The sequence below is a fragment of the Streptomyces manipurensis genome (genome assembly GCF_049570255.1).
GTDB lineage: Bacteria > Actinomycetota > Actinomycetes > Streptomycetales > Streptomycetaceae > Streptomyces > Streptomyces manipurensis.
In genome coordinates, this window is the sequence record NZ_CP186950.1 from 387,103 (window position 1) to 500,207 (window position 113,105).

94 protein-coding genes (2 of these 94 only partly in view) are annotated in these 113,105 nt (G+C 74.7%); 40 read left to right on the forward strand and 54 right to left on the reverse strand.

Features of this window, described 5'->3' with window-relative positions; genetic code table 11:
• Both ACPU2J_RS01940 and ACPU2J_RS01945 read right to left on the reverse strand, forming a co-directional pair.
• Positions 1 to 445, reverse strand: partial view of a condensation domain-containing protein gene (locus ACPU2J_RS01940; protein ID WP_420082020.1) — the 5' portion only. Its footprint begins 845 nt before the window's first position; the window shows 445 of its 1,290 coding nt (coding positions 1-445); its start codon is at positions 443 to 445; its stop codon lies beyond the left edge, outside the window.
• A gap of 99 nt (positions 446 to 544) precedes the next feature.
• Entirely contained in the window at positions 545 to 1,903 is a 1,359-nt protein-coding gene (locus tag ACPU2J_RS01945; protein ID WP_423832588.1) for an MFS transporter, read from the reverse strand.
• A 461-nt stretch (positions 1,904 to 2,364) separates the two neighbouring features.
• Between ACPU2J_RS01945 and ACPU2J_RS01950 the strand changes: the two genes are divergently transcribed.
• On the forward strand, positions 2,365 to 2,676 hold the full coding sequence (locus tag ACPU2J_RS01950; protein WP_365071845.1) for a hypothetical protein: 312 nt from the start codon (positions 2,365 to 2,367) through the stop codon (positions 2,674 to 2,676).
• A gap of 21 nt (positions 2,677 to 2,697) precedes the next feature.
• Here the strand turns inward: ACPU2J_RS01950 and ACPU2J_RS01955 are convergent, their stop codons facing one another.
• From ACPU2J_RS01955 to ACPU2J_RS01990, 8 genes are all read right to left on the reverse strand, one after another.
• Positions 2,698 to 3,810, reverse strand: a complete 1,113-nt coding sequence (locus ACPU2J_RS01955; RefSeq protein WP_423832589.1) for an ABC transporter substrate-binding protein — start codon at positions 3,808 to 3,810, stop codon at positions 2,698 to 2,700.
• 92 nt (positions 3,811 to 3,902) lie between these two features.
• On the reverse strand, positions 3,903 to 4,604 hold the full coding sequence (locus ACPU2J_RS01960) for a class F sortase (RefSeq protein WP_420082017.1): 702 nt from the start codon (positions 4,602 to 4,604) through the stop codon (positions 3,903 to 3,905).
• 38 nt (positions 4,605 to 4,642) lie between these two features.
• Positions 4,643 to 5,467 carry a hypothetical protein gene (locus ACPU2J_RS01965; RefSeq protein WP_420082016.1) on the reverse strand — a complete coding sequence of 275 codons (825 nt, stop codon included), beginning with the start codon at positions 5,465 to 5,467 and terminating at the stop codon, positions 4,643 to 4,645.
• 586 nt (positions 5,468 to 6,053) lie between these two features.
• Positions 6,054 to 7,061 (reverse strand): FAD binding domain-containing protein, encoded by a 1,008-nt coding sequence (locus ACPU2J_RS01970; protein ID WP_420082015.1) that lies wholly within the window; start codon positions 7,059 to 7,061, stop codon positions 6,054 to 6,056.
• Positions 7,058 to 9,622 carry a molybdopterin-dependent oxidoreductase gene (locus ACPU2J_RS01975; protein WP_423832590.1) on the reverse strand — a complete coding sequence of 855 codons (2,565 nt, stop codon included), beginning with the start codon at positions 9,620 to 9,622 and terminating at the stop codon, positions 7,058 to 7,060. Before ACPU2J_RS01975 ends, ACPU2J_RS01970 begins: the two co-directional genes overlap by 4 nt.
• Positions 9,623 to 9,836: 214 nt before the next feature.
• Complete coding sequence (locus ACPU2J_RS01980) at positions 9,837 to 10,253, reverse strand: hypothetical protein (RefSeq protein WP_423832591.1); 417 nt, start codon at positions 10,251 to 10,253, stop codon at positions 9,837 to 9,839.
• Between the two features lie 74 nt (positions 10,254 to 10,327).
• Complete coding sequence (locus ACPU2J_RS01985) at positions 10,328 to 10,735, reverse strand: PPOX class F420-dependent oxidoreductase (RefSeq protein ID WP_365492082.1); 408 nt, start codon at positions 10,733 to 10,735, stop codon at positions 10,328 to 10,330.
• Positions 10,736 to 10,858: 123 nt separating this feature from the next.
• A complete protein-coding gene (locus tag ACPU2J_RS01990; RefSeq protein WP_423832592.1) occupies positions 10,859 to 12,532 on the reverse strand; it encodes a PP2C family protein-serine/threonine phosphatase in 1,674 nt (557 codons plus the stop codon).
• Positions 12,533 to 12,728: 196 nt separating this feature from the next.
• On the opposite strand from ACPU2J_RS01990, the gene ACPU2J_RS01995 reads away from it, so the two are divergent.
• Together ACPU2J_RS01995 and ACPU2J_RS02000 are read left to right on the forward strand one after the other, a co-directional pair.
• Positions 12,729 to 13,031, forward strand: a complete 303-nt coding sequence (locus ACPU2J_RS01995; RefSeq protein ID WP_361605801.1) for a hypothetical protein — start codon at positions 12,729 to 12,731, stop codon at positions 13,029 to 13,031.
• A 78-nt stretch (positions 13,032 to 13,109) separates the two neighbouring features.
• Complete coding sequence (locus ACPU2J_RS02000; RefSeq protein ID WP_420082011.1) at positions 13,110 to 13,328, forward strand: hypothetical protein; 219 nt, start codon at positions 13,110 to 13,112, stop codon at positions 13,326 to 13,328.
• Between the two features lie 100 nt (positions 13,329 to 13,428).
• Here the strand turns inward: ACPU2J_RS02000 and ACPU2J_RS02005 are convergent, their stop codons facing one another.
• The 7 genes from ACPU2J_RS02005 to ACPU2J_RS02035 form a co-directional block, all read right to left on the reverse strand.
• Positions 13,429 to 14,793 carry a carotenoid oxygenase family protein gene (locus ACPU2J_RS02005; protein ID WP_420082010.1) on the reverse strand — a complete coding sequence of 455 codons (1,365 nt, stop codon included), beginning with the start codon at positions 14,791 to 14,793 and terminating at the stop codon, positions 13,429 to 13,431.
• Positions 14,794 to 14,995: 202 nt separating this feature from the next.
• Positions 14,996 to 16,492: an MFS transporter gene (locus tag ACPU2J_RS02010; protein WP_423832593.1), complete on the reverse strand. Its 1,497-nt coding sequence runs from the start codon at positions 16,490 to 16,492 to the stop codon at positions 14,996 to 14,998.
• 132 nt (positions 16,493 to 16,624) lie between these two features.
• Positions 16,625 to 18,646, reverse strand: coding sequence for an ATP-binding protein (locus tag ACPU2J_RS02015; protein WP_423832594.1), 2,022 nt, complete (start codon positions 18,644 to 18,646; stop codon positions 16,625 to 16,627).
• Positions 18,647 to 18,739: 93 nt separating this feature from the next.
• Positions 18,740 to 19,132, reverse strand: coding sequence for a nuclear transport factor 2 family protein (locus ACPU2J_RS02020; RefSeq protein WP_423832595.1), 393 nt, complete (start codon positions 19,130 to 19,132; stop codon positions 18,740 to 18,742).
• Complete coding sequence (locus ACPU2J_RS02025; RefSeq protein ID WP_423832596.1) at positions 19,129 to 20,181, reverse strand: cytochrome P450; 1,053 nt, start codon at positions 20,179 to 20,181, stop codon at positions 19,129 to 19,131. Before ACPU2J_RS02025 ends, ACPU2J_RS02020 begins: the two co-directional genes overlap by 4 nt.
• Complete coding sequence (locus ACPU2J_RS02030; RefSeq protein WP_423832597.1) at positions 20,178 to 20,429, reverse strand: hypothetical protein; 252 nt, start codon at positions 20,427 to 20,429, stop codon at positions 20,178 to 20,180. The genes ACPU2J_RS02025 and ACPU2J_RS02030 overlap by 4 nt, the downstream gene beginning before the upstream one ends.
• Positions 20,430 to 20,561: 132 nt before the next feature.
• Positions 20,562 to 21,791, reverse strand: coding sequence for a hypothetical protein (locus ACPU2J_RS02035; RefSeq protein ID WP_420082005.1), 1,230 nt, complete (start codon positions 21,789 to 21,791; stop codon positions 20,562 to 20,564).
• Between the two features lie 144 nt (positions 21,792 to 21,935).
• Here ACPU2J_RS02035 and ACPU2J_RS02040 point away from each other — a divergent pair, with 144 nt between their 5' ends.
• Complete coding sequence (locus tag ACPU2J_RS02040; RefSeq protein ID WP_423832598.1) at positions 21,936 to 22,634, forward strand: 4'-phosphopantetheinyl transferase family protein; 699 nt, start codon at positions 21,936 to 21,938, stop codon at positions 22,632 to 22,634.
• Positions 22,635 to 22,655: 21 nt separating this feature from the next.
• Positions 22,656 to 23,162 carry a GNAT family N-acetyltransferase gene (locus tag ACPU2J_RS02045; RefSeq protein WP_389072541.1) on the forward strand — a complete coding sequence of 169 codons (507 nt, stop codon included), beginning with the start codon at positions 22,656 to 22,658 and terminating at the stop codon, positions 23,160 to 23,162.
• Positions 23,163 to 23,191: 29 nt separating this feature from the next.
• Here the strand turns inward: ACPU2J_RS02045 and ACPU2J_RS02050 are convergent, their stop codons facing one another.
• From ACPU2J_RS02050 to ACPU2J_RS02080, 7 genes are all read right to left on the reverse strand, one after another.
• A complete protein-coding gene (locus ACPU2J_RS02050) occupies positions 23,192 to 24,952 on the reverse strand; it encodes a thiopeptide-type bacteriocin biosynthesis protein (RefSeq protein WP_423832599.1) in 1,761 nt (586 codons plus the stop codon).
• A gap of 58 nt (positions 24,953 to 25,010) precedes the next feature.
• A complete protein-coding gene (locus tag ACPU2J_RS02055; RefSeq protein ID WP_423832600.1) occupies positions 25,011 to 26,945 on the reverse strand; it encodes a TOMM precursor leader peptide-binding protein in 1,935 nt (644 codons plus the stop codon).
• Positions 26,942 to 28,849, reverse strand: a complete 1,908-nt coding sequence (locus tag ACPU2J_RS02060; protein WP_423832601.1) for a hypothetical protein — start codon at positions 28,847 to 28,849, stop codon at positions 26,942 to 26,944. The genes ACPU2J_RS02055 and ACPU2J_RS02060 overlap by 4 nt, the downstream gene beginning before the upstream one ends.
• Positions 28,846 to 30,069: a lantibiotic dehydratase C-terminal domain-containing protein gene (locus ACPU2J_RS02065; RefSeq protein WP_423832602.1), complete on the reverse strand. Its 1,224-nt coding sequence runs from the start codon at positions 30,067 to 30,069 to the stop codon at positions 28,846 to 28,848. Before ACPU2J_RS02065 ends, ACPU2J_RS02060 begins: the two co-directional genes overlap by 4 nt.
• Positions 30,066 to 32,840 (reverse strand): hypothetical protein, encoded by a 2,775-nt coding sequence (locus tag ACPU2J_RS02070; RefSeq protein ID WP_423832603.1) that lies wholly within the window; start codon positions 32,838 to 32,840, stop codon positions 30,066 to 30,068. Before ACPU2J_RS02070 ends, ACPU2J_RS02065 begins: the two co-directional genes overlap by 4 nt.
• 186 nt (positions 32,841 to 33,026) lie before the next feature.
• A complete protein-coding gene (locus ACPU2J_RS02075) occupies positions 33,027 to 33,221 on the reverse strand; it encodes a thiazolylpeptide-type bacteriocin (protein WP_420081999.1) in 195 nt (64 codons plus the stop codon).
• Positions 33,222 to 33,244: 23 nt separating this feature from the next.
• On the reverse strand, positions 33,245 to 33,433 hold the full coding sequence (locus ACPU2J_RS02080; protein ID WP_365071801.1) for a thiazolylpeptide-type bacteriocin: 189 nt from the start codon (positions 33,431 to 33,433) through the stop codon (positions 33,245 to 33,247).
• A gap of 391 nt (positions 33,434 to 33,824) precedes the next feature.
• Between ACPU2J_RS02080 and ACPU2J_RS02085 the strand changes: the two genes are divergently transcribed.
• Complete coding sequence (locus tag ACPU2J_RS02085) at positions 33,825 to 34,349, forward strand: VOC family protein (protein ID WP_423832604.1); 525 nt, start codon at positions 33,825 to 33,827, stop codon at positions 34,347 to 34,349.
• A gap of 444 nt (positions 34,350 to 34,793) precedes the next feature.
• Complete coding sequence (locus tag ACPU2J_RS02090) at positions 34,794 to 35,273, forward strand: phytase (protein WP_423832605.1); 480 nt, start codon at positions 34,794 to 34,796, stop codon at positions 35,271 to 35,273.
• Between the two features lie 145 nt (positions 35,274 to 35,418).
• Here the strand turns inward: ACPU2J_RS02090 and ACPU2J_RS02095 are convergent, their stop codons facing one another.
• A complete protein-coding gene (locus tag ACPU2J_RS02095) occupies positions 35,419 to 35,883 on the reverse strand; it encodes a hypothetical protein (protein ID WP_420081996.1) in 465 nt (154 codons plus the stop codon).
• A gap of 500 nt (positions 35,884 to 36,383) precedes the next feature.
• On the opposite strand from ACPU2J_RS02095, the gene ACPU2J_RS02100 reads away from it, so the two are divergent.
• Positions 36,384 to 36,794 carry a GNAT family N-acetyltransferase gene (locus tag ACPU2J_RS02100; RefSeq protein WP_423832606.1) on the forward strand — a complete coding sequence of 137 codons (411 nt, stop codon included), beginning with the start codon at positions 36,384 to 36,386 and terminating at the stop codon, positions 36,792 to 36,794.
• A gap of 119 nt (positions 36,795 to 36,913) precedes the next feature.
• Entirely contained in the window at positions 36,914 to 37,468 is a 555-nt protein-coding gene (locus ACPU2J_RS02105; protein ID WP_420081994.1) for an HPP family protein, read from the forward strand.
• An 82-nt stretch (positions 37,469 to 37,550) separates the two neighbouring features.
• On the opposite strand, the gene ACPU2J_RS02110 is transcribed toward ACPU2J_RS02105, so the two are convergent.
• Positions 37,551 to 39,011, reverse strand: coding sequence for an amidase (locus ACPU2J_RS02110; RefSeq protein WP_420081993.1), 1,461 nt, complete (start codon positions 39,009 to 39,011; stop codon positions 37,551 to 37,553).
• 197 nt (positions 39,012 to 39,208) lie between these two features.
• Between ACPU2J_RS02110 and ACPU2J_RS02115 the strand changes: the two genes are divergently transcribed.
• The 3 genes from ACPU2J_RS02115 (at position 39,209) to ACPU2J_RS02125 (ending at position 42,095) form a co-directional block, all read left to right on the forward strand.
• Positions 39,209 to 39,802 (forward strand): PadR family transcriptional regulator, encoded by a 594-nt coding sequence (locus ACPU2J_RS02115; protein WP_420081992.1) that lies wholly within the window; start codon positions 39,209 to 39,211, stop codon positions 39,800 to 39,802.
• Between the two features lie 185 nt (positions 39,803 to 39,987).
• Entirely contained in the window at positions 39,988 to 41,712 is a 1,725-nt protein-coding gene (locus ACPU2J_RS02120; protein WP_423832607.1) for an acyl-CoA dehydrogenase family protein, read from the forward strand.
• Positions 41,713 to 41,882: 170 nt separating this feature from the next.
• On the forward strand, positions 41,883 to 42,095 hold the full coding sequence (locus ACPU2J_RS02125; protein ID WP_423832609.1) for a hypothetical protein: 213 nt from the start codon (positions 41,883 to 41,885) through the stop codon (positions 42,093 to 42,095).
• A 17-nt stretch (positions 42,096 to 42,112) separates the two neighbouring features.
• On the opposite strand, the gene ACPU2J_RS02130 is transcribed toward ACPU2J_RS02125, so the two are convergent.
• Positions 42,113 to 43,030, reverse strand: a complete 918-nt coding sequence (locus tag ACPU2J_RS02130) for a LysR family transcriptional regulator (RefSeq protein ID WP_423832610.1) — start codon at positions 43,028 to 43,030, stop codon at positions 42,113 to 42,115.
• 76 nt (positions 43,031 to 43,106) lie between these two features.
• Between ACPU2J_RS02130 and ACPU2J_RS02135 the strand changes: the two genes are divergently transcribed.
• A complete protein-coding gene (locus tag ACPU2J_RS02135) occupies positions 43,107 to 44,321 on the forward strand; it encodes a nuclear transport factor 2 family protein (RefSeq protein ID WP_420081989.1) in 1,215 nt (404 codons plus the stop codon).
• 12 nt (positions 44,322 to 44,333) lie between these two features.
• Here the strand turns inward: ACPU2J_RS02135 and ACPU2J_RS02140 are convergent, their stop codons facing one another.
• Positions 44,334 to 45,194, reverse strand: a complete 861-nt coding sequence (locus ACPU2J_RS02140; protein ID WP_420081988.1) for an MBL fold metallo-hydrolase — start codon at positions 45,192 to 45,194, stop codon at positions 44,334 to 44,336.
• Positions 45,195 to 45,394: 200 nt separating this feature from the next.
• Here ACPU2J_RS02140 and ACPU2J_RS02145 point away from each other — a divergent pair, with 200 nt between their 5' ends.
• Both ACPU2J_RS02145 and ACPU2J_RS02150 read left to right on the forward strand, forming a co-directional pair.
• On the forward strand, positions 45,395 to 47,020 hold the full coding sequence (locus ACPU2J_RS02145) for an alpha/beta hydrolase (protein WP_423832611.1): 1,626 nt from the start codon (positions 45,395 to 45,397) through the stop codon (positions 47,018 to 47,020).
• A gap of 61 nt (positions 47,021 to 47,081) precedes the next feature.
• Entirely contained in the window at positions 47,082 to 47,696 is a 615-nt protein-coding gene (locus ACPU2J_RS02150) for a nucleoside/nucleotide kinase family protein (protein ID WP_423832612.1), read from the forward strand.
• A gap of 40 nt (positions 47,697 to 47,736) precedes the next feature.
• Here ACPU2J_RS02150 and ACPU2J_RS02155 read toward each other — a convergent pair whose 3' ends face one another.
• Positions 47,737 to 47,973 (reverse strand): hypothetical protein, encoded by a 237-nt coding sequence (locus ACPU2J_RS02155; RefSeq protein ID WP_365492005.1) that lies wholly within the window; start codon positions 47,971 to 47,973, stop codon positions 47,737 to 47,739.
• A 170-nt stretch (positions 47,974 to 48,143) separates the two neighbouring features.
• Between ACPU2J_RS02155 and ACPU2J_RS02160 the strand changes: the two genes are divergently transcribed.
• The 3 genes from ACPU2J_RS02160 to ACPU2J_RS02170 are packed head-to-tail and all read left to right on the forward strand — an operon-like array spanning position 48,144 to position 49,770.
• Positions 48,144 to 48,572, forward strand: a complete 429-nt coding sequence (locus tag ACPU2J_RS02160; protein WP_365492002.1) for a hypothetical protein — start codon at positions 48,144 to 48,146, stop codon at positions 48,570 to 48,572.
• Positions 48,566 to 48,799, forward strand: coding sequence for a helix-turn-helix transcriptional regulator (locus tag ACPU2J_RS02165; RefSeq protein WP_361603055.1), 234 nt, complete (start codon positions 48,566 to 48,568; stop codon positions 48,797 to 48,799). The genes ACPU2J_RS02160 and ACPU2J_RS02165 overlap by 7 nt, the downstream gene beginning before the upstream one ends.
• Positions 48,800 to 48,804: 5 nt before the next feature.
• The gene (locus ACPU2J_RS02170) at positions 48,805 to 49,770 is read left to right on the forward strand and encodes an NAD(P)-dependent alcohol dehydrogenase (RefSeq protein WP_423834919.1); all 966 of its coding nucleotides are present in this window, start codon (positions 48,805 to 48,807) and stop codon (positions 49,768 to 49,770) included.
• Positions 49,771 to 49,929: 159 nt separating this feature from the next.
• Here the strand turns inward: ACPU2J_RS02170 and ACPU2J_RS02175 are convergent, their stop codons facing one another.
• The gene (locus tag ACPU2J_RS02175) at positions 49,930 to 50,085 is read right to left on the reverse strand and encodes a DUF6131 family protein (RefSeq protein ID WP_420081984.1); all 156 of its coding nucleotides are present in this window, start codon (positions 50,083 to 50,085) and stop codon (positions 49,930 to 49,932) included.
• A gap of 275 nt (positions 50,086 to 50,360) precedes the next feature.
• Here ACPU2J_RS02175 and ACPU2J_RS02180 point away from each other — a divergent pair, with 275 nt between their 5' ends.
• The 6 genes from ACPU2J_RS02180 to ACPU2J_RS02205 all read left to right on the forward strand — a co-directional run bounded on the left by ACPU2J_RS02180 (position 50,361) and on the right by ACPU2J_RS02205 (position 55,500).
• Complete coding sequence (locus tag ACPU2J_RS02180; protein ID WP_423832613.1) at positions 50,361 to 50,810, forward strand: SRPBCC family protein; 450 nt, start codon at positions 50,361 to 50,363, stop codon at positions 50,808 to 50,810.
• A 5-nt stretch (positions 50,811 to 50,815) separates the two neighbouring features.
• Positions 50,816 to 51,640: a DUF1206 domain-containing protein gene (locus tag ACPU2J_RS02185; protein WP_420081983.1), complete on the forward strand. Its 825-nt coding sequence runs from the start codon at positions 50,816 to 50,818 to the stop codon at positions 51,638 to 51,640.
• Between the two features lie 76 nt (positions 51,641 to 51,716).
• Positions 51,717 to 52,262, forward strand: coding sequence for an EF-hand domain-containing protein (locus ACPU2J_RS02190; protein WP_420081982.1), 546 nt, complete (start codon positions 51,717 to 51,719; stop codon positions 52,260 to 52,262).
• A 162-nt stretch (positions 52,263 to 52,424) separates the two neighbouring features.
• On the forward strand, positions 52,425 to 52,661 hold the full coding sequence (locus ACPU2J_RS02195) for a hypothetical protein (protein ID WP_361603078.1): 237 nt from the start codon (positions 52,425 to 52,427) through the stop codon (positions 52,659 to 52,661).
• A gap of 50 nt (positions 52,662 to 52,711) precedes the next feature.
• The gene (locus ACPU2J_RS02200) at positions 52,712 to 54,970 is read left to right on the forward strand and encodes a heavy metal translocating P-type ATPase (RefSeq protein ID WP_423834920.1); all 2,259 of its coding nucleotides are present in this window, start codon (positions 52,712 to 52,714) and stop codon (positions 54,968 to 54,970) included.
• Positions 54,967 to 55,500 carry a copper chaperone PCu(A)C gene (locus ACPU2J_RS02205; protein ID WP_423832614.1) on the forward strand — a complete coding sequence of 178 codons (534 nt, stop codon included), beginning with the start codon at positions 54,967 to 54,969 and terminating at the stop codon, positions 55,498 to 55,500. The genes ACPU2J_RS02200 and ACPU2J_RS02205 overlap by 4 nt, the downstream gene beginning before the upstream one ends.
• A gap of 38 nt (positions 55,501 to 55,538) precedes the next feature.
• Here the strand turns inward: ACPU2J_RS02205 and ACPU2J_RS02210 are convergent, their stop codons facing one another.
• Both ACPU2J_RS02210 and ACPU2J_RS02215 read right to left on the reverse strand, forming a co-directional pair.
• On the reverse strand, positions 55,539 to 56,279 hold the full coding sequence (locus tag ACPU2J_RS02210) for a DUF4328 domain-containing protein (protein WP_420081980.1): 741 nt from the start codon (positions 56,277 to 56,279) through the stop codon (positions 55,539 to 55,541).
• 107 nt (positions 56,280 to 56,386) lie between these two features.
• The gene (locus tag ACPU2J_RS02215; protein WP_423832615.1) at positions 56,387 to 56,779 is read right to left on the reverse strand and encodes a hypothetical protein; all 393 of its coding nucleotides are present in this window, start codon (positions 56,777 to 56,779) and stop codon (positions 56,387 to 56,389) included.
• Positions 56,780 to 56,977: 198 nt separating this feature from the next.
• On the opposite strand from ACPU2J_RS02215, the gene ACPU2J_RS02220 reads away from it, so the two are divergent.
• Positions 56,978 to 57,619: a GNAT family N-acetyltransferase gene (locus ACPU2J_RS02220; protein ID WP_361603093.1), complete on the forward strand. Its 642-nt coding sequence runs from the start codon at positions 56,978 to 56,980 to the stop codon at positions 57,617 to 57,619.
• Positions 57,620 to 58,017: 398 nt separating this feature from the next.
• On the opposite strand, the gene ACPU2J_RS02225 is transcribed toward ACPU2J_RS02220, so the two are convergent.
• From ACPU2J_RS02225 to ACPU2J_RS02235, 3 genes are all read right to left on the reverse strand, one after another.
• Entirely contained in the window at positions 58,018 to 58,521 is a 504-nt protein-coding gene (locus tag ACPU2J_RS02225; RefSeq protein WP_423832616.1) for an N-acetyltransferase, read from the reverse strand.
• Between the two features lie 153 nt (positions 58,522 to 58,674).
• The gene (locus tag ACPU2J_RS02230) at positions 58,675 to 59,142 is read right to left on the reverse strand and encodes a hypothetical protein (protein WP_420081976.1); all 468 of its coding nucleotides are present in this window, start codon (positions 59,140 to 59,142) and stop codon (positions 58,675 to 58,677) included.
• Positions 59,143 to 59,483: 341 nt separating this feature from the next.
• A complete protein-coding gene (locus tag ACPU2J_RS02235; RefSeq protein WP_420081975.1) occupies positions 59,484 to 60,257 on the reverse strand; it encodes an SDR family NAD(P)-dependent oxidoreductase in 774 nt (257 codons plus the stop codon).
• A gap of 174 nt (positions 60,258 to 60,431) precedes the next feature.
• Between ACPU2J_RS02235 and ACPU2J_RS02240 the strand changes: the two genes are divergently transcribed.
• From ACPU2J_RS02240 to rox, 3 genes are all read left to right on the forward strand, one after another.
• Positions 60,432 to 61,319 (forward strand): AraC family transcriptional regulator, encoded by an 888-nt coding sequence (locus ACPU2J_RS02240; RefSeq protein WP_420081974.1) that lies wholly within the window; start codon positions 60,432 to 60,434, stop codon positions 61,317 to 61,319.
• A gap of 118 nt (positions 61,320 to 61,437) precedes the next feature.
• Complete coding sequence (locus tag ACPU2J_RS02245) at positions 61,438 to 62,421, forward strand: alpha/beta fold hydrolase (protein WP_420081973.1); 984 nt, start codon at positions 61,438 to 61,440, stop codon at positions 62,419 to 62,421.
• A 210-nt stretch (positions 62,422 to 62,631) separates the two neighbouring features.
• On the forward strand, positions 62,632 to 64,056 hold the full coding sequence (gene rox, locus ACPU2J_RS02250) for a rifampin monooxygenase (protein WP_423832617.1): 1,425 nt from the start codon (positions 62,632 to 62,634) through the stop codon (positions 64,054 to 64,056).
• A gap of 41 nt (positions 64,057 to 64,097) precedes the next feature.
• On the opposite strand, the gene ACPU2J_RS02255 is transcribed toward rox, so the two are convergent.
• Entirely contained in the window at positions 64,098 to 65,675 is a 1,578-nt protein-coding gene (locus tag ACPU2J_RS02255; RefSeq protein ID WP_423832618.1) for an amidohydrolase, read from the reverse strand.
• A gap of 47 nt (positions 65,676 to 65,722) precedes the next feature.
• Positions 65,723 to 65,935, reverse strand: coding sequence for an MbtH family protein (locus tag ACPU2J_RS02260; RefSeq protein WP_361603114.1), 213 nt, complete (start codon positions 65,933 to 65,935; stop codon positions 65,723 to 65,725).
• A 92-nt stretch (positions 65,936 to 66,027) separates the two neighbouring features.
• Here ACPU2J_RS02260 and ACPU2J_RS02265 point away from each other — a divergent pair, with 92 nt between their 5' ends.
• Complete coding sequence (locus tag ACPU2J_RS02265; protein ID WP_423832619.1) at positions 66,028 to 67,155, forward strand: alpha/beta hydrolase-fold protein; 1,128 nt, start codon at positions 66,028 to 66,030, stop codon at positions 67,153 to 67,155.
• Between the two features lie 10 nt (positions 67,156 to 67,165).
• On the opposite strand, the gene ACPU2J_RS02270 is transcribed toward ACPU2J_RS02265, so the two are convergent.
• The 8 genes from ACPU2J_RS02270 to ACPU2J_RS02305 form a co-directional block, all read right to left on the reverse strand.
• Positions 67,166 to 68,866, reverse strand: coding sequence for an ABC transporter ATP-binding protein (locus ACPU2J_RS02270; protein ID WP_423832620.1), 1,701 nt, complete (start codon positions 68,864 to 68,866; stop codon positions 67,166 to 67,168).
• Positions 68,853 to 79,805: an amino acid adenylation domain-containing protein gene (locus ACPU2J_RS02275; RefSeq protein ID WP_423832621.1), complete on the reverse strand. Its 10,953-nt coding sequence runs from the start codon at positions 79,803 to 79,805 to the stop codon at positions 68,853 to 68,855. Before ACPU2J_RS02275 ends, ACPU2J_RS02270 begins: the two co-directional genes overlap by 14 nt.
• Before the next feature lie 77 nt (positions 79,806 to 79,882).
• Positions 79,883 to 81,691, reverse strand: a complete 1,809-nt coding sequence (locus ACPU2J_RS02280; RefSeq protein WP_423832622.1) for an ABC transporter ATP-binding protein — start codon at positions 81,689 to 81,691, stop codon at positions 79,883 to 79,885.
• A gap of 2 nt (positions 81,692 to 81,693) precedes the next feature.
• The gene (locus tag ACPU2J_RS02285) at positions 81,694 to 82,749 is read right to left on the reverse strand and encodes an iron-siderophore ABC transporter substrate-binding protein (protein ID WP_420081966.1); all 1,056 of its coding nucleotides are present in this window, start codon (positions 82,747 to 82,749) and stop codon (positions 81,694 to 81,696) included.
• Between the two features lie 114 nt (positions 82,750 to 82,863).
• On the reverse strand, positions 82,864 to 83,703 hold the full coding sequence (locus ACPU2J_RS02290) for an ABC transporter ATP-binding protein (RefSeq protein WP_365491946.1): 840 nt from the start codon (positions 83,701 to 83,703) through the stop codon (positions 82,864 to 82,866).
• 131 nt (positions 83,704 to 83,834) lie between these two features.
• The gene (locus tag ACPU2J_RS02295; RefSeq protein ID WP_423832623.1) at positions 83,835 to 84,923 is read right to left on the reverse strand and encodes a FecCD family ABC transporter permease; all 1,089 of its coding nucleotides are present in this window, start codon (positions 84,921 to 84,923) and stop codon (positions 83,835 to 83,837) included.
• Positions 84,920 to 85,978 (reverse strand): FecCD family ABC transporter permease, encoded by a 1,059-nt coding sequence (locus ACPU2J_RS02300; RefSeq protein ID WP_423832624.1) that lies wholly within the window; start codon positions 85,976 to 85,978, stop codon positions 84,920 to 84,922. Before ACPU2J_RS02300 ends, ACPU2J_RS02295 begins: the two co-directional genes overlap by 4 nt.
• A 67-nt stretch (positions 85,979 to 86,045) precedes the next feature.
• On the reverse strand, positions 86,046 to 87,401 hold the full coding sequence (locus ACPU2J_RS02305; RefSeq protein WP_399819658.1) for a lysine N(6)-hydroxylase/L-ornithine N(5)-oxygenase family protein: 1,356 nt from the start codon (positions 87,399 to 87,401) through the stop codon (positions 86,046 to 86,048).
• A gap of 312 nt (positions 87,402 to 87,713) precedes the next feature.
• Between ACPU2J_RS02305 and ACPU2J_RS02310 the strand changes: the two genes are divergently transcribed.
• Positions 87,714 to 88,661: a methionyl-tRNA formyltransferase gene (locus tag ACPU2J_RS02310; protein ID WP_420081962.1), complete on the forward strand. Its 948-nt coding sequence runs from the start codon at positions 87,714 to 87,716 to the stop codon at positions 88,659 to 88,661.
• A 54-nt stretch (positions 88,662 to 88,715) separates the two neighbouring features.
• Here the strand turns inward: ACPU2J_RS02310 and ACPU2J_RS02315 are convergent, their stop codons facing one another.
• Complete coding sequence (locus ACPU2J_RS02315; RefSeq protein WP_420081961.1) at positions 88,716 to 89,255, reverse strand: hypothetical protein; 540 nt, start codon at positions 89,253 to 89,255, stop codon at positions 88,716 to 88,718.
• A 272-nt stretch (positions 89,256 to 89,527) separates the two neighbouring features.
• Between ACPU2J_RS02315 and ACPU2J_RS02320 the strand changes: the two genes are divergently transcribed.
• Complete coding sequence (locus ACPU2J_RS02320; protein WP_420081960.1) at positions 89,528 to 91,591, forward strand: SpoIIE family protein phosphatase; 2,064 nt, start codon at positions 89,528 to 89,530, stop codon at positions 91,589 to 91,591.
• 9 nt (positions 91,592 to 91,600) lie between these two features.
• On the opposite strand, the gene ACPU2J_RS02325 is transcribed toward ACPU2J_RS02320, so the two are convergent.
• Together ACPU2J_RS02325 and ACPU2J_RS02330 are read right to left on the reverse strand one after the other, a co-directional pair.
• On the reverse strand, positions 91,601 to 92,335 hold the full coding sequence (locus tag ACPU2J_RS02325) for a sortase domain-bontaining protein (protein ID WP_423832625.1): 735 nt from the start codon (positions 92,333 to 92,335) through the stop codon (positions 91,601 to 91,603).
• Between the two features lie 383 nt (positions 92,336 to 92,718).
• Entirely contained in the window at positions 92,719 to 93,819 is a 1,101-nt protein-coding gene (locus ACPU2J_RS02330) for a sugar ABC transporter substrate-binding protein (RefSeq protein WP_423832626.1), read from the reverse strand.
• A 382-nt stretch (positions 93,820 to 94,201) separates the two neighbouring features.
• Between ACPU2J_RS02330 and ACPU2J_RS02335 the strand changes: the two genes are divergently transcribed.
• The 3 genes from ACPU2J_RS02335 (at position 94,202) to helR (ending at position 97,678) form a co-directional block, all read left to right on the forward strand.
• Complete coding sequence (locus ACPU2J_RS02335; protein WP_361597679.1) at positions 94,202 to 94,921, forward strand: intradiol ring-cleavage dioxygenase; 720 nt, start codon at positions 94,202 to 94,204, stop codon at positions 94,919 to 94,921.
• A gap of 77 nt (positions 94,922 to 94,998) precedes the next feature.
• Positions 94,999 to 95,295, forward strand: a complete 297-nt coding sequence (locus tag ACPU2J_RS02340; protein ID WP_423832627.1) for an NUDIX domain-containing protein — start codon at positions 94,999 to 95,001, stop codon at positions 95,293 to 95,295.
• A gap of 199 nt (positions 95,296 to 95,494) precedes the next feature.
• Positions 95,495 to 97,678, forward strand: coding sequence for an RNA polymerase recycling motor ATPase HelR (gene helR / locus ACPU2J_RS02345; RefSeq protein ID WP_423832628.1), 2,184 nt, complete (start codon positions 95,495 to 95,497; stop codon positions 97,676 to 97,678).
• On the opposite strand, the gene ACPU2J_RS02350 is transcribed toward helR, so the two are convergent.
• Complete coding sequence (locus tag ACPU2J_RS02350; RefSeq protein ID WP_423832629.1) at positions 97,668 to 98,936, reverse strand: anhydro-N-acetylmuramic acid kinase; 1,269 nt, start codon at positions 98,934 to 98,936, stop codon at positions 97,668 to 97,670. The genes helR and ACPU2J_RS02350 overlap by 11 nt on opposite strands.
• Positions 98,933 to 100,288: an MFS transporter gene (locus ACPU2J_RS02355; RefSeq protein WP_423832630.1), complete on the reverse strand. Its 1,356-nt coding sequence runs from the start codon at positions 100,286 to 100,288 to the stop codon at positions 98,933 to 98,935. Before ACPU2J_RS02355 ends, ACPU2J_RS02350 begins: the two co-directional genes overlap by 4 nt.
• A gap of 186 nt (positions 100,289 to 100,474) precedes the next feature.
• On the opposite strand from ACPU2J_RS02355, the gene ACPU2J_RS02360 reads away from it, so the two are divergent.
• The 3 genes from ACPU2J_RS02360 (at position 100,475) to ACPU2J_RS02370 (ending at position 103,199) form a co-directional block, all read left to right on the forward strand.
• On the forward strand, positions 100,475 to 101,500 hold the full coding sequence (locus ACPU2J_RS02360; protein ID WP_420081952.1) for an ATP-binding cassette domain-containing protein: 1,026 nt from the start codon (positions 100,475 to 100,477) through the stop codon (positions 101,498 to 101,500).
• Positions 101,497 to 102,309 (forward strand): ABC transporter permease, encoded by an 813-nt coding sequence (locus tag ACPU2J_RS02365; protein ID WP_420081951.1) that lies wholly within the window; start codon positions 101,497 to 101,499, stop codon positions 102,307 to 102,309. The genes ACPU2J_RS02360 and ACPU2J_RS02365 overlap by 4 nt, the downstream gene beginning before the upstream one ends.
• A gap of 479 nt (positions 102,310 to 102,788) precedes the next feature.
• A complete protein-coding gene (locus tag ACPU2J_RS02370) occupies positions 102,789 to 103,199 on the forward strand; it encodes a C40 family peptidase (RefSeq protein WP_361606175.1) in 411 nt (136 codons plus the stop codon).
• A 173-nt stretch (positions 103,200 to 103,372) separates the two neighbouring features.
• Here the strand turns inward: ACPU2J_RS02370 and ACPU2J_RS02375 are convergent, their stop codons facing one another.
• Positions 103,373 to 105,034: an ATP-binding protein gene (locus tag ACPU2J_RS02375; protein ID WP_423832631.1), complete on the reverse strand. Its 1,662-nt coding sequence runs from the start codon at positions 105,032 to 105,034 to the stop codon at positions 103,373 to 103,375.
• A gap of 42 nt (positions 105,035 to 105,076) precedes the next feature.
• On the opposite strand from ACPU2J_RS02375, the gene ACPU2J_RS02380 reads away from it, so the two are divergent.
• Complete coding sequence (locus tag ACPU2J_RS02380; protein WP_423832632.1) at positions 105,077 to 105,907, forward strand: zinc-binding dehydrogenase; 831 nt, start codon at positions 105,077 to 105,079, stop codon at positions 105,905 to 105,907.
• Positions 105,908 to 105,954: 47 nt separating this feature from the next.
• Here ACPU2J_RS02380 and ACPU2J_RS02385 read toward each other — a convergent pair whose 3' ends face one another.
• Positions 105,955 to 107,370 carry a serine hydrolase domain-containing protein gene (locus tag ACPU2J_RS02385; protein ID WP_420081948.1) on the reverse strand — a complete coding sequence of 472 codons (1,416 nt, stop codon included), beginning with the start codon at positions 107,368 to 107,370 and terminating at the stop codon, positions 105,955 to 105,957.
• A 238-nt stretch (positions 107,371 to 107,608) separates the two neighbouring features.
• Between ACPU2J_RS02385 and ACPU2J_RS02390 the strand changes: the two genes are divergently transcribed.
• Positions 107,609 to 108,880: a pyroglutamyl peptidase gene (locus tag ACPU2J_RS02390; protein WP_420081947.1), complete on the forward strand. Its 1,272-nt coding sequence runs from the start codon at positions 107,609 to 107,611 to the stop codon at positions 108,878 to 108,880.
• 256 nt (positions 108,881 to 109,136) lie between these two features.
• On the forward strand, positions 109,137 to 110,246 hold the full coding sequence (locus ACPU2J_RS02395; protein WP_365491899.1) for a mechanosensitive ion channel family protein: 1,110 nt from the start codon (positions 109,137 to 109,139) through the stop codon (positions 110,244 to 110,246).
• On the opposite strand, the gene ACPU2J_RS02400 is transcribed toward ACPU2J_RS02395, so the two are convergent.
• Positions 110,243 to 111,076, reverse strand: a complete 834-nt coding sequence (locus tag ACPU2J_RS02400; protein ID WP_361606158.1) for a helix-turn-helix domain-containing protein — start codon at positions 111,074 to 111,076, stop codon at positions 110,243 to 110,245. The genes ACPU2J_RS02395 and ACPU2J_RS02400 overlap by 4 nt on opposite strands.
• A gap of 167 nt (positions 111,077 to 111,243) precedes the next feature.
• A protein-coding gene (locus ACPU2J_RS02405; protein ID WP_423832633.1) for a SpoIIE family protein phosphatase crosses the window boundary here: on the reverse strand, positions 111,244 to 113,105 show its 3' portion. It continues 292 nt past the right edge of the window; 1,862 of the gene's 2,154 nt are visible here — the last part of the coding sequence; its start codon lies off the right edge, out of view — the gene reads right to left on this strand; it ends in the stop codon at positions 111,244 to 111,246.

The following is a 113,105-nucleotide window of genomic DNA, read 5'->3' on the forward strand; positions in this document are numbered from 1 at the left end:
CCAGGGCGACGGCGAGGATCTCCTCCTCGCGCTCCTCGTCGTACACGAGGAAGAGCCGCAGGGCGGGGCCCTGCGGGGCCCAGGCGGCCAGGGCGCGACGGAGGGTGTCGGCGGGTGCCTCGCCCGGTGCGGGGGCCGGCCGGGTGAGGGTGACGTCCGGCTCGGTCACGCTCAGGACGGGGGTGCCGCGCAGGACGTCGGGCCGGGAGCGCAGGGCGGTGTGCCGGGCGGCGAGACGGCACGCCGCCGTCCGCAGGCGCTCGGGGTCGACGGTCCCTTGCGGGAAGGCGAAGAACATCGGCACCACGTCGGGGCGTCCCGCCGGGTCCAGTCGGCGCACCAGCACGAAGCGGCGTTGTGCTCCGGTGACCGGCAGCAGGGTGTCGGATCCGTCACCGGCGAGGCGCCGGTAGCGGGCCAGGTACTGACTCGTGATGCTGAGCACGGGGTCCTTCTCGGTCGTGGCCGCGGACGCGCGGACGGGGGTGGCGGTGGGCGTCGTCCGTACGGGGACGGGTGCGGACGCCGGGCCGCCGTACGGTGGTCAGCCGGTGGAGGCCGGGGCGGGACGGGCCTCGCCCTCGGCGGCGCTGGGGTCCTGCGGCGCGGGGTCCCGGGGTGCCGTGTCCTGCGCCGGGGCGGTGTCCTCGTCCTGGGGTGCGGGCAGGTCCCGCATGCGGCGCAGCGGGGAGAACAGCAGGGGCAGGGGGACGGCCAGGATGCCGATCGCGCACCAGACGAGGGCGGTGCGCGAGCCGTAGGACTGGGCGAGGGCGCCTCCGAGGAGGGCGCCGAGCGGGAGGGTGCCCCACATGAGGAAGCGCAGCGTGGCGTTCATCCGGCCGAGCAGCCGGGGCGGGCACATGCCCTGGCGGAAGCTGACCTGGGCGACGTTGTAGACGACCGCGCCGAAGGAGACGACGCCCGACCCGGCGGCGAACAGGACGGCGCCGGTGACGCCGTGTCCGGACAGCGGCCACAGCAGCGCGAACGGACCGGTCACGAGGAGGGACAGCAGGATGACCCGGGCCTGCCCGAGCCGGGCCGCGATGCGTCCGGAGCACAGGGCGCCCAGCAGCCCGCCGACGGCCGACGCGGACAGCACCAGGCCGAGCCCCCCGGCCTCCAGGCCGACGACGCGGACGAGGTGCACGGTCTGCGTGGCCATGAGGACGGCGGTGAAGAAGTTGGCGAGGCCGGTGGTGAGGGCGATGACGCGCAGCAGCGGATGGCCGAGGATGAAGCGGACGCCCTCGCCGATCTCCTTGCGCAGGGATCCGCCGGGGGTGCGCTCGGGGACCTCCTCGGTCTTGCGGACTCGCTGCAGGAACAGGGCGGACAGGAGGTAGCCGACGGCGTCGACGATGACCGCGAAGTGCGCTCCGACGAGCTGGACGAGTCCGCCGCCGAGGCCCGGTCCGGTCACCTGGGCGGTGGAACGGACGGTCTCCAGCGCTCCGTTGCCGGCCACGAGCTGGTCGCGGGGCAGGATCTGCGGCAGGTAGCTCTGGTGGGCGACGTCGAAGAACACGGTGGCCACACCGGTGACCAGCGCGACCACGTAGAGCTGGGCCATCGTCAGGACGTCGGCGAGCGCGGCGGCGGGGATGCTCGCCATGGCGGCGGCGCGCACCAGGTCCGCGCGGATCATCAGGGGTCGTTTGCGCATGCGGTCGGTGAGCGCCCCTGCGGGCAGTCCGACGAGCAGGAAGGCGGCGGTCTCCGCGGCGGTCAGCAGGCCGACCTGGAACGCGGGGGCGTCGAGGACGAGGACCGCCACGAGGGGCAGCGCCACCAGCGTCACCTGGGCACCGAACTGTCCGGTGGCGGCTCCCGCGAGCAACAGGCGGAAGTCGCGCAAGCGCAGAGGGCCACCGGTGGCGGCTCGGTTTGTGTCGGACATGTGAACGACCTTCACCGATCCATCGATCAAGAGTCAAAGTAAACCTGCCACTTTCGGACTTGTTTTGCCGCCCTGCGGACACCTGTCGATAAATCCTTCGCACTACCCGGGGTAAGGCCGCGTGAATTCCTGTCAACCCCGCATGAGGGGCGGGACGAGGGGGTCAAGGGGGGACAGGGAGGGCGAAGGGGGGCCGAGCGGCCACCCTTACCCTGAGTAATCGATTCCACGCTGGCCGAAAAGGGTCGGCGGTGACCGCATCGCTACGGAAGCAAACATTCCGTCCGCTATGAACTCCGGCCTGCGCGCGCACAGTTGCCGGCAGGCCCCCGAGGGGTCCTCCGTCGGAGGCGCGACACCGACGACCGGGCCGCCCGGCCTGACGGGCCGGGCGGGGTTCGACCGGGATCATCGGGGCACACGACGAGTCCCGACGCCTTGCCCGCCGACAGGAGGCAGCAGTGACCACCACCTACGTCATCACCGTGCCCGGCACGTTCCTCAGCGAGGCCGATGCCGCGACCCGCTCCCGGCTGGCGCGGAGGCTGGCCTCCCACCACACCGACCTGAGCGAGGCCGAGGACGTCCGACTGCTCACGGTCCACGAGGGCGGGACCTTCTCGGCGCGGCTGGAGGTGGAGGCACCCGACCGGGCGACGGCCGAGGCGAACGCCGTACGGCTGGTGGCCGACGCCCTCGCGGAACTGGGGTTCTCCGAGAAGGACGCTCCCCTCGGGCCGCCCGCCGTCACGGGTGTCGAGGGCGATCTCTGAGGCGCGCCCGGCCGGCGCCCCTCAGCCGGTGTGCAGGATCCGGAAGCGGTCCGGGTCCGCCGGGTCGCGATCGACGACCTGGACCGGCGCCGCGTCCCACTGCCACAGGCCGGTGCCCGGGGTACGGGAGAAGGTGATCCGCCCGCGCGTGCCGTCCACGGCGACGTCCGGCCAGGCATGTGCCGTACGGGTGAGGTCCGTGCCGTGGGTGCGCAGCAGCGCCGCGAGGACGGTCACCGTGTCGTACCCCTCGAAGCCGACGAACGACGGTGCGGCGCCCAGCCGTTCCCGCAGGGCGGTCCGGACGCGTCGGGCGAGCGGGCCGGGGTCCTCGGGCAGGTAGCGCAGGAAGGGGACGGCCGACCCGTCCGGGCCGAGCAGCTCCGCCCACTGCGCGAACTCCGGCTGGCCGGCCGGCGCTCCGATCAGGAGGCCGGCCAGGCGCGGCTCCCGGCGCAGGCACGTGACGAGCGGGACCGCCGGCTCCGGGGTGCCGGCCAGCAGCAGCAGTGCCGTCGCGCCGCCGTCGAGGAGCGCGTCGCGGACTCCGGCGGGGCCGAGCCGCCGCACGTCGAGCTCGGTGAGGGTGGCGCCGTGCGCGGAGAGGCGTTCGCGCAGGATGCGGGTGCCCGAAGCCCAGTAGACGCTCGGCTCGGCCGCCACGGCGATCCGGCGGTGGCTCGCGCCGAGGAGGAAGTCGGCGTAGAGGCTCCAGCCGCGGGACTGCGGCGGGGCCAGCCGCGCGACACAGTCAGTCGGCCGTTCGGTGAGGGCGTCGAGCACCGCCGAGGAGCAGAGGAACGGCACACCGAGGGCGTCGGCCCGGGCCGCGGCCGCCCTGGCGACGACGCTGTGGTACTCCCCCGCGACGGCGGCCACGCCCAGCCCGGCCAGCTCCGCCACGGCCGCGGCGGCCCGCTCGGGATCGGCCGCGGTGTCCCGGACCACCAGTACCAGCGGGCGGCCCGCGATGCCACCGCCGTCATTGGTCTCGTGGACGGCCAGTTCGAGTCCCGCGAGCAGGTGGCGGCCCGCCTCGGTCCAGCCCGGCCGGGTCAGCGGGGCGAGGGCCCCGATCCGCACCGGCGTCCCGTGTCGTCGTGGAGGGCGCACCAGGGTGGTCATGGCGCACATTGCACCGGCCGTACCCGCCGCGGGGCAACCGGTTTTGCCCGTCGGCCGCGGTGACCGCGGCCGACGGGCGTCCCGCCCGGTCCCGGCTCCGGCTAGGCGGCGCCGGTCATCCGGGCGAACACCACCACGTTGCTGTCGTAGTAGTGCTTCTTGGGGTCGAAGTCACCGCCGCAGGTGACCAGTCGCAGGCCCGCGTGGTCGAGGTTCTTGTAGACCTCCATGGTCGGGAACTCCGCCTTGGGGTACTCGGCGACGCGGTCCACCGTGAAGGTGACCGTCTTGCCGTCCTTGCGGGTCACCTTGATGGTGTCCCCGCCCTTCATCGACTTCAGCTTCTCGAACACCGCTGCCGCTCCGTTCCAGGTGACGTGCCCCGCGATGACGGCCGGTCCCTGGGAGCCGGGGGTCGGCCCCGGTTCGTACCAGCCGGCAAGTGCGGGGTCCTTGGGGGTCTGCATGGTCCCGTCCGTGTTCTGCCGCAGCGTCTCCAGGGTGCTCGACAGGTTGAGGGACGGGATGGTGATCTTCTGGGGTTCCGACCGGGCCAGGGCGGGCGCCGCCCGCCCCGCGCCCCCGGCCGCGGCGCCACCCTGCGCACCGTCCGCGGGTGCCGCGCTCTCGCCGCCGGGTGCCTTCCCCCCGTCCGCGGGAGCCGCTGCGTCCGGGGCACCGCCCGGCTGGACCTGCCCGGCGGGGGCCGCCGGCCCTGCCGCGTCCTGCCCGCCGCACCCGGTGAGGAGCGCGCCGGTCAGGGCCACCGCCGCCAGCCCTCCCCGCGTACGCCGCCCGCGCATGCGGGACACGGGTACGCCCGGGCGCACCGGGCCGGCCCTCACGCGCCACCTCGGGTGGGCTCCCTGCGCACGGCGACGGCCTGGGCCCGCCTGCGTCCGAGGGCCACCGCGCCGGCGGCCGTCGCGAGCGCGGTCATCGCCACCCCGTCCCGTACGGTCACCGGCATCTGCGCGGCCTGCGCACTGCCGCCGCCGGTCTCGATGGCACCGACCGGGAGGGAGCCCACGGCCGCGCCCTTGACCTCCCCGCAGTTGGTCGGGGCGGTGGCCTCCTGCGGCAGCTTCGGGTCGAGTTCGCTCTTGCCCGCGCCCGCCACGTCGTACTTGCCGTTCTTGTTGCGGTCGATGCCGTGCTGCACGACGTGCAGGTCCTTGATGTGCTCGACGACGTCCTGGCCGACGGCGATCGTCCGCTTGTAGCGGAGCTTGCCCTTCTTGTCGGCCACGGGCATCCGGTCCACGGCGAGCCCGCTGTCGGGCTTGGTGTCCCCGGACGTGGTGAGGGAGATGTTGATGTCGCCGTAGTCGTGCGTGGCCTCGGTGTTGCTGAGGATGCCGTCGCCGTCCTTGTCGTCGGAGGCGTCCGGGCAGCGGAAGTCGTGGCCCTTCGTGGAACCGTGCAGGTGCTGGGCCGACGGCTGCCCCGGCACCATGCCCTCGGACTCGATCTGGACGGTCAGCTGGTTGCCCTTGAGGTTGAGCATGACCGTACCGCGGGAGCCCGATTCGTTGAGCTGCGCCAGATCGATCTGGTACGCCTTTCCTCCCTCCGCGAGTGCCGGCCCGGAAAGGCCGATCGTCAGGAACACCGCGGCGGGGACGGAGGCGAGAACCACGAGGCGGCCGGCGCGCTTGACTATCACATTCGCTCCTGTTCCTTGGATCCCCGGGTACGGGAATCCCGTGTATCGAAGTCGTACGGGATCGGTGCGAGGCCCGGGAGGGGGCCCCGTTCCTTCTTCGGCGCCCCAACGTCTGCGGATGGGCGCCGGTTTGAAAAATTTCCGACGGGCCGGAAAAGGGCCCGAGGGGAAAGGGATCGGAAGGCCGAAGAAACATCCACCGTGTACGTATCCGCAGGTGGGGACGGTTCTGACCGGCAGCGGGAATCGGTCACGAAAGGGAGGTGACCGCATGCGCAAAGGGAGGTGGGAAAATCCCACCTCCCCGCGCTCGGCCCCGCCGAACAAGAATCCCCGCGCTTATGTCACCGCCGTTCCCGTGGTCGACGGCAGGAGCTGGAACCAGGTCTCTCCGGAATTAATCTGACTGATCTCGGTTCGGTTCTGCTGTACGCACGCACGTGCATCCACCACCTTCGCCAACATTCCGACCACCGACGGGTGGTGCCAGGTCCTGCACCCCGTCGCCGGTTTCGGTCCGGTCCGCTTCGGTCTCGACCTTTCTAGTCCTCCCGCCGGCGGCCGGGCCAATAGTTGGCGGCTGATGCTAAGAATTCACCGCGCCTCCCCCGGTCCCGGACCGGCCCGGGGCGGCCGCCGCCCGTTCCAGGACCTCCAGCACGGTGTCCCGGAACAGGGTCGCCTTGTAGCCGGTCTGCGGCAGGGGCCGGCAGCGGTCGAGCACCGTCGCGGCAGCCGCCGCCAGGGCCGCGGGCGTGGCCTCGCGGCCGATCAGCGCGGCCTCCACCTCCGGAAGCCTCAGTGGCACACGGGCCACGCCGCCCGCCGCGACGGCGGCGTGCGTGACCGTGGCGCCGTCGAACGCCAGCCGGGCGGTCGCCTCGACCAGGGGCCATTCGGCGTGGGCGCGGCTCGTGGCCCGGTGGTACGCGGCCCGTTCGCCCGGCACCGGGGCGGGGAGGCGGACCGCGGTGAGGATGCGGTGCGGCGGCAGCAGGTGGTCGGTGTGGTGGAGTCCCCGTCCGTCGCCGTACAGGTCCGCGACGGCGCGCGGGGATTCGCCGTGGACCTCGGCCTGCGCGTCGTGGGCGAGCAGGGCCATCGCCAGGGTGGAGGGATGCGGCGCGACGCAGAGGCCGTCGCCGCTGACCACGCCGAAGTGGTGGTCCCCCTCGCGCGCGGGGCAGCCGGCCGCCCCCTTCTGGAAGCACTCGACGTGCGGATTGCGGTAGTAGCAGCAGCGGTTGCGCTGGAGCAGGTTGCCGCCGAGAGTGCCGGCGGCGCGGATCTGCGGGGTGGCCGCGGCCGCGGCGGACGCCGCGAGGCCCGGCCAGCCCTCGCGGACCGTGGGGTCCCCGGCGAGGGCGGCGAGGGTGGTCAGGGCGCCGATCCGCAGCCCGCCGCCGCGCAGCGCCGTCGTGCCCCGCAGTCCGCCCGCGCCGTCCGCGCCGCCGACCCGGGAGAGGTCGGTGAACGGTCCGGTGGAGACACCGCTGCGCTGCCGGGCCGTCGTGTCGGTGCCTCCGGCGCGCAGTTCCCCGCCGCGGGCGCGGACCGCCTCGGAGAGGTCGGTGAGATCGGGCTCGGTGCTCACGTGGCCAGTCCTTCCAGGAGCCGGTCGGGGCGGATCGGCATGTCGTACGGGCGCCAACCGGTCGCGTCGTGGACCGCGTTGGCCAGGCAGGCCGCCGTGGGCAGGGTGGCGATCTCACCGAGGCCGACGCCGCCGCCGGGCACGTGGTCGAAGCCCTCCTGGTGGAAGTGGACGGTGATCTCGGGGGTGTCTCCGATCCCGGGGATGCGGTAGTCCTCCAGGTTGTCGGTCAGCACCCTCCCGGTGAGCGGGTCGACGCGCCGTTCTTCGAACAGGGCGTAGCCGATGCCCTGGACGACGGCGCCCTCGCACTGGCTGCGGGCCAGCCGGTCCTCGTGGATGCGGCCCGCGGCGACGCCGCTCCACACGCGCAGCGGACGGATGCGGCCGAGCCTCGTGTCCACCTCCACCTCGCTGACCTGCACCGAGCCGGTGAAGCCGCGGCCGATGGCCACACCGCCGAGGGTGAAGGGGACCACGAAACCCCTCCGGTCGCGCGGCCGTCGGCCGGTCACCCGTACCCCGTTCGCCGTGGCGAGCCGGGCGGCGACGTCGCCGCCGCCGAGCGCCTCGCGCAGCCGGTCGGCGGCGTCGGCGGCGGCCGGGGCGAGAGAGGGCGTGGTGCGGCTGCCGCCCGAGGTGGGGCCGTGCACGGTGTCGCTCCGGCCGATCTCGGCGCGTACCTTCGCCTCCGGCAGGCCGAGTCCGGCGGCGACGGCCCGGCGCAGGACCGTCCGTGCGCCGGTGCCCATGTCCTGGACGGCGCAGCGGGCGACGACGGTGCCGTCCTCGACGGTGAGTTCGACCTCGGTGCCGGGGTCGAGGAAGTACAGCCAGTTGGCCGCCGCGACGCCGACGCCGCGGCGGAACCGTCCGGTGCCGCCGCGCGGGCCCGACCAGACGGGCAGGGCCGCGGCCCAGTCGTACAGGGCGTGGCGCTTGGGGTTGCCGTCCCAGCGGCGGCGCAGGGCGATCGGGTCCTCGCCGAGCCGGTGGGCCATCTCGTCGACCGCCTGTTCCAGCGCCCAGCACATCGTGGGGCCGCCGGGTCCGCGGAAGGGGGCTCCGGGCGGCTGGTGGGTGACGGTGTCGAAGTCGCGCAGCCGGCGGGGGGACGTGCCGTACATGAAACGTGCCAGGGCCGCGACGGTGCCTCCCACCGAAACCCCGCCGTCGTGGTCGGCGTCGATGGCCAGGGCGCTCAGCTCTCCGGCCTCGTCGGCGACCATCGCCAGCCGGATGCGGGTGCCGGGCCGGTAGCCTCCGTCGACGAGTTCCTCGGCCCGGTCCAGGACCACCCGTACCGGGGCGCCGTGCAGCCGGGCCAGTTCCGCCGCGGCGATGACGTCCGAGGTGAGGCCCATCTTGCAGCCGAAGCCCCCGCCGACGTGGACGGCCTTGGCCACCACCCCGTCCGGGGGCAGGCCGAAGCGTTCGGCCGCCTTCTCGGCCACGTGCCGCACCGACTGGGTGGACACCTCCAGGTGGAGGGTGCCGTCGATCCATTCGGCGAGGCAGGCGTGCGGTTCGAGGGGGGTGTGCGTCTGCGCGGCGGTGGTGAACTCGCCCTCCACGACCCGCTCGGGGCTGCGGGCACGGCCCTCGGTGATGCGGCGGACCGCCGTGGCGGGGCGCCTGCTCATGGCGGACGGGCCGCGCAGGTTGCCGCGCCACCGGGCGGGCAGGAGCTGGGGGGTCTCGCCGGAGCCGGGGGCCCGCTTGCGGGCGGCCTTGTCCGCGTAGACGTACGGGCCCTCCCCGGTCCTGACGCGGCGTACGTCGAGGGCCGCGGGCAGCACCTCGTAGTCCACGGTCACCCGCGCGGCCGCGGCGAGGGCCGCCGCCCGGTCGGGCCCGGCGACGGCGGCCACCGGCTGTCCCACGTAGCGCACCACGCCGTCGGGGGGCAGCAGGGGCACGAGCGGTACGTCGTCGGCGGTGAGGGAGCGGACGTGCGCGTGGGCGTGCGGGGACCGGATGATCAGCCCCTCCAGCAGCCCTTCGGGGCGCAGGTCCGTGGTGTAGCGGGCCGCTCCCCCGGCCTTCTGCGGGGCCTCGACGCGCGGGACGGCGGGCTCGGCCCCTTCGGCCGGCTCCGTGTCGTAGGCGCCCGCGCAGGCCGCGGCCACTGCCCGGAAGATCCCCTCGTACGCGCCGCAGCGGCACAGGTGGCCCGCCAGTTCCTGCGCGATCCGTTCGCGCGTGGGCCGGCCGGACGGGTGGGCGGAGCGCCAGCGGTCGTGGAAGGCCGCCGCGGCGACCACGAAGCCCGGGGTGCAGTAGCCGCACTGGAGGGCGTCCTCCCCGGCGAAGGCTCGTGCCACGGGATGGTCCGCCAGGCCTTCCACCGTCGTGACCCGCCGCCCGGCCAGCGCGGCGGCGGGGGTCAGGCAGGACACCCGGGGCTCGCCGTCGACCTGCACCGTGCAGGCGCCGCAGACCCCGCCGGCGCAGACCAGTTTGGTGCCGGTGAGGCCGAGGCGGTCGCGGACCACCTCCACGGCGGCCGGGTCGTCGTCCACGTCCACCGCGCACGGGGCGCCATTGACCTCGAACTCCACGAGTCGCACTCCTCAGCCGCGGGCCGGGCGGCCGCCGGTGCCCCGCGGCCGCCTTCGCTCCCTTGATAACCCGCTCCGGGAAGCGGCGCAGTCCGGGACGCGGGTCCTCGACGGGGTCGGTGCCCCGGCGGCGGGCCCGCGGGGGCCGGACGGGCGCGGCTCACCACGGCTGACAGCGGGGCACCGGGCGGGGCGGACCGTCCGGCCGTTCGGGTCAGGGCATCTCGTCGGGATCGCAGCTGGCCCGGCGCAGCCCGATGGTGCGCAGGGCCCTCATCAGCGCTTCGGAGTCGCCCTCGCGGACGACGTGAACCGCGCCCTCGACGGCCAGTCCGGACACCGCCCGGGGGATCCGCGGGGCGGCGGTCCGCATCACCACGCCGCTCGCCGGGTCCAGGTCCCGTACGCCGCGGAAGACGCGCAGGACGTCCGGGTCGGCCTCGATGCTGTTCAGCCCGGCGGGCAGGGAGAGCACGGTGATGTCGGGCAGGAGGACGCGGGCGTGCGCGAGGGCGACAGCCGGGTCGCAGGCGTGCGACACGACCTGGAAGTGCGGATTGCGCTGGATGCCCGAGCGGAGCAGTTCGAGCTGCTCGCCCTCCGGTACGCCGACCACCAGGACCGTCATCACCCCACCCATCGTGCTGCGGGGCGTGCCGAGGGGCGACTCGGGGAGGGCTCGGCCGGGCCCCGCCGCGGCAGCGTCTACAGCGAGCCGACGACCTTGCGGGGGACGACGCGCACCACGACGCGGGCGGCGTCGTCGGCCGAGTGGGGGTTGAAGTCGCGGTACTCCTTGCCGGTGTACTTCCGCGACAGGGCGTCGATGAGCTCCTGCCCGCCCTCCGTGGCCAGCTCGGCGGTCCCCCGGACCTCGGCGTAGGTGTACGGGGCGTCGGGTGGGTTGATCATCACGGTGATGCGCGGGTCCCGGCGCAGGTTCTGCTCCTTGCGCCGCCCCTCGGTGGTGGAGATCAGCAGCTCGTCACCGTCGCGCATGATCCAGGTGACCGACAGCTGCGGGCTCCCGTCGGGCTGGACGGTCGCCACCGTGGCGAACACCGGGGATTCGTCGATGATCCGCTTGAGGTCGTCGGAGAGCAGGGCAGCCATGGCCGTGGGCCTTTCCGGAGGGCGCCGTGCCCGCGGCACCGGCGCGTACGAGGTGTGACCCCGCGTCACATTAGCCCCGGGCGGCGGCTCCCGGCACGGCAACGCGGCGTTTCCGGCGGCCGGTCACGCGATCACCCGGACGGCCAGGAGGACCGTGTCGTCCTCCGCACGGGCCGGGGCCACGACGTCGGCCAGGTGCTGCAGGACGTCGCCCAGGGGGGTCGTGGAGCCCGCCTCGGCCAGGAGGCGCGCCGCCCGGTCGGTGACGTCGTCGAGGTCCGCGTCGCGGTGTTCGACCAGCCCGTCGGTGTAGAGGAAGAGGGTGCTGCCGGGGGGCAGCAGCCGGGTGTGGCTGGTCCGCGGCACCGGCGGCAACGAGGGGTGCAGGAGCAGGTCGTGGGACTCCATGCGCTCCACCCGCAGCGCCGCGCCGTCGGGGTGGACGAGCAGGGGCGGCGGATGGCCCGCGTTGGTCCACGTCAGCTGCCAGTGCCCGGCCCGGCGGGGCTCGAGGTGGGCGTGCACGAGGGTCCCGCCCGCCGGCAGTCCGAGGGTCCCGGAGGCCTCCACGAGTGCCTCGACGGCCTGGTGCGGGGGACGGCCCCGGTGGTCGTGGTCGGCCTGGCGCAGCATGCTCCGCACCTGGCCCATGATCGTGGCGGCCCGCATGTCGTGTCCGGTGATGTCGCCCACCGTCACCGCCCACGCGCCGCGGCCCCCCGGCAGCGGGTAGAGGTCGTACCAGTCCCCGCCGACCATGTCCTGGCGTGCCGCCGGCCGGTACAGGGCGGCGGTCTCCAGACCTTCGACGAAGGGCAGTCCGGAGAGCATGGCCTCCTGGAGGCTGCGCGCGACCGAAATCCGCTCGTCGAGGTAGAGGGCGCGTTCGACGGCGCGGGCGGTGTAGTCGGCCAGGACGACGAGCAGGGCGCGTTCGGCCGGCTCCACCGCGTGCGGAACGTCCCCGCCCAGCGCCAGCACTCCGAGGAGTCCCTCCGGGGCCGGCAGCGGCACGCAGACCAGCGTCTGCAGGCCCAGCGCGTCGAACCGGGCGAGGACCTCGCCCCCGTACCCCTCCTCCAGGGCCCCGCGGTCGCGGACGACCACGGTCCGTCCCTCCCGGGCGGCCCGCCCCTCGGGTCCGTCCGCCTCGGTCGGGTACTCCTCGCCGCGTCCGGCCCACGGGTCCCCTCCGCCCGGCATCGTGACCCGGCGCAGCAGTCCGTCCTCCCCGATCAGGAGCAGCCCGACGTGGGAGGGCTTGAGGTCGCCCCCGGCCAGCTCGCCCACCCGCTCGCAGACCTCCACCAGGCCGCTGGTGTCCCCCAGCCCCTCGGCCGCCCTCAGCAGCAGCTGGGCGCGTCCGAGCAGCGACTCCATGCGTTCGGCGTCCGCCTCGGCGATCCCGGCGGCCTCCTCCGCCTCCACCTGCCCCCGCCAGGCCTCGCGGGACCGGTGGCGCAGGCGCATCTGGGCGCTGCACGCGGCCGCCAGGTCGCCGAGGTCGCTCAGGTCGTCCTCGCTCCACGTGCGGGCCGGGTCGTCCGTGACGGCGAGCACGCCCAGCAGGTCCCCGCCCGAGCCGATCATGGGAATGCCGGCGAAGGCCGGTCCCGGCCCGCCCGTCAGGGCCAGCGGGGCGCCCAGATCGGCGGCCCGCCGGCACAGGCCGGTGACCTCGGGGTCCACCGGGCGCGCGGGCCAGACCTCGACGACCGGGGCGCTCTCGTCGTGTACCCACACGAGGCCGCCCGGGGCGGCCAGGAGCCGCGCGGCCAGGCGCGCGAACCGGTTCACCGGACCCCCTCGCTGCGGGCCCGCCGCTGCGGCGGGCCGTCCCCCACCAGGGTAGGCGTGCCCGGGTACGGTCCCGTCGCGGGACGCCCCGGGACGGGCGCGTCCGTGCCGCCGCGGATCCGGTGTGCGGGCTCGGCGGACCTGCGGGACGCTGTGGTGAGGCAGTGCAGGAGACCCGGCGGACCCTGGAGGGCGGATGACCTGGGCATCGTGGACCACGCAGGGCGTCTACGCCGGGCGGGGTGGAGTACGCATCGACGAGTCGGCCGTCCTGACCGGGCAGCTCGACGTCCACACGACCTGGACCGAGGCCGACGGGATGGCGCACGTCGCCGTGCAGCCCAGCGGCGGCACGGAGTGGTTCACGCTGACGGGCAGTCCCGTCCCGTGTCCGAGCGCCGAGGCGAGCCGCACCCTGCACGACGCCGTGCTGGTGGCCGTACGCGCCGGGCAGGCGGCCACGTTGCCGCATCCGGACGCGGCGAAGGGCAGCGGCTGAGGCCGCCCGGCCCGCATGGCGGGCGATCTTCGGGGTAGGCGGCGGCACGAAAGCCGAGCGCACACACGAGGAGCCGCCATGGATTCGGTCCGGCGACCGCACCTGCCCCCTCCCGTTCCGGAGAGCCCCGAGGCGGTCACGCCCGACCTGCCGCCCACCGGCCCGGAGGCGCCCGACCTGCCCGGCGTGCGCGGTCCGGAGGCCGAGCGGCACGGGGATCCCGAACGGACCGGTCCGCAGGACCAGGACCAGGACCAGGACCACCGGGAGGGTCGTACGCAGGAGCCCCCGGACTAGGCAGGGACCGGCCGCGGCGCGGGAACGCGACGGCCGCGACCGCGGGACCCCGCGGTCGCGGCCGTCGCGTTCCCCGTCCGGGGGCCGGACGGTGTCCCGGTCAGGCCGCGGGACCGTCCGGCGCGGTGTCGGGGATCCAGGAGCCGTGGACTCCGCCGGGAACCCTGCGGGGCAGGTGGACGGTGGCGACCCGGTCGAGGCCGGAGGCGTCGAGGACCAGGAGCTGCGAGGCGTCCTGCTTGAGGTCGGAGACGACGGTCAGGAGGTAGCCGTCGTCCTCGCCCGTGGAGCCGGCGGCGGGGACGAAGACGGCCTCGCTGGGCATCCGGGCGTCCCCGACCTGGTGGATGCGGCGGGCGCCCGTGGTGCGGTCGTACTTGACGACGCCGTACCCGCCGAAGCCCTTCTCGTCGGGGAAGGAGATCGCGTACTGGTAGCGGTTCTCCGCGCCCAGGTAGTCCTCGTTGAGGGTGGGGAACTCCACCGGCAGGTCGTCGATGATCTGCTCGTCCACCGTGCCCTCGACCGGATCGACCACCCACCGGCGGGTGTAGGAACGCGCCCCGGGTTCGGTGCCGCGGCCGGGCGCGCCGGCCCACCAGTTCCAGGACAGCCGGAAGCCTTCGCGGTCGACGGTCGGGCCCTCCAGAACGGTGCGCCCGCGGCCGTCCTCGTAGGCGTTGCCGACGTGCAGCATGTTGCCCGGCTCGACGGAGAACCAGCGGATGTGGCGGGCGCCCTCCGGACCGCGCGGCATGACGCCGATGCGGGCGGGCTGGCTGTCGCTCCAGCCGTACGGGATGCCCGAGTGCTCGGTGGGGTCGAAGGTGACATTGCCCTCCATGAAGACGACGTGGTGGCGGGTGACCGCGAAGTCGTGCTTGAGCGAGGCCGTGGCGCCCGGGATCTCGGCGGCGTGGACGACGGCGCCCTTGGCGTCGGCGACGTAGTACATGAGGTAGGGCGGGAAGGGCGAGGACCCGAAGAAGTGGAGTTCGCCGGTGAGGGGGTCCTCCTTGGGGTGCGCCGTCATCGCGGAGGTGAGCTTGCCGTCGAAGTCGAAGGCTCCGACGGTCTCCAGTTCCGGCGTCAGCTCGAAGGGGTGGTTCGACTCGCACAGGGCGAGGAGGCGCCCGGCGTGTTCGATGACGTGGGTGCCGGCGGTGCTGGCGGTCAAGTCGGGGCCGTGCTCGGTCATGTACGGGGCGCCGTCGAGGGCGGGCGTACGGACCCAGCGGTTGCGGTACCACTCGGCGCGGCCTTCGCGCAGCCGGATGCCGTGGACCATGCCGCTGCCCTTGAACCAGTGGGTGGGGGTGACGCCGGGCTTGGGGTTGTGGCCGTTGCGGATCAGACGGCCGGTCAGTTCGGGGGGCAGGGTCCCCTCCACGGTGAGCTCGGTCGCGGTGATCTCGTCGGGTACGGGGGTGTAGTGGCCGGTGAGGTAGGGCTTGGCGGTGGTCATGGCAAGGGCCTTTCGCTGCGGGTCCGGTGCGGTGGTGCGTGCGGTGTTCGGTGAAGGGTGGTGGGTGGTGGGTGGTGCTGATCGGTGGTCGGTGGTCTGTGGTCTGTGGCCGTCCGGCGGGGACGGGGGTGTGGGACGGGCGGTCCGTGGCACCGGCGCGAGGGGGGCACGACCGGGCGGGGGCGGGCCGCCCGCCCCACGTTCAGGGGGCCCTCGACGGCTCGGGGGTCAGGGGCCGTGGGGCGGGCGCGGCGGGCGGTACGGCGGGCGGAGCTCCGGCGCGGGTGAGGAACAGGGCGAGGAGGGCCGCCGCCGCCAGGACCGCCGCCGAGGCCGAGAACGCCGAGCGGTAGCCGGCGGTGAGGGCTTCGCGCAGTGGCTCGTGGGCGGACGCGGCGGTGACGGATCCGGCCAGGGTGGTCAGGGCGGCGAGCCCGATCGCACCGCCCACCTGCCGGGTGGTGTTCACCAGGCCGCCGGCCAGCCCGGTGTCCTTGCCCGGGACGCCGTCCACGGCGAAGGCGGTGAGCTGGACGAAGGCGACGCTGAGGCCGAGTCCGACCAGGACGCTCGGGCCGAGCACGTCGACGAGGTAGCTCCCGTCGGCGCTGACCCGGGACAGCCACAGCAGTCCGGCCGCCTCCGTGAGCAGGGCGCCGGTCACCGTGGCCCGGGCGCCGATCCGCCGCGCCACGAGCGGTGCGAGGGAGGATCCGAGCATGTTGGCGGCGGCGAAGGGCAGTTGTCCGGCTCCGGTGGCCAGCGGCCCTGATCCGAGCACCTGTTGCTGGTAGAGGGGGAGGAAGAAGAACAGGGCGATCCACACGGACCCCAGCAGGGCCATCAGCACGTTGCCCGCGGCGACGCGCCCGGTGCGGAAGAGGCGCGGCGGGATCAGGGCGTCCGGCCGGCGCCGCTCGATCACGACGAAGGCCAGGAGCAGCAGCGCGGAGGCGCCGAGCGTGGCCAGGACGCGGGGGTCGGTCCATCCGGCGCCGCGGGCCGTGGTCAGGCCCCAGACCAGGCCGGTGAGGGCGAGGGTGACGGTGGTCGTGCCCAGCAGGTCGAACCGGCCCGCCGGATCCTCGTCCCGGCCTCCCGGCGGACGCGGTACGCACACCGCCACGGCGACCAGGACACCGGTCGTGGCGAGCGCGACGGAGTGGAAGATCCACGGCCAGCCCCAGGCCTCGGTCAGGGCGCCGCCGAGGAGCACACCGCCAGCACCGCCCGCACCGGAGACCGCTCCCCAGACGCCGAGCGCCCTGCCGCGGGCGGGGCCCGCGGGGAAGCTCTCCATCACCAGGGCGAGTGCGGCGGGGGCGATGGCCGCGGCGCCCAGGCCCTGGAGGGCGCGGGCCGCGATCAGTGCGGCCGGGGAGGTCGCGGCTCCCGCCGCCAGCGAGGCCAGGGCGAAGAGGGCCAGGCCGGCGACGAGCACCCGGCGGCGGCCGAGCAGGTCGCCCACCCGCCCGCCGGCCAGGAGCAGCGCCCCGAACGCCAGGCCGTAGGCGTTGACCACCCAGGTGGTCGCCCCGTCCGACAGGCCGACGCCGTCCCGGATCTGCGGGAGTGCCACGTTGACGATGGAGGTCGCCAGCATGACGGTGAACTGGGCCGCGGCCAGTGCCGCGAGCACCGCCCGCGGCCGGGGTGACCGGGCCGTCGTCCGGTCCGTCTGTGTGCGTGCTGCGTTCATGAGGCACAGACTCGTGCCGGTCGCTGTCCACTCTCCAGGTCCGGCGGGGGCGGGCGCTGTCCACCCCTGTCCGCACCTGTCCACCCGGCCGCCGGACCGCCTCGCCGGGCCGCGGGTGGCGGGGGCGCCGTGCTACGTGGCCGACGGGTCCCGGGGGCCGTGCAGTTCCCGCTGCCACAGCGCTTCGCAGAGCAGGTCCAGGCCCTGGCGCAGATGGCGGCGGTAGGTGCCGTACGGGAGACCCAGGCGCCGGGCGGCGGCCTCCTGGGTGGGGGCGCCGGAGAAGTACCCGGCGGTCAGTGCCTCGCGGGCCCTCACTCCGCGGGGATCGGCGGCGAGCTCGTCCACGGCCCGGCGCAGCAGGACGCGCAACTGCGGTGCGGGGTCCTCCAGATCGGCGGCGAGCCGGGTGCGCAGCAGGGCGCAGGCGGCGAAGGCGCCCGCGTCGCGCCAGTGGGCCAGCGCCTCGCGCACCGCCTGGTCGAACGTGGAACGCGGGACGGGCGACGGCCCCTCGGCCGGGTCCTCCGCGGCCTCGGTGGCCGACGTGAACCGCCGCAGCCACTGCTCCACGGGCGTGCGGCGCCAGTCGACGCAGAACACCCCGTACGTGTGCTCCCCCACCCGCGGGCGGGCGCCGGTGTCGCGGAGGGTGCCCTTGACGCGTCCGGCCCAGGTCTCGGCGTCCCGGTACACCGCGAAGCCGTAGGCGCGGCCGCGGGCGCGGGCGGACTCCGCCTGCGCGCGGGAGCTGCTGAGGTCGATGACCCGCGAGGGGACCTGGTAGCGCTCGGGGTAGACGGAGAAGCGGCTGATGCCGATGTGCTCGCCGGGGCTCACCGGGGCGTCGTCGTCGGTGTGCCGCCAGGCGGCGGCGACGACCGGGTCGGTGGCCAGGTCCTGGGGGTCGGGGGGCGCGGGCAGTGCCAGCCGTGCCGTGAAGGCGACGATCCGGCCGGTGGCGACAAGCCGGTAGACGCTGAAGGCCTGCGGCTGGCGCTGTGCCCAGTAGCGGACGAGCTCGGCGGAGGACGCTCCCTCGGTCTCCTCCGCCATGCGCAGCACCGTGTCGAGGTCGTCGGGGTGCAGGGGGCGGTCGTGCACCTCGTCCTCGCGCGACCAGGTCCTGACCCGGGCCAGGGCCTCCCCCTCGCGGAAGAGGTAGAAGAGCTCGTCGGTGACGGTCCACACGCGTTCCTCCGGCGCTTCGCGCAGGAGGCGCAGGTATTCGTCGGCGAGCCGGCGGCGCATCGCCTCGAAGGCGTTGGGCGCGCGCCAGCGCAGGTCGGCGGCGAGCGTTTCGCGGGCGGCGTCGTGCGGGTGCAGTCCCCGGTGGGTGGATTCCATGAAGGGCAGGTCCCGCAGCCAGGAGAACAGCAGGTGGGCGTCCTCCTCGGGCAGTACGGCGGCGAGCAGTTCCTCGGAGGTCGAGTGGGCCTGTGCGGCAACCTCCAGGGCGCGGCGGTGCGCCGCGGTGGGGACCTCGCCGATCAGTCCGGAGAGCAGGGTGCGCAGGACGTCGGCGGAGGGGGCCCAGATCTCCTCCCGGCCGCAGCCCTCGGAGCCGGCCGCGGCGGCGAGGGACAGGGCGAGCGGGTTGCCCCCGGCGAAGCGCAGGACCCGGTCGCGCAGTTCGGGGCGGATGTCCGCGGAGACGAGCAGGCTGTGGGCCTGGTCCTCGGAGAACGGCTCCAGTTCGGTGACGTGCAGGAGCCGGGACCAGGCGGGGTCGGCGCTCCACTGGGGCTGCGGCGGGCGCCGCCCGCCCAGGACGACCAGGGTGTCGTCGGCGGCGCGGGGCAGGAAGTGGTGCCACAGCCAGCTCTCCAGCCACTGGCAGTGCTCGAAGGAGTCGACGAGCAGGACGGTGCCGGGCACGTCCAGGAACGGGCCGGCGGCACGTTCGAAGTCGGCGGGGTCGCGGTTGACGAACCGCCCGTCGAGCTCCACGAGCAGCCGGCCCGCGGTGCGCGCCCGGTCCGCCAGACGTCTGAGCAGCGTCGACTTCCCTATGCCGCCCGGCCCGCACACGTAGAAGGCGAACGGCGCCTGCGGGCTCCCGGCCAGGGCCTCCTCGAAGCGTTCGAGCTGCGCGTCCCGGCCGATGAAGGCCCGTACGCGGGCCCGGCTGAGTCTCTCTCCGACGGACACCATGGCCGTCTCCTTCCCCCACGTTCCACCGCCGGGCCCGGGGGCGCCGGAGTTCGGCGCGGGGGCCCGGTCATGTGCCCCCGCCTCCTGTACGAGTCACTTCGCGACCCCGAGGTTCCCGTCGTCGGGGTGGCCGCTGAGCAGGAGGGTGGTTTCGTCGACGCGGCGGAACCGGCCGTCGGGGGACATCTCGGCGAAGAGGTGGACCTCGATCCGGGCGGTGCGGCCGTTGTGCTGGGTGACGGTGACGGTGTGCCGGTCGGCGTAGCGCAGGCCGTCGCGGAGTTCCTCGTGCACCTCTATGTGGCCGCTGAGGATCAGGGAGCGCAGGTGGGTGATGTGCTCGGCGAAGGAGGCGCGGTCGCTCCAGACTCCGTTGGTGCGCTGGCGGTAGTCGGGGGTGAAGTGCCGGTCGAGGGCTTCGGTGAGATCGGTGCCCGGGGCGAAGAGCAGGTCGTTGAGGGCGCGGGTGATGTCGGTCGGTGTCATCTCGTTCTCGCCTGGTGAGTGGGGGGTCTGGTGGGGAGGGCTGCGGGGACGGGCGCGGGGACGGGGGTCGGGACGGGGGTGAATTCGAGCGGGAGGGCGACCGGGCCCCGGGTGTACAGCCCGGTCTCCCGGTAGGCGGCGTCCGGGCTGTGCCGGACCCCGTCGAGCAGGGGCAGGAGCATCGCGGCGACGGTCTCGATCTCGGCGCGGGCGAAGGCGGCGCCCACGCACTGGTGGAGTCCGCTGCCGAAGGCGAGGTGCTGGGCGGCCGCGGTGAAGGACCGGGCGGTGCCGAGGTCGGGGCGGTGGAGGTCGAAGGTGTCCGGGGCGGTGAAGGCGTCGGGGTCCCGGTTGGCGGCACCGATCATGCAGAAGACGGTGGCGCCCGCCGGGACGCGGACCCCGCCGAAGAGGGTGTCGCGTTCCGCCCGCCGGGGGATCAGCTGGACCGGCGGGGTCAGGCGCAGGGTCTCGGCGACGGCGGCGGGGAGCAGGTCCGGGTCGCGGCGGACGGCGGCCAGCTGCGCGGGGTGGTCGATGAGGTGCTTGAAGAGCAGGGCGAGGGTCTTGTCCGCGGGCTCCGCGGCGGCGACCAGGACGTTGAGGATCAGCGCGGTGACGTCCCGGTCGCTCATGGCCACGCCGTCGAACTCGGCCGCGCACAGCCTCGACACGAGGTCCTCGCCGGGGTCGCGCCGGCGCTCCTCGATGACGGGGAGGAGGTAGGCCTCCAGCTGTTCGGCGCAGTCGAGGCAGTGGCGGCGGCGTTCGGGGGTGAGGGTGATCGAGGTGATGAACTCGGCGATGCCGTGGTGCCAGGCGGCTATCCGCCGCCAGTCCCTCTTGTCCAGCCCGAGGACGTCGAGGGTCACGTGGACGGCGAAGGGCCTGCCGAAGTCGTTGACCAGGTCGATGCGGCCCAACGGGAGGAAGGGCGCGAGGAGTTCGGCGGCGTTGGAGCGGATGGCGCGCACCTGATCCTGGAGGGCACGGCCGGTGAAGCCCCGTACGACGATCTTCCGTTTGGCGGTGTGCTCGGCGCCCGTCATCTGGGCGAGGACCCGGCCCGCATGACCGGTTCGGCGCGTTCCTGGAGCGTCGCGGTGCTGAAGGTGTCGTGGTCGGTGAGCACGCGTCTGACGTCCGCGTGGCGGGAGAGGAACCAGCTGTCGATCGAGGGTTCGTGGTGCACCGGGTCGTGCTCGCGCAGCCGGGCGAAGTGGCGGTAGGGGTCGGCCTCGAATCCCTCGGACAGGACACCGACTCCGCCGGCGGCCACGGGTACGGATTCGGGCATGATGGGGCCTCTCGGGGAGCGCGTCGCGCTGCGCGCGAGCGGGCGGGTGCCGGGGTTTCCCGCACCACCGACCGTTGGCCACAGGTTAACAACCCGCTTCGGGCGGGCCGTTGTCCCGAGCCCGCCGGGTCGTCAGCCGTGCAGGGCCGCACCGTCGCGGACGGCGGCGCGCAGCGCCTCCAGCCGCTGCTCGGTGAGCCGCAGGTGCTGCGGGTCGAACCGCGGCAGGGCGCGCAGCAGCTCCAGCAGGTCCGCCCCGGACGCGACGGCCCGTACGGGATCCTTCAGCCGGGTCCAGCAGTACAGCGCGCCCGCGGCCGCGTCGTGGACCTCGGGGGCAGCGGCGCCCTGACCGGCCAGTCTGGTGCGGACCGCTCCGGTCCACAGCGCCGTCGCCAGGTCGAAGTCCCCCGCCATCCGGGCCAGGTCGGCGCGGATCTCGGTGCAGCGGACGGCTTCCGGGGAGCCGGGGCCGCGGGTGTCCAGGACCTGCTGCTCCCAGGTGCGGGCGAGGGCCGCCGCCTCGGTGTGCAAGCCGCCGGTGGCCAGGGCGTGCAGCCGGGCCCGGGGGTCGGCCGGGCCGGTGTCCGGGGCGCCCGCGGAGGACGGCGCGTCCGCCGGGCCGGGCGCGGCGGGGGCGGTGGAACGGGCCGTGGCCGGCGCCGCGGCCGGACGGGTCTCCAGGTCGCGGGCGGTGGGCACGACCAGGGTGCCGGGGGCCGGCCCGGCCGCCCCCGCCGCGAGGGCGTGGAGCTGGACGTCGGCGGGCCGCACGGGGGCGCGGCGCAGCTGGTCGATCCAGTGGCGCGTGTAGCCGCTGACCGCGCCGTGGCCCGCCGCCGGGGCGGGCCCCTCGGGCGGGGCGACGACCCCGTACACGGCGGCTCCGGGCGGGTGGGGCAGGGTGCCGTACTCCCCCAGCAGCGGCCACGCCTCCTTGTCGGCGGCGAGGTCCACGAGCAGCGTGGTCGTCCCGGCGGGCCGGTCGCGCAGCTCGCCCGTGAGCCACTCCCAGGCCAGCGCCGTGTAGCGGACGGTGCCCGGTGTCGTCCCGGCGAGCGCCAGGTGGAGCCGTCGGCCGCGCCGGTCGGCGGTCAGCCGACCCGAGAGGTAGAGCAGCAGCGGACCGCGGGTGCCCGCCGCCGTCCGCAGCCGCGCGAGGACGGTGTTCGGGTCGCGGGCGCCGTCCAGGTACACGGTGTCGCTGGGCAGGTCGCTGCCGAGCAGCAGCGCGGCGGGAACCATCGCCAGGGCGGCGAGGTTGGCGCCGGGCGCGAGCCGTACGGTGCGGCGCCGCACCGCGGCGTCCCCGGCGATGAGCAGTACGTGCCCCCGCTGCTGCTCCGGTCCGTCGATGTGCATGAGCAGACGGTACTCACCCGGGCCGCCGCCGGGGCCCTCCCCCACGGGGCCGGGGGCACGGACCGGGGCCGGAGGGGTCCGGAGGGGGTCCGGAAGGGGGTGACGGCGGGGCGCTGCTCGTCGGCCTGGTCTACCCTCGGTCTGGTGATCGAGTACGTGAACCAACTCGGCGGCGGCGCACCGTCGACCGGTCCGCTGCCCGCGGGGGCCTCCGCCGTCGTCTGGTCGCTGGACACCACGGCCACCGACGTGGGCGGGCACCGGCTCCGGGACGCGGAGCGGGTGCTGGACGCCGAGGAGCGGGAACGGGCCTCGCGGATGGTGCGGCCGGGGCTGCGCGACCGGTACCTGGCCTCCCATCTGGGGCTCCGGATCCTCCTCGGCGGGTACCTCGGCGTGGCTCCGCGGGAGGTGGGGCTGATGCGCGAGGACTGCCCCTGCTGCGGCGAACCGCACGGCCGTCCCGCCGTGGTGGGCGGCGGCGTGCACTTCTCCCTGTCGCACAGCGGGGACCTGGCCTATCTCGCCTTCTCGGCGGTCCCGGTGGGCGTGGACATCGAGGAGATCCCGGGCGGGCAGACGGTGTCCGACGTGCTGTCCTCCCTGCACCCGGCGGAGACGGCCGAACTGGAGTCCCTGGCACCGGAGCTGCGGCCGGGGGCGCTCGGCCGCCTGTGGGCCCGCAAGGAGGCCTGCCTCAAGGCGGCCGGAACCGGGCTCGCCCTCGGGCTGACCGAACCGTACGTCGGGTCCCTCCCCGAGCCGGCGGCCGTTCCCGGCTGGAGCCTCACCGACCTTCCTGCGCCCGCCGGTTACGCGGCGGCCCTCGCCGTCGCCGGCTGACGGACGGCCTAGGCTGGGGCCATGTCAGCCATGATCAACCCGCAGCCGGACACCCTGAGGCTGGAGCCCGTCACCGCCGGCAACTTCGACGCGGTGTGCGCCGTACAGGTCCGCCCCGACCAGGCCCACCTCGTCTCCCCCGTGGTCAAGTCCCTGGCCGAGGCGTACGTCAACCCCGACGCGGCCTGGCCGCGGGCCATAGTGGACGGCGAGGAGGTGGTCGGCTTCGTCATGGCCTTCCTCGACATCGTCTGGGACCCGGCCGCGGACCCCGACGGCCGACGCAGCGGCATCTGGCGGCTGAACATCGACGCCGGGCGGCAGGGCAAGGGCTACGGCAGCTTCGCCGTCCGCGCCGTCACGGAGGAGCTCCGCCGCCGCGGCGCCGGGCTCGCGTACGTCACCTGGGAACCCGGCGCCGGCAGCCCCGAGCCCTTCTACCTCGGCCTCGGGTTCTCCCCCACCGGCGAGTCGAGCGGCGGGCAGCGCGTCGGTGTCCTCGCCCTGGAGCCGTCCGCGGCCCGGTGACGCGGCGCCGTGACACGGCGCGGCCGCGGTCAGCCGTCGTCCCGGTCGGGCCGGCGGCCCAGCGGCAGCAGGTACTGGAGCGGCTGGTCCGGGTCGCGCAGGCCGAGCAGTTCGTGGGCCAGGTCGTCGTGGAAGCCGCCCAGCGGGGTCCCGGCCAGGCCCAGGGCCGAGGCCGTGAGCAGCAGGGTCTGGGCGAGGTGGCCGGTCTCCAGCAGGCCCAGGCGCAGGGCGCGCAGCCCGTAGCGGCGGCGCAGCAGGCCGAGTTCGACGTAGAGGGCGAGCACGACCGGAGCCTGCGCGACGCCGATCCAGTCGGGGTCGGACGGAGGGCGCGAGAGGTACGTGGACAGCGCGGCGATGTCCTCGACCGGCGCCGCCGGACCCACCCGGCGCAGGGCGCGGCGCTCGGGAACGCAGTCGTAGGTACCGACTGGGAGCCCGGCCACGTCCAGGACGAGCAGGCGGACACGTGCCGTGTACAGGGCTCCCGCGCTCGGGTAGGGGCGCGGGGCCGGTCCGCGTGCCGGACCGTCGGGCAGCCCGTCTCCGCCGCGGCCGCTCCCGGCGAGGGAGTTCCACAGCAGCGTGCCCAGGGTGCCCGCGTCGAGGGGGCCCGTCAGCGCACCGCGCAGCGAGGCTCGGGCGCGCAGGGCGTCGCCGAGGGACACCTCGGGCAACGGGCCCTCCGGCAGCGGGACGTCGACGGCCGCGGGCCGGATCGTGGCGGGCTCCGCGGCGGGCCGGGCCCCGGTGGAGGCGGGCTCCGCGGCCGTCGTGGCCGGGCCGGGCAGCGGGCGCAGCGCCGAGTCCTCACCGCGGCCGATCTGGAACTTGCTGCGTTCCAGGTACTGCACGTCGGGCGCGGCGTGGCCCGGCGGGAAGAACCCGCCCGGCTCGCCGGTCTCCAGCAGAGTGCGTGCGGCCAGCCGGCACACGGCCCGTTCCTCGTCGGGGTTCACGCCCAACCGGTTGAGCAGCATGTGCAGTTGCGACCCCCAGACGCTCTCGCGGGCCGGCCCGTCCAGGCCGTCGAGGAGGGCGTCGGCCTCCCGGACCCGGTCCGCCCAGCGGACCAGCCACGCGGCCGCCGTCCGCGCCCGGAGCCGGTCGCGGAGGCCCGCGGCGCGCTCGCCCAGGACCGTGCGCTGCGCCGCGTGGACGGTGTTGACCCGGGTGTGGACGGCCGCTCCGGGCAGCAGCGGGACCTCGGTGACCCAGCGCCAGCCCGCCGCGTGGGCACGCAGCCAGCGCGCGCCGGCGAGCCGGTCCATGCCGAGGGCGTACGCCGTGGTGTGGGCCAGGTCGGCGGCGGCGGTGAGACGGGCCGCGGAGGCGTTCTCGGCGGGCAGGGCGCGCAGGGCGTCGAGGGCGGTCCGGGTGGAGGCGCCGAAGACCGCCTCCGCCACGGGCAGGGCCCGCGGTCCGCCGTAGCGCAGGGTCTCGGGCGCGTAGGGGACGGCACGGACCTCGCCGTGCCGAGAGGGCCAGGGGCCCGGTACGGGGGGCACCCGCCGGGCGGCCCGCTCCAGCAGCCCGGGCAGGTCCGTGAGCCGGGAGGGGGCGCCGCCGGTGGCGGTCCCGGTGGCACGGACCCGGATCCGGACGTGGGGGCCGTCCTGCCCGTAGCGGATGAAGAACCAGTCGGCGGCCTCGCCGGACGCGACGAGCGCGTCCAGGAGCGGGGCCGCGTCGGCGGTCAGGAAGCGGTCGGTGTCCTCGGTCCCGGCGTGCAGGAAGAGGTGGTGGCTCTGCCAGGTGCCGGCCGCGGTGCCGGTGGGGGTGGTCGTCACGTCGTCCGGTCCTCGTCGTCGTCATCGTCGTCGCGGGGTGGGTGCAGGAGAGGTCGGGTCAGGGGAAGGGGTGCGGGTGCAGGGGCAGTTCCTCGTGGCGCAGGGGCCGGTCGGTGCGGCCCAGCCGGTGCGGCACCTCCAGCAGCCGGGGCAGCCCCAGGGTGCGCCGGTTGACGTGCCCGAACGTCATCGCGAGCGCGCCGGGCACGATCGTCTTCACGCAGTGCAGGCCGAACCGCGCGCGCAGTCCCGGCTCGGACTGGTCCACGGTGATCACTTCCAGTCCGGCCCGCTCCAGCCGGTGCACCGTCCGGGTCAGGAGCCGGGAGAGGTCGGGCACCGGCGCGGGGGCTCCTGGCCAGGCCTCGGCGACCGTCACCTCGGGCGTGTCGGCGAAGAGGAACTCCGTGCGGGCGGCGGCCTCGGGCAGGGTGGCCAGTCCGACGTGGTCGTCCAGGCTCCGCACCCGCTCCGGATGGTCCAGCAGGGGACGCAGCCGCTCCGGGTCGCGCGGTCCGCCCTCGGCGAGGGAACGGTGGGGCGCCTCCAGGACGTTGGTGACCACCTCGGCGACCGCGGAGCGGACGGCGGCGAGCGGATCGTGGTGGGCGCCGGCCGCGAGGAACATCCGGGGCGCCGCCGGTTGCCCGCCCCGGTGCCGGCAGACCGCCAGGACGGCGGGGATCCCGAAGTCGTTGGTCGCGTCCAGGAGGCGGAGCCGGTAGCCGGCGGCCGCCGCCCGGTCGGCCAGCAGCAGGGTGTCGGTGTCGCCGTCCGGCAGCCGGACGCGCCGCAGCGGTGTGCCCGCGTACCAGGCCATGAGGAAGGCGTCGCGTTCCGCGACCTCGAACAGGCCGTACAGGGCGGCCTCTTCGGGGCTGTTGCCGAGACCGCAGCCGTTGGAGGACTCGTAGACCACGCGCGGCCGGTCCGGGCCGGGCACGTCCCAGTACGCGACGTGCTCGGGGACGGCGATCGGCCGGCGGCGGGTGAGGGACCAGCCCCGCACCCAGTGCAGCGGCAGGTCGGGGCTGTAGGGGACCGTGGACGAGGCGGGGTGGCCGTGGAAGGCGGGGTCGGGGAGGCCGAGGCGTGCCGGGTCCAGCGCCCGCTCGGGTCCCAGCTCGGCGAAGGAGGCCCGCAGGTCGGTGCGGCGGCCGGTCGGGCACATGCCCGCGTACCGTTCGACGGCCTCGAAGAGGGCGATGCGCTCGCTGTCGGGGAAGGTGCGGGCCCGGCCGTAGCCGCCGTCGTCGACGGTGCGGCCGTCCGTGACGACCGCCCCCGTGAGGCTGAACGCCGAGTCCGCGGAGCGGCGCAGCAGCCGGACCGGCCCGAACCGCTCGTCGTACAGCCCGTCCCGCAGCCGTGCGGCGGTCGTGCGGGTGTTGGGGCCGCGCAGCACGGCGGGGTCGGGCAGCGGACGCGGCCGCGAGGGCAACGGGTCGATCGGGGTGCCGGTGTCGGACGGCAGTGGGCGGCACACGTCGCAGCCGCCCACCGGCCGGACGTGGTGGGTGGACCAGGTGCCGCGACCCTGGTGGACGATGTGCACGACGGCCGCGTCCGGCGCACCGTCCGGGGCCGGATCGTCGAGGAGGTCCGCCACGAGGGCCAGGGCGGCCGGGGCCAGGGCCGGTGAGGGCACCCCGGCCAGGGTCAGACCTGGGCTGCGCCACGGGACCCGGCCGCCCGCGGTCGCCAGCCGCTGGTGCTCGGCGCACACGAGGCAGGCCGCGCCACCGGGCCGGAGCACCGGCCCGATCACCGTCAGCGCACCGTCGAGGCGGACCGGGACCAGGGTCACGGGCCGGCGCAGGGCGTGGCGGCTCAGCTCCTCGGCGAGGCCCAGGGTCCACCGGGTGAGCAGGACCGCGGCCCGGCCGGTGGTGGCGGCCAGCGCGGCGGCGGGATCCAGCACCGGGACGGCGGCGTGGGCCCCGTCAGCGGCAGGAGGGGCGGCGGACGCGGTGGCCGCGGCGGGGCGGGTCATCGGGCCTCCTCGGCGGTGCGCAGCACGGTGAACCCGAAGGCGCGCAGCACACCGGCGGGTTCCGGGTCGGATGCGCGGTCCGGCGCGTGGGCGGGCGGCCGGTCCGGCGGGCCCGCCGCCCCGACCGGGACCCCGGGGCCGCCGCAGGTCAGCCGCCGCAGGGTGCTCCGGAGGTCCTCCTCCCGCCCCGCCAGGTCGGCGAGCCAGCCGCCCGTCCAGCGGTGGTCCTCCCAGGCGGCCGTGCGCGCGGCGGCGGACGCCAGAGGGGCGACCGCACCGCCGGACGGGCGGGCCCCGCCCGCGGTGTCGGCAAGCCCGGTCGTACCGGCCCCCGCACCTGCCGGGGACCCGGATCCGGCCGTGACCACGGCGGTGACGGCGGCCAGCGCGGCGAAGGCGGCGGCATCGCCGGGGGTCGCCTCGATCCCCTCGCCGAGCACCGTCCCCGCGCCGTGGGCCGCGTCCCGCGGGGCGCGGCGGACCACGGCCCGGTAGGCCTCCGCGTGCGGGGCCAGCCGGTGCACCTCCGTCCGGGCGGCGGTGCCCAGCCGGTCGGTGAGGGTGGTCCACCAGTGGCGGTACTGCGGATGGGCGGACCACCGGGCGGGACCGACCGCGGTGCGGTGGTCCACCCGGCTGGCGTACCGGCGGGAGGCGAGGTGGCGCAGGAACCGGCCCAGGGCGTGCCCCGGATCGGCTCCGACGGTGAACGCGTCCTCCCCGAGGAGCAGTTCGGCGGCTCGGCAGAAGAGCTCCAGCCGGGCGAGGTCGAGCCGGGGCCCGCCGCCGGTCAGCGTGCGCGAGGTCGCGGGCGCTCCCCGCCGGGGGCCGGGCAGCGTACAGGCGGCGAGGGGGACGGGCAGCTGCGGCAGGTCCTCCGGCTCGGGTCCGGGCAGGGGCCCGCAGCGCCGCTCCCCCAGGGCGGCGATGCGTCGCATGGCCTCGTCCAGTACGGCCGGGGGCGCGAGGTCGGTGAGGCGGTCCGCGTCGATCCGGACGGGGCCGAGCCAGCTGTGGTGATCGGCGCGCGCGGGGCGGGCCTCGGCGAGGAGGACGGCGGGTATCCCGGGGAGCAGCCGCGGGTCCTCGCCCTCGGCGGCCGGGTCGGGCAGTCCGGCCGCGGCGCACAGCAGCCGGTGTGCGGCGGCGCCCGCCAGCAGGACGGGAAACGAGGCCGGGACCCCGCCGGAGCCCGGGGCCTTCCCGCGCTCGGCCCCGGCGGGTGGGGCTGCCCCGTCGAGCCGGGCCTCCAGGGCCACCGCGTCGGCGAGCGCCTGGGCGGCGCTGCCGGGGGCGGTGGCGTATCCGGTGCCGCCGACACACCCGGCCACGACTGCCCGGACGGCACCGGGGCCGGCACCGGGGCCCGGCCCGCGGACGGTCAGCAGGACCCGGTCGGCGGGCAGCGCCGCGTCGGCGGTGCGGGTGACGGGCAGGCCACCGGCCGCCAGGGCCCGTACGGCAGCGGACGCGAGCGGGGAGCCGGGGTCGCGGGCCAGGACCTCGGCCCGGGCGGCCGCGACGGCGGCGGCCGCGTCGGCGGGGTGCCGGGCCGTCGCGCCGAGCCAGCGTGCCACGGCCGGGTCCGCATCGGCGTCCGCGTCGGCGGCGGGCGGTGGCCCCGGGACGAGGAGGTCGTGTTCGGCGAGGCGGGCGAGCAGGGTGTCGACGGCGACGTGGAGGGCCGAGCCCGGTTCCAGTCCCTCCCGGAACGGGCCGAGGCCGCCGGAGCGCAGGGGTTCCTCCAGCAGGCCCCACACCACCGGAACGGCGGTGCTGCCCTCCAGGGTGACGCTGCCGCGCCTGCCGCGCAGGTGCAGCCCGGCGCGCAGCGGTGTGACGGCGGTGCCGGGCCGCAGCCGATCGGCCGGTGCGGCGGCCGCGCCGGTGTCCCGTGCCGTCATGTCCGTGCCTCCACCGCGTCGATGACGGCGCCGAGCTCGGTGCGCCAGTCGCATCCGGTCAGGGCGGGCACGGCGCGGACCACCAGGTGGGCGGCGAGGTAGCGCTCCAGCGGGCGGACGTCGCAGACGGTCAGCAGCCGGTAGAGGGCGTTGGTGCAGGCCCGGCCGACGAGGTAGTCGGGTCGGCTCCACATGCCGCCCTCCGGGTCGGCACGGCGCAGCAGGCGGTGGAACTCGCTGTAGCGGGTGCGGATGTCCTGGTTCCAGCGTTCGTACGCGGCCGCGTCACCGGTGGCGGCCGCCCGTTCCCGGTAGACGAGGGGGTGGCCGTGCAGGTCCGCGCCGGCGGCGTGGCGGTCGCCGGTCAGCTGCCAGGCCCTCCGCGAGAAGGCGGCCCAGTCCCGTTCCCAGTCCTCCGCTCCGCCGTCGCGGATGCGTCCGACGAGGGCGGTCACGGTGTCCCCGGCCCGTTCCGCGTGCCGTTCGAAGGCGGCGCGCAGTCTTCCGTCCGGGTCGTCGTGGAGGAGGAAGTCCTCCAGGTGCGAGACGTAGGACCAGTGGCCCCCGGCCAGGCCGCCGGGGTGGGCGCAGGCGTGGGCCGCGAGCGCGGACACCGCGAGGCGGAGCCGGGCCCGGTCGGTGTCCCCGTGCCCGCCGAGGAAACCGGCACCGGACCGCAGGGCGTCCAGGCCGGTGTGCAGCAGGTCCTCCCGCAGGGCGGTCCCGTCCGCTCCGAGGAGTCCGCGTACGGAGGTGCGGTCGACGGGCTCGATCCGGACCGTGTTGTCGGGGACGACCGGCCCGTAGGGCGGGGCGAGGAGTTCGGCCCGCCCCGCCTCCGCGGCCCGTTCGAGGAGTTCGGCCTCGGTGAGGTCGCCCTGCGAGGGGTGGGCGTGCACCCAGGCGCGCAGGGTCCGGGCGGCGGCCTCGGCGGTGTCCGCGACGGCGGCGGCGTCGGTGCCCCGCAGGCGCAGCCGCAGGTGCGGGCCGTGCAGCCAGTGCCGCTCCACGTGGGCGGTGCTGCCGGCGGCGGTCGCGGCGGCCGCCGCCGGCAGCATCGCCCCGCGCAGCAGGGGGGCCTTGACCGGCTGGTGGTAGTAGGCGACGACGTCCAGGGCGGCGTGGTCGCGCGGGTCTCCCCCCGCGGTCGCTCGTGGTTCGGGGGGCGGCATGTCCGGCACGGTCCTCTCCTGCTGCTGACGGTTCGGCGGGCGGGTCATCGCGTGCGTCCTTCCCGGTGGACCTCCAGGACGAGTTCGACGGCGCGGGAGGGCGTGCCCCGGCCGCCGGGGGCGGGCAGGGCCTCTTCGAGGACGACGCCGTCGGGGTGCCGGGACAGCCATCGGGCCAGGCAGCGCAGGTGCAGGGCGTTGCCGAGGTCGACGAAGTGGGGTTTGGGGCGGGCCAGCCGGCCGAGGAAGTCCTCGGCGGCCCGGCCGGTCGGGGCCGCGGCCACCGGGTGCAGGAAGAGCTGCTCGGGCAGGCCGAGCAGGGCCCGCCACGTGGAGGCGGCGGCCGCCGGGACCCGGCCCGGCACGGTGTCGGCGGCGAGGTCGGCGCGCAGCCGGGCCACGACGCCGGACGGCAGCAGCCAGCGGCGGCGCTGGAGGACGACGTGCCGGTGCCGGAGCCGGGAGCCGACGGTGACCCTGCCGCCCGGTGCGGCCAGGGCCCGGCGGGGGGCGAGGGGCCGGAAGTCGACGACCCCGGCCGGGTGGTCGCCGAGGTGGGCGGCGATGCGGGTGGGCAGCAGCACGGGGGCGAGGAAGCCGGGGTAGAGCACGTCGAGGGGTTCGCCGGTGCTCCGCAGGCACATCCGGACCTGGTCGGTGGCCTCGTCGTGGACGAGTTCCAGGTCGGCCTCGGCGAGGGGGGTGCGGTTCCGGTCCGGGCCGATCTCGTCGGGGACGAGCAGCGGGTGGAGGTTGGCGTTGAAGCCTCCGACGGGGCGGATCTGGGCGGCGCGGGCGCCAAGGCCGAGGCCGCGCCGGACGTCCCGGGCGACCGCGTCGGTGGCGCGGGGGTCCAGGAAGTCGAGGAAGCGGCTGGTGAACCGGCCCCAGCCGCCGTAGACGTGGTTGACGGCCAGCAGTCCGCCGGGATCCCGCTGGAGGAAGTAGGCGTAGCTCAGGGGCCGTTCGACGATGCCGGCGGGCAGCCGCTCCCCGAGGGTCTCGAGGAGGTCCGGGGGCAGCAGCACCTCGTCGGGGGCGGCGTCGGCGTGCGGGAGGAGGCCGCTGTCGTGCTGCGGGTCGCCGGCCGGGGCCCGGACGGCGTCCGCGAGTGCGGCGGCGAGTTCGGCGCGCAGCCGGGCCAGCGGCGCGGTCCCGCTGGGGAAGGAGTCCCGGTCCGCGGGGTCGAGGAGGGCGATCCGGCCGGCGGACTCCCAGGCGGCGGTGACGTCGGCACCGAACTCCCACGGGTGGGCGCAGCGGCCGCCCGCACCGTAGCGCGCGACGAAGCGGTCCCGGACGCCGCGCCGGACCAGGTGGCCGAGGTCGAAGAGTTCGGCGAGTGCGGTGACCTCGCCGAGCGCTTCGTGGTCGTGGGCTTCGAGGAAGCCGTCGAGTGCCAGGGGGTGCGGGGCGACCACGTCCTCGGACAGGACCGTCAGCGGGGCGGAGGCGGTGGGGACGGGCCGGCCGGCGGCGGCCAGTTCCTCGGACCAGCGACGGGTGAGGTAGGTGAGCCGGGCGGGCCGCTCGGCGGCGGGCAGGGCGGCGAACCCGCCGGTCATCCTGGCGAGTTCGGTGATCCGTTCGGCGCGGTCGGCGTCCTCGGGGTGGCCGGGCGCGAAGGACCGCACCCAGGTGGCGAGTCGGTCCAGGGGATCGGGGTCCTGCGGGGGTACGGGGTCCTGCGGGACGAGGAGTCCGGCCCGTACGAGCCGGTCGAGGAAGGCGGCGGCCGCCTCGCCACCTGCGGCCGCTTCGCCTCCGGTGGCGCCGGTGCCCCGGGGCGCGCCCGCGGTGGAGAGCGCGGCGGCCAGACGGTGCGTCAGCTCCGCCAGTGGTACGGGGTCCTCCGCGAGTCGGGTCAGCAGGCGCAGCGCGCCGCCGTCGGCCACCTCGGCCTCGTCCTCGCCGGGTACGAGGTAGCGGCCGCCGGCGAAGGAGGGCCGGCTGCGCGAGTAGGCGGCCCGGCCGTCGCGGGTGCGTGCGGTGCTGGTGATGCGGTGGGGCCGGGCGGTGCGCCGGTGCGGGGCGTCGAGGAGGGCGAGGGCCAGCGCGGTGGTCAGGGTCCGGTTGACGCGTACGACGGAGCGCAGGGGGCCGCCCTCGAACAGCGACACCGAGCCCCAGCAGGCCACCGGGCGGGCCCGGCCGCCTGCGGGGGGATCGGCCAGCGGCCCCCAGCCGACCGCGGTGAACCACGACAGCGGGCTGGTCTTGGTGCTGGCCCGCAGGGCGTACCGCAGCACGCCGGGCTCCTCCTTGCGGGACCGGCGGTCGGCCGCGCCGGAGGCGGCCCGCTCCACGGCATGCAGGAGGTCCGCGCTGGTCAGGGCGGTCGCCTTGGCGAGGGCGGGCTCCGAGCAGAGGGCCGCGAGGGCCGCGCGCTCGGCGTCGAGGGCGGGGGCCGCGGCGGCGTCGAGGGCCGTGAGCAGGGTGTCGCGGTCCGCGCGCAGGGTGAGCCAGGCCCGGAGCCGGGGCAGGCGGGCGGGCAGGTCGGCGAGGCGTGCGAGTACGACGGGCCGGGGTTCGCGGCCGTTGTGCAGGGCCCGGCGCAGCGGCAGGACCACGTCGCGGTGGAAGTCGGCGCCGTGCCCGTCGCGGGCGGCGTACAGGTCGTCGCAGAGGGGGCCGACGGTGGCGGCCAGCGCGGTGTCGTTCCGGTGCAGGCGGGCCAGCAGCTCCCGGTAGGCGGCCGCGGCCGGGTGCTGTGCGGGGTGGGCGAGCACGGTGGCCCGGACCAGCGCGTGGGATGCGGACCGGACCCGGTAGCCGTCGGGGCCGGGCGTGGGGTGCGGCTGCGCCTGCTGCTGCGGCATCGGTTCCCGTCCTGTGGTGGGGCCGGCACGGACTTCCCGCCGCGCGGGGCACGGCGGGAAGCGTTCTGCCGAGCGGTCGTACGGGGTGGTTCAGTGCTTCGGCGGTTCGGCCGTGCGGTGGTGCGGTGGATCAGCGGTGCGGTGGATCAGCCGTGCCCGGGGGCGCGGTGGTGCGTCCGGGACCCGCTACAGCGGGAGTTCCGGCAACTGCGGGTGGGCGCAGGACGACGAGCCGCAGGAGCACGAGCTGCCGCCGTTGGACGCCCCGCCCTCGGGGAGGGCGATCGTGTCCCGCATGGAGGTCACGGTGAGCTCGCCCAGGTCGAGATCGAGGTCGAGGTCGCCGAGGTGTGGGTCTGAAGCCCGTACAGCGTCGGACATGGGGGTTTCCTCTCGTGTGGGGATCAGGCCAGGGGGGTGACGGAGTCGTGCGGCTGGGCGCAGGACGAGGACCCCTGGCAGGAGCAGGAGCCCCAGGACGCGCCGCCCTCGGGCAGGGCGGGGGTGTCCCGCATCGAGGTGACGGTGAGGTCGCCGAGGTCGAGCTCCAGGTCCTGGAGGTCGAATTCAGGGGTGTGTGCGGTGTCGGACATGGGTGTCTCCCGAGAAGTGGAAGCGGAAAGCCGAAGGTGCACTGAACGTCCGCCCGCAGGCCGGATCGTCGGAAAGCATCGCGAGGCCGCCGGGAAAGCGGCAAGCGCACGGCATTTCCCCCCACGACTCGACCAAGTCCCTTTCGACTTGCCCGTGTCGTCGCCGGCCGGGGCCGGCATGGGGTCCGATCCGGCCGACGTTCCGGCCGCGCCCCAGTATTCCTCCGGGCCGCTAGAGCCCCGCCGGAGAACGAACCCTTTCCGCGCCGCCGCTCCTGAGGGGGCCACGGCCGAAAGGGAGGGGGCCTCCCGGGCGATCGAGGACAGCAGCTGTCCTCCTTGCGTCCTAGGGTCGTCACGTCACGAGAAACCTCATGAGGGGACGAGACCGATGAGCCAGAACGCGCCCGAGGGCTACACCAGCGTCGCACCGTGGGTGGTCACCGACGACACCGGAGCCCTGCTCGACTTCATCGCCGCCGCGTTCGGCGGCGAGGAAATCTCGCGGGTGCCGGTCGAGGACGGCACCATCGGGCACGGCGAGATCCGCGTCGGCGACACGGTGGTGCTGGCCTTCGACCGGCGGCCCGACTGGCCGGTGATGCCCTCGCTGCTGCGGGTCTACGTGCCCGACGCGGACACCGCGGTGGCGGCCGCGGTCGAGCACGGGGCACAGGTGATCACCGAGTGCGCCGACAGCGCGTGGGGGGACCGTGGTGGCCGGGTGCGGGATCCGTTCGGCAACATCTGGTGGGTGACGAGCCGGGTCGAGGACGTCCCACCGGACCGGGCCTGGGAGCGCATGTCGGAGCCGAAGTACGCCGACGCGATGCGTGCGGCCCAGGAGACGCTGGACGCCGCCCTGAGCGGCCGGGAGAAGGGGGTGGCGAGCGCCCCGCGGCGCCCAGCCTCCTGATCCCTTTTCCCCTGTCCGCCGACAAAGCCCACGACGCGCCTGTCGGCGGCTGTTCTCACGTGAAGTCGGAACAGCGGAAAACTCCGCGGGCGCCGCGCTTTCCGGCCGGTTCTGCGGCAATCCGCATATCGGCGACCGGCCGGGCGGCGAAGCCCCGGCAGGCCGAAAAGGAATGCCGGGTGCCGCACGGCCCCTTCACGGAATCCAGAACTCCGGAATCACGAACCCCTTCCCTCCCCCTCTGCACCCGACGCCCCGGGAATGGGGCCTCAGCAGAATGGCCGGGGCCCCGGTCCGGCGGACGGTTCAACTGCCGTTCACGTCGCGCTCGCCGGGGCGCCCCACCCTCCTTGGCGTCGGTCGCCCGATCGCAGGGAAGCCAGTGTCGTCCTTCACCTCCTGCGTCCGGCCACGCTGCCGGCCGCCGACCTCGCCCTGCTGGCCGTGCCCGCCACCCCCGCGGCGGCGGCCGCGTCCGTCCCGGTGTCCGTGACCGCCACCGTGGAGACCGCGCCGGTCTCCCACAGCGGTGACGCGGCCGACGACCCCGTCGTCCGGGTCCACCCGACCGACCCCGCCCGGTCGGTCGTCGTGGCGACCGACAAGAAGGGGACGCTGGAGGTGTACGACATGACCGGCGCCCGGATCCAGCGCGTCGGCGGAGACCACGGCGACTACGTCGACTTCACCGTCTACGACCGCACCGGCCGCGCCCACCTCGGCCTGCTCCATCCGGAACGGCGGCCCCGGCATCGTCGGCACCCAGCCGCGGGCGAGGGCGGCGCGGATGCCGTCGGCCACCTGGCGCGGCAGCACGGGAACGGCCGGGACACACAGCCAATTGCCGGCGTGCGTGTGGCGGGTGGTGACGACCGCTACGGCGCCGGAACTCCCGGCGCGTTCGACCGCGTAGGTGACCGGTGACCGGGCGAGGCCCCGGTCGTAGGTCGGCCGGCCGCGCAGTCTGCACCGGTACTCGACGCCGTCGACGGTGATGGGCCGAGAGCCTTTTCCCGGCAGTGCCACGTCCTGGTCCCTTCCCTCGAGGGAGCCGGTCCGCGCGGCCGGCTCAGTGGTGGTCGGGGTGCAGCAGGGCGGCTGCCTCCGTGACGAAGGCGGCGGCGGCCTCCTTGGCGGCGCGCCGCAGCGTGTCCAGTTCCGCGCGGTCCGTGGCCCGGCGCAACGCGTACGTGGCGTCCGCCGCCTCCTGGGCGGGCCCGGACAGTCCGGGGACCAGGACCTGGAGGCGGACGTGGGGCGCGGTGATCGCCGAGCGGGTGTCGTGCGACCTCGTCTGGGCCTCCATCAGGTGCTCGGCCCCGGCGTCCTCCAGGGCCAGCCGCTCCCGGTGGAACATCGCCGAGCGGTGCGCGTCCAGGGCGGCCGCGAACTCCGTGACGGCGCCCAGCTGGTCCTGGCGGTGGCCGTCGGCCCGCGCTTCGGCGCGGGCGGCGCGGGCGGCCCGGTGCTGGAGCAGCCCCGCGGTGAGCGCGCCGGCGAGGGTGCCGAGGACCGCGATGATCGATGCCCACATGGAGCGTGGCCCGTCCTCTCGGTGGGCCCGCCCTCCCCGGGCGGGCGCGGTGGAAGGGGACGCCGCCGCGCGGGACGGGCGCCGCGCGCCCGCCCGTGATCGTTCCCCCTCCGATCTCGTCGCAGCATAGCAACGGCCGCCTGTCGCAAGGCCGGACGGCCGGACGGCCGGACAGGAGCGGGCCCCCGGAGGCCGGCGGGATCCGCACGGTCGCCGCCGTCCCGCGCACAAAGCGATGGCGCCGCGGGACACGGCGTCGAGAATCGGCGGATGAGCGCGAGCGAAGTGGAGCTGTCCGACGGGACCATCACGCTGCGTCCCCTGTCCCCCGGAGGACGCGGAGGCGCACCTCGCCGGGGAGGACGAGCTGCTCGTCCGTTGGCTGAACGGCAGTCCCGGCACGCTGGAGGGTGTCGTCGCCTACTTCCGGTACTGCCGGGAGCAGTGGGACACCGCGGGCTTCGCTCTGCGCGTTCGGCATCCGGGCGGGCACCGACGCGGTGCTCGCGGGCACGGTCGACGTGCGGTTCGAGGGCGCGGGCCTGCTGCCCGGCCAGGTGAACCTCGCCTACGGCCTTCATCCGGCCTGGCGGGGGCGTGGTCTGGCCACCCGGGCGGTCCTCCTGGCAGCCCGGTACGCCGCCCGTGAGGGCGGGGCCCAGGCGGTGATCCAGGTGGACCGGGACAATCCCGCGTCCGCCGCGGTCGCCCGGCGGGCGGGGTTCACCCCCGCCGCACCGGTGCCGCGCGCCGACGGCGCGCCCTTCGACCGGTACGTACGGGAGCTGCGCGCCGCGGCCCCACGCGTCCGACGGCTCCTGCGTTCCGGACCTCCCGGCCCGTCCCGTTCCCGCACGGGCCGTCGTGCGACCTCCCCGAAGCCGTCCGGCAGGGGCCGTACAGGGTCGTAACGGACGTCCCCGGCTCCCTCCTCGGCCGTGCCGCGCCCCGTCCCGGCAATGACCTGCCCGGCGCCCCTGCCCTGCCTGCCCCCGGCCCGCCCCGGCCGCCCGTACCGGAAACGCGACACATGAGCACCAACGCGGCGCTGTGCCCCGAGCCCCCGCCTGCCCCTGCCCCCACCGCTGCGGCGCCACCCGCGCCCGGCCGGCCCCCCGCCCGGCCCACCCCCGCCGCCGCGCTGCACAGCATCGCGGCGGCGACCACCGTCCTGCTGGCCCTCGTCGCGATCGGCGCAATGCTCCACGAGCCGGTCCTGATACCTCCGCTCGCCGCCAGCGCCGCCCTCGTGCACAGCGCCCCGACCCTGCCGCTCGCCCAGCCGCGCAGTGTGATCGTCGGGCACCTCGTGGGCAGCGCCGTGGGCTACGCCGTGCTCGCGGCGGCGGGCAGCAGCGGCTGGGCGGCGGCCGTCGCGGCCGGCCTGACGCTCGCCGTCACCATGGCCGCCCGTACCCCGCACTCGCCGGCGGTCGCCACCGCCGTGATCGTCGTCCTTCAGACGCCCGCCCCGGAGCGGTTCGTGCCGCTGCTGTTCGGTTCGACCGTGCTGCTCGTCCTGACCGGGTACGCAGCCTCCCGCATCCGCCGCACGGCACCGAGGTACCCCGCCTACTGGTGGTGAGGGCCCGCCGGCCCGTGCCGCCGCCGGGCCCCCGTCGCACTGGGGCCCGGCGGAGGGAACGGTCCGGGGCGGCCGTTCCCGGTCACGCGACCGGGACGTCCGGGCGCCACTGCGCCCACGGCCGGGCCTCTTCCAGCTGCGCGGCCACCCGCAGCACGCTCACCTCGTCGTCCCGCCGGCCCACGAGCTGCACGGCGAGCGGGAGCCCGTCCTCGCCGCGGCCCGCCGGTACGGAGGCCGCAGGGTGCCCGGTCACGTTCCACAGCGCGGTGTAGGCGACCATCGGGCGGGAGCGGGCCAGCGCGGTCAGCAGTCCGGCGCCGTCCAGCGCGCCCACCCGGCGCGGGCGCTCGGCGATGACCGGCGTCAGCAGCAGGTCCATGGTGGTGAACATCCGGTCCACCCGGTCCGCCAGCCGCTCCCCCGCGGCGATGCCGCGTTCCACGGCCGACTCGGGGACCAGCCGGGCCAGCGCGAGGGTGCTGCGGGTGCGCCGTTCCAGGAGCCCGGGGTGTTCGACGGCGGCGGCCTCCGCCCGGACGCCCCCGCAGAACTGGGCCGCGAACGGTGCGGTCGCGTCCGGGTAGCGGGGGTGCACCTCGCGCACGTCGTGCCCCAGCTCGCGCAGCGCCCGTACGGTCTCCAGCAGTGCCCCCACGTGCTCCGGATGCGGCCGCACCCCGGGGACGGCGGGCTTCGCGGAGTAGCCGATGCGCAGCCGGCCGGGCGGGGTCTCGAGGGCCGTGACCCAACTGGTGGCGGTGGGGCGGGCGCTCCAGCGGTCGGTGGGGGTGGTGCCCGCGAGGACGTCGTAGAGGAGCGCGGCGTCACCGACGGTGCGGGTCAGCGGCCCGATGGTGCCGAGGGCGTACCAGAGGTGGGGGGTCGGGGCGGTGGAGACCCGGCCCCGCTGCGGCTTGAGGCCGAAGAGCCCGCAGCAGGCGGCGGGGATCCGGATGGAGCCGCCGCCGTCCCCGCCGAGGGCCGCGCCGACCAGTCCGGCCGCGACGGCGGCGGCACTGCCGCCACTGGATCCGCCGGGGGTGCGCGTGGTGTCCCAGGGGTTGCGGGTGTGCCCGTGGGCGGCGGACTCGGTGAAGGGCCACTGGCCGAACTCGGGCATGGCCGTCTTGCCGATGACCACGGCTCCGGCCGCACGCAGGCGGCGCACCGCCTCGGAGTCGGCGGTGACGGGGGTGCGATTGGCGGAGCCGCCGAAGGTGGTTACCTGGCCGGTCAGGTCCAGCTCGTCCTTGACCGCGACGGGCACGCCGTGGAGGGGGCCGAGGGGTTCCTGCGCGTCCCGCGCGTCGGCCTCGGCGAGGGCCTGCTCGGCGAGGACCACGCGGAAGGCGCCGAGGGCGGGGGCGAGCCGTGCGGTGCGGCGCAGGGCTGCCTCGACCAGGGCGCGGGAGCTGGTCTTCCCGGTGCGCACCAGTTCGGCCTGGCGCGCGACCGTCTGGAACATCGTCTCCGCGTCCTCCCGGTCCTGTTCCGGTCGTCGCCCGTCGCCGTCCCGCAGACCGTTCCTGTTCCCGTCCACCGACACCGTTCCCTCCCTTACCGCACGGTAACTCCCGGGCCAGGCTGGTCCCCCGCCGCCCGCGCGTCAAGCGCACCGCGGAGATCCGGCCGCGGGCCGGACCCTGCGGGGTCCGGTCCCGAGCCCGGCGGGTGAGCCGCGTCTCACCTGACCTCCGCCGCTTGTCCGTGCAACGAGTTGCATAGCAGGATCACGGCATGGCCCTCGAACACGCGATCCTCGTCTCCCTCCTGGAGAAGCCGGGCTCCGGCTACGAACTGGCGCGCCGCTTCGACCGGTCCATCGGCTACTTCTGGACCGCCACCCACCAGCAGATCTACCGGGTCCTCGGGCGCATGGTCGGCGAGGGGGCGCTCACCGTCCGCGAGGTCGCGCAGCAGGGCCGGCCGGACAAGAAGGAGTACGCGGTCGCCGATCCCGGTCGCGCCGTGCTGGCCGGGTGGCTGCAGGAGCCGATCGAGCCCGAGACCCTCCGGCACGACCTCGCCGTGAAGATCCGCGGGGCGGCCTTCGGCGACCCCGCCTCCCTGATCCGCGAGGTCGAACGCCACCACGCGGCGCACAGCGACCGCCTGGCCCGCTATCTCGCCGGGGAACTGCGCGACTTCACCGGGCCCGACGCACCGAGACCGCTCGACACCGGTCAGGAGCTCCAGCACGTGGTGCTGCGCGGCGGCATCGCCCAGGAGCGGATGTCGATCGCCTGGCTCGAGGACGTCCTCGCCACCCTCCACCGGCTCACGGAGCCTGCGGCCGGTGCGCCGGAGGACTCCGCCACGCCCGCCGCCTGACCCCGGCCCCGGCCCCGCCGCGCCACCGGCGGTGCGCCCACGGCGCCGCCGTGCGGGCACACCGCACCGCCACCACCGCGTTCCTCCCCGCGCACCACCCGCACCACCCGCACCCCGTACGGCTCGTACCGCTCGCACCGCACGTACCGCTCGCCCGACTCCCACCCCTCGGAAGGTGAATGGCCATGGCCGACCCCCTGCTGTTCCACCCGCACACCTACGACCCCGCGCACTTCGACGCGGAGACCCGGCGGCTGCTGCGCGCCACGGTCGACTGGTTCGAGGCGCGCGGCAAGCAGCAGCTCATCGAGGACTACCGCTCGCGTGCCTGGCTGGCCGACTTCCTCGCGTTCGCCGCGAAGGAGGGCCTGTTCGCGACGTTCCTGACGCCGGCCTCCGCCGTGGGCGAGGACGGTCCGGACAAGCGCTGGGACACCGCGCGCATCGCCGCCCTGAACGAGATCTTCGGCTTCTACGGCCTGGACTACTGGTACGCCTGGCAGGTCACCATCCTCGGCCTCGGCCCGGTCTGGCAGAGCGAGAACGCCGCCGCCCGCACCCGCGCCGCCGAACTCCTCTCCGAGGGCGAGGTGTTCGCGTTCGGCCTCTCCGAGAAGACGCACGGCGCCGACATCTACTCCACCGACATGCTGCTGGAGCCCGACGCCGACGGCGGCTTCCGCGCCACCGGCTCCAAGTACTACATCGGCAACGGCAACGTCGCCGGCCTCGTGTCCGTCTTCGGCCGCCGCACCGACGTCGAAGGCCCCGACGGCTACGTGTTCTTCGCCGCCGACAGCCGCCACCCGGCGTACTCGCTCGTCAAGAACGTCGTCGACTCCTCCAAGTTCGTCAGCGAGTTCCGCCTCGACGGCTACCCGGTGCGCGCCGAGGACGTGCTGCACACCGGCCGGGCCGCCTTCGACGCCGCGCTGAACACCGTCAACGTCGGCAAGTTCAACCTGTGCACCGCCTCGATCGGCATCTGCGAGCACGCGATGTACGAGGCCGTCACGCACGCCCACAACCGGATCCTGTACGGCCGTCCGGTCACCGCCTTCCCGCACGTGCGCCGCGAGCTGGCCGACGCGTACGTCCGGCTGGTCGGCATGAAGCTGTTCAGCGACCGCGCCGTGGACTACTTCCGCTCGGCCGGGCCCGACGACCGCCGCTACCTCCTCTTCAACCCGATGACGAAGATGAAGGTGACCACGGAGGGCGAGAAGGTCATCGACCTCATGTGGGACGTCATCGCGGCGAAGGGCTTCGAGAAGGACAACTACTTCGCGCAGGCGGCCGTCGAGATCCGCGGGCTGCCGAAGCTGGAGGGCACGGTCCACGTCAACCTGGCGCTGATCCTGAAGTTCATGCGCAACCACCTGCTGGAGCCGGCCGAGTACGCGCCCGTGCCGACCCGGCTGGACTCGGCCGACGACGAGTTCCTGTTCCGTCAGGGACCGGCCCGCGGGCTGGGCTCCGTACGCTTCCACGACTGGCGTCCGGCCTACGACGCGTACGCGGCCGTGCCCAACGTCGCCCGCTTCCGCGAACAGGCCGACGCGCTGGCCGAGTTCGTGGCGACCGTCGCCCCCGACGAGCAGCAGAGCCGGGACCTCGACTTCCTGCTGTCGGTGGGCCAGCTGTTCGCGCTGGTGGTGCACGGCCAGCTGATCCTGGAGCAGGCGCGCCTGACCGGCCTCGACGAGTCCGTGCTCGACGAGCTGTTCTCCGTCCTGGTCAGGGACTTCTCCGGCCACGCCGTCGAGCTGCACGGCAAGGACTCCGCCACCGTGGCGCAGCAGGAGTGGGCGCTGGCCGCGGTGCGCCGCCCGGTGGTCGACGAGGACCGCTCGGCCCGTGTCTGGGCCCGTGTGGAGGCGCTCGCCGGGGCGTACGAGATGGCCCCGTAGCCGGACCGGACGCGCTCGCGGCGGCCCGTACGACGCCCTCGTACGGGCCGCCGGCGGCATTCGGGTGACGGCGCGTCGTGTCGGGCCGCCGGGTGGCGGCCCGCCCGGGATGCTGGGGCGCGCGGCGGCGCGGAAGCCGCCGTACCCCGCATCGCGAGAAGGAGTACGGCATGCCGACGGACCAGGTCGGGCGTTTCCTCGCGGCTCTGGACCCGCAGCACCGCGAGGCCGTCGCCCAGCGGTCCCCCGAGGAGCGGGAGCGGCTCGCCTCCGCCTGGGAGCGGGAGCTGGAGTCGGACGCCGAGCTCGACACGCTCGACGAGCTGTCACCGCCCGCGGCGGAGGCCGAGGCGGCCCGCAGGGTGATGGAGCGCGAGGGCTGAACCGCGGGACTCGCCGGTCAGGACGGACCGGGGTGCGCGGTGGCCGTGCGGGTCGCGGCGAACTCCGCCGCGAGGTCCTCGCACAGCGGCGCCGCGGCCGGGTGCGGGGCGTGGACCGGTGTGATCGCGTAGACGCCGCGGGTGGGGGGATCCACGAGGGCGACCGTGGTGACATCCGAGCGCAGTGCCCCGGTGAGGACGCCCGGGACCAGGGCGACGGCGTGGCCGGTCGCGACCAGGGCCGTCTTGCCGGGCAGGTCGGCCGCGGCGAGGTCGATGCGGACCTCGGCGCCGGCGCGTGCGGCGTGCCGGCGCAGCAGCTGCGCGGAGCCCTCGTTGTCCTCGGCCCAGGTCTCGTCCGCCAGCTCCCGCAGGGACACCGGCCCCTGCCCGGCGAGCCGATGTCCTGCGGGCAGGGCCACGACCATCTCGTCCGTGCCCAGGAAGCGCCGTGCCACGCGCGGATGGTCCGCGAGGCCCGGGGGTGCGTCGGTGACGACGGCGAGGTCCAGCTCTCCGGCCACCACCCGGTCGTGGAGCCGTGCGCTCAGTGCGGGTGACAGGCTCCAGCGCACGGGACCGGTCCGGTCCAGCAGGGTGCGGATCGCGGCCGGGACGATCCCGGCGGCCAGGGAGGGCGTCGCGCCCACGGCCAGCGGCCGGTTCGCCGCGCCGTCGCGTGCCTCCCGTACGGCGCGCACGGCACGGTCCGCCTCGTTGAGGGCGATGAGCGCGTGGTGGCGGAACACCTCCCCGGCCTCCGTGGCACGGACCCCGCGCGCATGGCGCCGCACCAGCGGCACACCGAGCTGCCGTTCCAGGCCGGCGATCTGCCGGGAGACCGCCGACTGGGTGTGTCCGAGCTCGGCCGCGGCCGCCGACAGCGATCCGAGCCGGCACACCGTCACGAAAGTCCGCCACACCGTCAGGTCCATGCCGCCAGTATGACCTGGAGATATGCGGGGTCCGCAGTGGGGGACTGCGAGAATTGCGCTTGTCGCAGAGGTGCGGGTGGCCCACCGTGGGGTCATGATCACACCCCGCACCACCGCCGTCCTGGGCCTGGGCCGGATGGGCTCCGCCTTCGCCGCGCGCCTCTCCGGCCACGGCCACCACGTCATCGGCTGGACCCGCTCCGGACGCGCGGCGCCGGACGGCTGCGCCACCGCCGGCGATCCCGCCGGGGCCGTCGCGGCGGCCGACGTCGTCGTCCTGGCGCTGTTCGACGGACGGGCCTGCCGCGAGGTCCTCGACCGCGTCCACGGGGCGCTGCGGCCCGGCGCCGTGGTCCTCAACACCGCCACCATCGCGCCCGCCGAGGCCGCGGAGCTGGCCCGGCGGACCGGCCCGGCGTACGTGCACGCACCGGTGCTCGGCTCGGTGGCCACCGCGGCCTCCGGCGGCCTGGAGATCCTCACGGCGGCGGCTCCCGAGGCCCTGGAGCGGGCCCTGCCGGTCCTGCGGACGCTGGGCGGCGTACGGAGCGTCGCCGACGCGGCCACGGCGGCGGCCCTGAAGCTGGTCGCCAACGCCACCCTCGCCGGTTCCGTCCTCGCCCTGCGCGACGCGTTGCAGCAGGCGGACGCGCTGGGCCTGTCCCGTCCGCAGGTCCTGGACGTGCTCGAACGGGGGCAACTGGGCCGGCTCGTCGGCCGCAAGCGCGCCTTCCTCGGCGCGGGCCCGGACCCGGACTCCGACTCGGGACGGGCGGCGCAGCACGGCCCCGCCGAGTTCACCGTCGGCGCGCTGGCGAAGGACACGGCCCTGCTGGCCGCCGCGTCGCGGCTCCCGCTGCGCAGCGCGGCCGAGCTGGCCGGATCTCCGGCGGGCCCCGACGCGGACATCGCCCTGGCCGCGACCGTCCCCGCGGTGGACGACGCCGTGCTGGCACCGCTGCGCGCGTACGTGCAAGGGCACGCGACCGGGGACCCGGCGCACTTCCGCGCGGCCTTCCTGCCCACCGCGCACGTCGAGGGGGTCCGCGACGGGGCGTTCGTCTCGTGGCGCCTGGACGACTACTGCGCGCTGTTCGACGGGCGGCCGGCCGCGGACGAGGCGGCCCGCTCCCGGCGAGTGGACTCGGTCGACGTGCACGGCACGGTCGCGACCGCGGCCATGACGCTGTGGCACGGGGCCGACACCTTCACCGACGTGTTCCTGCTGGTGCGGACCGGCGACGGCTGGCGCATCGCCAACAAGGCCTACGACCGGAGGCGGGCCGCCTGACCCCCGCCGCCGTCAGTCCCGGTACACCAGGACGAAGCTGCCGCGGGGATGGCTCCCGTGCAGGCCCGCCGTCTCGTCGAGGGCCTCGCGCAGGGCGCGCAGATGGCCGGTGGTGAGCTGCAGCGGGGGTTCGTCCGGCTGGTGGGTGGTGCCGATCGGGTAGTCCCGGCCCTCCGTACCGGTCATCTCGATGTGGCAGCCGAGGACGTGCCGGACAGGGCGGGTGGCGCAGAAGTCCAGCAGCCGGTCGACGGTGGCCGAGTACGCCGCGCGGTCCTCGACGTAGAGGCGCCCGGGGTACAGGGAGTCGCCGGTCAGCAGCAGGCCGGTGTGGCGGTCGTGGAGGACCAGGGCGGCCCGGTGGTGTCCGGGGCCGGGGATCAGGTCGAGCACGCGCCCGCCCAGGTCCAGTTCACCGGTGCGATGGGGCCAGTCGGCGAGGCCGAAGTACTCCGTGACCTCGTCCAGGTTCGGCCCGACGACGGTGGTGCGGGGGCGGTCCGCGAACTGCCCGTCCGCGGCGACGTGGTCGCCGTGCCCGTGGGTGTGGGCCACGACCAGGGCGTATTCGGGCCGCGGATGGCGTTCGAGCCACCGGTCGACGAGCCGGTCGACGGTCTCCCGCAGCGGGAAGTGGGACGGGTCCGCGGTGGCGCCGGTGTCGAGCAGCAGCGCCCGGTCCTCGCCGAAGAGGAGGAAGAGGAACGGGGCTTCGTAGTGCACCGACTTGTTCTGGCGCAGGATCACCGTGTGCTCGGTGTAGGCGTGGACCTGGATCTCCGGGGCCGGGTCGTGCTTCGGCGAGGGCCAGCCCGCGTGCCAGACGACGTCGAGACTGCCGGCGACCGGGGCTCCCCGGAGAAAATCGATCATCCGTCCAACCTACCTCCGCCCTGCGGCCGCCGGTCGCGGGCCGGGGAACGCGGGCGGGAGATTCGCAGCAGGTAGCGCACCCGGCTCGCGCGGGCCCCCGGATCGCGGTTTGGTGGTGTGCAGGAGGCGTGTGTACCGATGCGGCGGCATCGGCCGCCGGACCGGACCGTGCCCCTCGACGTGACGGAGGAGGACGGGCCATGTCCGTACCAGGTCCCACGACACCGGGTCCCACGACCGGCCGCAGGCGCCGTACGGCGGTCCTCACCGCCGCACTGGCCTGCGCGGCGCTGCTCACCGCACCCGCGTCCGCCTCGGCGCTGCCGGCCGCACCGTCCCCGCCGCCCTCACCGGCCCCCTCCCCGGCGCCGTCCGCGACCGTCCCGCGGCTGGACTGGAGCCCCTGCCGGCCCGGCAGCCCGTACGACTGCGCCACGGCGAAGGTGCCCCTGGACCACGCCGAGCCGGCGGGCCGCACCATCGACCTCGCCGTCGTCCGGCGGCAGGCGACCGATCCGGACAGGCGCGTCGGCACCCTGTTCGTGAACCCCGGCGGGCCCGGCGGACCCGGGACCGTCCAGGTCCCGCAGAACTACAACTCCCTCCCGCAGGAGGTGCGCGAACGCTTCGACATCGTCAGCTGGGATCCCCGCGGCATCGGGAACAGCACCGCCGTGAACTGCTTCGACAGCCCGGAGGAGGCCCGCGCCTGGGCGGCCGGGAAGAGCGAGGGCTTCCCGGTGGGCGAGCAGGAGCGGCAGGCCTGGGCCGACGCGTACGAGGACCTCGCGCGGCGGTGCGAGAAGCGCGACCCCGAGCTGCTGCGCCACGTGTCGACCGCCGACACCGCACGCGACCTCGACCTGCTCCGCCGGTCGGTCGGAGAGCCGCAGCTCAACTACCTCGGCGTCTCGTACGGCACGATCCTGGGCGCCACCTACGCCAACCTCTTCCCCGACAAGGTCCGCGCCATGGTCCTCGACAGCAACATCGCGCCGTCGGCCTGGACCGACGCCGCCGAACCGGGCGAGCCGCGCGCGACGACCCAGCTGCGCATGGGCTCGGACCTGTCCGCCGCGGCCACCCTGGACCGCTTCCTGGCCCTGTGCGGGTCCGCCCCGGCCACGCGCTGCGCGTTCTCGGCGGGAAGCCCCCAGGCCACCCGCGACAAGTACGAGCGGCTGATGCGGGAGCTGCGGGAGCGTCCCGTGGGGTCCTGGACGTACGCGCGGACGGTCGCCGACACGGTGAGCGGCCTGTACATCGTCGACCCCGGGTGGAAGAACCTCGCGGCGCGGCTCCAGTCCCTCTCGCAGGGCCGCGTCCCCGAGGACCCCGTGTACCCGCCTCCGCCGCCCGTCGCGGAGCCCGGTCCGTACCTGGGCGAGGAGCAGGCGTCGGCCGTCTGGTGCGCCGACAGCCCCAACCCGAGGGACCCGGCGGCCTACCACCGCCTGGAGGAGGACAGCGCCCGCAGGGCGGGCGACCCCGGACGCTACTGGACCTGGGCGACCGCGCCCTGCGCCGCCTGGCCGGCCGTCGCGGCGGACGGGTACGACGGCCCGTGGAACCGGCCCACCGCGCACCCCGTCCTGGTGATCGGCACCCGGTACGACCCCTCCACCCCGTACTCCGGCTCTCAGGCCATGGTCCGGGAGCTGGCGGACGCACGGCTGCTCACGAACGACGGGTACGGCCACACCGCGCTGTTCAACAACGCCAGCAGCTGCGTCAGCGCGTACGAGACCCGCTACCTCGTCGACGGGACCCTGCCGCCCCCGGGCGCGACCTGCCGTCCCGACCCGGACCGGACGCCCTTCTCCTGAGCCGTCCTCCCCGGGCGCGGGCCGGTGGCGGAGCCGGGCGCCGCGCGGGCAGGATGGGGCGATGGACCGAGCGGAGCTGGAGCGGCGGGCCCGGACCCTGGCGGGGGCGGGCGGGCGGCGGATCCTCGGGATCGCGGGGCCGCCCGGGGCCGGCAAGTCGACGCTGGCCGCTTCCCTGGCGCGGGCCCTCGGCCCCGGGCTCGCGGCCGTCGTACCGATGGACGGCTTCCACCTCGCGCAGGCGGAGCTCGTCCGGCTGGGGCGCGCCGACCGCAAGGGCGCCCCGGACACCTTCGACGCGGCCGGGTACACGGCGCTGCTGCGGCGCCTGCGGGAGCAGCAGGACGGAGTGGTCTACGCCCCCGCTTTCGACCGCTGCCTGGAGGAGCCGGTCGCGGGCAGCGTTCCCGTGGCCGCGGACGTCCCGCTGGTGATCACCGAGGGGAACTACCTGCTGCACGAGGCGGGCGGGTGGGCGGGGGTCCGGCCGCTGCTGGACGAGGTGTGGTTCCTGGCCCCCGACGACGCGCTGCGCGTGGACCGGCTGATCGAGCGTCACGTCCGCCACGGCAGGGAGCGGGAGCGGGCCGCCGCGTGGGTGGCCCGCTCGGACGAGGCGAACGCCCGTCTCGTCGCTCCGGGCGCCGCGCGCGCCGACCTGGTGCTCGGCCCCTGAGCCGATCCGCGGACCGCCGGGGCCCGGCCACGGCGGTCCGCTAGTGCGGCCTCCAGGTGAACTTGCCGCCGCCCACCCACCGGACGCTCTCCGGGTCGTCGAGGTCGTGGACGGTGATACCCGCGCTCGCGGCGACCAGGAGTACGTCGGTCATCGAGGTGGCCACCCCGACCATCTCCCCATCGACTTCCACGATGCGGAACGGCGGGTCGCCCGGCTGGACGGCCAGGACGACGACCCGGGGCGAGGAGATGTACGGGGACGCACTTTCGGTCATGCAGGAACGGTTCCACGTGCGGCCCCGCCGTAGACGCGGCGACACGAACGGACAGCCGATCGGCCCTTCGGGGGCACCCGCCACCACCCGGCCATGTAAAGAAGACTTGACACCATGTCCCGGATGCTTGACATTGAGCGTGTCAGGTTTTCTTTACATGGGGAGCGGTCGTGGCAGTCGAGGAGAAACGCGCGTGGATCATGATCGTGGTCACGCTCGCGTCGTACGGGACGTACCTGGCCGTCGTCCTCGGCCGGGCCGGCGGTGAGCCCCTCACCGAGGTCCCCTACGCGGCCGCCCTGCTCTGGACGGTCGGCGCGGCCATCGTCGCGTCCATCGCGCTGCACATCACCGTCGCGCTCCTCACCCCGGAGGAGGACAGGACCCGCGACCAGCGCGACCGGGAGATCAGCCGCTTCGGCGAGCACGTAGGACAGTCCTTCACCGCGATCGGCGGCGTGGCGGCCCTGGTGCTGGCGATGACCGAGGCGGACCAGTTCTGGATCGCCAACGCCGTCTACCTCGCCTTCGTCCTGTCGGCGCTGCTCGGCTCCATGGCGAAGATCGCCGCCTACCGGGTGGGCTTCCAGACATGGTGAGGCCCACGCAGGTGACGAACTCGATCCGTGCCCTGCGCTTCGCCCACGGCGAGATGACCCAGGCCGAGCTGGCCCGCCGGATCGGGGTGACCCGGCAGACCGTGATCGCCATCGAACAGGGCCGGTACTCGCCCTCCCTGGAGAAGGCCTTCCAGATCGCCCGCGTGTTCGCGGTACCGCTCGACGCGGTGTTCCAGTATTCCGAGACCGAAGGAGAAGAATCGTGAAGGCGATGGTGCAGGACGTGTACGGGCCCCCCGAGGTCCTCCGCCCGGAGGAGACGGACCGGCCGGTCCCGGGCCCCGGCCGCGTGCTCGTGCGGGTCCACGCGGCGGGCGTGGACCAGGGCGTGTGGCACCTGATGGCCGGCATGCCGTACGCGGTGCGCGCCGTCACGGGCCTGCGGGCGCCCCGGGCCCGCATACGCGGCATGGACCTCGCCGGACGGGTGGAGGCGGTCGGCCCCGGCGTCACCCGGTTCCGGCCCGGCGACGAGGTGTACGGCAGCGGCGAGGGGTCGTTCGCCGAGTACGCGTGCGCCAAGGAGGGGGCCCTCGCGCCGAAACCCCGCAACCTCACCTTCGAGCAGGCCGCCGCCGTACCCGTGTCCGGGTGCAGCGCGCTGACGGCCCTGCGGGAGACCGGCCGGGTCCGGCCCGGGCAATCGGTCCTGGTCCTCGGCGCCTCGGGAGGCGTGGGCTCGTTCGCCGTACAGCTGGCCAAGTCCTTCGGGGCGCACGTCACCGGCGTGTGCAGCGCCGGCAAGGCCGACTTCGTACGGTCCCTCGGCGCGGACGAGGTGCTCGACTACGCGGCGCAGGACCCCGTCGACGGAAGCCGCCGCCACGATCTGGTGCTGGACATCGCGGGCAATCGCCCCCTCTCCCGGCTGCGGGGCGCCCTCACCCCGCGCGGGACCCTCGTCATCGTCGGCGGGGAGGGCGGCGGGCGCTGGCTCGGCGGGAACGAAAGGAGCCTGGGGGCGCTGCTGCTGTCGCCGTTCGTCTCCCACCGGCTGCGCCCGCTCACCTCCTTGGTGAAGGCCGCCGACCTGGAGGCCCTCACGGCGCTGCTGGAGGCGGGTTCGGTCTCCCCCGCGGTCCACCGCGGCTACCGGCTGGAGGAGGTCCCGGACGCGATCCGCGACCTCAGGGCGGGCCACGTCCGGGGGAAGGCCGTGATCCTGCTGGAGCCGTGATCCGGCCGGAGACGACGGGACGGGGGTGACAGCGCAACTGGTGTCGCCCCCGTCCCGTCCCCGTCGTCCCGGGCGGAGCCGCTGGCGCGGCCGGAAGGACCGGGCCGGGCGTCACGGAGGCCGGCCGTCAGTGGGGCCGGACGTCAGTGGGGCCGGACGTCAGTAGTAGTGCTTGCGTCCGCCCACCGCGTGGCCCACGGCTCCGAGGATCCAGAGGATGAGCCCGATGACGAGCAGGATGATGCCGATGGTCCAGAGGATCGATATGCCCAGTAGCCAACCGACCACCAGGAGAATGACGCCAAGAACGATCATGACCGTCTCCGATCCGGATCCGTGCGCGGCCAGGACGGGCGTCCGGGCCGGTCGCTGCTTCCTCTCCCGAGAACCCGCGTCTACCCGGTTCCGTCCGCACCATGCAGGCGGCACGCCGACGGAAATCCGGCGGGTGACGCACGTGCTCCGGAGCCACCGGGAGCGGACGGCCGTGCATGGCGTCCCCGACGGCGGGTAGCCGGGCGGTCGAGGCGCCCGACGGCGGCGACCGGCATCACGGGATGCGGGGCCGGCGGGGCGCGGAAGGGATGGGCATGTCGCACGTCGAGGAGTACGTCGAGGTCAACGTCCCCGTACGCACCGCCTACAACCAGTGGACGCAGTTCGAGGACTTCCCCGCCTTCATGGAGGGCGTCGAACGCATCGACCAGCGCACCGACACCCTCACGCACTGGGTGACGAACGTGAACGGTGTGCAGCGGGAGTTCGACGCGCAGATCACCGAACAGCTCCCGGACCAGCGGGTCGCGTGGATGACCGTGGACGGCGAGGCGCGCCAGGCGGGTCTGGTCACCTTCCAGCCGATCGACGCCACGACCACCAAGGTGGTCCTGCACATGAACTGGGTGCCCGAAGGGCTGGCGGAGAACGCCGCCGACAGGCTGGGCTTCGTCAAGCGGCAGGTCGCGGGTGACCTGAAGCGGTTCAAGCTGTTCATCGAGTCGCGCGGGGTGGCGACCGGTTCGTGGCGGGGCGAGGTCTGAGCACGATGACGAGTGTGACCGCGAGCAAGGGGATCCGGGCGGCCGGCCGTGGCGGCCGGGCCCGGGAGATCACGGCGCGCTGCGGCCTGGCGACGCGCGGCGTGCTGTACGTGCTGATCGGAACGCTGGCCCTGCGCGTGGCCTTCGGCGACCCCGGGGCCCAGGAGGCCGACCGCCAGGGCGCCCTCCAGGAGCTCGCGGGCACTCCGTTCGGCGGCGCGCTGATCTGGGCGGTGGGCCTGGGCTTCGTGTGCATGATGCTGTGGCGCCTGTCGGAGGCGCTGACCGGTGCCGCCGGGCCGGACGGCGGCAAGCCGACGAAGCGTCTGGCCGCGGCCGGGAGGACCGTCTTCTACGCCACGGTCGCGTACTCGGTGCTCACGTTCGCGGCGGGCGGCGGCGGAAGCTCCGGGGACGCGCAGTCGCGTGACGTGACGGCGAAGGCGCTCGATCTGCCGGCCGGACAGTTCCTGGTGGGCGCCGCGGGGATCGGGATAGCGGTCGCCGGCGTCGTCATCGGCGTCCAGGCGGCTCGCCGCACCTTCCGCAAGCACCTCTCGATGGGCGGGGTCCCGCAGCACTGGCGCAAGGGGGTCGAGTTCCTGGGGGTGGCGGGCGGCCTGGCCCGCGGTGCCGTGTTCGCGGCGGCCGGCGCCTTCGTCCTGTACGCGGCGGTGCGTTACGACCCGGCGCAGTCCAAGGGGATCGACGACACGCTGAGGTCGTTCACCGGTACCGCGGCCGGTCCGTGGCTGCTGGTGGCGGTGGCCCTGGGACTGGCCCTGTTCGGGGTGTTCTCGTGGGCCCTGGCCCGCTGGCGGGAGGTCTGACGGTCCGTGACGGAGACGGAGGCGGATCGTTCTCGGTGGGAGAAGTCATCACCTTCGAGGGAAGTGGGCGTACGGCGTGGATGTTCTGATCGCGGCCAAGCTGCACAACCGGTTCGCCCTGTTCGACCGTGACGGCGACGGCAGGGTCACCAAGGCGGACTACGACGAGCTCGTACAGCGTCTGACGGAGGCCGCCGGACAGGACAGCGGCTCCCCCGCGGCACGGAAGCTGCAGGCCGAGTACGACGAGAACTGGGCGCGGATGTCGGCCCAGCTCGGGCGGGGCACGGACGCGGAACTCGACGAGGAGGAGTTCGTCACCGCCTGGGACGCCGTGTGCCGGGAGACGGGCTTCGAGAGGACCATCATGGCCATCGTCGACGAGGTGTTCACGGCGATGGACTCCGACGGCGACCAGCACCTGCGGCCGGACGAGTTCACCCGCTGGCTGGGCGCGTACGGCGTGACCGGGGACGCGGCCGCGACCGCCTTCACCCGCCTCGACCGCGACGGCACCGGCCGCATCAGCCGCGACGAGCTCACGCGGGCGTTCAGCGAGTACTTCACCGGGACCGACCCGGAGCTCCCGGGCAACTGGCTCTACGGCCCGCTCCCCCACTGACACCGACCCGCTCCCGCGATCCGGCCCCGCGCCGGATCCGGACGGAAAATCCGCGGGAACTTCCTGCGCCCCCGGCACGACCACCTCCCCGGAGGGAGTGCCACCGCCCGTCTCACCGGCACCTCGTCCGCCTGGAACCGAGTACGAGAATCCGGAGTGACGATGACGGACCGGCCCGAGTCCCCGCCCCCCGCGCCCACCGCCCTGCTGCGGTGGGCGCCGCCACCGGCCCTGGCCGGCTTCCTGGTGCTCCTCGCCCTGCTGTTCGGCGGGGCGTACGGGGTGGGCTCGCTGGCCGGCCCGGTGGCTCCCGGCATGCACGCGACGGACCCCGCAGGACCCGCGTTCGACGGCGAGCTGCGGCCGCACGGTCACACCGGCACGGGGGCCGGACGGTGAGCGCCGGGGGGACCGGCGTTCAGGAGTCCACGGACCTGGTCGTCGGCGGCATGACCTGCGCCGCCTGTGTGAGCAGGGTCGAGAAGCGGCTGGCCCGGATCGACGGGGTGAGCGCCACCGTCAACCTCGCCACCGGGCGGGCCAGGGTCAGCCATCCCGCGGAGATCACCGCGGAGGACCTCGTCGCGGCGATCGAGAAGGCGGGCTACAGCGCGGAACTGCCCGCCCCGCCCCGCGCCGGGGAGGTGCGCGCTCCGGCGGAGGAGGCCGAGGAGCCCGCGGTCCGCGAGGCGCGCGAGAGGCTGATCGTCACCGCGCTGCTGTCGGTGCCGGTCCTGGTGCTGTCGATGGTCCCCGTCCTGCAGTTCCGCAACTGGCAGTGGCTGTGCTTCGTGCTGGCGGCGCCGGTCGCCGTCTGGGGCGCGTGGCCGTTCCACGTCCGGGCCGTGCGCGGGCTGCGCCACGCGGCCGCGACGATGGACACCCTGGTCTCCCTCGGCGTGGCCGCTTCCTTCTCCTGGTCGGCGTACGCGCTGTTCCTCGGCGGGGCGGGCGACCCGGGGATGCGGATGCCGTTCACCCTGCTGCCCACGGCCGGCGGGGACGTCGCGCACGTGTACCTGGAAGCGGCCGTCGGCGTGCCGCTGTTCGTGCTGACCGGCCGGTTCCTGGAGTCCCGGGCGCGGCGCGGCACCGGCGAGGCTCTGCGGTCGCTGGCCGGACTGGCCGTCAAGGACGTGACGGTGCGGGAGGACGGCGTCGAGCGGCTCGTCCCCGTGGAACGGCTGCGGGTGGGGCAGGAGTTCGTCGTGCGGCCCGGCGAACGGGTCGCGACGGACGGGGTGGTGGCCTCGGGGAGTTCGGCCGTCGACCTGTCCCTGGTGACGGGCGAGAGCGAGCCGGTCGAGGTCGGTCCCGGACGGCCGGTGGTGGGCGGCGCCGTCAACTCCGGCGGCCTGCTCGTCGTACGGGCCGCGGCGGTGGGTGCGGACACCCAGCTCGCCCGGATCACCCGCATGGTCACGGAGGCGCAGGCCGGGAAGGCCCGCGCGCAGCGCGTGGCGGACACGGTGGCGGGTGTGTTCGTGCCGGTGGTGCTGGCCCTCGCGGTCACGGTCCTCGGCTTCTGGCTCGGCGCCGGGGCGGATCCGCAGGCGGCGGTCACGGCGTGCGTGGCGATCCTGGTCGTGGCCTGCCCGTGCGCGCTCGGGCTGGCGACGCCGACCGCGCTGATGGCGGCGACGGGCCGGGGGGCGCAGCTGGGTGTGCTGGTCGGCGGGCCCCGGGCGCTGGAGACGCTGCGTCACGTCGACACCGTGGTCCTGGACAAGACGGGCACGCTGACCGCCGGCCGTATGACCGTGGCCCGGGTGACGGCCGTGGCCGACGGGATCGGGGCGGAAGAGGCGCTGTGGCTGGCGGCCGGGGTGGAGCAGGGCTCCGAACACCCGCTGGGCCGGGCGGTGTTCGCCCACGGGCGGCAGCAGCTGCCCCACCGTCCGGCGGCGGCGGTGAGCGGCTTCCGGGCGACGGCCGGGGTCGGGGTGACCGGGGTGGTGGACGGTCGCCGTGTCGAGGTACGGGCCGCGGGGGCCGATCTGCACCCGTCCCTGGACCGGGCGCTGGCCGACGCCGAGGCGGCGGCGCACACGCCGGTCCTGGTCCGGGTGGACGGCGCCGACCAGGCCCTGATCGCGGTGGGCGACGTGCTGCGCCCCGGCAGCTACCGCGCCGTGGACCGGCTGCGGCGGCTGGGCGTGGAGCCGGTCCTCGCCACCGGCGACCGCGAGGCGACGGCGGTGCGGGTGGCCGCGCAGCTCGGCATCACCGAGGTGCACGCCGGCTGCTCGCCCGAGGACAAGGCGCGGCTGGTGGCGGACCTGCGGGAGCGGGGCCGCCGGGTCGCGGTGATCGGCGACGGGGTCAACGACGCGGGCGCCCTGGCCGGGGCCGACCTCGGCATCGCGATGGGCAGTGGCACGGACGCGGCGATCGGCGCGGCCGACGTCACGCTGGTGCGCGGCGACATCGAGGCGGTCGCGGACGCCGTGCAGCTGGCCGGGCGCACGCTGGCGACGATCCGTACGAACCTCGTCTGGGCCTTCGGCTACAACGTGGTGACGGTGCCGCTGGCCGCGGTGGGATGGCTGAACCCGATGGTCGCGGCCGCGGCGATGTCCGTCAGCTCCCTGCTGGTGGTGGGCAACAGCCTCCGATTGCGGGCCTGGCATCCGTCGCCACCGTCCGGCCGGCCGGGGAAGAGGTTCCGGGCCGGGACGGAGCTCGGAGCGGGAGGTGCGGCGCGATGAACGGATCGGGTGTGGTGCGGAACGACAGCGGCTGGTGGCCGTCGCGCCGGCGGATGCGCGAGGCGATACCGTCGGTGCTCGCGCCGCTCGTCGCGTGCTCGGTGGCGCTGGCAGGCCTGACCGTGTGGACCGCCTCGGGCGCGGCGGGGGGCCCGCCGCAGATCGCCGTCGCCAACGGCCGGGTGTTCCTGCCCTACGGCAACAGCACGGACACGGCCGCCTTCTTCGACGTCACCAACATCGGCCGCGGGGAGGACCGGTTGACGAAGGTGACCTCCCCGTCCCCGTCGGTCGAGAGGGTGATGCTGAGCCGGCACGAGAGCTCCGGGCGCGGCGCCGACGCCATGCGGATAACGGCTTCGGCGGCCGTGCCCGCGGGCGGCACCCTGGCGATGTCGCCCTTCGACGTGAGCGTCATGATGCGGGTGACGAGCGAGTGGGAGGCGGGCGAGATCGTGCCCTTCGTCCTCCACTTCCGCCACAGCCCGCCGGTCGAGGTGGTAGCGGTGGTGGTCCGGCCCGGCAGCTGACCGCGGCCGCCCCGGCCGGCCGCCGACGGGCCTCCGGGTCAGTCGGGCAGCCGTTGCGCCATCGGGACGGGGGTCTCGGCGACGCCGCGGGGTCCCTGCGCGATCCGCGCGTGCTGCAGGGCCGTCAGCCTGCGGACGTAGACGACGGCGAGGACGGCCGCGACGATGTCGACGACGTCGCCGACCAGGACCGTCGTGGCCGCGTCGCGCACCTCCTCGAGGCTTTCGGCACCGCCGTAGGACCGGCCCCCGTACCAGGCGACGACCTTGGACAGGACGAAGGACCCCCACCACAGGTTGACCGGCATCAGGGGGAGCCGCCCGGCGGCCCGTCCCCCGTCGCCGGCGAGCGGCGTGCTCGACCCCCAGGTGGCCACGGCGATCCGGTACGGCAGCCAGAAGTTGGCGAGCGGCACGAACCAGCCGCCGATCGCCCAGCCGGGCCGGAGCCGGTCCGCCCCCGGGGCGAAGGCCTCGGCGTTCGTGCGGGTGCGGTGGAACCAGACGACGAACACGATCCCCGTCAGGATCGCGATCCGGCGCTGATGCGTACCGGCCCGGTCCATGAGGCCGTAGCCGCGTTCCAGGTCGGCGTACACGGCCGCGGACGGGTCCGCGAGGGCCCGGTCCGCGAGCGCGCGGACGTTCCAGTCGGCGTACACGGCGTACGCGTCGAAGCCGATGACGAGCGCGAACAGCGCGGTGAGCGCGATCGCCAGGCCGACGGGCGCGCTCAGCCGCGCGCCCTTCCCCTCGGGCACGGCAGGAACTGCGGGCATGCTGGGGACCCCCCATGGGTCGTCGAGGACGAGGAGGCGCGCCGGACGGCGGGCCAGGGGGGAACCTATGTCGTCCCGTCACCTCCTGTCACCTCCCTTTTCCCAGGTCAGACCCCACACCAGGGCACCCGGCAGGTGTGCGGGGCCGTTCCCTGCGGGCAGAGCGTGGCGAGCACCCTCCGGCGGATCGCCCGCCAGGTCCGGCGGGAGCATTCCAGCCGGACGCGCAGCTCGACCGCTTCGCGTCCTCCGCTGTCCTCACCGGGGTGTTCGAAGGCCCACTGCTCCGCCAGGTCCTCGTAGAGCTCGGCCGTCGCCCGGCCGCTGTGGGGGTACGTGCGGACGGTGTCCACGGCGACGATCCGGGCGCGGCGGCCCTCGGCGGCCCGGGCGACGAGTCCCTCCACCCATGCCAGCCCCTGCGGATCCGCGTACAGCCCGAACCGCATCGCCCGGATCCTCGGGCGGGTGGCCGGTCGGTGCATCAGATGCGTCTGCATGCCCCCAGCCTCGCCCCTCCCCCCACGGGAGACGCAAGCGGATTTCTGGGACTCCCGGCAGGACCGGGGAGGGTGAGCCGGGCCCCCCGGACGGCCGCCCACCCGGCGAGCCCTATAGTTAGGGCACCCTAACCCGGGCACCGCACGGGTCGCCTCCCGTGCCCGCTGCCGTGCCTCCGAACAGAAACCGGAACCCGTATGAGACCCGAGTCCACCGCCCTCGTCTCCCCGCGCGCGGACGTCATGACCGAGACCGTCGAAGGCTTCGGCACCGTCCGGTTCACGCCGGTCGACCCCGCCGCGGACTCCGCCGTGCTGCACTCCTGGGTGCTGGAGGAGCGTGCGCAGTTCTGGGGCATGAACGGCATCAGCCGGGAACTGGTCCAGGAGATCTACGAGGACGTGGACCGCCGCGACACCCACCACGCCTTCATGGTGCGGTTGGACGACGAACCGGTGGCGCTGTTCCAGACCTACGAGCCGGAGGCCGACCGCGTCAGCGAGTGCTACGAGGTGCGCGAGGGCGACATCGGCGTCCACCTGATGCTGGCCCCGGTGCAGGGCCGGCCGCGTCCCGGGTTCAGCAGGACGCTGATCGGCTCGCTGCTCCGGTTCACCTTCCGCGACCCGGCGGTCCTGCGCGCGGTGGGCGAGCCCGACGCCCGCAACGCCAAGGCCCTCGCCCTGTCGAGCAGGCTCGGCTTCGTGCATCAGGGCGAGATCACCCTGCCGGAGATCGACCTGCCCGAGGTGTACCTCCCGGAGAAACGCGCCGTGCTCGCGTTCCTCGACCGGCCCGCGGTGCTCCCGCCGCCGGTGGCGGTCCTGCCGCAGGCCTGATCCGGGCCCCCGCCGCGGAAGCTCCGTGATCGAGCGGTGCGCGGTGGCGTCGGTCCTGGGAATGCCGGAGGGGCGGGAGAGCAACCGGCGGCCCCTGTTCCCTCGACCTTCGTCGGCGTCGCGTCAAGGCCCGGCTCCACCGCGATCTCCTTGGCCCGAAGCGGGCCGCGACCCGTGGATCGCCGCCGTTCCAGCAGCCGGTGTAGCCGCCGTCGGCCCTCACGAGGGTGACGTCGTGGTGCAGACGGCGCAGCCGCATCAGCAGGACCGCCGCGGCCTCCCGGTCGCCGATGTTCCACTCCGCGTCCGTCATGTCCGACGGAAGCCGGCGCACCCGGTCCGGAGGGCCGGCCGCGTTGTCGTGCGCGTGCGCGAGGCAACCGCACGACAACGACCGCTTACGTGTCGGGATGCTCCGGCAGGGCGAGCCAGTCCGACCAGGAGATCTCGCGGCCGAGGAAGCGCGGCTGCTCGAACGGCCAGTCGGCGGCGATCCACTGCGGCACCAGCGCGTCGAGGGCCTGCTCGACCTTGCTGCCCACCAGCTCGTCCACCACCCACCAGGAGATCTCGCCGTCCGCGCCGGCCTTCTCCGGTGGGTCGATGTAGACACAGCCGAGCAGAGCTGTCTCCGCCGCGTCGAACAGCGCGTAGTTGAAGGACTGGTGTGCGGCGATCTCCTTCTCGTGCCGCAACAGGTCGGCCTGGTCGGCCTCGTAGGTCATGGTGGCTGCGGGCCAGCCCCAGGCCGGGCCGAAGATGGTCCACAGCCGCTCGCGCGAACCCATCACAGCCGGATAGTCGAGCGGGGTGTCAGCCTCCCGGATCGGCCGCAGGTGATGGCCACCGCCCGGCAGCGGTATCAGGACAGGGTGGACGAAGTCATCGGGAAGCCAGCTCATGGCGCCCGACCGTAGCAGCCCGCGGCCGTCCCCTCCCCTGGATTTTCCCCGTGTACCGCCAGCCCCTGCTCCCATACCGGGCAGGGCCCGCGATCACCTGACCGAGACTCCCGTTCGATCGACAGACTCCATGATCGGTACGGCAGCGGCCTCTCAGCCCTGACGACGGTGCTGGGGGCGCTGGGGGCGGCGGGCCTTGCGGGCCGTGGAGGGCTCAGGAGAGGCCTCGGGCGAGGAGAACCCGCCCGGGACCGCGGCCCTGGGGGCCGGCGGCACGCCGACGGCCCCCTGCGGCGCCGGGGCCGCGGCGGCGGGGCTTCCCGTGGCGAGGACGGTGGTGTGCGGGATCTGCCGGGCGCAGGCCTGGCACACCTCCGCCAGCGTCCACACCTGGCCGACCGCGGGGTTGTGGACGAGGACCAGCAGGGCGGAACCGCCGCACGGGACGCGTGCCTCGTGCAGCGCGCACTGCGCGCCGCCGCAGCTGCAGTCGGCGTTGGGGCGGACCCCGGCGAGCCGGGCGTGGGCCCTGGCGTGGTCCGCGGCGAAGCGCCGCATGCCCGTGGTGTCCTTGGAGCGGGCCGGCATCCGGCACGCCGCGGTGCTGCAGGAGACGGACACGGTGTGATCGGCGTGGCCGGTGAGTCGGACCGTCCAGGTCCGTCCCGGCACACGCGATCCGGGCAAGGCGGTCAAATCGGGGTTCCAATCGTCGTGGTGCACCGAGTGGGGCAGATGCGCGCGGGCGGTGCCGCCCGACGCGTCCGCGAGCCGGGCACGAACACCTCGTGGGGACGTCGTGGCCCGGTGCGGGTCCGGGCGGCGCGGGAGCTCCGTGCCGCCGGGCCGTGGGCCGGGGGTGGTCTGCCTCATGGACTTTGTCGCATCTCCGGCGGGCCCCGTCAAGCGTCGGCGGGTTCCGCGAGCCCCGATGTCGGCCCCCGGCGGCCGGCCCGGCCGGCCTACAGCCCGTAGCCCCCGGAGACCTCGATGTTCTGCGCGGTGACCCACCGGCTCTCGTCGCCGACGAGTACGGCGATCATTTCTCCGATGTCGTCGGGTTCTCCGACGCGGCCGAAGGCGGTGCGGGCGGCCAGCTCCGGGATGACCTCGGGGAACCGGGTGAAGGCGTCGTCGGAGAGGCGGGTGCGGGTGGCGCCGGGAGAGACGGCGTTGACGCGGATGCCCCGGGGGCTGAACTCCTTCGCCATGTAGCCGGTCAGCACGTTCAGGGCGCCCTTCATCGCCGCGTACGCGGAGTAGCCGGGCTCGGGGGCGGCCGTGGTCGCCGAGTTGCTGCTGACGTTGACGACGGCGCCGCCGTCGGCCAGCAGCGGCAGGAGACGCTGGGTCAGGAAGTAGGGGCCCTTGAGGAGGACGCTCGCCAGCCGGTCGAAGTCCTCCTCGGCCATGTCCGCGATCGGTGCGGCGTGGGCGAAACCGGCATTGTTGACCAGGAAGTCGAACGTCTCGCGGCCCCAGGTGTCGTGGAGGGCCAGGGCGACGGCGTCGCGGAAGGACCCGAAGCCGGCACTGTCCCCGAGGTCCAGGTGCAGGGCGACCGCGCTGCCACCCGCCGTGCGGATGGTGTCCACGGTGTCCTGCGCGCCCTGCGGGTTGCTGCCGTAGGTGAGGATCACCCCGATGCCGCGTTCCGCGATGCGTACGGCGGCGCTCCGGCCGATTCCGGAGCTGGCGCCGGTGACGACGGCGACCTTCATGACTGTCCTCCACACGTCGAAAGGGTGGGTCCCGCAGTGGACCGCAGTGGACCCGGTGGGAATCCGGTGGGATCCGATGTATCCATGGGACCCGTCCGACCTGCGAAGACGTAGCACGATCCGGTCGGGGACCTGCACGATCCTCCCGTTCCGGAGAGCGCGGGCCGGGGACTGTGCTGCACTGGGGGCATGGACCTGGACGAGCTGCGGACCCTCCTCGAACGGCACGCGCGCCCCGATGCGACCACCGCCGTCGAGGGCGTGCTCGTGTCCCGGGTGGAACGGTCGGCCCCCGCCGAACCCGCCATGACCGGAACCGTGCTGGCGGTGATCGCCCAGGGCACCAAACGCCTGGCCCTGGGCGACCGGGTCCTGGAGTACGGCCCCGGCCAGTACCTGGTGGCCTCGGTGGACCTGCCGGTCACCGGGCAGTTCCTGCGGGTGAGCCCCGAGCGCCCGGCGCTGGGGTTCGGCCTGGTGCTGGAGCCCGCCGCGGTGGCCGAGCTGCTGCTGCACGCCGGCCCGGACGGCGCGCGGCAGGTCCGGGGCGGCCCCGTGCCCGCCCTGGCCGTCTGCGACGCGCCCGCGTCACTCCTGGACGCCGTGGTCCGGCTGCTGCGGCTGCTCGACGCCCCGCGCGACCGGACGGTGCTCGCGCCCCTGGTCAAACGGGAGATCCTGTGGCGGCTGATCACCGGCGAACAGGGGGCCGCCGTACGCCAGCTGGGGCTCGCCGACAGCAGCCTCACCCATGTGGCGCGGGCCGTCGCGTGGATCCGCGGGAACTACGCGGAGCCCTTCCGGGTGGAGGAGCTGGCCCGCAGGTCCGGGATGAGCCAGTCCGCCTTCTACCGCAACTTCCAGGCCGTCACCTCGATGAGCCCGATCCGGTTCCAGAAGCAGATCCGGCTCCAGGAGGCCCGTCTGCTGCTCGCCACCCGCCCCGGTGACGTCACGGGGGTCGCCCACCGGGTCGGGTACGACAGCCCCTCGCAGTTCAGCCGCGAGTACAGCCGCCAGTTCGGGGCGCCGCCCAGCAGGGACGCCGCCCGGCTGCGGCTCGGCGGGCCGGGCTGAGCCGCGCCGTGCCGTGCCCGGAGCCGCGGCCCCGGGCAGCGCGCCTGGGCGGCATCGGGAGCCCGGTGGGGCAGGCTGTCCGGCACAGCGTGTCCCGAGCAGAGGGAGTGGTGCGACCGTGGGCGAAGAGCGGGCCGTGAACGTCGGACCGGCCGGGATCGAGGTGGCGTACGAGCGCCTCGGTGACCCTCTGGCACCTCCCGTCCTGCTGGTGATGGGCATCGGGGCGCAGATGATCGGCTGGCCGGACGGCTTCTGCGCCGAGCTGGTCGGGCGGGGCGTGCAGGTGATCCGCTTCGACAACCGCGACACCGGGCTGTCCACGCACTTCCGCGACGCTCCCCCGCCCGACTTCGTGGCGGCGCTGGGCGGTGACACCTCCTCGGCCGCGTACACCCTCTCCGACATGGCGGCCGACTGCGTCGGACTCCTCGACGCGCTCGGGCTGGACGGCGCCCACGTCGTGGGGGCCTCGCTGGGCGGTGCCATCGCCCAGACGGCCGCGATCGAGCACCCCGGCCGGGTCCGCTCCCTGACGTCGGTGATGTCCACAACGGGTGATCCCGTGGTGGGCCGGGCCCGGCCCGACGCGCTTCTGGCCTTCGGCGGGCCGTCGCCGGCGAACCGCGAGGAGGTGATCGCACGGACCGTCAGGATCGGCAGGGCCCTCGAGGCGTCGGCCTTCCCGTTCGACGAGGCCGCGGCCGCCGACCGGGCGGGCCGCTCGTACGACCGCGACCACGACCCCGTGGGCGTCACCCGCCAGGCCGTGGCCTCGCTCGCCTCGGGCGACCGGACGGCGCGGCTGCGGGAGCTGGCGGTGCCGACGCTGGTGATCCACGGGGCGGACGACCCGATGTGCGAGGTGAGCGGAGGACGGGCGACCGCGGAGGCGATCGCGGGGGCGGAACTGGTGGTGATCGACGGGATGGGCCACGGCCTCCCCGAGGCCCTGTGGCCGCGGATCGCCACGTTGGTGACGGACCTGGTCCACCGGGTTGAGTCGGCCCGCGGCGACCTCCGCGCCCCGGCCGCGGGCGAGCGTCCCGAGCGGGTGCCGGCGGGGGGCGCCGAGTGCCTGGTGGACGACGGCCGGGGGTGACGCCCGCAGCTCGCCCAGATCGAGGCCGCCGCGGGACCGGACCGGCCGGCCGGGGACGCACGAACCGGCTGAGAAACACGAAAGGCAAGGAGGCGTACCCACTCCTTGCCACTCTCAACTTATAGCGCACAGGGGGGCTTGTGGCAAGGCCCCCTCGGTGACGCACAATCGCCGTCCGAAAAGAACGGGAACCCCGGACGGAGAGTTGTGTTGATCGACGTGATCGTGGCCGGTGGCGGCCCGACCGGTCTGATGCTGGCCTGTGAACTGCGGCTGCAGGGTGTGCGGGTGGTCGTGCTGGAGAAGGAGAGCGGACCGACGCCGCATTCCAAGGCCCGCGGCCTGCACGCGCGCAGCGTCGAGGTGATGGACCAGCGGGGCCTGCTGGAGCGCTTCCTGCCGCACGGCGAGAAGTTCGCGGTCGGGGGCTTCTTCGCCGGCATCGGCACGGCGTGGCCGGACCGGCTCGACACCTCCCACCCGTACGTGTTCGCCGTCCCGCAGGTGGTCACCGAACGGCTGCTGACCGAGCGCGCGGTCGAGCTCGGCGTGGAGATCCGGCGCGGCCGGGAGGTCACCGGGCTGCACCAGGACCCGAACGGGGTGGACGTCGCCCTGGCCGACGGCACGCGCCTGCGCGCCCGGTACGCCGTCGGCTGCGACGGCGGCCGCAGTACGGTGCGCAAGCTGCTCGGCGTCGCCTTCCCCGGCGAGCCCTCCACGGTGGAGACCCTGCTCGGCGAGATGCGGATCGGGGTGGCTCCGGAGACCCTGGCGGCCGTGGTGGCCGAGGTGCACAGGACCCACAAGCGGTTCGGCGCCGTCCCCGAGGGCGACGGGCTGTACCGCGTGATCGTTCCCGCCGACGGGGTGTCCGAGGACCGTACGGCGGCGCCGACCCTCGACGACTTCAAGAAGCAGCTGAAGGCGTTCGCGGGCACCGACTTCGGGGTCCACTCGCCGCGCTGGCTCTCCCGTTTCGGCGACGCCACCCGGCTCGCCGAGCACTACCGGGTGGGCCGGGTGCTGCTGGCCGGGGACGCCGCGCACATCCACCCGCCGACCGGCGGCCAGGGCCTGAACCTCGGCGTGCAGGACGCCTTCAACCTGGGCTGGAAGCTGGCGGCGGAGGTGAACGGCCGGGCCCCGGAAGGGCTGCTGGACAGCTACCACGCCGAACGGCACCCGGTGGCCGCCGCCGTGCTGGACAACACCCGCGCGCAGATGCAGCTCATGTCGACCGAGCCGGGTCCGCAGGCGGTGCGTCGGCTGCTGTCGGAGTTGATGGACTTCGAGGAGGTGAACCGCCACCTGATCGAGAAGATCACCGCGATCGGGGTGCGCTACGACCTCGGCGAGGGACACGAGCTGCTCGGGAGGCGGATGCGGGACACCGAGCTCTCCGACGGCCGCCGCCTCTACGCGCTGATGCACGCCGGCCGGGGGCTGCTGCTCGACCGGACCGGGCGGCTGTCCGTGGACGGCCGGGCCGACCGGGTCGACCACGTCGTCGACGTGGTGGCGGATCCGGACGTGCCCGCGGTGCTGCTCCGGCCGGACGGGCACGTGGCCTGGGCGGGCGAGGACCAGCAGGGCCTGTCGGACGCCCTGGGGAAGTGGTTCGGCGCCGCCTGAGCCGCCGGCGGGGTCCGGCCTTCTCCCCTGCGCCGCGGGGATCAGGCCGCGGGCTTGCCGCTCTCGCGCCCGTCCACGTACGTCGCCACCACCTCGATGTCGCCGATGCGGGAGACCTCCACGCGCCGCGGGTCGTCGCCGAGCACGACGAGGTCGGCCCGCTTGCCGGGGGTGAGGCTGCCCGCTTCTGCGTCCCAGTTGCAGGCGTGGGCGGCGGCGACGGTGTAGGCGTGCAGGGCCTCCTCCACGGTGACGGCCTCGTCCGGTCCGATCAGGCTGCCCGACGTGGAGGTGCGCTCGGCCATGAACTGGACGGCCCGCAGCGGCGATCCGTCCGTCACCGGCCGGTCGGAGCTCCCGACGAGGTTGATGCCGTGGTCGAGGAACCCGCGCCCCCGGTACATCCACGGGGCCCGCTCCGGTCCCATGATCGCGGCGTAGTCGTCGCCGAAGTAGCGCAGGAAGTTGGGCTGGACGACGGCGCTGAGGCCCAGCCGGGCGAAGCGCGGGAGCTGGTCGGGGCGGATCAGGCCCGCGTGTTCGATGCGGTGGCGGGCGCCGGGGCGCGGGCGCAGGCGCTGGGCCCGTTCCAGGGCGTCCAGGGCGACGTCGGCGGCGCGGTCGCCGATGGCGTGGACGGCGAGCTGCCATCCGGCGAGGTGGCCGTCGACGATGGTCCGGGTGAGGACCTCGGGGTCGTCCTGCAACTGCCCTGCGTGGTCGAGTCCTTCGTAGGGGGCGCTCAGGGCCGCGGTGCGGGCCATCATGCCGCCGTCGGTGAAGACCTTGAGGGCGCCGACGGAGAGCCAGTCGCCTCCGAAGCCGGTCCGCAGGCCGAGGTCGAGGGACCGGGGGATGCCGTCGGCCTCGTGGGCGGCGACGGGGCGGAGCCGGTCCGAGGACACCATCAGCTGCACCCGCAGCGGCAGCAGGCCCTTCTCCCGGGCGAGTTGGTAGGCGCCCAGCTCGACCGGGCTGTGGCCGAAGAGGGTGCCGCCGATGCCGGCCTCGGCGCAGGCGGTGATGCCCTCGGCGAGGCAGGTGCGGGCGGCCCGGCCGATCGCCTCGGCCAGGTCCTCCTGGGAGTGGGGGAGCCGCAGGGCGCGGGCGGCGCCCATCGCGGCCTCGGCGAGGAAGCCGTTCTCGTGCGGGAGGTCCGCGGGCAGGAGGTCCAGGACGGCGGTGTTGACGACGCAGCCGTGGCCGGACTCGTGGAGCAGGTAGAGCTTGTGCCCCGCGGCGACCCGGTCGAGTTCGACGGCGGTCAGGTGGCGGCCCAGGGCCCGCTGGTCGTAGCCGACGATGCTCACCCACGCTCCGGGCGTGTTCTTGCGGGCCACGGCCCGCGCCACGGCGGCCAGTACGTCGTCGACGCGGGTGAGGCCGGCGATGCTCGGGGTGCTCTGCGTGAAGCCGGTCCAGGCCAGGTGGACGTGTGCGTCGATGAATCCGGGCAGCACGGTGGCGCCCTGGAGGTCGACGACCTCCCGGGCGGGGAGCGCGGCCACGGCGTCGTCCAGGCCGACGATCCGGCCCCGCCAGATGCCCAGTTCGTGGGCGACCGGGTGGTCCGGGTCCATGGTGAGGAAGCGGGCGTTGGTCAGCCTGGTGCAGAGCATCGGCGGGGTCCTGTGGGTGCGGGCGGCGCCGGCCGGGTGGCGGGGGGTCAGGCTTCGGTGGAGGTGACGAGGGAACGGGGCCGCAGATCGGTCCAGTTGGCCTCGACGTACGCGAGGCACGCCGCGCGGGTATCCTCCCCGAAGGCGACGGTCCAGCCACCGGGGACCTCGGCGAAGGACGGCCAGAGGGAGTGCTGGTCCTCCGCGTTGACGAGGACGAGGAAGCGGCCTTCGGTGTCGTCGAACGGGTTGGTGCTCACGTCGATGCCTCCCGGGAGCGATGCGATTAGGTTAGGCTCGCCTAATTACGACGAGCTTAGCCTTTCCCCTTGCCGCTCACAAGGAGATCCGCATGCGCCCGACCGACCCCGCCCCCGGCCGTGTTGCGGCCCCCGAGCATCCGTTCGCCGCGTACGGAATGCCCGCGGAGCCCGGTACCGAGGACTTCTGGGGGGCGGCCGGAGCCCCCGCGGCCGTCCGTGACGGCGCCGGGTGGACGACGCTCTTCCTGTGGCGCGGCTCCCCCGCCACCCTGGACTTCGAGAGCTGGTCGGGGCCCGTGCCCCTGCGCAGGTGGGGAGCCACCGACTGCTGGTACGCCGAGGTGCCCATGCCGCCGCGGCTGCGGGTGACGTACTGGTTCCTGGTCGGCGGCGCGGGCCGCGCCGACCCCTTCAACCCGGCCGGGGCGGGCGCCGACCGGTCGGTCACGGCCACGCCCGACGCCCCGGACCAGCCGCACTGGCCGGCCACCGGACCGGACGAGGTGCTGCCCCTCCCCCGGACCCGGCTGCGCTGGACGGGCGGACGCCTCGGCGGGCGGCGCACCGTACGCGTCCACGCCGCGGGCGGCGGCGGACCCGTCGTGCTGCTCCTCGACGGCGACGACTGGCTCTACCTGCACCCGGCCGTGACCGCCTTCGACACGGCCGTTGCCCGCGGCGACCTGCCGCCGGTCACCCTCGTCTTCCTGCCGACCCGGGACCGGGAGGCGGAGTTCGCCTGCCGTCCCGAACTGTGGGAGGCCGTACGGGAGGAGCTGCTGCCGCTCGTCACGGAGGCGGGCCTGCCGGCCGACACCGGCCGGCTGGTCGTCGCGGGCCAGAGCCTCGGCGGTCTCAGCGCGGTGTACGCGTCCCTGCGCTTCCCCGAGCTCGTCTCCCGGGTCACCTGCCAGTCCGGGTCGTTCTGGTGGACCCCCGGCGCCGCGGACCTCACCGATCCGCTGGCCGGGCCGGCCGGGGGCGCCGTCGCCGCGATGCTGCGGGAGCGCCCCGACCTGTCCGGCCTGCGGATCGCCTTCGACGTGGGCGAGCACGAGACCGGGATGCTGCCCCACTGCGCGGCGGTCGAGTCCCTCGCCGGGGAGGCAGGGGCGGCCGTCCGCGCGTCCCGGTCCCCGTCGGGGCACGACCGGGCCGGCTGGCGGCACGCCCTGACCAGGGACGTGGCCTGGGTGCTCTCCCGGGACCCGGCCTGAGCGGCGGGCCTCAGCGCGCCACCGCCAGGCAGTAGTCCTCGTCGGTGGCGAGGAGGTTGCGGTGGGTGTCCTCGGCGCTGATGACGCCGTCGTCCAGGACCAGGACCCGGTCGGCGGCGTCCAGCAGGGCCGGACTGCTGGTGATCACGAGGGTAGTGCGGCCCCGGCGCAGTGCGGCCACGTTGCGCGCGATGAGCTGCTCGGTCACGGCGTCGACGGCCGTCGTCGGGTCGTGCAGGACGAGGACGTCGCTGTCCGCCGCGAGGGCCCTGGCCAGCGACAGGCGCTGGCGCTGCCCGCCGGAGAGGTTCGCGCCGCGGTCCCGGACCCCGTAGTCCAGGCCCTCCCGGTGCAGGGCGACGACATCGGTCAGCATCGACGCCTCCACCGCTTCGGCGACGGACGCGCTGGTCCCCGTCGGGTCGATGTTCGTGCGCAGGGTTCCCGCGAAGATCTCCCCTTCGTACGGGTTCACCAGCAGGTGCTCACGGACCGCTTCGACCGACAGGCCGGCGATCTCCCGGCCGCCCACCCGCACCGTGCCCTCGTACGCGGCCGGCGGGACCGTCACGGACAGGACCGCGGCGAGGTCGGCCGCCTCACCCGGCCGGTACGCGGCGACGGCCACGAACTCCCCCGCCCGCACCCGGAACGTCAGGGCGCGCAGGGCCCCGTGGCGGACCCCGTCCAGCTCCAGGTCGCCGCCCGGTTCCGGGCGGCCCGTGCCCGGTGTCATCAGCGGGGGCGCGGCGAGGACCAGGGCCATGCGGTCGGCCGAGGCGCGGGCCATCATCACGTACTTCGGCATGTCCGAGAACATCTTCAGCGGTTCCATGATGAACTGCGCCAGCCCCACGGCCATGACCAGTTCGCCGATGCCGATCCGGCCCTCGAAGGCGAGCCAGCCCGCCGTGAGGGTCACCGAGACGGCCAGCACCGCGTTGAGCGCCATGGCGGTGCCCGCGTACGCCCCGTTCGCCACGGCCACGGTGACCGCCTGGCGCTTGGCCTCCGTGCTGACCTCGCGGTAGGACCGGAAGGCCGCGAGGTTGCCGCCGAATCCGTGCAGCGGGCGCAGGCCGGTGATCAGGTCGGCCACCTTGGCGCCGGCCCGGGCCACCCGGGCCTGCTGCTCACGGGTGCTGGAACCGATCCTGCGGGACAGCACGCTGAGCACCGACAGGATCGCGACCGTGCCGACGATCACGAGCAGGCCGAGTCTGATATCGGCCAGGCCCAGTGCGACGGCCGCGACCAGGACCGCGACCAGGGAGCTGACCAGCAGGGGCACCACCTCGATGATGTCGGCGGTCTGGTCGGCGTCCTCGGTGGCGATGGTCAGCACCTCGCCGGACTTGAGGTCCACGTCCCGGGCCACCGGCTGGAGGCCGCAGTCGGCGACCCCGACCCGCCAGCGGTGCGCCTCGGTGGTGTTGGCCTTCTGCAGGATGCGCATGCCGAAGCGCCAGGACAGCGAGACGGTCGTGATGATGACGGCGAGCACGCCGATCGAGACGACGAGCGCGTCGGGGCTCCGGTCCTGGAGGGCGTGCTCGACGATCAGGCCGAGCGCGATGGGGAAGGCGGTCTCACCGGCCTGGTAGAGGCCCATGAGGACGGTGCCCCCGGTCATGGCACCGACGTTGCGGCGCAGGGCGGTGCGGAGGATGTCGGACCCCGTGCGGGGCCGCTGCGTGTCAGGAGTTGTCATCGAGGTGGCGGGCAATCGCTTCCGGGGTGCGCAGGGTGAACAGGTCGCGGATCGTGACCACAGGACCGTACTCGCGGCGAAGCAGGCCGATCAGCCGAACCGCCAGCATGGAGTGGCCTCCGAGCGACACGAAGTCGCTGACGGCGCTCACCTCGTCGTCGTCCAGGTCCAGTGCCTCCGCGAAGAACTCGCAGACGGTCGTCTCCGTCCCGGGCCGCGGGCCCCGCTCGCCGCCCGTGGTCAGCGCGCCGAGCGGCCTGGCCTCGGGCAGCGCCTTGGTGTCGGCCTTGCCGTTCACCGTCAGCGGGATGACCTCGACCCGGGCGTAGTGGGTCGGGCGCAGGAAGTCCGGGAGCGCGGCGCCGACTTCGGCGGCGACCTCGGCCAGCTCGGCACCTTCCAGCACGAGGTAGGCGGCCAGCCGGTGGGCTCCGTCGACCTGCGGGTCGGGCTGGGCCACGGCGGCCGCGAACCGGACGGCGGGGTGCGCGGCGAACGCGGCCTCCACCTCGCCGAGTTCGACCCGGTGGCCGCGGATCTTGACCTGCTGGTCGGTGCGGCCCAGGTACATCAGGTTCCCGTCCGGGCGCCGCAGCACCAGGTCGCCCGTACGGTACATCCGCTCGCCGGGCGGCCCGAAGGGGCAGGCGACGAACCGGTGGGCGGTCTGGGCGGGCTGTCCCAGGTAGCCACGGGCGATGCCGATGCCGGCCACGTACAGCTCGCCCGGGACTCCGTCCGGGACGGGCCGCAGCCAGGGGTCGAGGACATGGACGTCGGTGTTGTCGATGGCGACGCCCACCACGGGGTCCTGGCACTCGAAGGTGCCGACGCCGAGGGTGTTGATGGTGTATTCGGTGGGCCCGTACAGGTTGTAGCCGACCGTCCCCCCGGTGTCGGCGAGGCGCTGCCACAGGGTCGGGGTGACGGCCTCGCCGCCCAGGAGCACGAGCGGGGGCCGGCGTCCCGGGTCGTCGAGCAGTCCCTCGGCGACGAGCTGCTGGGCGTAGGTCGGGGTCACGTTGATCACGTCGATGGCGTGCGCGAGGCAGTAGTCCACCAGCCGTGGCGCGTCCCGGCGGAGTTCCTCGTCGCAGATGTGCACCTCGTGGCCGTCGGCGAGCCAGAGCAGCTCCTCCCACGACATGTCGAAGGCGAAGGACACCGTGTGGGCGATGCGGAAGACCCGGTGGCCGTGGTCGGCGAGGACCGGCTCGAAGATCCGGCGCTGGTGGTTGACCAGCATGTTGGTCAGGCCGGCGTACTCGGTGACCACGCCCTTCGGGCGCCCCGTGGATCCCGAGGTGTAGATCGTGTAGGCGGGGTGGCGCAGGCGGTGCGGGTCGTCCGGCGCGAAGGTCGTGAGGGGCTCGGCCGCGGGCAGGGGCCGGTCCAGCTCGACGAGTTCGCCGGTGAGCCGCGGGGAGACGGCGCTCACGGTGAGGATCACGTCGGGGCGGGCGTCGTCGACGATCGCGGCGATGCGTTCGTCGGGGTGGTCCAGTTCGAGCGGGACGTAGGCGGCGCCGGTGCGCAGGACGGCGAAGAGCGCCACGATGGAGTCGAGGGAGCGGGGGATCGCGAGGCCCACGGTCCGCTCGGGTCCGATGCCCCGTGCGGCGAGCACCCCGGCGACGGCGCGGCTGCGGTCGCGGAGGCCGGCGAACGTGAGGGTGCTGCCGTCCGCGACGAGGGCGGTCCGCTGCGGGTCGCGGTCGGCGGCCCGGTCGAAGCGGTCGACGACGGTGTCGGTGCCGATGTCCGTGCGGCCGGTGGTCAGGGGGTCGGGCCCGAGGCCGGGCAGCGCGCCCAGCGGGCCGGTGGAGCGGGCCAGGTCGTCGAGCACCTTCAGGTAGTCGTCGAGGAGCGTGCGCGCCGCCGGGGTGTCGTGGTCGCGGAACTCCAGTTTGACCGTGAGCCGCTCGCCCGGGGTGACCACCCAGGTGAAGGGGTAGTGGGTGGAGTCGTCGGCGCGGACCGAGGTGATGCCGTGGCGGGTGTTCATCGCGGCGAACGCGTCCATGTCCAGGAAGTTCTGGAGCACGAAGAGGTTGTCGAAGAGGGTGTCGTGTCCGGCGGCCCGCTGGATCTCGCCGAGTCCGAGGTGTTCGTGTTCCATCGCCTCGGCCCGGGCCCGCTGTACGGCGGACAGGTAGTCGCGTGCCGTGTCCGCGGGCCGGGGGCGCGTCCACTGGGGGACGGTGTTGAGCAGGACGCCGACGACGTCGGCGAGCCCCTCGCCCTGACGGCCGGAGACGGTCACGCCGAAGACGGCGTCACTGCGGCCGGTGCGCGCGGCCAGCAGGAGGCCGAAGGCGCCGGTCAGCACGGAGTTGAGGGTGACGCCGTGGGTCCTCGCCGCGTCGCGCAGCAGCCCTGACGCTTCGGCGGTCAGGGTGTGGACGAGGGTGCTCGGCAGGTCGTCGGCGAGGGCGGGTGCGGGTCCGGCGAGCAGGGTGGGGCCGGGCAGGCCGGCGAGGTGCTCGGCCCAGAAGCGCTCCGAGACGGCGGGGTCCTTGGCGGCGAGCGCCCGCGCGTGGTCCTCGAAGGCGGGGGCGGCCGGTTCCGGGACGGGTGCGTCGCCGGCGAGGACGGCCTCGTAGTGGGCGAAGAGGTCGCGCAGGACGATCTCGCGGGACCAGCCGTCCCAGAGCAGCAGGTGGTAGCTGAGGAGGAGCCCGTCGCGGTCTCCGGGCAGCCGGACCACGGTCAGCCGGATCAGCGGTGGCTGCCCGGTGTCGAAGCCGGTGTCGCGGTCGCGGGCGAGGAGCGCTTCGATCTCGTCGTCGCCGGCCAGGGTGAGGGTGCGCACGGGTACGCGCCGGCCGGCGGCGAGGACCTGGACCGGGTTCCCCCGGTCGTCGGTGGTGAATCCGGCGCCCACGGCGGGGTGCCGCGCGATCACCCGTGCCATGGCCTCGGCCAGGGCCGCGGGCTCGAGGCGGCGGTCGAAGGTGAACCAGCTCTGGGCGACGTAGTGTCTGGCCGGACCGGCCAGTTGGGCCTGGAAGTACAGGCCCCGCTGGAGGGGGGTGACGGGTGCCGTGCGTTCGGCGGTGGCGGCGGCCCGGGCGATGTCCTCCAGGGCGCGCAGCCAGTGTGCGGTGATCTCGTCCGGCACGCCCTCGGCGAGGGTGAACGCGGCGTGCAGGCGGCCGGTGGCGGCGTCGGTCCAGGCGTTGACCTCGACGGCGTACGGGCTCGCGGGGTCGCCGCCGGTGATCTGCGGGACCTGGGACTCGTCGCCCCGGCCGAGGTAGTTGAACAGCACCTGGGGGTGGGCCCGCAGCAGCGGGGCGGTCTGCGGGTTGAGGTACCTGAGCTGGCCGTACGCGACGTGCGCGGGCTCGTCGGTGCGGCGTGCGGCGGCCTCGCGGGCCGCCGCGACCGGGTCGGTGTGCGGGGTGAGGCGTACGGGTGCGACGGCGGTGAACCAGCCGACCGTACGGGTGTAGTCGTGGTGCGGGAGGGCCGGTACCCGGCCGTGCCGTTCGAGGTCGATCGCGAGGTCGGTGGGTACGGGCTGGACGTGGGTGAGCGCGGTGCGCAGGGCTCCGCACAGCAGCTCGGTGAGGTCCACGCCCAGCGCGGTGGGCGCCGTACGGGTCACGAGGTCGCTCGTCGCGGGCGGGAGCACCGCCGTGGTGTCGCGCGGGGCCCGGACGGCGGGGAGCAGCGGGGGTGCCTGGAGGGTGGTGGTCCAGTGACCGAGGCCGTCGGTGAGCCGGCCGGAGGCGGCGGCGAGGGCGTCCGCGTAGGCGGCGTACGGGGTGGTCGGCGGGGCCGGGTCCGTGCCGCGCATCGCGGTGTCCAGGTCGTCCAGGAGGATCAGCCAGGAGACGGCGTCCACGGCGAGGTGGTGTGCGGTGACCACGAGGGTGTGGGTCGCCTCCAGCCACGAGAACGCGATGACGTCCCCGGTCGCGGGGTCGAGCCGGCCGGCTGCCTCGTCCGCCGCGGCGGCCGGGTCCGCCGCGTCCGTGCGGACGACCGTGGTCCCGGGGGCGGGGCCGGTGCTCGGCGACCACACGCCGTGCTCGGTGTTCAGGCGCAGCCGCAGGACGGGGTGGGCGGCCACGACGGCACGGGCGGCGCGCTCGGCGTCGGCGTGGCCTGTGCCGTCGGGGGCGGTCAGTGTCCTGGCCTGGGCGAAGCGCTCCAGTGAGCCGCCCAGGGCGCGTTGGCGCAGGATGATGGGGGTGGGGGTGAAGGGGCCGTCCTGGTGGGTCTCGGCGGCGGTCGCGGGGAGGGCGGCCGGCGGGGCGGCGGCGGCCAGGTGCGCGGCGAGGGCGCGGGGCGTCCGCAGCAGGAAGACGTCCCGCGGGCTGATGGCGAGGCCGAGGGCCCGGGCCCGGTTGACGACGGTGATCGCGAGGATGCTGTCGCCGCCGGCCCGGAAGAAGTCGGTGTCGGGGTCGACGGAGGTGGCGGGCAGGCTCTGCGCGAACACGTCGGTCAGGGCGGCGAGCGCGGGGCCGGCCCCGCGCGGCCCGCTCCGGCCGGCCGGTGCCGGGCCGTCGTCGGGGCCCTGGGCGCGGGCGCGTTCGGCCAGCGCCTTGCGGTCCAGCTTGCCGTTCACCGTCAGCGGCAGGGCGTCGGCCCGGACCGTCCGGCCGGGCACCATGTGCGCGGGCAGGCGGGCGGAGAGCAGGCCGGTGAGGTCGTCGGGCACGACGCCCACCACGTGGGCGACCAGGTGGTCGCCGGTGTCCGCGACGGTGACGGCGGCGTCGACCACGCCGTCGAGAGCGCGGATCGCGGACTCCACCTCGCCGGGTTCGATGCGGAAGCCCTTGAGCTGCACCTGGTCGTCGGCGCGGCCCAGGAACTCCAGGTCGCCGTCGAGGGTGCGGCGCGCGAGGTCGCCGGTGTGGTACATGCGGGCCCCGTCGCCGGCGAAGGGGTCGGCCACGAAGCGGCTCGCGGTGAGCCCTGCCCGGCCGAGGTAGCCGAGCGACACCTGGTCGCCGGCGACGTAGACGGCGCCCGTCCGGCCCGGTGGCACGGGGCGCAGCCGGTCGTCGAGCAGGTGGGTGACGAGGCCCGGGAGCGGGCCGCCGATCGGACTGGCGGCGTCGTCGCGGCGGACGTCCTCGTCGGTCAGGACCCGGTGGGTGACGTGGACGGTGGTCTCGGTGATGCCGTACATGTTGACCAGCCGGGGCGCTTCGGTCCCGTGCCGTTCGACCCAGCCGCGCAGCCGGACCGGGTCCAGGGCCTCCCCTCCGAAGACGATCAGGCGCAGCGCGGGCAGTGCCGGCCCGCCGGCCTGCCGGTCGGCCTCGGTGAACTGGTGGAAGGCCGAGGGCGTCTGGTTGAGGACGGTCACGCCGCGCTCGCGCACCAGCCGGTGGAAGTCGGCCGGGGAGCGGGTCAGGCCGTAGTCCGGGACGAGCAGTTCGCCGCCGTGCACCAGGGCGCCCCACAGCTCCCAGACCGCGAAGTCGAAGGAGTACGAGTGGAACTGGACCCAGACGTCGTCGGGGCCGAAGCCCATGCCGGGACGGGTGTGGGCGAGCAGGGTCACCACGCTGGAGTGCGCCACGACGACGCCCTTGGGGCGGCCCGTGGAGCCGGAGGTGTAGATGACGTAGGCCGGGTCGTTCGGGCGGGTCGCCCGGACGGGGGCGTCCGGGGTGACCGGGCTGTCGTGGTGGGGGTCGTCGGCGGGGTCGTCGTGGACGACGACGCGGGCCGGCAGGCCCGTCCGGTCGAGCAGCCGCGCGAAGCGGTCGCGCTGGTCGCGGCCGACGAGGACGACCCGGGGTGCCGCGTCGGCGAGGACGTACTCCAGCCGCTCGTCGGGGTAGGCGAGGTCGAGGGGGACGTAGGCGCCGCCGGCGGTGACGACGGCGACGAGGCCGACGACCTGTTCGAGGGAGCGCGGGAGGGCCACCGCGACGCGTTCGCCTGGGCGGACGCCGGCGGCGCGCAGCCGGGCGGCGAGGGCGTTCTTGGCGTCGGCGAGTTCGGCGTAGGCCAGGGAGCGGGTCGCGCCGTCGAGCTCGCAGTGGGTGACGGCGGTGGCGGCCGGGTCCCGGCACGCGGCGGCGTCGAAGAGGGCGTCCAGGGTGGCCGGGGCGACGGGTGCGGGGGGCCGGGTGGTTCCGGGGCGCAGGTCGTCGACCGGGGTGTCGGGCCGGGTGAGGAGGTCGTCGAGGGTGCGGGTGAAGGTGTCCAGGATCCGCCGGGCGCCGGCTTCCCGCAGCAGGGCGCCGTCGTGGATCAGGTTGAACCGCGGGCGGCCCGTCGCGGTGCGTTCCACGACGAGGGTCAGGGGGTAGTGCGGGGCGCCCTCGTTGGCGACGCAGGTGACGGCCAGGGTGTGGCCGGGCTCGCGGAGGGCGGCCGTGTCGGTGGCGACGTCGAAGACCACCAAGGTGTCGAAGAGCGGGCCGGTTCCCGCGTGGCGGCCGGTACGGGCGAGGGAGACGTGCTGGTGGGGCAGGACCGCGCTCTGGTGCTCGCGTACCGAGGCGAGCAGGTCGCGGACCGTGTCGTCCGCGGTCCACCGGGCGCGTACGGGGACGGTGTTGATGAACAGGCCGACCATGTCCGCGATGCCGGGGACGTCAGCGTCGCGCCCGGAGACGGTGGACCCGAAGACGACGTCCCGGCGGTGCAGGAGGTCTCCGAGGGTGACCGCCCATGCGGTGTGCACGGCGACGCTCAGCGGTACGCCCGCCGCGCGGACGGCGGCGTCGAGGTCCGTCGCGGGTTGCGTGAAGGCGTCGGCGAACCGGTCGGAGGGGGTGTGGCCCTCGGCGACCAGCGAGGGGCCGGGGAGGCCGGCGAGCTGCTCGCGCCAGACGCGGTCGCTCTCGTTCTCGTCGCGTGCGGCCAGCCAGTGCAGGTAGTCGGCGAATCCGCCGGTCGGGTAGACGCTTCCCGGGGCGTGGTACTCGGCGAGCAGCGCGCGCAGCATCGGGGGGACCGACCAGCCGTCGGCGACGATGTGGTGGACGGTCTGCACCAGGACGGTGCGGCCGGTCCCGGCGCGGACGAGGGTGAAGCGCATCAGCGGGCCCGCGGCGAGGTCGAATCCGGCGCGGCGGTCCCGTTCGGCGAGGTCGCGGATATCCTGGTCGGTCGCGCCGGGGCGGTCCAGGACGGTGAACGGGGCGCGTACCCCGCTCTCCAGGACGGACACGACGCGGCCGTCGGCGAGGGCGGTGAAGCGGGCGGCGAGGTTCGGGAAGAGGGCGAGCAGCCGGGTGGTGGCGGCCGCGAGCCGTTCGGGGTCCACGTCCCCTTCGAGGGTGAGCAGTTGCTGTTCGACGTAGCTGCCCGCGGAGTCGTCGTCGTAGACCGAGTGGAAGTAGAGGCCTTCCTGGAGCGGGGTGAGCGGGAGGACGTCCCGCAGGGCCGGTCCGTCCAGGTCGTCGACGTCGGCCTGGGTGAGGGGCACGAGGGGGAAGTCGCTGGGCGAGTGGCCGCCGCCCTCCAGCGCGGCCAGTCCGGTCAGGGCCTCGTGGAACCAGCCGCCGAGGATCTCGATGTCCCCGTCGGTGAAGAGGCCCTCGGGCCAGGAGACGGCGGTGACCAGTTCGTAGCCGCCCGCGGCGGCGGGTTCGGCGATGGCGTTGAACTCCAGGGCGCGCGGGAGACGCATCCGCGGATCGCGCCTCTCGCCCAGCTGGCCGGTCGTGCCGGTGAGTTCCCAGTCCCCCGAGGATCCGGCGTCGAAGCGGCCGAGGTAGTTGAAGAGCACCTGCGGCGGGGGCGCGTCGAAGGCGGCGCCCCCCAGGTGGCGCAGGGCGCCGTAGGGCAGGCCGTTGCCCGGCACCCGGGCGAGGTCCTCCTTGACCGCCTTGAGCGCGGTGGCGAGGTGGGCGGGGTCGGTGGGGTCGTCCGTCGGCCCGGGGTCCACGGTCACCGGGAAGAGGGTGGTGAACCATCCCACGGTGCGCGAGAGTTCGGGCTCGAATCCCGCCGCGCCGGCCACGAGGTGGGGTTCGCGGCCGTGGCCCTCGAGCTCGACGAGGGAGTACGTCTGGTCCTGTCCGCGGGCGCGGCGCCAGCGGGCGAGGGCCACGGCGAGCGCGGTGAGCAGCACGTCGTTGGGCCCGGCGTGGAACCGCGCGGGGACGTCCCCCAGCAGGGCCGCCGTGGCCTCGGGGCCGATGCGGACGGTCGTGGTGCGCTCCCGGGCGACGGTGTCGTCCGCGGACAGGGGGCGCCGGCCCAGTCGTGCGTCCGGTCCGGGCAGGGGCCGCGAGAAGTACTCGAGGTCCGTGTCGAAGGAGGTGCGCTCCAGTAACTGCGTCCAGCGCCGGAACGAGGTTCCCGCCCGGGGCGGTTCGACCGGCTCGCCGGCGACGGACCGCTGCCACGCCGCGGCGAGGTCCTCCATGAGGATCCGCCAGGACACGCCGTCGACCACGACGTGGTGGGCGACCAGGACCAGCTGGCGTGCGGTGCGGCGCCAGACCGCCCGCAGCACGACCCCGCCCTCGGGGTCCAGGCCGTCGGTGGCGAGGGCCACGCACGCGTCGAGCGGTGCGTCGCTCTCCTGCCAGGAGGCGCCGGCCCCGTCGCGGTCGGCGGGCGGGACCTCGAAGCCCCAGCGGTCACCGCGGACCAGCCGGGCGCGCAGCATGTCGTGGCGTGCGACCACGGCGTCCAGGATCTCCCCGAGGGCGTCCGCGGTGAGTTCCGCAGGGGTGTTCAGCACGACCGACTGCACGAATCCGTCGACGGCGTCGGTGGTCTCCCCGAGCCACCGCAGGATCGGGGATCCGGTGACGGCTCCCGTCGCGACGTCGCCGCGGTCGGCGGCCGCCGCGTCCGCCCGGCCGGCCACGGCCGCCAGCGAGCCGAGCACGCCGTTGGTGAAGATCTGCCGCGGTGTGACGTGCAGGCCCGCCTCGCGCAGGGCGCCGAGCAGGGAGATCGCCAGGATGCTGTCGCCGCCGAGGGCGAAGAAGTCCTGGTCGGCGCCGACCTCGTCGAGGCAGAGCACGGCCGCTGCCGCCGCGCACACGATGCGTTCGTTCTCGCCGACGGGTGCGCGGAGCACGCCGGTGGCGGTGTCGGGCTCGGGGAGCGCCCCGCGGTCGAGCTTGCCGTTCGCGGTGAGCGGGAACTCCTTCATCACCACGATGTGGGCGGGCACCATGTAGTCGACCATGTGCGCGGCGGCCCACACCCGGACGTCCTGCGCCCGCAGGTCCTCGCTCCCGGCGGCCGGGATCACGTATCCGACCAGGTACGTCCCGCCGGCCGAGTTCGTGCGCGCCACGACGCAGCCGTGCCGTACGCCGGGGTGCTCCGCGAGGCCGGCCTCGACGTCCTCGGTCTCCAGCCTCATGCCGCGGATCTTGATCTGGTTGTCGGCGCGGCCGAGGAAGTCCAGGGACCCGTCGGGGGTGTAGCGGGCGAGGTCGCCGGTCCGGTACAGCCGGGAGCCGTCGGCGGCGAAGGGGTTGGCGACGAACCGGGACGCGGTCAGGCCGGGCGCTCCCGCGTAGCCGCGCCCGAGGAGGAAGCCGCCGACGTACAGCTCGCCGCCCACGCCGACGGGGACGGGGCGCAGTTCGTCGTCGAGGACGTACAGCTGGGTGTTGGGGTTGGCCTTGCCGATGGACGTCGACAGGCGTTCCGCGGCGCCGCGGTAGATGACGTGGGAGACGCCGATGGTGGTCTCGGCGGGGCCGTAGCCGTGGTACATGGGTATGTCGAGCCGGGTGCGGAAGCGTTCGTAGAGCTCGGGAGTGAGCACCTCGCCCCCGCACCACACGTGCCGCAGGCTGTCCAGCCGTCCGGAGTCCCCCGCTATCTCCAGGAGCACGTCCAGCATGGAGGAGACCAGGTAGGTGAAGGTGACGCGTTGCTCGGCGATGACGCCCAGCAGGTGCTGCGGGTCCCGTTCGCCGCCCGGGCGCAGGACGACGAGCCGCCCGCCGGACACGAGCGGGAGGAAGATCTCGTTGACGGAGATGTCGAAGGAGAGCGGCGCCTTGAACAGCGCGGCGTCGTCGGGTCCGAAGCCCAGGATCTCGGCGGACTGCCACAACAGGCGTTCGCTGATGGCCTCGTGGCGGATCATCGCGCCCTTGGGGCGGCCGGTGGAGCCCGAGGTGAAGATGACGTACGCGAGGGCGGCGCCGGGGACGGTGACCGGCGGGGCGTCGCCGGGGAGGGAGCCGAAGCCCCAGTCGCCGAGGTCGACGCGGACGGCCTCCGGTTCGCCGGGGTCGTGTGCGCCGGAGGTGTTCAGCTGGAGGACGACCCCCGCGTCCTCGATGACGACGGCGCGGCGGGCGGCGGGCCACTGCGGGTCGAGCGGGACGAACGCGGCGCCTGCCTGGAGGACGCCGAGCAGCCCGATCACCATGTCGGCGGAGCGGCCGAGGGAGATGCCGACGACCTGCTCGGCGGTGATTCCGCGGTCGATGAGGTGGTGGGTCAGCTGGGCGGAGAGCTCGGCGGCCTGACGGTAGGTCAGTGAGCGGTGTTCGTCGACGACGGCGACGGCGTCGGGCCGGATGCGCGCCTGCTCGCGGAACATCTCCACGACGGTCGGGCGGTTCCGGTCGGCCGTGGTGTCGTTCCACTCGGCCAGGGTCTGCATCCTGGCCGCCGGGGAGGCGGCGGCGATGGTGCCGAGGGTCCGGTCGGGGAAGTCGGCCAGGTCGTCGAGGGCGAGCTGCGCGTCGTCGGGGGCGATCCCCTCGGGGACGGTGATGGTCCGTGCGTCGGCGCCTACCTCCCAGCCGGTGTCCCCCCGCAGGCCCTCGTCCACGGCCGCGAGGACCTCGGTGAACGGGGTGGCGGCGGTGAGCCGCATGCCGCGGGGGCTGCTGCCCGTCGCCCAGTAGGCCAGCCCGATGGAGCAGGCCTCGGCGATGGTCCGGTCGCCGTGGTCACCGGTTCTGCGGCGCACTCCGGCCAGACGGGTGGGAGAAAGCCGCACGCGACGAGCGGTCGGTTCCGTCATCGAAGCCTCAACACCCTTTCCGGGTCAGCGGTTCGTCCAGCGGGGGTTCGGGGTGGGGCGGACGGGCGGGGGCGCGGCTAGCCGCCCTCGCGCCAGGCCCGCCACAGGCGTGCGTACCGGCCGCCCAGGGCGACCAGTTCCTCGTGAGTGCCCTGTTCCACGACGCGTCCGGCGTCGAGTACGGCGATCCGGTCCGCGGCCATCGCCTGGGTGAGCCGGTGGGCGACGAACAGGGTGGTACGTCCGGCGCAGGCGGCGAGGACGGCCCGTTCCAGCTCCGCCGCCCCCTCGCTGCCCGCCTCGGCGGTGGACTCGTCGAGCACCACGACCGGGGCGGCGCCCAGGACCAGCCGGGCCAGGGCGATCTGGGCGACCTTGGTGACGTCGAGGCGCTCGCCGCCCTCGCCGACCGCCGTGCGCAGGCCGTCGGGCAGGGCTTCCACCCAGGCGAGAGCGCCGACGGTGCGCAGGGCGTCCGTCAGCTCGGCGTCGGTGGCGGCGGGTGCGGCCAGCCGCAGGTCGTCGGCGAGCGGACCGGAGAACACGTGGGTCTCCTGGGTCAGGATGCTCACCATGGCCCGCGCGCCCGCCTCGTCCAGGTCCGCCAGGTCGGTGGTGCCGATGCGCACGGACCCGGCCCCGGGGGTGCCGATGCCGGCGATCAGGGCCGCCAGGGTGGACTTGCCGGCGCCGGTCGCCCCGACGAGCGCGAGGGAGCCGCCCGCCGGGATGGTCAGGTCCACGTCGTGCAGGACCGGTTCCTCGGTGTCGGGATAGGCGAAGGTGAGGCCCTTGACCGTCACGGGGTAGGGCGTCACGGGGTAGGGCGCTCCGCCGGGCGGTGCCTCGGCCGGGGTGCCCACCAGCCGTTCCTGCGCGGACTCCCCCAGCACCCCGACCAGCCGGGTCAGACTCGCGCCCGACTTCTGCGCCTCGTCGAAGGTGAACATGATGGAGCCGAGCGGGGTGAACAGCCGGTGGAAGAGGAGCGGGGCCGCGGACACCTCGCCGAGGGTGGCGGCGTCGGCCTCGAGCAGGGCGTACCCCACGACGATGATGAGGACCAGTCCGATGAACTCGGCCCGGTTCTCCCTGCCGACGAAGCGGCCGAAGAGCCGGAACACCTCGATGCCGAGCTCGCGCACCCGCCAGGACTCCGTGGTGACCTTCTCGCGCACGGCCCCCTCGAGGCGGTAGGCGCGGACGGTGTCGATCCCGTTCAGACCGCTGATCAGCGCCTGTGCCCGGTCGGCCTGGACGGCCCGCTGGCGGCGGTAGAGCGGGGCGGACCGGGGCAGGTACCAGCGCAGGGCGAAGGCGTAGGCGGGGAGGGCTCCGGCGCCGGCCAGGCCGAGGCGCCAGTCCAGGCCGAACATGCCGAGCGTGGCGATGGCGACGAGGACGCCCGCGGAGAACACGGTGGGCACGGCCGTGCGGATGCCCCGGGACAGCACGGCGACGTCGTCGCCGACCCGGGACAGCACGTCGCCGCGGCCGACCTGCTCGATCCGCGCGCTGGGCATGCCCAGTACCGCGCGGACGGCGCCTTCGCGCAGGGTGGCGAGCAGGTCGGCGCCCAGCCGCCCCACGAGGTACGTCGACAGGGCGGTGGCCGCCGCGCCGAGGGTCGCGGCGGCCACCATGAGCACCCCGGTCGTGACCAGGACGGAGCGCGGTCCGCCCGCGACCACCCCGTCCACGACCCGGCCGAGCAGGAGCAGCGGCAGGACCTGCAGCGCCGCTCCGCCGACGGTCGTGAGCACGGTGGCGGCCGTCAGCCACGGCCGTTCGCGGCAGTGGGACCGTACCCACCGGGCGGCCTCGCGTCCGGTGGTCGTGCGCAGGGTCGACGTCGGCGGGGCGACCCGCATGTCGGTGCCGCTCACACCTAACCGGCCGACTTGACGAGCTCGTCGATGGCGTAGGGCAGGGAGAGCAGGGTGCCCTGGGACATCGCCGCGCCGACCGCCGGGCCCTCGCTGTCCAGCAGGTAGGAGACCTTGCCGTTCTTGACGGCGGGCAGGTTGGCGAACAGCTCGGACTTCTTCAGGGCGTCGGTGTCGGCCTGGTCGTTGATGACGAAGATGCGGTCCACGTCGATCAGGTCCATGCGCTCCGGCGAGAGCGTGGTGTAGAACTTGCCGCCCGCGATCTTGTCGATCTCGGTCTGGTAGGTGTAGCCGATGCCGGTGACCAGGCGGCCGCGGACGTCGGTGGAGGTGAAGGGGGCCGCGGCGTCCTTGTACCAGGAGAGCGCGACGGCCTTCTGGCCGGCGAACGCGGGGTGCGCCTTCTTGGCGGCGTCGAGCTTGTCCTGGATGCCCTTGATCAGTTCGGCGCCCTTGGCCTCCTGGCCCAGCGCCTTGGAGATGTGCAGGGCGTTGTCCTGCCAGGGGGCGCTGAACGGCTCCTTCTCGGCCTTGGTCCGCCCGACGGTCGGGGCGATCTTGGAGAGCTTGTCGTAGGCCGCCTGGTCGATCTCGGAGTAGACCGCGATGATCAGGTCGGGGCGCAGTGCGGCGATCTTCTCGTAGTTGGGGCCGGTGTCGCCGTTGTTCATGACGACCTCGGGGCGGGTGTCCCCCCACTTGTCCTTCACCCACGGCCACTGGGTGTTGATGTCGGGGGAGGTGCCGGGCGGGTTCGGGTACTGGTCGACCATGCCGACCGGCTTGATGCCGAGGGCCAGGACGGCCTGGTCGTCGGTGTAGCCCACCGAGACGACCCGCTGGGGGGCCTTGGCCACCTTCGTGGTGCCGAACGCGTGCTCGACGGTGGCCGGGAAGGTGCCGGCCGCGGCGGGGGTGCCGTCGCTCTTCTTGTCCGCCTGGTCCGTGGAGCCGGAACCGCACCCGGCCAGGAGGCCGGCGCCCAGGGCCGCGGCGGACAGTGCCGCCACCAGTCGCCGCCGGGAGTTCGTACGCACCGTGTGCCGGAGAAGCATCCGCAATCCCTTGCTTTCGTGCCATCCATTGCCGTTCCCGCCCGAGGGCAGGCAAACCCTACCGCACCCAACTGAGGCTAGCCTAGCCTTACTTGGGGTGGAACTTTGTGCGGCTCACCCGAGGTCGACGTGGGTGCGGCCGATCGGGACGATCAGCGGCCGGTCCCCCACCGGGTCGTCGATCACCTTGGCGCGCAGCCCGAACGCCTCCAGCAGCAGCTCGGCGGTGATCACCTCCCGGGGGTGGCCCTGGGCCAGGATCGAGCCCGCCTTCATGACCACGAGGTTGTCGCTGTACCGGGTGGCCAGGTTGAGGTCGTGCAGCACCATGACCACCGTGCACCCCGCCTCGTGCAGGTCGTCCACGAGGTCCAGCACGTCGATCGCGTGCGCCAGGTCCAGGTACGTCGTCGGCTCGTCGAGGAGCAGCAGGTCGGTGCCCTGGGCCAGGGTCATGGAGATCCACACCCGCTGGCGCTGACCGCCGGACAGGGCGTCCACGGGCCGGTCCGCGAGGTCGGAGACCCCGGTCATCGCGAGGGCCCGCTCCACCACGGCGGCGTCGTCGGAGGACCACTGCCGCAGCCAGCTCTGGTGCGGATGCCGGCCTCGCGCGACCAGGTCGGCCACGGTGAGCCCCTCGGGGGCGACGGGCGTCTGGGGCAGCAGCCCCATCTTCTTGGCCACGTCCCGGGTCCGGAGCGTCGCGATGTCGTCGCCGTCCAGGACGACCTGACCACTGGTCGGTTTGAGCAGGCGGGAAAGGGTGCGCAACAGCGTCGACTTGCCGCAGCCGTTGGACCCGATGATCGTGGTGATCACTCCGGGCGGGATCTCCACGTGCAGGTCGTCGATGACGCTGCGGGCGCCGTACCCGACCGTGACACCCCGCGCCACGAGGCGTGCGGTGCCACCGGTCCCGGACGCGGCGTGCGTGATGTGCTGAACGGCCACTGGTTCCCCCGATGTCGGCGTGTGATGAGGTGCAGGTTCTGGCGCAGGGATGCGGGACGGGACGGTCGGTCGGGCCGGGACGCGCCCGCCCCGCGGGCGGAGCCCGGCCGCCCGGCCGGGGACGGAGGGGGTCAGCGCAGGTTCGCCCGCACCAGGAGGTAGATGAGGAAGGGACCGCCGACGGCGGCGGTGACGACACCCACCGGAAGGGTGATCGGCAGCGCCGTACGGGCGACCAGGTCGGCGCCGATCAGCAGCAGCGCCCCCACCGCCCCCGAGGCCACCAGCGGCGGCGTGGGGGATTTCACCAGCCTCATCGCCACCTGCGGGGCCACGAGCGCGACGAAGGGGACCGGACCCGCCGCACTCACGGCCACGCCCGCCAGCAGGACCGCGCACAGCAGCAGGACCGCCCGTACGGCCGTGTACCGGACGCCGAGCCCGGCGGCCACCTCGTCCCCGAGGTGCAGGGGCCGGAACTGGAAGGCGGCGGCCGCCACGACCACCACCAGGACGGCCGTGCACCACAGCGCGACCCCGATGTCCTCCCACGACCGGTTGTCCAGCGACCCGATCAGCCAGGCCTGCGCCCGGGCCACGTCCCGGATGTCGGCCTGGACCAGCAACCAGGTCGTCACGGCCTCCATGACGGCGCTCACCGAGATGCCGATGAGGATCAGCCGGAAGCCGTCGATGCCCCGTCGCCAGGCCAGGAAGTACACGAGCAGACCGGTGCCGAGACCACCCGCGAGAGCGGCGCCGGAAAGACCCACGGAGTTGACGACCACGGCCGCCGTCCCGCCGGAGACCGTCACCAGGAAGACGGCGACCGCGCCGGCGCCGCCGGTGATGCCCAGGATGTCCGGGCTGGCCAGGGGGTTGCGGGCGACGGACTGGGTGACGGCCCCGGACACGCCGAGCGCGACACCGACGACGAGCCCGGCGAGGGCGCGCGGCATCCGCAGGTCCATGACGACGAACTCGTCCACCTGCTCCCCGCCGCCCAGGATCGTGGCGACCACCCGGGACAGGCCGATCGGGAACTCCCCGACGCCGATGGACAGGCAGAAGACCAGGAAGGTGGCCGCCGCCAGCAGCAGCGTCACGCACACCGGCCACGGCCGCCACACGAACGACACCGTACCGAGCCGCACTCCGGGCGCCACCACCGACGTGGCCCCGGCCGGACTGATGGCCGTCTTCATCTCGACCCCGCTCATGCGCTCTTGAACTTTCCGCGCCACACCATGAACGCGAAGGACGGGGCGCCGAGCAGCGCCACGACGACCCCCGCGTCCAGCTCTCCCGGCCGCACCACCAGGCGGCCCGCGATGTCGCAGACCAGGAGGACGATCGCACCCAGCAGGCCCGCGTACGGCACGAGCCAGCGGTAGTCCGGCCCGGTCAGCCGGCGTGCCACGTGGGCCACCATGAGGCCGAGGAAGGCGATGGGGCCGCACGCCGCCGTCGCCGCCCCGGCCAGCAGGGTGATGGCGACGATGCCGACGGCCCGGGTCAGCGCGATGTTGACCCCGAGGCCGCGTGCCACGTCGTCGCCGAGGTTGAGCAGGTTGACGGCGGGCAGCGTGGTGAGGGCCAGCACCAGCCCGGCGGCGACGAACGCGGTCACCGGCCAGATGACGCCGAAGCCGACGCCGGCCACCGAGCCGGCGTTCCAGAAGCGCAGGGCGTTCAGCGACGCCTGGTCCGACAGCGCGACCGCCGTGGTCATGGCCGCCAGGAACACGGTGACCCCCTGCCCGGCCAGGGCGAGGGTCAGCGGGTTGCCGGCCCCGTGCCCGATGCTGGCCAGTCCGAACACGACGACGCCGGCGACCGCCGCCCCGAGGAAGGCGAACCAGACGTACTGGAAGGGATCGGCGAACCCGAACGCCGCGATGACCGTCACCACCGCGAACGAGGCCCCCGAGTTGACTCCGAGCAGTCCGGTGTCGGCGATCGGGTTGCGGGTGCAGCCCTGGATGAGCGCACCTGCGACCCCCAGGGCCACGCCCGCCACGACCGCGAGCACCGTACGGGGCACGCGCACCGTCTGCACGATGAGTCTGATGTCGGTGAGCCGCTGGTCCGGGTCGGGCGCGGCCGTCAGACCGTGCCACACCTCCCCCGGGCCCAGTGCGCGGGCGCCGACGGCCAACGACACCACCACCGCGCCCAGAAGGATCGTGATGAGCGTGAGGGACCCTACAACTCGCCGCCGACGGAGCGCCGTTGTGCCCTTGGGCGCGGGGCGCTCGACTGCAATCGTGCCCATGTCGCTGTACGTTACCCTTCGATCTCCCGGCGGAAGCACGCTCGGCGGAACTGCCACCGCGGCCCTGCTAGCGGGCCGCGCTGCCCGAACCGTCCGCCACGGTCCGGGCCTCGTCGGCGCCGGCCTTGCGGCCCCGGCCGACCAGCGAGTCCAGGATCTCCCCGACCCTGATGGCGGTGTTGGACAGCAGGGACGACGTGATGCCGTGCGTGTGCTCGGTGCCGCCCTGTACGTAGATCCCGCACCGCAGGGCGGGGTCGGTGGCGATGCGGTAGTCGCGCTCGACGCGGACGCGGCCGGCCCCGTCGCGCAGGCAGCGGTCGGCGACCTCGCCGAGCAGGCCGAGCGGGTCGGCGGGGCGGTATCCGGTGGCGAAGACCACGACGTCCGCGTCCAGGGAGGTCTCCTCGCCGGTGACGAGGGACTGCACGGTGGCGTGCACCGTGGCCCGCGATTCCCGGACGCCGGTCAGGCGGGAGACGTTGAGGAAGCGCAGCCGCTCGGTGCCGAGGACCTTCTCCTGGTACATCTGCCGGTACAGCTCCTCGATCAGGTCGATGTCGACCACCGAGTAGTTGGTGTTGCCGTGGTAGTCCATGAGCCTGCGCTTGACGTCCTCCGGGGCGGCGAAGAACTCGTCCACCGCCTCCGGGTCGAAGATCCGGTTGGCGAAGCTGCTGTCGTCGGCGGGGCTGTAGCCGTACCGGGAGAAGACCGCGCAGACCTCGGCCCGGGGGAAACGGCGGTGCAGGTAGGCGACGTTCTCGGCGGCGCTCTGTCCGGCGCCGACCACGACGAACCGGGAGGGCGCGGTGCCTTCGAGGGCCTCGACCTTGGAGAGCAGGTCGCAGTTGTGCCAGACGCGGTCGGTGCGCTCGACCCCTTCCGGCATGAGGGGGCGCAGGCCGGTGCCGATGACCAGGTTGCGGGCGCGGTGGAGGGCGAGCCCCTCCGCCGACCGGACCGTCACGTCCAGGTGTTCGACCGTTCCGTCCCGGACGACGGGGGTGACTCCCACGACCTCGTGGCCGTAGGACACCATGTCGTCGACCTGGTCCGCGGCCCACTCGAAGTAGTCGTGGAACTCGACCCGTAACGGGAAGAGGTTCTTGTGGTTGATGAAGTCGATCAGCCGCCCCCTGCTCTTGAGGTAGCAGAGGAAGCTGAAGTCGCTGGCCGGGTTGCGGAGCGTCACCAGGTCCTTGAGGAAGGACACCTGCATGGTCGCGTCGTCGATGAGCATTCCCCGGTGCCAGCCGAAGCGCGGCTGCTGTTCGAAGAAGTGAGCGGTCATCACCTCCTGCCGGTCGACACGTGCGTTGTACTCGCTGACCGCGATCGCCATGGCCACGTTGGACGGCCCGAAGCCGATGCCAATCAGATCGTGGACCACCGGGGCGTCGCCAGGACGAGCCTGTGCCATGTCACTCCCATCGTGCGTGGGGGCAGCCGCCGCGCCGGGCGGGCGCGCGGCGGTCGGTCGGGCATCGGGAAGCAGCGGGGTCGGCGGAGGGGAGGCGATGCCCGGAAGCCGGGCACGCCGACGGAGCCGGGACCCGGAACTTAGGCAAGGCTAAGCTCATTTGGTGGGGGCTGTCGATAGACAAAACGGGCAGACGACGCTGCAGGGATCGCCGACGGGCCGTCAACTCTCGCACAAGAAGGCGCCATTGCACGCTTAGGCAAGCCTTGCTTTACTCGACCGCATCCAGCCCCTGCTTCGAGGAGGAAGCCCATGCGGGTCGTCATGTTCGGTTACCAGACCTGGGGGCACCGCACCCTGCGAGCCCTCCTGGACTCCGAGCACGACGTGGTGCTGGTCGTGACGCACCCCAAGAGCGAGCACGTCTACGAGAAGATCTGGAGCGACTCGGTCGCCGATCTCGCCGAGGAGCACGGCGTCCCGGTGGTCCTGCGCAACCGGCCGGACGACGACGAGCTGTTCGAGCGCCTCGAGGAGGCGGATCCCGACATCATCGTCGCCAACAACTGGCGCACCTGGCTCCCCCCGCGCGTCTTCGGCCTGCCCCGTCACGGCACCCTGAACGTCCACGACTCGCTGCTGCCGAAGTACGCCGGTTTCTCGCCCCTGATCTGGGCCCTGATCAACGGGGAGACGGAGGTCGGCGTCACGGCGCACATGATGAACGAGGAGCTCGACGCCGGGGACATCGTGCGCCAGGAGGCCGTGCCCGTCGGGCCCAGGGACACCGCCACCGACCTCTTCCACCGGACCGTCGACCTGATCGGCCCGGTCACGGTCGGCGCGCTCGACCTGATCGCCGCGGGGCGCACCGACTTCACCCGGCAGGACCGCAGCCGGGCCAGCTTCTTCCACAAGCGGTCCGTGGAGGACAGCCGGATCGACTGGACCTGGCCCGCGGAGGACCTGGACCGCCTGGTCAGGGCCCAGTCCGAGCCCTATCCGAGCGCCTTCACCTTCCACCGGGGCCGACGGCTGGACGTGCTGGCCGCCCGCGTCTCGGAGGGCCGGTACGGCGGCACGCCCGGCCGCATCTTCTACCGCGAGGGCGAGGGCGTGGTGATCGTCGCGGGGGCGGACGCCCGTACCGGCCGCAACCACGGCCTGGCCATCACCCGCGTCCGGACCGAGGACGGCCGCGAACTGCCGGCCGCGGAGTACTTCACGACGATGGGCGGCTACCTGACCGGCCGGCCCTGAGACCGGCGCGCCGCGGGTCGCACCCGGGGCCGGGGCGACCCGCGGCGTTCCGTATCAGCGGAAGAGCATCGAGGCGTCACCGGCCGGGGTGGCCACCGAGCCGGGACACAGGAAGCTGCCCGAGGTCTTGGCGGCGGTGAAGGCCCGGTTGACGTACTTCCGGGTCGTCGCGTCGCGGTCCCACACGATGTTCGTCGCCTTGTAGCGACAGGAGATGAAGCTCAGTTTCCCGGTGACGTCGATCAGGTCGGTCCGCGCCGTGCCCGCGGCGTCGTCGAAGGTGAACGCGGGACTGTTGTTGAGCGTCGCGGCGATGCCCCCGCCGCAGGCGAGGTTGCCTCCCGGCGCGTTGACCGTGGCGCGGTCGACCGTCAGGGCGCTGGGCGGCGCCGCGCTGGTGGTGGCGTTGGTCCAGCTGCAGCTGTTGCCGGCGACCACCATCACGCCGTCGACCTTCAGGTCGGCGGCGGGGCCGGCCGCGACGGCGGTCGCGGTGCCGGCGAAGGCCGCCGCGACGACGAGGGCCGCGGTCGCGGCGCTCCGTGCCGTGCGGGTGGTCAGGGTGCTGCGGGTGGTGCGGGCGATGTGCCTCATGGTGCGCTCCTCCATGCCACGTGCTGGTGGGGGTGGGCGAGGCGCTGGGCCTCTCAGGGGGTGCGGAGTGCGTGCGGGGAGAGTCCCACAGCCGCCGTGAAGTGTCAGGAGCATGCCACCCCGATTCCGGGATTTGGCCGGAATTACCGCTCGGTAGCCGATCTCTCCGCGACCCGTCCGGCCGGACACCACCAGGCCACGCGCCCCATCGCCGGGTCCACCCCCGCATCCGCGGGCACAATGAGTGGAGACCTCGACCGAAAGGGGTTGCCATGCCATCGGACCGGCCCGGGGGCACGGACAGCCCTGGTCCGATCCGGTCCGAGCCCGGTTCCCTGCTGGAGCACGTGCCCGTGGCCGTCTTCGGCGTCGACGCCGACGAACGGCTGCGCTACTGGGGCCCCGGAGCCCGCCACCTCTTCGGCTACGAGGCCTCCGAGGTGCTCTCCCGCCCCGCTTCGCTGCTGTTCCCCGAACCGGCCCCCGGGGACCCCGGCGGGGCCTCCCGCCTGGTGGAACGCGGCCGCAGCCTGGGGTACTGGCGCGCCCGGCTCCCCGCGCGGCACCGGGACACCGGGGTCTTCGACTGCGGCTTCCGCGTCTTCCCGGTGACGGGTGCCACCGGCGACTCGGTGGTCATGGGCCTGGCGAGCCGGGGTGACGAGCTCGACCGGGTCAAGACGAACCTGGTCTTCCTGGACGCCCTCTTCGAGACCTGCCCGATCGGCCTGGTCATGCTCGACGACGAGCTGCGCTACGTCCACCTCAACCAGGTCCTGGCCGACATGGACGGCCTGCCCGTCCGGGAGCACCTGGGGCGGCGCATGACCGACATCATGATCACTTCCGACGGGGGCGAGTACGACCGGATGCTGCGGGCCGTCGCCGAGCACGGCCGCCCGCTGGTGGGCGCGCTGGTCGGGCTGCGCACCCCGGGCCGGCCCGACCGCGACCAGGTGCGGTCGGTCAGCTTCTTCCCGCTGAGCGGCGCGGGCGACACCCGGCCCGGTGTGGGCGGCCTGCTCGTGGATGTCACCGACCGCGAACAGGCGCTCCTGGAGGCCACGGCCGCCCGGCAGCGGCTGGACCTGCTGGACCGGGCCGCGGCCCGGGTGGGCACCACCCTGGACGTGCAGGTCACCGCGCGGGAGCTGGTCGACGCCGTGGTGCCCGGATTCTGCGACGGCGCCGTGGTGGAGCTGGTCGAGTGGATCGACGAGACGCAGCCCTTCGACCCGGCCCTGCCGCTGGTCACCCGGCGGATCGCGGCCGGCACGGTGCTCCCTCCTCCCGGCCCCGAGCTCGTCGGCGGCCGGGAGCTGATCACGTACCCGCCGGGCTCCGGCATCCACGAGATGCTGAACACCGGGCGCCCCCTCCACGTCCTCGTGGACGAGGGGTTCGCCACCCGGACCGCCGCACACCAGAGCCGGGCGCGCCTGCTGCTGGAGAGCGGGCTGCGGTGCATCGTCATCGCCCCGCTGATCGCACGGGGCACCGTCCAGGGCATCACCATGTTCGGCCGGGGCGGGGCCCGGCCGTCCTTCACCGAGCAGGACGTCACCCTGGCCGGCGAGCTCTCCTCCCGCGCCGCGCTCTGCCTGGACAACGCGCGCCTCTACGGCCGGGTCCAGGACATCGCGCTGACCCTCCAGCGCGCGCTGCTCCCCAGCGCCGTCAGCTCCGGGCCCCGGGTGGCCGTCGCGCACCGCTACCTGCCGGGCAGCCGGATCACCGAGGTCGGGGGCGACTGGTACGACGTGATCCACCTGCCGGACGGACGGGTCGCCCTCGTCGTCGGTGACGTGATGGGCCACGGCGTGCCCGCCGCCGCCTCCATGGGCCGACTGCGCATCACCGCCAAGGCGCTGGCCACCCACGTCCCCGACCCGGGCAGCCTGCTCGCCGAACTGGACCGGTGCGCCCAGGAGTCGGGCATCGAGCTGGCCACCTGCCTGTACCTCGTCCACGACCCGCGCACCGGGCGCGCCCGCGTCGCCAACGCCGGGCACCCGCCGGCCCTGGTGCGCCACCCCGACGGCAGCGTCCGCGCCGTCGGCGAGGGGCTGGGGATTCCGCTCGGGGTCGGCGGCGTCCCCTTCCGGTCCGTGGACGTCGAGCTCCCGGAGGGCGCCGTCCTGGCGCTGTACACCGACGGCCTGGTCGAGGCCCGCGGCGCGGACATCCAGGCCGGTCTGGACGCGCTGCGGGAGCAGCTGCGCACGGCGACCGGCCCGCTGGAGGAGAGCGCCGACCGCATCCTGGCGGACCTGCTCCCCGACGGGGCGAGCGACGACACCGTCCTGGTCCTGGCCCGGATCCTGCCGGCCGGGTGACGCGGCGACCTAGGGAGCCGGGGCGGTGCCGCGCAGGACGCCGATCTTGTCGATGCGGTGCTCGGGGTTGCCCTGCGCGTCGCTCCAGAAGTTGCCCACCGCGTGGTCCTCGGGGGTGGCGCAGGTGGAGATCGTGATCATGGCCTGCGTCGGGGCGGCTCCCGGCGAGCCGGGCACCGCGGCCCGCTGCTCGTCGAGCGAGCGCTGCGACCGGAAGGACGTGGTGCGGGTGGCCACGATCTCGTAGGTGTACTTGACGCCCCCCGCGGTGACCGACACCGTGTCGCCCTCCCGCACCGCGGGCAGGTCGCGCAGCGGTCCGCCCGCGGACAGCCGGTGCGCGGTGACCAGGTAGTTGCCTACCTGGCCGGGGCCGACGCCGCCGCCGGCCCCGTACGGGCTGGCGGCCAGCCCGCGGTCCTGGATGCGGGTCCCCGGCACGTCGTCGGTGGTCCCCTCGTACGGCTCCACGCGCAGCCCCGACACGCCTGCGGACGGTATGGACAGCAAGGCGGGGCGGGGAGCGGGCACCGGGGCGGAGGCGGGTCCGGAAGCGGGAACGGGCGCGGCCGGCGACCCCGGCGGGGCGGCCGGCGCGGCGGTGGGCGGCGCGGACCGGTGGGTGACGGTGGCCGGGCCGCCGGCGGCGGCGGACGGTCCGCACGCCGCCAGCAGGGCGACGACGGCGCCGGCGAGGACGGCGAGGACGGCGGGAACGGCACGGGGCGGGAACGGCAGGGGCATGGGCGTGGTCCGTGTCGGTCGGTGGACCGGGCCGGCGGCAGGTGGGGGGTGACCCGGTACGCCGGGCCAGAGTGACATGCGGAGCAAGAGGTCCATAAGGGTCCGTACCTGTGACGTCCCTCCCCGTCGGCCCGTGGGAGCGGCGCGGGTGCGAGCCGCTCGGGCGACGGCCGGCGGCCTGCGCGGAGCAGCGACGGCGTGGCGTGCGGCGCGGCGCGCGGCCGCACCCCACCATCGACGGGTGACGGCCCGACCGGCCGTCACCCCGGTGCCGCCCGGGAGCGGCCGGCACCCGCGGCGCGAAGCCCCCGACCCCGAGCCACGGGACCTCGCGCCGCCCCCGTCCCGCCGGCCCGTCCCGGGCACCGGCGTCCGCGCGGGACTCAGGTCAGGCCGATCTCCGCGCAGGCCGCCCTGAGCCGGTCGGTGCAGATCTCCTCGACCGTGTAGACCCCGTCGTCGATCACGGTGGACTTGATGTTGCTCCGGGTGAGCACGACACCGGGGACCAGCACGGACGGCACCCGCTTGGTGGTCGGGCTGTCGACGAGCTCGTTGATGATGCCGTCGATCTTCTGGCCCTTGGCGAGGGCGACGGCCATCTCGGCGGCGGCCGCCGCCTCCGGCGCGTACCTCTTGTACACGCTCATGTGCTGCTCGCCCGCCACGATGCGCTGCACGCCCGCGAGTTCGGCGTCCTGGCCGGTGATCGGGGGCAGGCTGGTGACCCCGGCCGCCTTGAGGGCCGCGACGATGCCGCCCGCCATTCCGTCGTTGGCCGAGTAGACGCCCACGACCCGGCCCTTGCCGAGCGCGGAGAGCGCGGCCGCCATGTTGGCGGTGGCGTTCTCCGGCTTCCAGTCGACGGTGTCGTACTCCTTGCCGATGGTCACCTTGCCGTCGAGGACGGCGTGGGCGGCGGCCTTGAACTGCTTGGCGTTCGGGTCGGTGACCGAGCCGTTCATCATGACGATCTGGCCGCTGTCGGCCTTGGCACCCAGCGCGTCGAGCAGGGCCTTGGCCTGGAGCTGGCCCACGTCCTCGTTGTCGAAGGAGGTGTAGGCGTCGATCGGGCCCTCGGCCAGCCGGTCGTAGGCGACGACGGGGATGCCGGCTTCCTTGGCCTTCGCGATCGAGCCGGCGACGGCCTTGGAATCGACCGCGTCGATGATCAGGACGTCCACCTTTTTGGCGATCATCGCGGCGATCTGGGAATTCTGCGCGACCGCATCCTGCTTGGCATTGGCGTAGACCACTTCGCCCTTGCCGCGGGTGAGTTTGCCGACTTCCTTTTCGATGAGCGGCTTGTCGAACTTCTCGTAGCGGGCGGTCTGGTCCTCGGGGAGGAGCAGACCGACCTTGATGGCGTCGCCCTTTTCCGATCCGTCCGCTCCCTCTCCGCCCCCGCCTCCGCAGGCTGCGAGCGACGCGATGACGGACCCGGCGACGGCGGATATGACGACACGCCTCAGATGCGCGTTCACGATGTAAACCTCCCTGACGAGGCCGTGTCCTTGCGGCCGAGGTAGAGGCAGTCAACTGGGCAAGGAGGTCTTCGTCAAGAAGTGAATTGTTAACGGGATGGCAACGTTGCCATCGCTGACCGTACTCGCGCAATTCAACCTTTCCGCTGCCTTTTCCCCACCATTTCCCCTGCCCCAGTGCTTCAACTTCTGAAGGGATTCCCAGGACGTGGAAGAAGGCCGGCGGCCCCGTCCGGCCCGCCGTCACAGGGCCGTTGGTCCACGGCGGTGAGGTCTCCGCGGCCAGGTGTGTCGGTGATGGCCCGGGCGCCCGCGCTCCGGCACGGTGGGCGCGGTCGGCCGCCGTCCCCCGCGACGGCCGCGCGCCGCGCGGGAGGTTCGCATGACCGAGAACGGCAGTCGCCCGACGAGCCGCCGCACCCTGCTGCTCGCCGCCGGATCGGCCGGGGTCGCGGCGCTGGCCGCCGCCTGCTCCCGCCCGCAGGCGCCCGGCCCGGCGGGCGACGCCTCGGCCCGGCCCGCCGGGCTGTCCGCCGCGTCGGACGGGCCGTCCCCCGCCGCCACCCCCGCCTGCGTCCTCACCCTGGAGTCCGGCGCCGGCCCGTACTACCTCGACCTGGACCGGGTCCGCTCCGACATCACCGAGGGGGTCGGCGGTGTGCCGTTCCGCCTCGACCTGACCGTGGTGCGGGCGTCCGCGGGCTGCCGGCCGGTCGCCGACGCAGCCGTCGACCTCTGGCACGCCGACCCCGCGGGCGCCTACTCCGCGGACGGGGACACCTTCCTGCGCGGCACGCAGGTCACCGACGCCGCCGGCCGCTGCACGTTCCGGACGATCGTGCCCGGCTGGTACGCGGGGCTGGCCCCGCACTTCCACTTCAAGGTGCGCCCCGACGGCCGCTCCGAGACGACCTCGCAGTTCTTCTTCCCTGAGGAGCTGCTCGTCGCCGTGTACGCGCGCCCGCCCTACTCGCGCCGCCGGGCTCCCGAGCACCCCAACGCCCGCGACGACCGCTACCGCGCCGCCGGGGCCGCCACCACGCTGGCCCCGCGGCCCGAGGCGAACGGGTACCGTGCCGCGTACACGGTGGGGATCGCCTGACCCCCACCCGGCCGTGACCCGGTCCGCCGGAGCCGGTCGACCCCGCGTCACCGCGCGCACAGGACAAGGAGCCCGCGGTGGGCCGCCTGGTGCGGGAGGCGTGGGAGGAGGCGGGTCTGGCGATCGACCCGGCCGGCGTGGAACTGGTCCACGTGGTGCACGTCGTGGACGGCCCCGGCAGGCTCCCCCGCGTCCAGATGGTCTTCCGTGCGGACCGCTTCGAGGGCACGCCCGTGGTGCGCGAGCCGGACAAGTGCCTGTCCTGGGGCTGGTGGCCGCCCGACGCCCTGCCGGAGCCGGTCGTGCCGTACACCCGGGTGGCCGTCGAGGGAATCCGCGCGGGCCGGCGGTACACCGAACTGGGCTGGAACTGAGGGGACCGGAGCGGCTCCGGGAGGGACGGCGGAGGGAAGAACCACCTCTCGCCACTCTCAACTTATAGCGCACAGGGGGGCTTGCGGCAAGGCCCCCGTCGTACCGCAGAATCGCGGCTCAAGCCCACAACCTGCGGAAACGAGGATCCACGACGTGCGTGCGCCGTTGCCGGCCGAAGAATGCTCCGAGGACGCGACCATGGGAGGGACCGCCGCCCCGAGCCTTGTGACGACGAGTGCTTTCGACCTGCCCGAGCGCCTCGCGCCCAAGGCGGACCCCGTGCTGATCGCCGGCGACGAACGGCACTTCGCCCGGCTGGAGCGGAGCCTGCGGGAGAGCGTCGCCGAACTGTCCGGCCGTCTGGAGGTGTTGCGCCGGGCGCCCGGGGGCCTGGGCCGGGAGGCGATGGACCGCGACGCGGAGATCCACCGGCTGACGGCCCGGCTGCGCACGCTGCGGCGCTTCGGACTCGACCTGTGCCTGGGCCGGATGGTCGGCGCGGACGGCTCCGACCCCGTCTACGTCGGACGTCTCGGGCTGACCGACGGCGAGGGGCGACGGCTGCTGATCGACTGGCGCTCCCCCGCCGCCGAGCCCTTCTTCGCGGCGACCCACGCCGCTCCGATGGGCCTCGCCAGCCGCCGCCGGTACCGCTGGACGCGGGGCCGGATCGGCGACTACTGGGACGAGGTCTTCTCCGCCGAGGGGTTCGAGGGACATGCCGCCCTCGACGACCAGTCCGCCTTCATCGCCAGCCTGGGCGGGGACCGTTCGGAGCGGATGCGGGACGTGCTCGGCACCATCCAGGCCGACCAGGACGCCGTCATCCGGGCCGGGTCCCGCGGGGCGCTCGTCGTCGACGGCTGCCCGGGCACGGGCAAGACGGTCGTGGCCCTGCACCGCACCGCGCACCTGCTCTACTCCGACCCGCGCCTGGGACACCGCCGGGGCGGCGTGCTGTTCGTCGGCCCGCACCAGCCCTACCTGAACTACGTCGCGGACGTCCTGCCGAGCCTCGGCGAGGAGGGCGTGCGGACCTGCACCGTGCGCGACCTCGTCGCGGAGGGGGCGACCGCCGCGGCGGAGCCCGACCCGGAGGTGGCCCGGCTGAAGTCGTCCGCGGACATGGTGAAGGCGGTGGAGAAGGCCGTCGCCCTCTACGAGGAGCCGCCGGCCCGGTCGATGACGGTCTCCACGCCGTGGGGCGACGTCCGGCTGACCGCCGACGACTGGGCCGACGCCTTCGAGGCCGTGTCCGGGACCCCGCACAACGAGGCGCGCGAGCCGATCCTGGAGGAACTGGTCTCGATCCTCCTGGACAAGCTCGGCGACGAGGACGTTCCGCCGGAGCAGTTCCGGCGCTTCCTGCGGCACGAGGAGGAGCTGACGGAGACCCTCGACGGGGCGTGGCCGCTGCTGGAGGCGGCCGATCTGGTCGCGGACCTGTGGTCCGTACCGGCCTACCTGCGGCGCTGCGCCCCCTGGCTGGCTCCGGACGAGGTGCGCAGGCTCCGGCGGCCGGACACGGGGGCGTGGACGGTGCCGGACCTGCCGCTGCTGGACGCGGCGCGGCAGCGGCTCGGCGATCCGCAGGCGGCCCGGCGGGGGCGGCGGCGCGCCGCCGCGCTCGCCGCCGAACGCGCACGCATGGCCGACGTGATCGACGACGTGCTCGCCGCCGACGACGACGGGGAGGGCGCGGTGACGATGCTGCGCGGTCGGGACCTCCAGGACGGCCTCGTCGACGAGGCGGCCCTGCCGGACGCGGACCCGGACCTGCCGGCCGGACCGTTCGCGCACGTGGTCGTGGACGAGGCGCAGGAACTGACCGACGCGGAATGGCAGATGCTGCTGCTGCGGTGTCCTTCGCGCAGTTTCACCGTCGTCGGCGACCGCGCCCAGGCGAGGTACGGGTTCACCGAGTCCTGGCGGGAACGGCTGGAGCGGATCGGGCTCGACCGGATCGAGGTCGCTTCGCTGACCGTCAACTACCGCACCCCGCGGGAGGTGATGGAGCGGGCCGAACCAGTGATCCGGGCGGTGCTCCCGGACGCGAACGTGCCGGTGTCCGTCCGCAGCAGCGGTGTGCCGGTGGCGCACGGGGCCGTCCGGGACCTGGACCGGGTGCTGGACGACTGGCTCGCCGGGCACGCCGACGGGGTCGCGTGCGTCATCGCGAGCGGTGCCGGCGGAGCGGGTACCGCCCCCTTCCGGCCGCGGCCCCGGGTCCGGGCGCTCACCCCCTCGCTGGCGAAGGGGCTGGAGTTCGACCTGGTCGTCCTCGTGGACCCGGAGTCGTTCGGCGGTGGCGTCGCGGGGGCGGTGGACCGCTACGTGGCGATGACCCGGGCCACCCGGCAGCTCGTCGTCCTCACCCGCTGACGCGGGCCGTTCCGGCGGGTCCGTGCGGGCCCGTGCCCGGGTGCCCGGACTCCGGGTGCCCGGGCAGCGGGTGGGGGGCCGCCCGTACGGTGAGCGCCCGCGGGGCGGCGGCCTGCACCGGGGGGAGCACCAGCGGCCGGCTGCCCGGGGTGATCGAGCCGAGCACGCGCGGGCCGACGGCGCCGGTGCAGGCCGGGACGTTGCCGGGGAGGCCGTGCACGGTGAGGTGGCCGAGCACGGCGAACGCGTAGGCCTCCTTCGCCGCGGCGGGCAGGCCCAGGTGCGCCGAGCCGCGCAGCCGCGTGCCGCCCAGCTCGGAGCGGAGCATCCGCATCAGCGTCGGATTGCGCACGCCGCCGCCCGAGGCGAACACCTCCGTGGCTCCCAGGGACCGCAGCGCGTCGGCGACGGTGCGGGCGGTGAGGCGGGTGAGCGTGGCGAGCAGGTCCTGCGGGGGCAGCGGGGCGAACTCCGCGAGCCGGTCGTGCAGGTAGCCGGCGTGGAAGAGTTCCTTGCCGGTGGTGCGCGGTGCCGGGAGCCGGTAGTAGGGCTCCGCGAGGAACCGGGCCAGCAGGTCCTCGTGCACGCGTCCGGCGGCGGCGAGCGCCCCGTCCTCGTCGAAGGCGGTCCGGCCGCCGGTGAGCCGGTGCACCGCGGCGTCCATCAGCGCGTTGCCCGGGCCGGTGTCGAAGGCGACGGGTCCGCCGTCCCGCCGGACGACGGTGACGTTGGCGATTCCCCCGATGTTCAGCGCGGCGGGCACGCCGGGGCGGCCGCGCAACAGCATCAGGTCGACCAGGGCCACCAGGGGCGCGCCCTGGCCGCCGGCGGCGACGTCCCGGGGGCGGAAGCCCGAGACCACGGGCAGTCCGGTGGCTTCGGCGATCCAGGCCGGCTCTCCGATCTGGAGCGTGCCGCGCACCCGGCCGTGCTCCGCCCAGTGGTACACCGTCTGGCCGTGCGAGGCGATCAACTCGGCCCGGCCGGCGCACAGTTCACGGTCGGTGCGGACGGCGGCACGGGCGAGGGCCTGCCCGATCCCGGTGTCCAGGCGGCACACGTCCGCGAGCCCGGTGGAGGCCGGGGGCAGGGCCTTGGTGAGGGCGTCGCGCAGCTCGGGCGGGTACGGCGCGCTGAGCATCCCCAGCGGGGTCAGGGCCAGTGCGGGGTCCTCCGCTCCCCCGTACGGTTCGAGGTCGCAGGCCGCCGCGTCGACGGCGTCGTGCGAGGTCCCGGACATCAGGCCGATCACTCTCATCGCAGCGGCTCCCGGTGGTCGGTCCCGCGCAGGGTGGACAGCGCGAGGGCGCTGAGGGCGCAGGCTCCGGCGGCGTAGTGGGCGGGGACGGCGGTGTCCCCCGTCCGGGCGGTGAGTGCGGTGACGACGAGCCCGGCGCAGCCCGAGAACACCGCGTTCGCCAGGGCGTAGGAGAGTCCGAGCGCGGTGCACCGGACCCGCCGCGGGAACATCTCGGCGAGCATGGCCGGGCCGGGACCGGCGAGCAGGCCGACCAGCGCGCCCGCGGCGAGTACGGCGGCGGCGCGCAGGTGCGCGGGGGTGCCGGGCGCCCGGAGCACGTCGAGCAGGGGCAGGGCGAGGACGACGACGCCGAGCGCGCCGGCCAGCATCACGGGGCGCCGCCCGATCCGGTCGCTGAGCAGGCCTGCGGGCAGGATCGTGGCGGCGAAGCCCAGATTGGCGAGGGCAGTGGCCAGCAGGGCGTCCCGGAGGGAGGCCCCGAGCGTGGCGTGCAGGTAGGACGGCAGGACGACGAGGAAGGTGTACCCGGCCGCGGACCAGCCCATGATCCGGCCGATGCCGAGGACGACGGCGCGGGCCGTCTCTCCCCGGCGGGGCGGCCCCCCGGTGGCGGCCCGGGCGGGCGGCGGGCCGCCCACCGGGGGCGGCATTCCCGTATGGCCGGGCGGCGGGGCGGGCGGTTCCTCCAAGGAGGTGCGCAGCCAGAGCACGGCCAGGCCCAGCGGCAGGGCCAGCAGGAAGGGGATCCGCCAGCCCCAGGCGTGCAGGGCGGCGGCGGGCAGCGCCGCCGCCAGGGCCGCGGCCGTGCCGGCGCCGGCCAGCAGCCCGAGGGCGACGGTGAAGGACTGCCACGCACCGTAGAGGCCGCGGCGGCCGGGTGGGGCCGCCTCCGTCATCAGGGCCACGGCGCCGCCGAACTCCCCGCCCGCGGAGATCCCCTGCAGGGCGCGCAGGAGGGTGAGGAGCCAGGGGGCCGCCGCCCCGATGTCGGCGCGCGTGGGCAGGAGGCCGATGAGGAAGGTGGCGAGCGTCATCAGGCCGATGACGAGGACGAGGGTGGTGCGGCGGCCGAGGCGGTCGCCGAGCCGGCCGAAGAGCAGGGCTCCGACGGGCCGGAAGAAGAAGGCGAGCGCGAAGGAGGCGTACGTGGCGACCAGGGCCTCGACGTGGTCGGCGGGCGCCGTCCCGCTGCCGGGCGGGGTGAAGAACCGGCTCGCGAGGACGGTGGCGAAGCAGCCGTAGACACCGAACTCGTACCACTCGACGAGGTTGCCGGCCGAACCGGCGACGAGGGCCCGGCGGGCGGCGGCGCGTGACGGGGACGCCGGGAGCAGGTCGGTCGGGGTCACGCGTGCTGCTTGCCCGTTCGGCGGCGGCCCGACGCGCCCCGGCGGGCCGGTTCAGCACATCGGAGGCAGGGTGGCGGGTGCGGGCGGCGGCGGGACGGGGTGCCGGGCGGGCTGCGCGGGCCGGGTGTCGGTGGTGTACGGCACAGTGGAAGGGATGCCGATTCCGCGGCGGAGCGAGGTGATCCCGTGACCTGTGCGATCCGGGCCGAGGGCCTGGCCAAGCGGTTCAAGGAGACCCGGGCGCTGGACGGGGTGGACCTGGAGGTGCCGGCGGGGACGGTGCTCGGCCTGCTCGGCCCCAACGGCGCCGGGAAGACGACGGCGGTGCGGATCTTCGCGACGCTGATGCGGCCGGACGGGGGCCGGGCCGAGGTCGGCGGCCACGACGTGGTGCGCGAGGCCGGGCGGGTCCGTTCCCTGATCGGGCTGACCGGGCAGTACGCGGCCGTGGACGAGAACATGACCGGCACGGAGAACCTGCTGATGATCGGGCGCCTCCTCGGTCTGACGCGGGGCGGGGCACGGGCCCGCGCCGCCGAACTGCTCGACCGCTTCCACCTGGAGTACGCGGCGGGCCGCGCCGTGAAGACCTACTCCGGCGGCATGCGCCGACGGCTGGACCTCGCGGCCAGCCTGGTCGGGCGGCCGCAGGTGCTCTTCCTGGACGAGCCGACCACGGGGCTGGACCCGCACAGCCGGGGCGAGGTGTGGGACATGATCCGGGGCCTGGTGGCGGAGGGCATGACCACCCTGCTGACCACCCAGTACCTGGACGAGGCGGACCGGCTGGCCGACAGCATCGTGGTGATCGACAACGGCCGGGTGATCGCCGGCGGCACCCCGGACGAGCTGAAGGCCCAGGTCGGCGGCCAGGTCCTGTACCTGCGCCCGGTGCACGCGGCGGACCTCGCCGCGGCCCGCCTCCTGGTGGCGCAGGAGGCCGGGCCGCAGGCGAAGACCGAGGGCGACGGCATCCTCGCCCCGGTCAACGATCCGGCGCTCATGCCACGGGTCGTGCGGCGGCTGGACCAGGAGGGCATCGCCGTCGGGGAGCTCACGCTGCGCCGCTCCTCCCTCGACGAGGTGTTCATCGCCCTGACCGGGCACCGGGCGCGGCCGCAGGACCCGGCCGGTCCCGACGGGCAGGAGGCGGGGGCGGAGCCGGACGCCGACCCCGACGGCCGGTTCGCTCCTTCGGGGAGCCCCTCGTGACCGGCGCGGTGCTCACCGGGAGCCTGGGGCGCGGGGGCCGGGTGCGGCCGGCGGCGGCCCTGCGGCAGACCGCGACCATGGCCTGGCGCAGCCTGGTCTCGGTGAAGCACAACCCGCTGGAGCTGGTCGACTACAGCATCACGCCGATCATGTTCGTGTTCCTGTTCACGTACGTCTTCGGCGGCCAGATGGCGGGGTCCCCGCAGGCGTACCTCCAGTACGCGCTGGCCGGGATCATCGTGCAGAACACCCTGTTCATGAGCACCTACACCGCGATGGCGTTGAACACCGACCTGACCAAGGGCGTCTTCGACCGGCTGCGCAGTCTGCCGATCGCGCGCTCGGCCCCGCTGTTCGGCCGTATCGCCGCCGACCTCGCCAAGCAGCTCTGGGCGATGCTCCTGATGATCGCGCTGGGGACCGTCCTGGGCTTCGAGCTCACCGGCAGCGCCGCGGGGTTCCTCGGTGCGACGGCGCTGCTCATGGTCTTCGCGGCGGCCGTCTCGTGGACGGCGGTGCTGATCGGCATGCTCGCCGGAGACCCGGAGAAGGTACAGGTCTTCGCCTTCACGTTCATCTTTCCCCTGACCTTCACCAGCAGTGCCTTCGCCGAGGTCGACACGATGCCGGGATGGCTCCAGGCCTGGGTGAACGTCAATCCGGTCACCTATCTGTCCGATGCCTTCCGCGCGTTGCTGCTCGGCACGCCGGTGGGGTCCTCCGTCCTCTGGTCGCTGGTCTGGGCGGCGGGCATCGCGGCCGTCTTCATGCCGCTCGCGATGCGCGCGTACCACTCCCACACTCGCTGAACCCCGCGTCGAAATCCCGCGTGCAGCACGGCGGTTGAGGCCGTCGCGGGCTGCGCGGCGGCCTTGTGGCGGTCCGGCCGCGCCGGGCCGCCCGGGTCCGTTCCCGGTGCGCTCCCGACGGCGTACGGAGCCCCTCACGGCCCGGACCGGCCCGGCCGGACCGTGAGCGCCGCCGGCCGGAATCCCGGGCGCGCCGATGCCATGATCGTTCCATCGGATGATCTTTAATCGAACGTAAAATCGGGACAAACCACGCCGTGTCCGATGCGGCCGGGCGCAGAACGTCGGAGAAAACTGGTCCGCCGTCAGAGCAACGACGCATGCCACCGAGAACAGGACCCAGGCCACTGAGCTGAACCGTCGCCTGCCAACCCGATTGCGGAGGTATCACGATGTCCTGCAGCAGGACCGACTTCCGAGAGGGCCCCACGGAGGCCCTTCCTCTGAGCTGTTGCCCCAGAGCACGCGCCATCTTCTTCATGCTGCTGCTGGCGGCCGGCGCACTGACCGGCCCGGAAGCCCAGGCACACGCAGCCCCGTCCTATGGAGCCAGAGCCGTCGAGGTGGCCGCCTCCAAACAGGGCTCGCCGTACGCGTACGGCGCCACCGGACCCAAACGCTTCGACTGCTCGGGCCTGACGCTCTACGCGTTCAAGAAGGCCGGGAAGCGGCTCCCCCGCACGGCCGAGCAGCAGTACAAGCACACGACGCACATCCCCGAGGCCGACCGCGTCGCCGGTGACCTCGTCTTCTTCCCCAGCGGCTCGACCATGTCGCACGTGGGCATCTACGCCGGCCACGACAAGATCTGGCACGCCCCGCGCCCCGGCACCCGGGTGCGCCTGGAGCGAATCTGGAGTTCCGCCGTCCGCTACGGACGCGCCACCTGATGCGGTGACTCCCCGGCGTCTGCTCTGCGCCCCCCGCGGCCGGACACCGGCCGCCGTGTCATCCCCCTGACTTCCCCCGGGCCCCACCGGCCGACGGCCCGTCGGTCCGGCCGCTGCGTGCGCCCGGCCCCGTCGAAGGAGGTGAGCACCCCACCCCCGGCCCGGCCGCGGCCTCATGCCGCCGGGGTCGGCGGACACGGCCCCTGGGCGTCCGGCGCCGCCGTACGCCCGCGGGCGAACTCCGCGCCGAACACCTCGTCGCCCAGGACCGAGCGCAGCCGTGCGGTCGCCCGGTCCGCGTCCTCCCGCTCCGCCGGTGGCAGCGGCGTCCCGAGGGAATCGCGCAGCACGGCCGCCGTGCCGAGCAGACCCGCCGCCCCGGCAGCACGTCCGGCAGGGTCCCACGGTACGGCGGCCGCGGACGCGGCACCCGCCAGGCCCTCGAAGGCCAGGGCGAGGGCGCGCGGGTCACCCGACCGGCGGGCCGCCACCAGGCCGTCGCGGTGCAGGGCGTACGCCCGTTCGGCGTCACCGCGCAGCTCCGCCACGTAGCCCAGCTGCGGCAGGATCAGCGCGTGGCCCGAATCCGCGCCGAGCCTGCGGTTCCCGTCGAGCCACGGCAGCAGCCGGGTCGCGGCGGCGTCGAGGTCGCCCCGTCGGCGGGCGCCGAGCGCCAGCCCGATCTCGGCGAACTGTTCGGCGGGCCGGTGCGACTGCTCGGCGGCCAGGGCCCTGGCCTCCTCGTGCAGTGCGTCGGCCCGCGCGTGGTCCCCGGTCAGCAGGGCGGTCCGGCCCAGGCGCGCCAGCAGGAAGGACACCTGGGTCCACAACCGCAGTTCCCGGGCGCCGTGCAGTCCGTCCCGGTGCAGCCTCGCGGCCTCCGGATAGTCCCCGCCGATCTCCGCGAGGATCCCGAGCTGTTCCGAGGACTGCAACAGGCCCCACCGATCGCCCAGTTCACCGAAGGCGGCGGCCGCGGCACCGGCGTTGCGGCGCAGCTCCGCGAGGTCGCCCCGGTACAGCGCGCGGGTGGCGAGGCAGCTCAGCGCCACCGCTTCGCCCCAGCGGTCGCCGAGGTCCCGGAACAGGCAGGGCAGTTCGTCGAGGGCGCTGTCGTCGGCGTCGCCGCACGCGTCGGCGAAGCCGAGGCGGGCGAACTCCAGCAGCCACCTGCCGCGCAGGTCTGCGCCGACGAAGGCCTCGACCCCGGGCGCGAACGGCCGTGCCTGCCCGGCGAGTACGGTGAACGCGGCCAGCCGGGCCCGTGCACCGGCGGCCTCCCGCGGGCCCGCGCCGCCGGTGTCCCCGTCCCCGTCGCCGGGGAGTCCGTCCGCGCGCTCCAGGGCACGGGCCGGGGCCCGCCGCGCGTCACCGATCCGGCCGCGCAGGAACCAGTACCACGAGGCGGCGTTGACCAGGCGCAGGGCGACCCTGCCGGCCCCGGTCGCGACCGCGAGGTCCAGCGCCGACCACAGGTTGAGCGTCTCGGCGTCCAACCGGTCCAGCCAGAGGGGCTGTTCGGGTCCATGGGGGTGTGCCGAGGCCCGTTCGGCGACGTGTTCGGCGTGCCGGGTCCGTACGGCCCCTGCCTCGCCCGCCTCCGCCAGCCACTCCAGGCCGTACGTCCTCACCGACTCCGGCATCCGGTAGCGCGGCCCTCCGGCGGCGACCCCGTCATGGTGCCCGGTCGCCGGAGGGGCGACGAGCAGCGAACAGTCCACGAGCCGGGTCACCAGGTCGAGGACGTCCTCGGCAGCGGTGTCGCCCGCGGCGGCCACGGCCTCGGCGGACTCCAGGGTGAACCCGCCGCTGAACACGGCCAGTCGGCGCAGCACGGCCCGCTCGGGGGGAGCGAGCAGCTCCCAGCTCCAGTCGACATGCCGCCCTTCGCCCTCGGCGCCGCCCTGGAGGGCGGGGCGGTCGGCGAGGTCGTCGCCTCCCGCTCGCAGGCCGTGCCGGTCGGCGCGACCGTCTCGCACTTCCTCGGCTGGCGCGAGTACGCCGTCCTGGACGCGGCGGCGGCCACGGTCGTCGACACCACGGTCGCCCGGCCCGAGGACCACCTGGGCGTCCTGGGCACCACCGGCCTCACCGCGTACGCGGCACTGACCCGGACGGCTCCGGTCGCGGCCGGCGGCGTGGTCCTCGTCTCGGCGGCCGCGGGGGCTGTCGGCAGCGTCGCCGGTCAGCCGGCCCGGCAGTTGGGCGCCTCCCGGGTGATCGGCTCGGCGGGCGGTCCGCACAAGACGGGCAAGCTGCTGGACGTCTTCGGCTACGACGCGGCCCTGGACCACCGTCAGGGCGACCTGGCCGGCCGGCTGGCGGTGGCCGCCCCCGAGGGCGTCGACGTGTACCTCGACGCCGTGGGCGGCGACCACCTCCGGGCGGCGATCGGCGCGATCCGTCCCGGCGGGCGGATCGCCATGGTCGGTGCGATCAGCGGGTACAACGCCACCGCGCCCGTGCCCGGACCCGACAACCTCTTCCGGGCGGCCCAGGAGGCGACCCTGCGGGGCATGCTGGTCTCCAGCCACTTCGACCTGTTCCCGGAATGGATCGGGAAGGCCTCGGGCTGGCTGGCCGACGGCACGCTGCGCACCGAGCAGACCGTGGTGGACGGCATCGAACGGGCGGCCGGGGCCTTCCTCGGCGTGCTCGGCGGCGCCAACACCGGGAAGATGCTGGTCCGCCTCGAAGCCGGCCGGTGAACGCCACGGTGTCCGGCCGTCGCGGGACCGCGGCGGCCGGACACTCCCTAGCGCAGCAGCTGCTGCGGGAAGGCGAGGGAATGCGGCGCCGGCACCGGACCGGTCAGCGGGGCCGGGGCGCGCTCGGTGAGCGGGGCCGGGGCCGGGACGCGGCCCCCGAGCAGGGCGCCGTCGACGTAGCCGAGCAGCGCCGCTCCGATCGGGTTCGGCTTGGGCTGGTTCTGCTCGTCGAAGCGCTCGTACTTCATCAGGTTGTTCGCGACGGCCACCTGCCGCTTGCCGTCCTCGGTGGACAGGGCCCAGGTGCCCGCTCCGAACACCCCTCCGTCGTGGCCCCAGTAGGTGGTGCCGTTGGGCATCCTGAGCGAGTAGAGCCCGAGGCCGTAGTGGAAGGGGGCCTCCTGGCCGGGCTCGGCCTCGGAGGCGGGCACGGTGGTCTTCATCTCCCGCAGTTCGGCGGGGCGCAGCAGCCTGCCGCCGAGGAGCTTGCGGTAGAAGTCGTTCAGGTCGTCCATGGTGGACACCATCGCGCCCGCCGTGCCGGCCCAGGACATGTCGTAGACGCTGAAGTCCCGCGCCGGTTCGATGGTCCCGTACATCGACTCGTACATCTTCGCGTGCGGGCCCGTGATGCGGGCCGTGCGCGGGAAGTAGGTGTGCTTCAGGCCCGCCTTGCGGATCACGTTGCGCGTGATGTGGGCCTCGGCGTCCTCGCCGGTGACCTTCTCCAGCAGCAGCCCGGCGATGATGTAGTTGGTGTTGGAGTAGGCGTACGTGCCGCGCGGGGCCGCCGGTTGCGCGGCGAGCCCGAGCCGGACGAGTTCCTCCGGCTCGATGTGGCGGAAGCGGTTGGCCTCCAGGGTCTTTCCGGGGTCCTCGATCAGGCCGGGGAAGGCGGGGAGTATGTAGTCGCCGATCCCGCTGGTGTGGTTCAGCAGCATCCGCACGGTGACCTGCCGGCCGCGCTCGCCGTCGATCAGCCGGGGGAGGTAGCGGCCCACGGGGGCGTCGAGTTCGATCCGGCCGGCCTGTACCTGCTGGAGCACGGCGACGGCGGTGAAGGTCTTGGTGATGCTGCCGATGCGCTGCTCGAAGTACGGCTGCATGGGCCGCTTGGTGTCGATGTCGGCGAATCCGGCCGCTCCGCGCCAGGTCGCCGATCCGTTGCGGACCGAGGAGTGGACGCCGTACATGCCGGCGGTGTGGACGGCCTCGAGGGACGCGCGCAGCGCCGCGCGGTCGAGGCCCTGCTGCCCGTACTCCGCCTGGACGGCGGCGGGGCCGGCGGCACTGCCGGGAGCGACGGCCTGGGCGGGCACCGCGAGGGCGGCCACCGACAGGACCGTGGCCGAGGCCAGTACGGCCAGCCGGGTCGCCCGGCGCCCCGAGCGGGGGGCACGTCCCTCCTCGTCCCCCGAGGGCCGGAGGTTCGGTCGGATGCGGGCCGGGCGGGCGGTGGTCATGGCGCTCCTGTGGCTCGTCGGCCGAAAGGCCTGGTGCGGATGGATCCATCCTCGCCGGTTCGTGCTGACGGGCCCTCACCCCACAGGAGGATCCGTCTCACAAGAACGGCATGACGTTTGTCAGTCCGGGCGCCGGGACGAGGGAACAGGCCCGTCGAGCGCACGAGTTGAGCCAGATGCGGCGCGGGCTGTCGGAGCGTCTGGTGGGGCCGGGACCCGCTCAGTAGGGTCACCCCGCATGATGCTCTTACGGCGCGCGGCATCGGCCGCCGCCCTCCTCGCCACCGTCCTGCCCCTGTCCGTCGCCCCGTCCGCGCACGCGGCGGGCCCGGAGGGGTGCCGCACCTCCGCCTCCGCGCCGCTCGACGCCGAACAGGCCCGGCTGGCGGATCCCAGGACCGCCTCGCTCGTCGAACGCGGCGGGCTCGGGGACTTCGTACGGCGTTTCCCCGCCGGCCTGTGCTCGGCCCGCACCCCGGCCGAGGCCGGCCGGCTGGCCGACTCCTGGGGCGAGTCCCTGTGGCAGGCCTCGGTGCGGCGCGCCCAGGGACAGCGGCCCGGGGGCGACCTCGCCCCGGGCGACGACCGCCCGCTGTACTGGGCGCGGCTGGCGATGACCGCGGCGATCGCCCGCTGGCAGCCGGAGTTCACCGTCGACCGGGCGGCGCTGCGGGCCCGCTTCGAGGACGCCTCCCGCGGCCTCGTGAACAACGCCTTCCGGCCCGCGCCCGGTGTGCGGCGGGTGTTCGTCAGCGGGTTCGACCCCTTCGGGCTCGACGCCGAGATACGCCGCGCCAACCCCTCGGGCTCCGCCGTGCTCCGGCTCAACGGCCGCCGTGTGACCCTGGCCGACGGCAGTCCCGCCGAGATCCGGGCCGTCGTGCTCCCCGTGCGCTACGCGGACTTCGACGCCGGCATGGTGGAGCGGGCGTTCGCGCCCCGCCTGGCCGCCGGCCCCGCGCAGGCCCACGCCGTGACCACCGTCAGCCAGGGCTACCCGGGGAAGTTCACCCTGGAGGCCTGGGCCGGCCGGGCCCGCTCCGCCGACCCGTATCCCGACAACCGGCAGGTGCTCTCCGGGGGCACCCGCGAGCGCCCGGTGACCGCCCCCGGCATGGGCCCGGGCCCCGAGTTCATCCCGACCACGCTTCCCGCGGCCGCCGTGACGGACGCCGTCCAGAGCCCCTACCCGGTACTCCTGAACACCGCCGTGACGGAGATCCCCGCCGGTGGCACCACGCCCGTCGACCGGGCCGGCGGTCCCACACCCGGATCGCGGGCCGTGGCGGGGGGCGGCGGCGGATACCTGTCCAACGAGGTCGCGTACCGCTCCAACCGGCTGCGGGGCGAGCTCGCCCCGCAGCTGCCCGGCGGCCACCTGCACACGCCGGTCCTCACCGGCCTGCCGGCCGATCCGCAGCAGCTCACCGGGCCCGAGTTCGAGCGGAACGAGAGCGCCATCGCGGCGGAGGTCCGGGCGGTGCTGGAGCACGTGGGCGTCCGGCGCTGACGCCCGGCCCGTGGCCGGCCGCCGGTCCGCCGCGGGCCGGCTCCCGTCCGCGGCCCGCGGCAGCCGGGCCCGCGTGCGGAGCGACGCCCCGTCATGGGGCAGGATGGCAGCCCGTTCCGGAATGCGTACACACGCCCGAACGCGGCTTTCTGCACGACGAACTGACAGGTGACAAGGTGACGACACACCTCATACGACGGCCGGTCGCGGCCGCCGCCACTCCCCCGGGCCGACGTCGCGAAGCGGAGGCCGTCCGTTGACCCGGGACCTCGTCCTCCACGACTGGCTGGTGGCCGGTATCGCCCTCGCCGCGGGGGCCGTCGCGGGGCTCGTGCTGCGCGCCCTCCTGCGCTGGCTGGGCCGGCACGCGGAACGGACCCGGTGGCGCGGGGACGACGTCATCGTCGACGCCCTGCGCACCATCGCGCCGGGGGCCGCCCTCATCGCGGGTGCCGCGGTGGCCGCGACGGCCCTCCCGCTCACCTCGCGGGTCTCCGGCTTCGTCAGCCAGTCCCTGACGGCACTGCTCGTGCTGATCGCCACGATCAGCGCGGCGCGGGTCATCGCGGGCCTGGTCCAGTCGGTGGCGGCCGCGCGCACCGGCGTGGCCGGCTCGGCGACCATCTTCGTCAACATCACCCGGATCGTGGTCCTCGTGATGGGCTTCCTGGTGGCCCTGGAGACGATGGGCGTGTCCATCGCGCCCCTGGTCACCGCGCTGGGCGTGGGCGGTCTGGCGGTGGCCCTGGCGCTCCAGGACACCCTGGCCAACCTCTTCGCGGGCGTGCACATCCTGGCCTCGAAGACCGTGCAGCCCGGTGACTACATCCGGCTCAGCAGCGGGGAGGAGGGCTACGTGGTCGACATCAACTGGCGCAACACGGTGGTGCGGAACCTGTCGAACAACCTCGTCATCATCCCCAACGGGCGCCTCGCCAAGACCAACATGACCAACTTCTCCCAGCCCGAGGCCCAGTTGTCGATCCTGGTCCAGGTCGGCGTGGGGTACGAGAGCGACCTCGAGCACGTGGAGCGGGTCACGCTGGAGGTCGTGGACGGGGTGATGGCCGACGTGAACGGCGCGGTCCCCGAGCACGAAGGGGCCGTTCGCTTCCACACGTTCGCGGACTCCCGGATCAACTTCACGGTGATCCTGGGCGTCGGCGAGTTCAGCGACCAGTACCGGATCAAGCACGAGTTCATCAAGCGGCTGCACGAGCGCTTCAGGACGGAGGGGATCTCCGTCCCCGCACCGACCCGGACGGTGGAGCTGCGCCAGGGCGAGTCCCGGACGCCCGCGCCGTTTCCGGCACCGGTGCCGCACCAGCGCGACGCCTCGCCGTCGTTCACGGACAGCGGCCGCTAGGAAGCGGCCGCGCCGGGTGCTTCGTCCGGCGTGTAGAAGAGCAGCATGATCCGGGCCCCCGGCGCGGCGACCGGCTCCGCGAGGCAGGTGGTCGCCCGGCCGGGGCCGTGGAGTGCGTGCCGGATGGGCAGGTCGGCGCCGTCGACGTGGGGTACGGGGACGCAGGCCGCGGCCCGGTAGATCCCGCCCGCCACCGGGTCGTCGAGGACGTCGCGTTCCAGCCGGGCGAGGGCGGCGCTGCCCGGCCGGAGCTCCGCCGCGTGCCGCAGATGGGGCATGACGGCCGGGGCCCAGTGCGTCTCCCAGTGCAGGAGGACCCGGGTGCGGGCCTCGGGGTCGAGGAGCATCCAGCGCATGATGTTGGAGGGCGCCTCGCCCCGCGGGAAGAGGCGGGGGAACTCTTCGTTGTGGGCGAGGACGTTCCACTCCGCGTCGTGCAGGTAGGCGATGGCTCCGCCGATCGCGTCCATGGCCTGCTGCCAGACGCCCGCGACCGACATGCCCGACCCGTGGTGCAGCGGGGTGGGCGGGTTCTCCTTGCGGATCAGCCGCCACAGGAAGGCCCACTCCTGCTCGTCGAGCCCGAGGGTCCTTGCGACCGCGGTCAGGAACTCCCCGCCCGCGTTGGCGAGCTGGCCGTTCTCGAAGCGGTTGTAGGTGCCCCGGGTCCGGGTCAGCAGCTCGTCCATCTGCTCCTGGCTCAGGCCCGCGGCGCGCCGCCCGGGGCCGGGGGTCCGTAGCGGGAACCCCGCGGTCACGGGGTCGATGGCGGCCCGGCGCTGCTGGAGGAGCTCCTTCAGCCGGCGCCGGTCACTGACGGAGAGTCGCACGGGACGTACCTATCGGATCGGGGCCGGCGGAACGGGGACGGGCCGGCCGGGACCCATTATCTGCATTGCCACAGCGTGGAATGGGCGGCCCCGGTGCGGCAGGCTCTGTTCCACGGAGTGCACACTCCCCAGCGCCGCGGGGGGCGAGGGGGCCTGGTGACCGGTGGTCACACTCCGTTCTTCTTGGGGCTCGTGGCGCGCAGGAGCAGCAGGGCGATGTCGTCCGTGCGGGGCGCGCCCCCCGGTGCGTGCTCGACGAGCTCGTCGGCCAGGGCGCCCAGCGGCCGGGCGGCCGGGGCCGCGTCGATGCGGCGGGCCACGTCGGCGATGGCCTCCTCGATGTCCCGGCCGGGGGTCTCGACGAGGCCGTCGGTGTAGAGGACGAGGAGGTCGCCGGGGCCGAAGGGGACCTCGCCGGCCGTGTACGCGGCCTCGGGGTCGATGCCGAGGAGCAGTCCCGGCGGCGGGCGCAGGAGGTCGGTGGCGCCGCGGGCGTGGCGCAGGAGCGGCGGCGGGTGCCCGGCCGAGGCGAGCTGCGCGGTGTGTCCCGCGAGGTCGATGTGGACGTACAGGCAGCTGGTGAACAGGCCGGGTTCGAGGTCGGTGACGAGCCGGTTGGTCCGGGCGAGGACCTCGGCGGGCGGTGCGCCCGCGCCCGCGTGGACGGCGGTGCGGACCTGCCCCATGAGGGCGGCGGCGTTCACGTTGTGGCCCTGGACGTCGCCGATGGCGGCTGCCGCGTGGGTGTCGTCGATGCGGATGAGGTCGTAGAAGTCGCCGCCGATGTCCAGGCCGCGGGCGGCGGGCAGGTAGCGGGCGGCGACGTCGAGGCGGGGGACGCGGGGCAGCACGCGGGGCAGCAGTCCGGTCTGGAGGCTGCGGGCGAGCTGGTGGGTGGAGTCGTAGAGGCGGGCGCGGTCCAGGGCCTGGGCGATGAGTCCGGCGATGGAGGTCAGGACGGCGCGTTCGCCGGGCGCGAAGACGTGCGGGTGGGAATAGGCCAGGATGAGCAGGCCGACGGTGCGGTTGGAGGCGATCAGCGGCAGGAACGCCCAGGCCTCCATGCCGCCCTCGATGACCGCGTCCGGGTGGGCGCCCAGGAATTCGTCCCGGTCGCCGTAGAACAGGGGCGTCGCGGTGCGCATGATGTGGGTGGTGGCGCTGTCGGCCCGGACGGGTGTGCCGTCGAGGTCCGCCATGTGCGCGGCGGTGTAGCCGCGGTGGCCGACGATCCGCAGCCGTCCGTCCTCCTCCGCCAGCAGGGCCATGGCGTGCGCCCCGAGCGAGGGGACGATCTGGTCGGCGGCCTTCTCCACGACGTCCCGGGCGTGGGCGGCCTCGGTGAGGGTGGCGGCGAGGAGCATCAGCGGGTAGAGGGCGGTGGCGCGGCTGGGGGCGGGCTCCCCGGGGGCGCCCGGTGGGAAGGGCTCCGGTGAGACGGCCAGGTCCCCGGCGGCGGTGATGCGGACGCTGATGCCGGTGTTGTCGGGGTACAGGTCGAAGCGCACCGGCTCGCCGCCGGGCCGCGGGGTGGTGAAGCTGCGCGGCAGTCTGCTCATGGCGGCGGCCCGGTAGTGGTTCTCGATGGTGGGCGTGTCCATCCAGGGCAGGGCCTCCCAGGGCAGGGAGCCCAGCAGGTCGGAGACGGGCGTGCCGAGCAGGTCGGCCGCTTCGGGGGTGATGAACGTGATGGTGCCGTTGAGGTCGAGCGCGCAGCTGGCTCCGGGCAGGCGCCGGACGAAGGCCATGGCGGCCGCGGCCTCCGCGGGTCCGGGCGTGGGCGGCGGGAGGGGCCGCACCAGGACGGGGCGCGCCGCGGGCAGGATCGGGCACCCGTCGCCGGAGGCGCGGACCAGGATGCGCGTCAGGCGGCCGCGGCCCGCTTCGAGGGCCTTCTGTTCCGCGTCCTCCAGGTCCGGCCCGTGGGCCCCGGGCCACAGGAGGACGAGCCCGGCTCCCGTCGGGGCAGTGCCGTGCGCGCCGAGGGGTGTGGCGGCCAGGGCGAAGTCGTACGGGAGGACGAGGCCGA

What these genes read in the sequence shown, in the direction of transcription:
- ACPU2J_RS01945 (WP_423832588.1), bottom strand. Translation starts at nt 1,903, where the DNA reads ATGTCCGACACAAACCGAGCCGCCACCGGTGGCCCTCTGCGCTTGCGC.
- ACPU2J_RS01955 (WP_423832589.1), bottom strand. Translation starts at nt 3,810, where the DNA reads ATGTGCGCCATGACCACCCTGGTGCGCCCTCCACGACGACACGGGACG.
- ACPU2J_RS01960 (WP_420082017.1), bottom strand. Translation starts at nt 4,604, where the DNA reads ATGCGCGGGCGGCGTACGCGGGGAGGGCTGGCGGCGGTGGCCCTGACC.
- ACPU2J_RS01985 (WP_365492082.1), bottom strand. Translation starts at nt 10,735, where the DNA reads ATGGCTGCCCTGCTCTCCGACGACCTCAAGCGGATCATCGACGAATCC.
- ACPU2J_RS01995 (WP_361605801.1), top strand. Translation starts at nt 12,729, where the DNA reads ATGACCTGGGCATCGTGGACCACGCAGGGCGTCTACGCCGGGCGGGGT.
- ACPU2J_RS02000 (WP_420082011.1), top strand. Translation starts at nt 13,110, where the DNA reads ATGGATTCGGTCCGGCGACCGCACCTGCCCCCTCCCGTTCCGGAGAGC.
- ACPU2J_RS02005 (WP_420082010.1), bottom strand. Translation starts at nt 14,793, where the DNA reads ATGACCACCGCCAAGCCCTACCTCACCGGCCACTACACCCCCGTACCC.
- ACPU2J_RS02010 (WP_423832593.1), bottom strand. Translation starts at nt 16,492, where the DNA reads ATGAACGCAGCACGCACACAGACGGACCGGACGACGGCCCGGTCACCC.
- ACPU2J_RS02015 (WP_423832594.1), bottom strand. Translation starts at nt 18,646, where the DNA reads ATGGTGTCCGTCGGAGAGAGACTCAGCCGGGCCCGCGTACGGGCCTTC.
- ACPU2J_RS02020 (WP_423832595.1), bottom strand. Translation starts at nt 19,132, where the DNA reads ATGACACCGACCGACATCACCCGCGCCCTCAACGACCTGCTCTTCGCC.
- ACPU2J_RS02025 (WP_423832596.1), bottom strand. Translation starts at nt 20,181, where the DNA reads ATGACGGGCGCCGAGCACACCGCCAAACGGAAGATCGTCGTACGGGGC.
- ACPU2J_RS02030 (WP_423832597.1), bottom strand. Translation starts at nt 20,429, where the DNA reads ATGCCCGAATCCGTACCCGTGGCCGCCGGCGGAGTCGGTGTCCTGTCC.
- ACPU2J_RS02035 (WP_420082005.1), bottom strand. Translation starts at nt 21,791, where the DNA reads ATGCACATCGACGGACCGGAGCAGCAGCGGGGGCACGTACTGCTCATC.
- ACPU2J_RS02045 (WP_389072541.1), top strand. Translation starts at nt 22,656, where the DNA reads ATGTCAGCCATGATCAACCCGCAGCCGGACACCCTGAGGCTGGAGCCC.
- ACPU2J_RS02055 (WP_423832600.1), bottom strand. Translation starts at nt 26,945, where the DNA reads ATGACCCGCCCCGCCGCGGCCACCGCGTCCGCCGCCCCTCCTGCCGCT.
- ACPU2J_RS02060 (WP_423832601.1), bottom strand. Translation starts at nt 28,849, where the DNA reads ATGACGGCACGGGACACCGGCGCGGCCGCCGCACCGGCCGATCGGCTG.
- ACPU2J_RS02065 (WP_423832602.1), bottom strand. Translation starts at nt 30,069, where the DNA reads ATGACCCGCCCGCCGAACCGTCAGCAGCAGGAGAGGACCGTGCCGGAC.
- ACPU2J_RS02070 (WP_423832603.1), bottom strand. Translation starts at nt 32,840, where the DNA reads ATGCCGCAGCAGCAGGCGCAGCCGCACCCCACGCCCGGCCCCGACGGC.
- ACPU2J_RS02075 (WP_420081999.1), bottom strand. Translation starts at nt 33,221, where the DNA reads ATGTCCGACGCTGTACGGGCTTCAGACCCACACCTCGGCGACCTCGAC.
- ACPU2J_RS02080 (WP_365071801.1), bottom strand. Translation starts at nt 33,433, where the DNA reads ATGTCCGACACCGCACACACCCCTGAATTCGACCTCCAGGACCTGGAG.
- ACPU2J_RS02085 (WP_423832604.1), top strand. Translation starts at nt 33,825, where the DNA reads ATGAGCCAGAACGCGCCCGAGGGCTACACCAGCGTCGCACCGTGGGTG.
- ACPU2J_RS02095 (WP_420081996.1), bottom strand. Translation starts at nt 35,883, where the DNA reads ATGTGGGCATCGATCATCGCGGTCCTCGGCACCCTCGCCGGCGCGCTC.
- ACPU2J_RS02105 (WP_420081994.1), top strand. Translation starts at nt 36,914, where the DNA reads ATGAGCACCAACGCGGCGCTGTGCCCCGAGCCCCCGCCTGCCCCTGCC.
- ACPU2J_RS02115 (WP_420081992.1), top strand. Translation starts at nt 39,209, where the DNA reads ATGGCCCTCGAACACGCGATCCTCGTCTCCCTCCTGGAGAAGCCGGGC.
- ACPU2J_RS02120 (WP_423832607.1), top strand. Translation starts at nt 39,988, where the DNA reads ATGGCCGACCCCCTGCTGTTCCACCCGCACACCTACGACCCCGCGCAC.
- ACPU2J_RS02125 (WP_423832609.1), top strand. Translation starts at nt 41,883, where the DNA reads ATGCCGACGGACCAGGTCGGGCGTTTCCTCGCGGCTCTGGACCCGCAG.
- ACPU2J_RS02130 (WP_423832610.1), bottom strand. Translation starts at nt 43,030, where the DNA reads ATGGACCTGACGGTGTGGCGGACTTTCGTGACGGTGTGCCGGCTCGGA.
- ACPU2J_RS02140 (WP_420081988.1), bottom strand. Translation starts at nt 45,194, where the DNA reads ATGATCGATTTTCTCCGGGGAGCCCCGGTCGCCGGCAGTCTCGACGTC.
- ACPU2J_RS02145 (WP_423832611.1), top strand. Translation starts at nt 45,395, where the DNA reads ATGTCCGTACCAGGTCCCACGACACCGGGTCCCACGACCGGCCGCAGG.
- ACPU2J_RS02150 (WP_423832612.1), top strand. Translation starts at nt 47,082, where the DNA reads ATGGACCGAGCGGAGCTGGAGCGGCGGGCCCGGACCCTGGCGGGGGCG.
- ACPU2J_RS02155 (WP_365492005.1), bottom strand. Translation starts at nt 47,973, where the DNA reads ATGACCGAAAGTGCGTCCCCGTACATCTCCTCGCCCCGGGTCGTCGTC.
- ACPU2J_RS02165 (WP_361603055.1), top strand. Translation starts at nt 48,566, where the DNA reads ATGGTGAGGCCCACGCAGGTGACGAACTCGATCCGTGCCCTGCGCTTC.
- ACPU2J_RS02170 (WP_423834919.1), top strand. Translation starts at nt 48,805, where the DNA reads ATGGTGCAGGACGTGTACGGGCCCCCCGAGGTCCTCCGCCCGGAGGAG.
- ACPU2J_RS02175 (WP_420081984.1), bottom strand. Translation starts at nt 50,085, where the DNA reads ATGATCGTTCTTGGCGTCATTCTCCTGGTGGTCGGTTGGCTACTGGGC.
- ACPU2J_RS02180 (WP_423832613.1), top strand. Translation starts at nt 50,361, where the DNA reads ATGTCGCACGTCGAGGAGTACGTCGAGGTCAACGTCCCCGTACGCACC.
- ACPU2J_RS02185 (WP_420081983.1), top strand. Translation starts at nt 50,816, where the DNA reads ATGACGAGTGTGACCGCGAGCAAGGGGATCCGGGCGGCCGGCCGTGGC.
- ACPU2J_RS02195 (WP_361603078.1), top strand. Translation starts at nt 52,425, where the DNA reads ATGACGGACCGGCCCGAGTCCCCGCCCCCCGCGCCCACCGCCCTGCTG.
- ACPU2J_RS02200 (WP_423834920.1), top strand. Translation starts at nt 52,712, where the DNA reads ATGACCTGCGCCGCCTGTGTGAGCAGGGTCGAGAAGCGGCTGGCCCGG.
- ACPU2J_RS02205 (WP_423832614.1), top strand. Translation starts at nt 54,967, where the DNA reads ATGAACGGATCGGGTGTGGTGCGGAACGACAGCGGCTGGTGGCCGTCG.
- ACPU2J_RS02210 (WP_420081980.1), bottom strand. Translation starts at nt 56,279, where the DNA reads ATGCCCGCAGTTCCTGCCGTGCCCGAGGGGAAGGGCGCGCGGCTGAGC.
- ACPU2J_RS02215 (WP_423832615.1), bottom strand. Translation starts at nt 56,779, where the DNA reads ATGCAGACGCATCTGATGCACCGACCGGCCACCCGCCCGAGGATCCGG.
- ACPU2J_RS02220 (WP_361603093.1), top strand. Translation starts at nt 56,978, where the DNA reads ATGAGACCCGAGTCCACCGCCCTCGTCTCCCCGCGCGCGGACGTCATG.
- ACPU2J_RS02225 (WP_423832616.1), bottom strand. Translation starts at nt 58,521, where the DNA reads ATGAGCTGGCTTCCCGATGACTTCGTCCACCCTGTCCTGATACCGCTG.
- ACPU2J_RS02240 (WP_420081974.1), top strand. Translation starts at nt 60,432, where the DNA reads ATGGACCTGGACGAGCTGCGGACCCTCCTCGAACGGCACGCGCGCCCC.
- ACPU2J_RS02255 (WP_423832618.1), bottom strand. Translation starts at nt 65,675, where the DNA reads ATGCTCTGCACCAGGCTGACCAACGCCCGCTTCCTCACCATGGACCCG.
- ACPU2J_RS02265 (WP_423832619.1), top strand. Translation starts at nt 66,028, where the DNA reads ATGCGCCCGACCGACCCCGCCCCCGGCCGTGTTGCGGCCCCCGAGCAT.
- ACPU2J_RS02270 (WP_423832620.1), bottom strand. Translation starts at nt 68,866, where the DNA reads ATGACAACTCCTGACACGCAGCGGCCCCGCACGGGGTCCGACATCCTC.
- ACPU2J_RS02275 (WP_423832621.1), bottom strand. Translation starts at nt 79,805, where the DNA reads ATGACGGAACCGACCGCTCGTCGCGTGCGGCTTTCTCCCACCCGTCTG.
- ACPU2J_RS02285 (WP_420081966.1), bottom strand. Translation starts at nt 82,749, where the DNA reads ATGCTTCTCCGGCACACGGTGCGTACGAACTCCCGGCGGCGACTGGTG.
- ACPU2J_RS02295 (WP_423832623.1), bottom strand. Translation starts at nt 84,923, where the DNA reads ATGAGCGGGGTCGAGATGAAGACGGCCATCAGTCCGGCCGGGGCCACG.
- ACPU2J_RS02300 (WP_423832624.1), bottom strand. Translation starts at nt 85,978, where the DNA reads ATGGGCACGATTGCAGTCGAGCGCCCCGCGCCCAAGGGCACAACGGCG.
- ACPU2J_RS02305 (WP_399819658.1), bottom strand. Translation starts at nt 87,401, where the DNA reads ATGGCACAGGCTCGTCCTGGCGACGCCCCGGTGGTCCACGATCTGATT.
- ACPU2J_RS02310 (WP_420081962.1), top strand. Translation starts at nt 87,714, where the DNA reads ATGCGGGTCGTCATGTTCGGTTACCAGACCTGGGGGCACCGCACCCTG.
- ACPU2J_RS02315 (WP_420081961.1), bottom strand. Translation starts at nt 89,255, where the DNA reads ATGAGGCACATCGCCCGCACCACCCGCAGCACCCTGACCACCCGCACG.
- ACPU2J_RS02320 (WP_420081960.1), top strand. Translation starts at nt 89,528, where the DNA reads ATGCCATCGGACCGGCCCGGGGGCACGGACAGCCCTGGTCCGATCCGG.
- ACPU2J_RS02325 (WP_423832625.1), bottom strand. Translation starts at nt 92,335, where the DNA reads ATGCCCCTGCCGTTCCCGCCCCGTGCCGTTCCCGCCGTCCTCGCCGTC.
- ACPU2J_RS02335 (WP_361597679.1), top strand. Translation starts at nt 94,202, where the DNA reads ATGACCGAGAACGGCAGTCGCCCGACGAGCCGCCGCACCCTGCTGCTC.
- helR (WP_423832628.1), top strand. Translation starts at nt 95,495, where the DNA reads ATGGGAGGGACCGCCGCCCCGAGCCTTGTGACGACGAGTGCTTTCGAC.
- ACPU2J_RS02350 (WP_423832629.1), bottom strand. Translation starts at nt 98,936, where the DNA reads ATGAGAGTGATCGGCCTGATGTCCGGGACCTCGCACGACGCCGTCGAC.
- ACPU2J_RS02370 (WP_361606175.1), top strand. Translation starts at nt 102,789, where the DNA reads ATGCTGCTGCTGGCGGCCGGCGCACTGACCGGCCCGGAAGCCCAGGCA.
- ACPU2J_RS02380 (WP_423832632.1), top strand. Translation starts at nt 105,077, where the DNA reads ATGCCGCCCTTCGCCCTCGGCGCCGCCCTGGAGGGCGGGGCGGTCGGC.
- ACPU2J_RS02385 (WP_420081948.1), bottom strand. Translation starts at nt 107,370, where the DNA reads ATGACCACCGCCCGCCCGGCCCGCATCCGACCGAACCTCCGGCCCTCG.
- ACPU2J_RS02390 (WP_420081947.1), top strand. Translation starts at nt 107,609, where the DNA reads ATGATGCTCTTACGGCGCGCGGCATCGGCCGCCGCCCTCCTCGCCACC.